Genomic DNA, 115,343 nt, shown 5'->3' on the forward strand with positions numbered 1-115,343 from the left:
TCGCGAAGGCGGTGTGTCAGATAAGCTGATGTCGACTGACACGACGCATTCGCGAGCAAGCCCGCTCCCACAATGGATGTGTATTTCATGGCCAGCCCTGCGTAATTAAGGGGCGAATTGCGGTCAGAGGTTTTGGCCAGATCAATCCCCTTTTGGCCTTTCCTGCCGTTCTCCGATTCGCCTCGCGCCGCAACACTGGACGCAACCGAACCAGCCTTGCGGAGAACAACAAATGCTGACGATCTACTCAGACGATCACCACCTGCACCACGGCCGCTGCGAACTGATCGATGGCCAGCTAAAACCGTGTTTCGAGATGCCCTCGCGCGCCGACCATGTGTTGCAACGCGTACAAAAACAGAACCTCGGCCCGGTCGAAGCACCGAAGGATTTCGGCCTCGACCCGATCGCCCGTATCCACAGCCGCGACTATCTCGATTTCTTCAAAGGCGCCTGGGATCGCTGGACTGAATTCAACACCGACGGCGACTTGCTGCCCTATACCTGGCCGGCGCGCACCCTGCGTGCAATAAAACCGACCAGCCTGCACGGCCAACTCGGTTATTACAGCTTCGACGGCGGCGCGCCGATCACCGCCGGCACCTGGCAAGCAGCCTACAGCGCAGCGCAAGTCGCCCTGACCGCTCAAGCAGAAATCCAGAATGGCGCACGCGCAGCCTTCGCCCTGTGCCGCCCACCGGGACACCACGCTGCCAGCGATTTGATGGGCGGTTATTGCTACCTCAACAACGCCGCCATCGCCGCGCAAGCCTTCCTCGATGCAGGCCACAAGAAAGTCGCGATCCTCGACGTCGACTACCACCACGGCAACGGCACGCAGTCGATTTTCTACGAGCGCAGCGACGTGCTGTTCACTTCGATCCACGGCCACCCGGAAGCGGAATTCCCGTTCTTCCTCGGTTATGACGATGAACGCGGTGAAGGCGCCGGTGAAGGCTTCAACTTCAACTATCCGCTGCCCGCCGGTTCCGCCTACGACGTCTGGAGCGCAGCGCTGGAGCAGTGCTGCGACGAGATCGACCGCTACGGCGCCGACGTCATTGTCGTGTCGCTCGGTGTCGACACCTTCAAGGACGATCCGATCTCGCAATTCAAACTCGACAGCCCGGATTACCTGGCGATGGGCAAGCGTATCGCCGCCCTCGGCAAGCCAACGCTGTTCGTCATGGAAGGGGGTTACGCGGTCGAAGAAATCGGCATCAACGCGGTGAACGTGCTGGAAGGTTTCGAGCAGTAACCCCGACAGACTGGCGCACAAACTGACCCGCCACTGCGCGGGTCTTTTTTTGCCTGCGATAAATAGTTACCACCAAACGCCAAAGAACCCCCGCTACCTTCGCGAATCCGATGCTGCGTTTTGCAGCCTCATCGTCAGAAGGATCTGAACATGCTCAACAACGAGCCCGATTCTCAACCCACGCCCACTCCACCCGGCGACCTGTTGACACAACTGGTCACTGGCCCTTCCCTGCGTGAAGTCGCCTCAACGGTGCTTCGCTCGACACTGGCCGGGCTTTACCCGGCCCTTGAACTCGATCCGGATCTGGTCATGGTCGGCACACCTTCCTGGATCAGCGACGGTGAACAGATCATTGCGGGGGATACTCGTTTCGAGTCCCTGACCGACGCTCTGCTGTGGCACGTGATCGCCAGCAAACCGGTGATGTACATCGACGGTGAACAGTTCCTGACTCGACAACCGGGCGCCAACCCGACCATCCAGTTACCCGTCAATATCGATGCCATCGGCCGGCAGCTCAACACGCTGGCCTCGGTGTTGTTCACCGCCTATCAGGAACAGCAGCTCGATTACTGGAACCAGCTCACCAAGCCCGACACGCCTCGCTGGCAGGAGCTGTCGCTGGCCCTGCGCGCCCGTTGGAACCTCAAGCGGGTCAAAGGCTGGGACGCCGATCAACTCGCCCTCGCGCGCCTGGTATTCAATTATCCCGACCGCGCCCTTCGCCAGTCCCATGATCCTTACCAGACGCGGGTCTGCCTGATTGATCTGGATCGCGGAGGCGCAGCCGCGCAGCACCTCAACATCATGGACATCGCTGTGGTCATCGGCGTGCAGGGTGAACGCACGCTGATCCTCAGCCACTCGGTGGTCATCGGCTTTCGTGCCCATTCTTCACTGGAAGAACTGAGCGAATACCTGAGCCAGTTTGCCGATCAGCCACCGGAGAGTCCGGTCGAGTGGCGATTAGTCGAACCCGAAGGCAATTTTTTCGACACCCAGGCCTGCACGTTGATCGCCCTCCAGGCTCAGGCGCTGGGCGAGCTTGATTTCAGCGACAACCCGGCAAGACCAGCCCCGGACACCAACGCCCATCACGCGCACAACAACGACGCGCGCTTCAATCGCATCAACCCGTTATTACCAGAGTGGCTGAGCCGAGCGAATTCCAACGACCTCAGTGCGTTCAGCCGCCACCTCATGGAGTTGGCCGCCGTACGGCAGAACAGTGCCACTTCATTTGAAGATGACATCCCGCCGATTCAGCGTTTCGCTCTGAACAACATCAGCTTGCTGATGCAGAAAAAACACCCCGAAGCCAAAGACCTGAAACTTGAAGATCTGCGTATCCGCATTACCAGTCCGGTGGTCTGGGGTACTCAGGCCACCGGCACTAGCGAGACGCTGATCCTGAGCCTGGCCGAACTGGCTCTGGAAAACCTGATCGCGGAACCGTTGGGCGATAAAGAACTGTATTTCCTCGGCGCGCAAAGCGTTCCCCACTGGCTGACGACCGCCTATGTCGAAGAGCTGGTCACCACGCTTAATGTCGGTAAAACCTACCCGGCGCGGATCAAGGATCGACTGATCGATGACCCGGTCAAGTCGGCTTATCTAGAGGATCTGTACAGCCGTCACTTGCGAGTGCAACTGCCGCTGATCGCGCTGCAAAACAAGATCCGCGGCGAAGGCGGCATTGATGAGCAGGGTTATCGTTACGTCGTCGCGGTGATGAGTACCGACGGTGAAAGTCGCCGCGTCGACGATCAGGAAATCGTCATCCGGCCACTGTCGTTCGTCCTTGACCAACAGGCCGATGACAGCGCTGATTCCGTCACCAACATGTTCGTGATCGGCCCGCGTGACCCGACTAGAGGCCCGTGCCTGCTCTACCGGCCCCTGCTGGATAACGCACTGACTCAGTACCCGACACCGGCGAGTCTGATCTACGCCATCAAGCATTCGAAAAAGATCCGCGAATCGGTACTCGCCTGGTTGCCGGATCGAGTGCGCGCCACTTATTCAAACTACATTTTCCACGGCGACTTGCCCGACCTCGCGGTGCTCGCCGAGCTGCTGACCAATCCGCTCCTTAACGTCAACCTCAATAGACCGGTGAGGCTGGGCGGCAACGTACTGGCAGGTGATTACCTGCCTGCTTTGTTCAAGGCCAATGCCCACGCGCTGATCGATCTCGCCGACCGGCAATCGGTATCAAACGCCGAAAGTCATTGGGCGACGCTGAAACTGGGGGCGTGGAAACTGTTTAACGCGGTGCTGCCATTTCTCAATCCGACTTTCGGCGCGGCAGTGTGGATCTGGCAGATTTTCGATGACCTGCAGCAAACACTTGAAGCTGCACAAAACGACGACCACGAACTGGCTGCCCACGCCCTCACTGACCTGCTTCTGCAATTGGCCATGGTGCTGGCCCATCGCGCGGCCACGCGGGGCAGGCCGACTCGCCGGATCGGCGAAACCGAAGCGCAGGTCAAAAACACAGTCGTTGAAACACCTGTGCACCCGACGAAAATCCAGATGAAACAGCTCGCGGACATTTCATCCGTCGACTTGCCGGCCAGCCATCAATTGGCAATCCATAGCGATGGCGCGCTCAATCGCACGCCCGTCAGCCTTGGTCAGGCTCTGGAACGCTTTGCCATCAACAAGCCGCCCGAGTTGGGACAACCCATCAATGAGGGCCCGCAGCAACACCTCTATGCCAGCGACGACAAGCTCTACGCCAATGTCGGATCGCGCTGGTTCGAGGTTCAACTCAACGACCAGCACGATGTACAGATCATCGACTCCCGCCACCAGCCACCACGCCCGGGGCCCCTGCTGGTACATAACCTTCAGGGGCGCTGGTTCATCGATACGCGCCTGCGGTTGCGCGGTGGCGGGCTCAAAAGCCGCAGAGCCGAAGTGCTGCGCAAGAATGCACAGCGGGTCGACGAACTGCGCCAGCAACTTAAACAATTCGACAACCAGCTGGGGCCGACGAAGGCGGCGTTGGTCGCTGCGCGCAAGGCGATGCTCAGTGCGCCGGATGCGACCTATCCCGCCCACGAAACGGTATTTCTGCAAAAGCTTGAAGCACAGATCCGCGCCTACGACGGCGCCATCAGCTCGGTCAAAGAGCTGAACCGCTTCGATGCCGTTCCGCGTTACCGCGCCTCAATGATCGAGATGCTCAGAACCCAGCTGTTTTTCAATCAGTCGTGGATCGATCAGATCGAAACGGCATTCAAGTCGTCGCTGAACGAGACATTGAAGCTGCTGGCCGGTGAGGAGCTAGGGATCAAGCCGGCTGATCTGGGCCCTTACAAAGAGATGCTCAGACTGACCACCCTGATGATCCAGCGTACAGAAATGGCTCAAGCGAGTTTTCTCGAACTGAACATTCTCGGCAAAGAAGCCGCGCAAGTTGCCAGTGATTTCAAGAGAAAACTGCCGGAGTACGAAGTACCGGACATGAAAGCACTACGGGTAACGCTGACGCGTCCGTTCTGCGTCAAAGAAGGCAACAGCGCCAGGCTGGACGCTGTTCGGGAAAACCTCGAACGTCTGGTCGACGAGGCCGATCTGGCGATTCAGAACTCCCTGGATCTGCAACGTGAGGATCATGTCCTCAGCGATAGCCAACGTATCGAGCCGCTCAATGCATTGGTCGATCAGTTCGCCATCATCGACTCGCGATTACGCGATCTTGCGCTGCAGTCAGCCGCAGAGCTGATACCCGATCAGCTTGAGCAATTGCAATTACACATCAGCGAATTCAGCCAGCAAAGCACCCACCAACTGACTCAACTGTTGCGTGACCGTGGACCTCAGCAGCCACAGCCCGGCCCGTCACGCGCGCCGGTAAAGAAAGCCATCAAAACGCGCTTCAAAGGCACTCAGCTCGCGGTGCCACGCAAAGAAGCCGAGGGTCACGTGCAATTGGCGGATGTCAAAGCCAGCCTGACCGGCAGGGTATTGGCAACCTTTCACAAAAAGGAACCGGGCGTTTGGGTGCAACGCCTGCGCAGCAAACCTCCGAAAATCCTGCCACCGAGAAGTTTGAGCAGCCTGATGAACTCGGGGCAATCCTTGCTGGATGCGCTGCAGGGCTTTATCGAACGGCAAAAAAGTCTCGCTCATGAAGCGAACCGGCTGCCGATCGAAGTCGAAGAGTCGCTGAACCACCACGCCAATCAGTTGCACGATACCGCCAAGGCCATCGAACAGGCGTTGCGTTCTGCGCCCTCTTCAAATGCCCAGGCGAATACCGCGACCCTGCTCAAAGAAAAACTCGACGCGGCGGTGAAACAGCTCAAGACCGAGGGGCATTCACTGCGCGTGAGCATGACCAAACGCCAGTTGCCCACAGCGCCGCGCGTCGAATGGCTAGTGGCGCAGCAAGAGGTGACGATTGCAGTGATTGCCGGTCGGCGTCGGCTCAAAGGCCCAAGGAAAGACTTTCTGCAGGAATATGAAATTCGCGACCGCAAAACCAACGCCGTGCTGTGGTACGCGCACTTTCATTACGAGCGCGCCGACACGGTCGCCGAGTTGTTCAGCGCTGCCCACCTCAAGACCCGAGACCAGCGCCTGTTAGGCGGAGCCTACAACCTGACCAGTGCGTCCAGCACACAGGATGTGATCGCCATCTACCGCAGCGAGATCGGCGTGCAACTGGCAAAAAATCTGTTTTTTTCTGTCACCACACCTTCCACATCGCAGGCACACGCATGAATCCAGTCATCACATTGGCTTCCAGCCCGTCCACGCCCTTGCTCGATAAAAGCCGTCTGGTCAACCTGACCAGCCATGGGCCGACGCTGGCAGGTGTTGCTGCGCAATTGCTCAGCGAAGCCGTACACGGGTTATATCCCGAGCTGGCACTGAATCCAGACAAGTGCATGATCGGTACACCGCAATGGCGTGAAGAAGACCATCAGATCGTTGCCGACACCACTCGTTTTGAATCCCTGAGCCACGCGTTGGTACGCCTGAATTTGTACGGTGCCGCGGCCAACTTTCTCGCCGGTGAACACTTCCTGACCACGGAACCCGACGCGCCAACGCCCAGGCATCTGGCCGTCGACATCGAGGAGATCGGCCGCCTGCTTAATGAGTACGCGCCGCTGCTGTTTGTCGAGTATCAGGAACGCCAACTGGACTTCTGGAACAGCAGCAGCCGCTCCGAACCGCATTGGCAAGCACTTGCCGACTCTTTGCGCACAGCCCTGGACGTCAACCAGGTGCAGGGCTGGAACACCGAAGAGTGTGCCTTGGCCCGGCTGATTTTCACCACGCCGGACAAGAACATTCGATTGGCAACTCAGGGTGATTTCAGCGACATTCGGGCCGGCCTGATTGATATCGACATTCTCGAAAGCGCTGGCGCAACTCACCTGTTGCTGGGCGGCGCGCTGGTCATTCGCGCTCGTCACGAAGGGCACGAGCGGGTGTTGATGTACACCATCGAGAGCGGCTACGAGTCGTTTGCGTCGATGGATGCGCTGGGGGCGTCGTTGCCCTCACGCCTCTCCGAACAGCTGGACGGGCGACCGATGCAGTGGCGATTGTTCGAGCCGGATGGCAACATTTTTGATCACATGGCCTGGGCATTGGTGGCTTCGCAGCTCGACGCCATTGTCGCGATCAGCGCCAGTGACAGCGACAACCCTTCCGCTGCGGCCACCCTGACGGAATCGGTGATACCCGTCGACGAACAGGCCCGACTCGATCAACTCGACGCAGCAATTCCGGACTGGCTGCACAACGCCTCCGCCAAAGACCTCGCCGCTTACAGTCGATACATCACCGGCCTGGGCAAGCTGTACCGCGACCCGCAGGTCAAAATCAGCAAAGATCTGATCGAGCCCATCGACCGTTTTGCCCAGCGGCTGATGCACGAAGCAATTATTCGCGACAAACAAGCCGAAGGCGCCGCCGCCCTGCCCCTGGATGATCTCGAGATCAGCATCACCAACAGCTTTACCGCCGGTGATCTGACGTTGCCCAACGTGCTCGACACCTATTCGCGCAACCTCGGCGAGTTCGCCCTGGAAAATACCGCGCCTTATCAGGCCAGCCTGCGTTTCAAACACGGTGAGCCTGTACCGGCCTGGCTGACAGTCGATCTGTTGGTGCGGCTGTCAAAGCAAGTCGATATCGGTCAGGTCTACCCACAGCTGATCAAGCGCAGGTTGCTCGACGACCCACAGGAGTCTGCGCGTCAGGCGACGCTGTATCACCAGCAATTGCGCATGCTGCTGCCGCTCGCTGCGCTGGAAAACAAAGTTCGCGCGCAGAACGGGTTTGATGAAACCGGTTTTGCCTACATTCGCCAATTGGTCGGCGAACCCATCGTGCCTTCACAGCGGATTTCCATCTGCCCGCTGACGCTGATCCCGCAGCATCGACTGGTCAGCGCCGCGGACACCGTCACCAACATGTTCATCATCGGCCCGGGCGATCCGGACAATGGTCCATGCATCCTGTACCGCCCGCTGTTTGAACCGACGCTGATGCAATTCCCGTCACGACAGAATTTGCTGTACGCCTTGCATCAACCGGGCGAACTCAGGGATTCGGTACTGGCCTGGCTGCCCGATCGCAACCTGAGTTTCGAATATGCCCAGTACGTGTTCCCCGTAGGATTGCCGTCGCCTTGGCTGATCACGCAACAGCTCTCCGACCCCAATCTGCGTCTGGACGGGCTCGGTCACGTGAATTTCGGCCATGACGAAATCAACGGTGACCGGCTGCAGACGCTGTTCGAAAACAACGCACGGGCCATCGTGGAACTGGCGGATCGTCAATCGCTGTCCAACGCCGATCAGCGCTGGCTGTTGCTGCAGGAAAGCAGCTGGAGCCTGTTCAATGTCGCTTCGAATTTTCTCAGCGGCGCGCTCGGGACAGCCGTTTGGGTGTGGCAAAGCATTGAGGAAATCCAGCAGGCGCTCGACGCGCATGAACGCGGTAATCGCCTCGGCGAGTGGACTTCACTGGGCAATGTGCTGTTGACGCTGGGGATCATTCTGACCCACCACGCCGTGCGGCAACGACGTCGGATTTCGGGCACGGCAGGCACCCCACGAACGGTCATTGAAGTCCCGCGCAAAATCGAGGTCGCCCCGGTGAGCTCACGTTTTCAGCCAATGCCTTTGCTCAATGAACTGCCGCCTGAACACAGTTCATCGCTTGAAGTCGGCGGCTCAGTGCCACGACGCAACTCCGCCGAACTGGGGCGCTATCTGGATTCGCTGAAAGTGACACCGCCCGACCTGAAGCACGAAGCGTTGATCACGCTCAACGTAGAGCCGCCTCACCTCTACCAGCTCGGGGACAAGACCTACGCGCAGGTGCGCGAACGCTGGTTTGAAGTGCGTCTGGATCCCGAGGATCAAGTCACCCTGTGTGTACCGGGCGATCCGACGCGCAGTGGCCCGCTGTTAACCCACGGTCTGCAGGGATTGTGGTACATCGACACCCGTTTGCGCCTGCGCGGGGGTGGCCGCAAAAGTCGTCTGCAGCATTTCAAGCACGCCAACGAACACCGAAAACAACAACTCGAAGACGCATTGAAGGCGTTCAAGGAGCGCGAAAAAATCCTCCAGGCCGAGTTGAACACGACGTTCAACGAAAAACTCAGGGCAGCCCCACCGGCAAGCGCAGCCGCCACGCGCGCTTACGGGCAAAAAGTGGAAACGGCCATCAACGAGTACGCGACGGCGCTGGATCAACTGCGCGAATGGCGCACCAAGGGCGGCACGGTCGGTTATGTGTACGACATGGTGCGCATGACCACAGAACTGCACAAAAACATCTCGGCCTGGTTTTTAATCAACAGGAATGCCTACGATGCAGCCACGCATGCAATGGCCTTCAACGTACCCGCCGATCAACCGATCCCCCGCCAGATCTACGTCGACACCATCAGCCGTTCGATCCATCTGGGCCAGCAACTGGAAGAGAAACTGACCCTGGCTCGTACCTCCCTTGAGCAGCTCAAGGCGCTTGGTAAAACCGGCATCATCACAGCGACAAGACTTGAAAACCTCATGCCCCGTGCTACCGCGCTGGATTTCAAAGCCAATGAAATCGGCATGTCCAACGAGCTGTGCCTGGAAGACCGCGGTGGCCCGCTCATGGGTCAGGCTCGCGAAGATGTCAGTAGCATTATCATCAGTGCGGCGAGAGCAGCGCATGAGCTGGCTGTGCAGATCAATCCCGGAACACCCTCAGCGACACCCGCTGCGGAGCTGGAACGGATGAACCACTTCCTCGAAACCTTCAACGATGCCGACGAGCGCTTGCTCGAGCTGCCCGATACTCACCCGGGACTGGTCAAGCGCGCCCCGGTGATGCATCTGCGCACGGTGATCGAAGAGTTTCGGCAAGTGGCGCAGACCCGTCTCGACTCTCTGCTGCTCAATGAAGAATCCCTGCAGATCACCGAGACGTCACAATCCGAGCGCCCCGGTCCATCGCGGGCGATGATCAAGGTGCACAAGTCCCGACCACGCGATCCAGCCCCCGCAGCCCCGGCGCAAAAACCCGCTGAAGCAGTGAATAAAATACTGCCAAAATCATCTTCGCCACCGACGCCGGCTCGCGACGATATCGACACCATAAACAATGCCCTGGATCTCACTCTCGATTACCCCAACTTTCTCAAGCGTACCCGCAAGGATGCGCTGCGGCCCTCACGTATTCCTGCCGACATGCAGGACATCCATGATCAGTACGCGCTGAAACTGGAGCGCAGTGCTGACGAGGTCGAACAAGCGCTGAAAAACTTGCGCGAAGCCAAAAAAGAGCAGCCTCCAGTGGCAGAGCTGAGTGCTGAACTGCGTGAAGCAGCCCGACATGTCAGGCAGGAAGGCGTGAATATCCGCGCCAGCCTGTACAAACTGCGCAAGCCGACGCAAACCGCCTTCAATTGGATGTACGAGCAAGCGCAGGTCAGTCTCGTACGTGATGAGCGCGGACGGATTGCAACGAAACAGTTCGGCGATTACTTTCAGGAATTCCGGATTCTGGACAAAGCCAATCACAATCGGCCGCTGTGGGTTGCCCACTTCCACTACAAAACGCTGCAGACACCGTCCGACCAACCGACGACGGCTCACCTGAAAGTCGCCGACGGCTACCTGGAAACGCTCACCGTGGATCAGCAAAAATCATTGAATGCGTTCGATCGGGTCAACGGTGTTTTGCGCAAACTGACTGATCCGGCACTGCGCAAACTGTTCCTCGATCTGCCTGTGCTGGAGGAACCTGCCGTCGAAGAAAACCCTTGATCTCAGCCCCGCCAAACCTTTCGTAAACGCCCGAGTGCCGCAGTGATCGCGGCCTCGGGCACGGCGGCAAAACCCAGCACCAGGCCGGCGCGTTGATCCGCCGGCAAGGTTGAATCCGGCAGCCAATAACTGCTTAAACCGTTGATCTCGACATCGGCGCTGGCGGCCAGACCGATCAACTGTTGCTCGCGGGCCAGTGTGTCCACGGGAATGGTCAAATGCAGACCGGCCGCCACACTCGGCAGGCTGCCGACGCCGGGAATATCACTCGGCCAACCGGCCAACAAGGTGTTGCGCCGGCTCAATGCTGCACGGCGCATCCGCCGAATGTGTCGCTGAAAATGCCCGGCCGCCATGAACTCCGCCATCACCGCTTGGGTGCTCACTTCCGAGTGGCGCACATCCACCGCGCGGCGCTGGGAAAAGGCATCCACCAGCGCTGGCGGCAACACCAGATAACCCAGGCGCAGCGCCGGGAATGCGACTTTGCCGAAGGTGCCGACGTACAACACCCGCCCCTGCCGATCGAGCGCGGCCAATGGCGCCAGCGGTGCGCCGGTGTAACGGTACTCGCCGTCGTAATCGTCCTCGACGATCCAGCCTTGCGTGCGCTCGGCCCACGCCAGCAATTCCAGACGTCGCGCCAGACTCATCACCACGCCGGTCGGGTATTGATGAGATGGCGTCACGTAGGCGACGCGACAATCCGTTGCCGCTGCCAACGCCGCGCAATCAATGCCCTCCTCGTCCACCGCAATACCGCGCAATCGCGCACCCGCTACAGCGAACGCATGACCCGCCGCGCGGTAGCCAGGATTTTCGATGCCGACACCATCGCCCGGCTCCACCAGCAACTGTGCACAAAGGCTAATACCCTGCTGCGCGCCACTGGTGATCACAATTTGCTCAGCGCTGCACTGCATGCCGCGCGAACTGCGCAGATACGCGGCGATCATTGCGCGCAGGCGCGCATCACCGGCCGGGTCGCCATAACACAGCTGCTGCAAATCCGGCTTGCGCCAGAAAGCCGCGTTCAGCTTGGCCCATACCTCAAAAGGGAACAGATCAAAGGCCGGCACACCGACACGAAAAGCACGCGGCGGACCACTCGGCGGCTTGGCCAAATGGTTGTTTTCGATGCGTGAAAAAGTATCGCTGTGGATAACTTTACTGGATGGAATCACAGGTAAATCCAGCCAATTTGTGGATAAGGCTGTGGGTAAGCCTGTTGACAACCCTGTGGATACTTTTGTGGATAGTTTTTTCGCCGAGGGCGGCGGCGCCGACAATTGCGCGACGTAAGTGCCGTCGCCGACCCGCCCCTCGATAAACCCCTCGGCATACAACTGATCGTAGGCACGCACCACGCTGTTACGCGAAATCGCCAACGCCGCCGCCAGATCGCGACTGGCCGGCAGCCGCGTACCACTGGCCAAGCGCCCATCGAGTACGCGCAGACGCAATGCCTGATAGAGCTGGCGGCTCAGGCCCTGCCGGCGATCAAGCTCGATACCGGCGGGATTGAAGGGCATGGACAGCGTTGACGAATCAGGCATGGTAATGGACCTATGAAATTGGTCATCAATGGCTCTTACAACAGACCAATAGCCTGCCTAGGATGCAGGCATTCGCCAAGGAAAATCTGTCCATGTACACGCCGCGCGCCTTTGCCATTGAAGAACTGTCCCAACTGCACGAACTGATCCTCGCCACCCGCCTCGCCATTTTGGTGACTCATGGCGAAAACGGTCTGCAAGCCAGCCATGTGCCGGTGCTGCTGCATTGCGAACAAGGCGAGTACGGCACGCTGTACGGGCACCTGGCCCGCGCCAATCCACAATGGAAAGACCTGCGTGACGGCGCCGAAGCCATGCTGATTTTTGCCGGCCCCGACACCTACGTCAGCCCGGGTTTTTACCCGAGCAAGGCCGAGCACGGCAAAGTCGTGCCGACCTGGAACTACATCGCCGTGCACGCCTATGGCCACGCCGAAACCTTCAGCGATGGTGGACGCCTGCTCGACATCGTCAGCACCCTCACCGACCGTTATGAAGCCGGCCGCGCCCAGCCGTGGTCCGTCGCCGATGCGCCCGCCGATTACATCGACGGCATGCTCAAGGCGATTGTCGGTTTTGCCATTCCCATCGACCGCCTCGAGGGCAAGCGCAAACTCAGTCAAAACCGCAGCGCCGAAGACATTGCCGGCGTGCGTGAAGGTCTGGCCGCCAGCCCCGAAGTCAACGATCAAACCCTCGCCCAATTGATGCGCTAAGGAAATCACCATGAGTCAGATCGACATTCGCCAGGTCAGCGCCGCCGACCGCGCCGCGTGGCTGCCGTTGTGGCAGGCCTACCTGCGCTTCTACAACACCGAACTGCCGGACGCCGTCACCGACAGCACATGGCAGCGTTTCCTCGATCCGAGCGAACCGACCCATGCAGCGTTGGCCTGGGCCGATGGCAAAGCGGTCGGCATGGTGCATTACATCTATCATCGCTCGAACTGGAGCATCGAAAATTCCTGCTACCTGCAGGATTTGCTGGTGACCGAGGAAACACGCGGCACCGGCGTCGGCCGCCTGCTGATCGAACACGTTTACGCCACCGCCAAGGCTGACGGTTGCTGCAAAGTGCACTGGCTGACCCACGAATCCAACGCCACCGCGATCCAGCTCTACGAGCGCATCGCCGAACGCCCGGGCTTCATCCAGTTTCGCAAAGCCATTTAAGGAGAGGCACCCATGATCATTTCACCGGCTGACTGGAAAGGCGTCCCCGCCCCCACCGCCACATTGCTTGAAGGGCGTTTTATTCGCCTCGAACGACTCGACCCGGCACGCCACGGCGACCAACTGTTCGCCGCCCTCGAAGGCCCCGGCGCCGACCCGAAACTCTGGGATTATTTGCCCTACGGCCCGTTCCCGGAACGCAGCGTTTTCGACGCCTGGCTGAACAACCATGCGGCCGCCAGCGATCCGTATTTCTTCGCGGTCATCGACCGTGCGAACAACCAGGTGCAAGGCATCCTCAGCCTGATGTCGATCGTCCCGGCGCAGGGCCGCATCGAGATCGGCCACGTCACCTTCGGCGCACCGATGCAGCGCTCGCCGAAAAGCACCGAGGCGGTATACCTGCTGGCCAAACATTCCTTCGACCTCGGCTACCGCCGCCTCGAATGGAAATGCAACAACGGCAACGCCCGCTCCAAATACGCCGCCGAACGTCTGGGCTTCAGCTTCGAAGGCGTGTTCCGCCAGCACATGGTGGTCAAAAGCCAGAACCGCGACACCGCGTGGTACTCGATTGTGGATTCGGAATGGCCGGCGATCGGCGCCGGGTTCGAGCGTTGGTTGAGCGATGAAAACCAGACGCCGGATGGACAGGTGAAAGGCTTGGTTGAGTGCCGTAGCTGAGGCACAAAGCAAAAGATCGTCCGAACGCGGCCCGAGCCTGCGGCAGCTCCTACATTGACCTGTGTAGGAGCTGCCGCAGGCTGCGATCTTTTGATCTTTAACCCACGTCCCTACGGATGCGCACCACGCTCATTTTCATCCCGAAACAACGGAACACTGCATTCAACGACTTCATCGTCTGATTAACTTCACCGTGCTCGATATGAACTAATGTACGGACTGAAATTTTGCACATCCTTGCGAACTGGTTTTGATGCAACCCAGTCACTTCCACGCGTAAACGCCGAACGGCTTCACCGATTTCCAGTGTCCCCTCAGCGATTGCCCCTTGGATGCTTTCCATTAGCACCATTCGCTCAGCAACTGTCATTCCCACATCATTACCTCCGCCTTTTTAACGCAGTAGGCTTCATAGCCATATTGGAGTAAGTCTGATGAACTAATCAGCGCTCAATCTGCAATGTATTGCGATTCAAAGGGCAAAGGCGCTAAGAAAACTGCAACAAAATGCAGATATTCCCCAGCTATTTCCATAAAGCTGCAAAACAATGCAGATCACCCACCGACATCATTCTGTAAAAACCCTTCGCTATACAGGACGGCCCGCTTATAACAAAAAGGCCTTCCGCCCATGTCCTTCCCGCCGCAGCGTCTCTCCCTCGCCATCACTTTGCTGATTTCCGCCACGGCGGCCCACGGCAAAACCATTCAGATCGACACCGCCACCACCGCCGCGCAAACCTTGGGCGGGAATGACACGTTGACCATTTCAGCGCCGGGCAGCATCTCCAATAGCGGCAAGACCGTCAGCCTGAAAGACAAGACCAGCGGCACCGGTGTGGTGATCGATAACGCCGGCAAAATCATCTCCACCGGTGGCCGCGCGATTGATAGCAGTGGCGACGAAAGCAAGGCGCGCGACTACGCGATCTATAACCGCAGCGGCGGGCAGATTCTCGGTGCCAACGATGCTGTGCGCATCGACAGCAACTTCGTCAGCGGCAGCCTGTTGATCGACAACAGTGGCGTGATTCGCTCCAGCACCGGCCAAGGTCTGGATCTCGATGCGCTACGCAGCGACGGGGTGAAAACCACCATCATCAACCGTGCAGGCGGGCTGATTCGCGGCGACGCCAGCGACGGCATGAAGACCGGTGCCAACGCCACGATCACTAACTACGGCGAGATTTCTACCGGCGATTCGCACAACGCCGACGAGAAGTTCGACGGCATCGATATCGACTCGGCAGGCGGCGTCAGCGTGACCAACTACGGGGTGATTTCCGGTGGTCGTCACGGCATCACCACCGACCTCGGCGCGACACTGGTCAACTACGGCGAGATCACCGGGCGCAACGGCTCCGGGTTCGGTTCCGACGGTGACGGCACGGTGATCAACCACGGCACCATCACTGGCGCTTACTCCGGATTGCAAGCGAACGGTGACGGCGACGGCGTGGACATCGACAACATCGCCCACATCGAAAACTACGGCACCATTCAAGGCGTCGGCGCGGGCGGCGTGGACAAGGGTGGTTTCGCCAATGGCAGCGAAGGGATCGCGCTGGGCGGCGGCTATATTCTCAACGCAAAAAACGCACTGATCAGCGGCGCCGACAGCGCGATTCTGGTCGACGACGGCAGCGGCAATTCAGGGCTGGCAGCGACCACGCTGGAGAACTTCGGCACCATTCAGGGCCTCAACGGTTTCGGCGTTAAATTCGTCGGCGAGTTCGATGACAACGTGGTCAACGGCGGCACCATCAGCGGCAGCAATGGCCTGGCGCTGGATCTCGGTGGCGGCAACGACAGCCTGACCTTGCGCAACGGCAGCCGCTTTGGCGGCGTGGTCGATGGCGGCAGCGGTGATGACCAAGTGGTGATGGACGACGCCGCGGGCGGCAGCTTCGGCGACAGTCGCAACTTCGAATGGCTGGAAGTGAAACAAGGCGCGTGGACGCTGACCGGCAACGGCGATTTCAGCGACGGTGGCGCGGTGCGCAATGGCGCGACGTTGATCAACCAGGGCAGCATCGCTGGCGACCTGACCGTCGATGCGGGCGGTGTGTATGCCGGCGGCGGTTCGGTGGGCAGTCTCGACGTCAACGGTACCTTGCGCACCGACACCAGCCTCGGTCGTGCAACCGTCGTGCATGATTTGAATATGGGCAGCGGCTCGACCCTCGCCTACGGTGTCAACGCCGACGGCAGCAGCGCCCCGGTGCAAGTCGGCGGCACCGCCAACCTTAACGGCGTGACGCTGGCGGTCAATCCCGGCCCCGGCACGTATCCGTGGCAAAGCCAGTACACCGTGTTGCAGGCCGGGCAAGTCAATGGCACCTTCGGCAGCGTCACCAGCGACTACGCGTTCCTCACGCCGACCCTCGCCTACACGCCGACGCAGGTTGATCTGAGTTACAACCGCAACGACGTGGCGTTCAACGAGTTCGCTACCACTGGCAATGGCCGCAACGCCGCCAACAGCATCGCTTCGATGGGCAGCAACAACGCGTTGTACAACGCGCTGCTCAACACCTCGCAAAGCACGGCGGGCGCCGCAATCGAACAACTCGCCGGTTCAAGCAACGCCAACCTGACCAGCGCCACCCTCGCCGCCAGCAGTCAGGTCGGCAACAGCATGCTCTCGGCGATGCAACAAATCGGCGGCAGCCCGGGCCTGGCCGTTGGCCTCGATCAGCGCGATACACCGGTGCTGGCGGCGAACGGCGTGCCTTCCGAGGCGCGCAATCTGAATGACCCGAACGCCCGTGGCCGTCTGTGGCTGCAAGGCATCGGCGGCTACGGCAAGCTCGACGGCGAACATGGCAGCAGCGGTCTGGAACAACGCACCAAGGGCAGCTTGCTCGGCGCCGACTGGTCGGTGAACCCGGCGTGGCGCGTGGGTGTGCTCGGCGGTTATTCGAAAACCGATCTCGACGCCAGCGGTGTCGATGGCAACGTCGAGAGCTGGCACGCCGGCGTTTATGCGCTGCATCAGAACGGCCCGATTTCAGTGCGTCTCGGCGCGGCGTACAGCGGCCATCAGGGGGACAGCAAACGCACCGTCGCCTTCAACGGTTTCAGCGATCGCCCGAAAGGCGATTACGACGCCGACAGTCAGCAAGCCTTCGCCGAACTCGGCTACGCCATGGGCAGCGGTCGACTCAACGCCGAACCCTTCGCCAGCCTCGGCTACCAGCGCTACCACCGCGATAGCTATCAGGAAAAGGGTGGTGCCGCCGCGCTGCAAGTCGACAGCGAAACCCAGGACAACTTCAGCAGCACCTTCGGCTTGCGTCTGGCCCACCTGAATACGTTGGATAACGGTATGAGCCTGACGCCGCGCATGACGGCTGGTTGGAAGCATACCTATGGCGATGTGAGCAATTCGACGCGTCAGGCTTTCGTCACCGGTGGCACCGCGTTCAGTGTCGATGGCAGCTCGCTGGATCGTGACAGCCTGGTGTTGGAAGCGGGTCTGGATGTCGGCCTCTCGGCGCGGCATACGCTGGGTGTCGGTTACAGCGGCGAGATCGGCAGCAACAGCCGCAATCACGGGCTGATCGGCCAATGGCAGATGAGTTTCTGAGAGTGCCAGCGGGTTACATCTGTAAACATTGTAGGAAAACACGCCGGTATGGCTGGGTAAAACCGGCCGTTTCCTCAGCCTCGGCGATTTTCCACAGAGAAAACTGAAGGAAGCCGCAAGCCTGTGGGAAGCAGCTGACATCGGCCCCACAGGCCTTCAACTTAGAGTTTGGTCTCCAGTCAAAAGAGGCCTTACTTGATGCCCGTTCAACACTTTTACCAACCGAAAAAACTGGCCCTGGCCATCACCCTCGCGGTGAGCTGCGCTCAATTCACACAGGCCGAAGAAGTGCCTGCCAACGTGCCAACCCCTGGCGCGCTGACGGCGCTACTCGACACCTTCATCAACGATCCCGACACCCTTAAAATACCGATCGACAAGAAGGGTTATGCCGAGCCTTTTAGTGAGCGCGATGATCTGCTCATCGTCACCGGTAAAGGCAGCTTTGCAGGCCCGGTGGATGGCGCTGGCGGTGTGAATGTCCTGCAACTTGATGCGGCCAAGGGTTCGCTGGGTGATACGCGAAACTTCCATGGCCTTGAGGTCAAACAAGGTGTCTGGACTCGAGTCAAAAATACGCCCTCGGACTTCACCGCAGGGGTTGTGGTGCGCCCTGAAGCGACCTTCACCAATGAAGGTGCGATTGCTGGACATGCCGTGGTCGAAGGCACGCTGATCAATAAAGGCGGGATCGAGGAAGGCGCTTTTGTAGCGGCCGGCGGTAACCTCAACAACCGAGGAATCATTGGCGGCGCCGTCCACGTCTATGAAAAGGGTCAATTCGCCGGTGAAGGTGCGACTGGCACATTGAATGTTCATGGACTGCTGAAGGTTAACCAGGCGCTTGGCGCAGCTACCGTCAATGGCGATTTGAACCTGAAGCCCAGTGCGACATTGGCTTACGAGGTCAAAGCGAAAGGAGTTAGCAAGACCATCGTGGTCGCCGGGACGGCCGATCTGGGTAATTCGACGTTGCAACTCACAACGGCGGGCGACTACCCGAAAAGCAGCCAGCACACGATTCTGACAGCGGGAAAAGTCGTCGGGGAATTTGGCCGTATTGAAAACGATCTGGCGTTCATGACACCGACGCTGAAATACGACGAGAAACAGGTCGGGCTGACGTTTAGCCGAAATGAAAAGAAGGTTGAAAACGCCGCCTCATCGGAAAATGCTGGCGAAATTGGTAAACAAATCGATCAGATGCTTGATGCTTCCACCACTCCGGTCGCGCCGCCAGAAGTAGTGCCGGTGGTGGCTGAGACGACGGGAGCGCAGGTGGAAACGCCAGTAATCGAAACGGCGATTTCGGAGTCTTCTGCTCCAGCGATAGCGACGGTTTCTGAGGTGGTTACGGAGCCAGCGGACACTGCTGTTTCGGTTGTTTCTGGTGAGGCCGCCGCTTCAATCGGAACTGTCGTCTCCGCCGAGGCGGTTACTTCGGCTGTAACGGCTGATCCCGTTGATACTTCCCCGACAGCTGAAACACCTGTTGCCGTTGCGGTTACCGTGCCAGCTGAAAATGCGGCCCCTGTCCTGGCTTCCGCGTCGGCCGCGACTCAAGCTGTTCCTGCGGCGCCTGCAACGACTGCACCAACCGCACCAACCGCACCAACTGCAAGCGTCGTCCCGGCCAGTGTTCCTGCACCGATCGCACCTGCGAACCAAGCCCTCGTCGCCCTGCTCGGCAGTAACAGAAACACCGCTGCTTTGGCGCTCGATCAACTCGCCGCCGGCAGCAACGCCAACCTTGCCAAAGCCACACTAAGCGCCGTGTCACCGGTCAGCGACAGCATGCTGTCGGCCATGCGTCAGCTCGACACCGATGCAAGATCGGCTAAAGCAGGTGACGGCAACGGTCGAGTCTGGGTTCAGGCATTGGGCAATGGCGGCAAAATCGATCGCGACGCCGACAGCACCCTGAAACACTCCACCCAAGGTCTCGTTGCAGGTGCTGACTGGCGTCTCGATGAGCAATGGCATGTCGGGATCATCGGCGGTAACTCGCAGACCAAACTCGATGCGCGCCATGCCGATGGCGATCTCGACAGCTGGCATGTCGGTGCCTACGCGGTGCGTCAGGACGGCCCGCTGGCACTGCGCCTTGGCGCCACTTATGCCAGTCACGACGGCAGCAGCAAACGTCGGGTGGCGTTCAACGGTTTTAGCGATCGCCTAATAGGCAGCTACGACGCGAGCACCCAGCAAGCGTTTGCCGAACTGGGTTACGACTTCGGCCAAGGCGATTTCACACTCGAGCCCTTCGCCAATCTCGGTTACCAGCGCTACCAGCGTGACAGTTACAGCGAAAAAGGTGGCGACGCGGCGTTGAAGGTTCACGGTCAGTCGCAGAAAAACCTGAGCAGCACCTTTGGCCTTCGCGTGGCAAAAACCAACAACCTCGACAACGGCATGCAACTGACGCCACGTCTGAGTGCGGGTTGGAAACATACCTACGGCGAACTCGACATGCACACGCGCCAGGAGTTGCTTAACGGTGGCATCGGTTTCGAAATCGCTGGGGCGCAACTGGATCGCAACAGTTTGTCGCTGGATGCCGGCCTCGATCTGGCGCTATCAGCCAGTCATACGCTGGGCATGGGTATCACCGGCGACATCGCCTCCGACAGCCGCAACACCGGCGTGATGGGCCAATGGCGCATGGCGTTCTAACGATCTGATGGGCTGATGGGCTGTTGTGGGAGCGGGCTTGCTCGCGAAGAGGGAGTGTCAGTCGATATTTGCTTCGAATGACCCACCGCTTTCGCGAGCAAGCCCGCTCCCACACGGTTCTGCGGTACCCGCAAATGCAACTGACAACTGAAGATCCCCTGTAGGAGTGAGCCTGCTCGCGAAAGCGGTTTTTCAGTCAAATCTTCATCAACTGATCCACCGCCATCGCGAGCAGGCTCACTCCTACAAATCACAGGCAAAAAAAGGGGAGCACATGCCCCCCCGAGGTTTAAAGCGTTGGATCGCGGCGGTTATTTCAGCCTTCGATCTCGATCAGGATTTCGCCCGGATTGACCCGATCACCCTTGGCCACATGAATCGCGGTGACCTTGCCGGCAATCGCTGCCTGGACTTCGGTTTCCATCTTCATCGCTTCGGTGATCAGCACAGCCTGGCCAGCCTTGACGGTGTCGCCCTCCTTGACCAGCACATCAACGATGTTGCCCGGCATGGTCGTGCTGACGTGTCCCGGTGCCGAAGCTTGCTTACGCTTGCTGCTGCCACCACCGACGAATTCGTTGAGGGGTTCGAACACTACTTCTTCCGGCATGCCGTCGATGGACAGGTAGAAGTGACGTTTGCCTTCGGCCTTCACACCGACACCGGTGATGTCGACGCGGTAGGTTTCGCCGTGGACGTCGATGACGAACTCGGTCGGTACGCCTTCGCCGCCCGCTTTTGTCACACCGCCCGCTTCAGGAATCGGCAGCAGCACTTCAGGGGTCAGGGTGCCGGCGGCACGCTCTTCGAGGAACTTGCGGCCGATGTCCGGGAACATGGCGAAGGTCAGCACGTCTTCTTCCGACTTGGCCAGTGCGCCGATGTCGGCACGCAGCTTGGTCATTTCCGGCTTGAGCAGATCGGCCGGACGCACGTCGATGACTTCTTCGCTGCCGATCGCCTGACGACGCAGCTTCTCGTTGACCACGCCCGGCGCCTTGCCGTAGCCGCCTTGCAAGTAGAGCTTCACTTCGTTGGTGATGGTCTTGTAGCGCTCGCCGGCCAGCACGTTGAAGAACGCCTGGGTACCGACGATCTGCGAAGTCGGCGTCACCAGCGGCGGGAAGCCGAGGTCTTCACGCACGCGCGGGATTTCCGCGAGCACTTCGCCCATGCGGTTGAGGGCGCCCTGCTCTTTCAACTGGTTGGCGAGGTTGGAGATCATCCCGCCCGGCACCTGGTTGACTTGCACGCGGGTGTCGACGGCGGTGAATTCGCTTTCAAACTGGTGGTACTTCTTGCGCACGGCGTAGAAGTACAGACCGATCTCTTGCAGCAGTTCGAGGTTCAGACCGGTATCGAATTCGGTGCCCTTGAGCGCAGCGACCATCGACTCGGTGCCCGGGTGGCTGGTGCCTGAGGCGAAGCTGGAGATCGCGGTGTCGATGTGGTCGGCGCCGTTTTCGATTGCCTTGAGCTGGCACATGGTCGCCAGACCGGCCGTGTCGTGCGAGTGGATGAACACCGGCAGCGACTGCTCGGCTTTCAGTGCGCGAACCAGTTCGCCAGTGGCGTACGGGGTCAGCAGACCGGCCATGTCCTTGATCGCCACCGAGTCGCAACCCATGGCTTCCATTTGCTTGGCCTGGGTGACGAACGCGTCGATGGTGTGCACCGGGCTGGTGGTGTAAGCGATGGTGCCTTGGGCATGTTTGCCGGCCGCTTTCACCGCTTCGATGGCCACGCGCAGGTTACGCACGTCGTTCATCGCGTCGAAGATGCGGAACACGTCGATGCCATTCACCGCAGCTTTGGCGACGAAGGCTTTGACCACGTCGTCGCTGTAGTGACGGTAGCCCAACAGGTTCTGGCCACGCAGGAGCATTTGCAGACGCGTGTTAGGCAGCGCCGCGCGCAGTTGGCGCAGACGCTCCCACGGGTCTTCTTTCAGAAAGCGTACGCAGGCGTCGAACGTCGCGCCGCCCCAGCACTCCAGCGACCAGTAGCCGACTTTGTCGAGCTTGTCGCAGATCGGCAGCATGTCTTCGGTGCGCATGCGGGTGGCGAGCAGCGATTGGTGAGCGTCGCGCAGGATGGTGTCGGTAACGAAGATCTTCTTAGTCATTGGTATCTCCTCATAGCGGCAAGCTTCAAGCTAAAAGCTGCAAGAAAAAGCCAATCTGCTTTTACTTGCCGCTTGCAGCTAAAAGCTCGCAGCTGTTTCATTCATAGGCCTGCGTGGGCGGCAATGGCGGCGGCGATGGCCAGGGCCAGCTCTTCGGGTTTGCGCTTGATCGAGTAGTTGGTCAGTTCGGGGTGGCTTTCAACGAAGCTGGTATTGAACTGGCCGCTACGGAATTCCGGGTTGCGCAGGATTTCCTGGTAGTACGCGGCGGTGGTCTTCACGCCTTGCAGACGCATGTCGTCCAGCGCACGCAGGCCACGATCCATCGCCTCTTCCCAGGTCAATGCCCAGACCACCAGTTTCAGGCACATCGAGTCGTAGAACGGTGGAATGGTGTAGCCGGTGTAAATCGCTGTGTCGGTGCGCACGCCCGGGCCACCGGGGGCGTAGTAACGGGTGATCTTGCCGAAGCTCGGCAGAAAGTTGTTCTTCGGGTCTTCGGCGTTGATACGGAACTGCAACGCGAAACCACGGTGCTGAATGTCTTCCTGTTTCACCGACAGCGGCAGGCCGGAGGCGATGCGAATCTGTTCGCGGACGATGTCGATCCCGGTGATTTCTTCGGTGATGGTGTGTTCCACCTGCACCCGAGTGTTCATCTCCATGAAGTACACCTCGCCCTCGGCGAGCAGGAACTCCACGGTGCCGGCGTTCTCGTAACCCACTGCCTTGGCCGCACGCACCGACAGGTCGCCGATGTAGGCGCGCTGCTCCGGGGTCAGTTGCGGGCTCGGGGCGATTTCGATGAGCTTCTGGTTGCGACGCTGGATCGAGCAGTCACGCTCGAACAGGTGCACGACGTTGCCGAAGCTGTCGCCGAGGATCTGCGCTTCGATGTGCTTGGGATTGACGATGCATTTTTCCAGGAACACCTCGGCAGAACCGAACGCCTTGGTCGCTTCGGAAATCACCCGAGGGAAATTCTGTTCAAGTTCTTCGCGGCTGTTGCAACGACGGATACCGCGACCGCCACCACCTGAGGTGGCCTTGAGCATCACCGGGTAACCGATGCGGTCGCCTTCGACCAAAGCTTCTTCGATATCAGCGACGTTGCCTTCGGTGCCCGGCGTGACCGGCACACCGGCCTTGATCATGCTGCGGCGCGCTTCGGTCTTGTCGCCCATGCGGCGAATGACTTCTGCCGACGGGCCAATGAACTTGATCCCGCGTTCGGCGCAGATATCCGCCAGCTCAGCGTTTTCAGAGAGGAAACCGTAACCTGGGTGCAGTGCATCGCAACCAGTTTCCACAGCGAGGTTCACCAGCTTGCGCGGGTTCAGATAACCGGCGAGTGGCTCGGCACCGATGCTGTGGGCCTCGTCCGCGCGCTTCACATGCAGCGCATGACGGTCGGCGTCGGAAAAAATCGCAACCGAGCGAATGCCCATTTCGGCGCAGGCTCGTACGATTCGTACGGCAATCTCACCACGGTTGGCGATCAGGATCTTTGTTATCACTTGGAGGTTCCCTTGAGCCGGTGGCACCACGACCTGCTAGACCCAGGTCGACGCGTGACCAAATGTTTCAATTTAGTCGCAGATCCACACTAGCGCTCATAAGGGATTAACAAAAATGAATAATAATTGGGTTAGCCATAAGTAAAGACTTATAGTTCGAACATCTATCCGCGTGCCGAGCCCGAATAAAATGCGTAAGTCCTTGATGCGTATGACATTGCGTCAGCTGCAGATCTTCAACGAGGTGTGCGATTTACGCTCTTATAGCCGCGCCGCGGATGAAATGTCGCTCACCCAACCGGCGGTTAGCCTGCAAATAAAGCAGCTGGAAGAGCTGATCGGCCAGCCATTATTCGATTATGTCGGCAAAAAACTCTACATGACCGAAGCCGCTGAAGCTCTTCAGCGCGCCAGCCGGGATATTTTCGGGCGTCTGGAAAACCTCGATATGCAGCTGTCGGACATGCAGGGTTCGCTGCAGGGTCAGCTGAAACTGGCGGTCGAATCCAGCGCCAAATATTTCGTCCCGCACCTGTTTGCCGCGTTCAAGCGCCAGCACCCGGAAGTGAACCTGCAACTGACCGTAGTCAACCGTGGCCAGGTCATTCGCAGGCTGTCGGACAACCGTGACGATCTGGTGATCATGTCGATGGTGCCGCAGGACATGGGCCTGGAATTTTTGCCATTCCTCAACAACCCGATTGTTGCCGTGGCGCGCCCGGATCACCCGTTGGCGCACATGGGCCCGCTGCGTTTGCAGGATCTGGAACCTTACACGCTGCTGATCCGCGAGCCCGGCTCGGGTACGCGACTGGCGTGCGAAGAGTATTTCAAAGAGAAACGCGTGCACTTCACTCAGACTCAGGAAGTGGCGTCGGCCGAAGCGCAGCGTGAATGTGTGCAAGCGGGTCTGGGCCTGGCGCTGTTGACGCGCCACGCCCTGAACCTGGAGCTGGCGACCGGCGGGCTCGTCGAGCTGCCGGTCGAGGAATTGCCGCTGTTCCGTAGCTGGTGCCTGGTGCAAGCGAAAGCCAAACGCTTGTCACCGGTGGCGCACGCCTTCCTGGCGTTTATCCGCAGCGAACGCGTGCAGATCAGCGCGCTGGTTGAGCGCTTCGACGGGAAGCTGCGGGTGCCGCCTGCCAGTGAGTGATATCGGGAAAGTCGCCGATTTCGGCTTGAAGCTGACGGAGTTCGAAGCGATCTTCGATAGCGCGGCGAAATTCCATGCGGCGCTGGTCTTCCTGCTGACGACGGGTTTTCGCGGCGCTGTTGCGTTCTTCGTAGGGCTGAGCCATTTCGAGTCTCCCAAGGCGATGACGGGAGTTTCACGATAGGCGGCGGGGATGACGGTTTGGCTTCTTGCGGATGACAGTGCGATGAATTTGCGGTGTTTTTGAGGACGCCTTCGCGAGCAGGCTCGCTCCCACATTTGATCTCGGTATGACACAGAATTTGTGTACCCCGGAGATCCCCTGTGGGAGCGAGCCTGCTCGCGATTAAGGTCGGAACGACCTTAGATGACTTCAGTCATCAAGAGCTTTGGCGGCTTTCGGAGAGAGGCGCAAACTACGCAAACTGCGCTTCACGCTCTTGAGGTGGTTAACCAGGCTCGGCCCACGCGCCATGGCCACGCCCATCGCCAACACATCAATCACCACCAGATGCGCGATACGCGAGGTCAGCGGCGTATAGATCTCAGTGTCTTCATGCACATCGATCGCCAGATTCACCGTCGACAACTCGGCCAACGGCGTCTGGCTCGGGCACAAGGTAATCAACGACGCCCCGCTCTCACGCACCAGATTGGCGGTGATCAGCAAATCCTTGGAGCGCCCGGACTGGGAAATACAGATCGCCACATCGGTCGGCTTCAACGTCACCGCCGACATCGCCTGCATGTGCGGATCGGAATACGCCGCTGCGGTCAGCAACAACCGGAAGAACTTGTGCTGCGCATCCGCGGCCACTGCGCCCGACGCGCCAAAACCATAGAACTCGACGCGCTGCGCCTGCGACATCAGCGTCACCGCGCGCTGCAACTCAATCGGATCGAGCTTCTCGCGAACCTCCATCAACGTGTGCAACGTGGTGTCGAAAATCTTCAGGCTGTAATCGGCAACCGAGTCGTCTTCGTGGATCGCGAACTGCCCGAAGCTGGCACCGGCCGCAAGGCTCTGCGCTAACTTCAGTTTGAGATCCTGAAAACCGGAGCAACCGATGGCGCGACAGAAGCGCACGATGGTCGGCTCACTGATGCCGACGTTGTGGGCCAGGTCGGCCATGGAACTGTGCATCACGGCCGCAGGGTCAAGCAGCACGTGGTCGGCGACCTTGAGCTCCGACTTGCGTAACAGGTGACGTGACTGGGCGATGTGTTGCAGCAGATTCAAGGGGCTGGACTCTTCTTATGGGCAAGGATGTAGCACGCTTGTAGTTATACTACATGAATTGGCTTTTTGCCTGCTCAATGCGTAACTCCATGTCCCCATATCAGGCGCGATGGGGTGCATGTAGCCCTTAAAGCGGTTTTTCCTGATTGCGCAAAAGCCCGGCCAGACCGGCAGCCTCCACCGGACGACTGATCAGATAGCCCTGCACCTCATCGCAACGTTCGGCGCGTAAAAATTCCAGCTGATCCTGCCGTTCAACGCCCTCCGCGACCACTTTCAGCGACAGCCCGTGGGCCATGGCGATGATCGCGCGGGTAATCGCCGCATCCTCACTGCCCTCGCCCAATCCGCGTATGAACGCCTGATCGATCTTCACGTAATCCACCGGAATACGCTTGAGATAACTCAGTGACGAATAGCCGGTGCCGAAGTCGTCGATCGCCAGTTTCACGCCCAGATCGCGCAGTTGCTGGAAGGTCGCGATGATGTGTTCGACGCTGTCGAGCAACTGGCTTTCGGTCAGTTCCAGTTCGAGGTAGTGCGGCGCCAGACCGGTTTCCTCCAGCACCTGACGCACCAGACTGACCAGTTTGCCCTGACGCAATTGATGCACCGAGAGGTTCACCGAAACGCGGATCGGCTCCAGCCCTTGCCGCTGCCATTCGCACGCCTGCCAGCAAGCCTGACGCAGGACGAATTCGCCGATCGGCCCGATCAACCCGGTTTCCTCGGCCAGCCCGATAAAATCCCCCGGCGGCACCCGGCCCATGGTCGGGTGATCCCAGCGCACCAGCGCTTCCGCCGCGTTCAAGCGACCTGATTCGAGGCACAGCTTCGGCTGGTAAAACACTTTGAGCTGCTTGTCTTCGATGGCTTTGCGCAACTGGTTTTCCAGCTGCAAGCGCTCGAGGGTGCTGGCCTGCAGGCTCTCGGTGTAGAACTGGAAGTTGTTGCCGCCGAGGTGTTTGGCGTGTTGCATGGCCATGTTCGATTGACTGACCAGCGCGGAAATTTCCCGCGCGTTGTCCGGCAGCATGCTGATGCCCATCGAGGCGCTGACCACCAGTTCATGCCCTTCAACCGTCAGCGGCAAACGCAGCTTGGCCGACAATCGCGTAGCGACCCGTGCCAGACTCGACAAGTTGCCGTAAGCGTCGAACAGCACCGCAAATTCATCGCCGGACAAACGCGCAATGGTGTCGGCCTCCGGCAACGCGTTGACCAGCCGCCGCGCCATCTTCTGCAACAACTGGTCAGCGACTTCATGGCCGAGACTGTCGTTGAGCAATTTGAAGCGATCCAGATTGATGTGCAGCAACGCCAGACTGCGCCGACCCTGACGTGAACGCTGATGCGCTTCGTGCAGACGTTCACGGAAGAGTGAGCGATTGGCGAGCCCGGTGAGTTCGTCGTAATGGGTCAGGTAACGCATGCGCTCTTCGGATTCGCGTCGCGCGGAGAGATCGGCGAAGAAGCCGACGATATGGCTGACATTACCGCGACTGTCGCGCACCGCATTCAATTGCAGCCACTGCGGATACAGCTCGCCGTTCTTGCGCGTCTCGACCAACTCACCCTGCCAACTGCCGTGCTGCTCCAGTGCATGGCGGATCGCGACGTAATGCCGGCGCGCATCGCGGCTGCACGGCAGTTCGACGACGTTGCGCCCGAGCATGTCATCGATGTCGTAACCGGTGACACGACTGAACGCCTGATTGATCGCGATCAGTGCGTAGTTCGGATCGAGAATGACGATGCCTTCGCTGGCCGCTTCAAAAACCGTCGCCGCCAGTCGTTGCTGTTCTTCGAGGCTTTTACTGACGCTGATGTCGCGGCGGGTGCCGACCATGCGGATTACGCGTCCGCTGTCACTGCGCTCCACCGCGCGGCCACGGTCTTCGATCCACACCCAATGACCGTCGCCGTGACGCACGCGGTACTCGATCTGATAATCCTCGGTACGGCCCTTTAAATGTTCGGTCAGCGCGAGTTTGAGGTTCGGCACGTCCTCGGGGTGCAATCGCGGTTTGAGATCGCGCAGCAGCGCCGTGACGTATTCCGGGGCGAGGCCGAACAGTTCCTGAATCTGCGTGTGATGGACTTCGTCGGTTTGCAGGTTCCAGTCCCACAACCCCAGCTCACTGGCTTTCAACGCCAGCGCCAGCCGCGCTTCGCTTTTGCTCAGGGCCTGATTGGCGGCGTCCAGTTCGCGGCTGCGCTGGGCAACACGATCCTCAAGGGCGACCTGGGCTTCACGCAACTTGCCCTCGGCACAGCGCCGGTGGTCGATCTCCTTGGCCAGTTCCTGATTGAGTTGCTCGCTACGGGATTGGGTCTGTTGCAGGTGTTCAATGAGGTGCTGATTCTGAAAGCGCCGCAGCAAGCCGCGATCGATCAGCCGATTGACCTGCCACGCCACCACACTCAGCGAGCCGAGCAAGATCAACCCGAGCCAGCCCCAACCGCGCGCCTGCTCGTCGCCGCCCCAAAACAGATAGCCGATCGCTGGCAACAGACACGGCAAGGTGAAGGACAAAAATGCGGGCAGACTCACCGCATACGCGACACTGGCTGACAACGTCGCGGCGCCAATCAGGCCGAACACCCAGGCTTGCTGCATGAAGTTGTCGGCGGGCACCAGAGCGATGCCGGCACCGGCGAGCGTCAGGCCGGTCATCGTTGAGCCGAGCAGGAACATTCGGCGCCAGATCGGCTGCGCCTGTCGGTTGGGAATGGCGGAATCGAACGCGGCCACTTGGATCACCCGCAGGGCGACCAGCGACAGCAACCACACCAGCCAAATACTGACCACGAAGTAGCGCTGCGGGCTCCAGAGCAAACCGGCGCAGACCAGACCATTGATCAACATGAACAGCGTGGGCAATAAAGAACCCTGATACAGCAGGCGCGTGCGCTCGACCGCCATCTCGGTGGCGTAGTGCTTGCGGATAACCCGGGGTTCCACAGAGGGGCCCGACAGTTCGGAGCTGAGGGTCATGGGCAACGTTCTTGTTCTTATAAGGAGGGCGTGCGCCCGAAACGTGGACGGAGCATACACAAGCCGATCAACTTGCCAAACCACGCCAGATCATAATTTGCGCAAAACTTTTCCCCCCTCAGGCACCGTTGAAACCCGTAGAGCCAAGCGGGCCAACGGCTGTCGCCGGTGACCGACCGGTCGTCATTGGCAGCACTTTCATCGGCTAATGCAAAGCTCGGTTTGCCCGGGCCTGCGGCGCACCCTAGAATGCCCCGATGCGCGATGATCTCTCCCTTCTGCTGAACTCCCTCAACGATGCCCAACGTCAGGCTGTAGCAGCCTCCGTTGGCCGTCAGTTGGTCCTGGCCGGTGCTGGCTCCGGTAAAACCCGAGTGCTGGTGCACCGTATCGCCTGGTTGATCCAGGTCGAAAACGCCTCGCCCCACTCCATTCTGTCGGTGACCTTCACCAACAAGGCCGCTGCCGAGATGCGTCACCGCATCGAGCAGTTGCTGGGGATCAACCCGGCCGGCATGTGGGTCGGCACCTTCCACGGCCTGGCGCACCGCTTGTTGCGGGCGCACTGGCAGGAAGCGGGCTTGAGCCAGACCTTCCAGATTCTCGACAGCGACGACCAGCAACGGCTGGTCAAGCGGGTGATCCGCGAGCTGGGTCTCGACGAGCAACGCTGGCCGGCCCGTCAGGCGCAATGGTTCATCAACGGCCAGAAAGACGAAGGTCTGCGGCCGCAACACATTCAGGCCAGCGGCGATTTGTACCTGGCGACCATGCGCAGCATTTACGAAGCCTACGAGGCGGCGTGCCTGCGCGCGGGTGTTATCGACTTCTCCGAATTGCTGCTGCGCGCCCTCGATTTGTGGCGCGATCACCCGGGCCTGTTGGCGCACTACCAAAAGCGCTTCCGCCATATTCTGGTGGACGAGTTCCAGGACACCAACGCCGTGCAGTACGCCTGGTTGCGCCTGCTCGGCAAGGGCGGCGACAGCCTGATGGTGGTCGGCGACGATGACCAGTCGATTTACGGCTGGCGCGGCGCGAAGATCGAGAACATTCATCAGTACTCGTCCGACTTCGCCGATTCGGTGACCATTCGTCTCGAGCAGAACTACCGCTCCACCGCCGGCATCCTCAAGGCTGCCAACGCCTTGATCGCCAACAACACCGGGCGCCTCGGCAAAGAGCTGTGGACGGACGGCGGCGATGGCGAGGCGATCAATCTGTACGCCGCGTTCAACGAACACGACGAAGCACGCTACGTTGTCGAAACCATCGAAAGCGCGCTGAAAACAGGCTTGGCCCGTAGCGATATCGCGATTCTCTATCGCTCCAACGCCCAATCGCGCGTTTTGGAAGAAGCCTTGCTGCGCGAGCGTATTCCGTATCGCATCTATGGCGGTCAGCGCTTCTTCGAGCGTGCGGAAATCAAGAACGCCATGGCGTACCTGCGTTTGCTCGAAGGTCGCGGTAACGACGCGGCGCTGGAACGGGTGATCAACGTTCCGGCCCGTGGCATCGGTGAGAAAACCGTCGAAGCCATCCGCGAGCACGCACGTCACAGCGATGTGTCGATGTGGGAAGCCATGCGCCTGCTGGTCGCTAATAAAGGCCTGACCGGTCGTGCGGCGGGAGCTTTGGGCGCGTTTATCGAGCTGATCGAGAACCTCGCCGCCAAGTGCGCCGAGATGCCGCTGCACTTGATGACGCAAACCGTCATCGAGCAATCCGGCCTCATCGCTTATCACGAAGCGGAGAAAGGCGAAAAGGGCCAGGCTCGGGTAGAAAACCTTGAGGAATTGGTCAGCGCCGCGCGCAACTTCGAGAACAACGAAGAAGACGAAGAGCTGACGCCACTGGCGGCATTCCTCGGCCACGCTTCGCTGGAGGCCGGCGACACTCAGGCTGACGAGCACGAAGACAGCATTCAGTTAATGACGCTGCACAGCGCCAAAGGCCTGGAATTTCCTTACGTGTTCCTCGTGGGCATGGAAGAAGGCCTGTTCCCGCACAAGATGAGCCTGGAAGAGCCGGGACGTCTTGAGGAAGAACGACGTCTGGCTTACGTCGGCATCACCCGGGCGATGCAGAATCTGGTGATGACCTACGCTGAAACCCGACGCCTGTACGGCAGCGAAACCTACAACAAGGTCTCGCGTTTCGTACGCGAAGTGCCGAAAGGTCTGATTCAGGAAGTCCGTTTGTCGAACAGCGTCAGCCGACCGTTCGGCGGCAATCAGTCGATGAGCGGCAGCAACCTGTTCGCCGGCAGTGAAATTCCGGAAACCGGGTTGAGTCTGGGCCAGGCGGTACGCCATTCGATCTTTGGTGAGGGCGTGATCCTTAACTTCGAAGGCGCGGGTGCGCAGGCACGGGTGCAGGTGAATTTCAGCGAAGGCAGCAAGTGGCTGATGCTCGGTTACGCCAAGCTGGAAGCTATCTAAGCCCCATTCAATTGCTCTTTGCTCTTTGTAGGAGCCGAGCTTGCTCGCGAAAGCGGCGGAACATTCAACTGTTGTGTTGACTGACAGACCGCCTTCGCGAGCAAGCTCGGCTCCTACAGGGTTTGATGTTTTGAGCCAAAATCCGGCTGAACCAATCCCCTTTTCCTACAGCCAAAAGTACATCCGCTGATTGCCTCGCGAAGCTGAACGCAACCTGTCAGGCAAAAGCCCGAAACACTCTCTCGCTAGCCAGTAACACTTCAGCTGTGCAACATGGCGCGCGTGTCTCCACAAACGGGAAATCCCTTTATGAAACGTTTTCTTAGCATCGCCATGGCGTTGTGCATCGGCCTGACGATGAGCCTCGACGCCAACGCCAAGCGCTTTGGTGGTGGCAAAAGCGCCGGCGCTGCGCCGTCGCACCAGACCAGCCAGATGGCTCCTTCTTCTCCAGGCATGGGCGGCGCTGCGGCGACCGCTGGTGCTGCCGGTGCCGCGGGCGCTGCGGCCAAGGCCGGCGGTGCTTCGAAATGGCTCGGCCCACTGGCCGGTATCGCTGCCGGTGGCCTGCTCGCTTCCATGTTCATGGGCGGCGGCTTCCAGGGCATGCAGATCTTCGACATCCTGATCATGGCCGTGATCGCGTTCGTGATCTTCCGCTTCATCGCCGCACGTCGACGCAAGCAGCAGGAGCACCTGGCTCCGGCCGGCGCGCCAATGCAGCGTGAAGTGTTCGAGCAGAAGCCTGCCGGCATGGGTTCGATCTTCGGTGGTTCGGCTGCACCTGCTGCCGCCCGTCCGGTGATCAACGCGCCAGCCTGGTTCAACGAGCAGAGCTTCCTTGAAGCCGCACGCAGCCACTTCCAGTCGCTGCAGCAGCACTGGGACGCCAACGAAATGGACAAGATCGCCGAGTTCGTAACCCCGCAAATGCTCGAGTTCCTCAAGCGTGAGCGTGCGGATCTGGGCGACGCGTTCCAGTCGACCTACATCGACAACCTCCAGGTTCAACTGGATGGCGTGGATGACCGTGCCGACAAGACCATCGCCACCCTGACCTTCAACGGTGTGTCGAAGTCCTCGCGCTTCGATCAGGGCGAAGTGTTCAGCGAAAGCTGGAACATGGAACGTCCGCAGGGCGAGAACCAGCCTTGGCTGGTCGCCGGTATCCGCCAGAACGGCTGATCCCCTCGCGCGGTTCACTTGCTGTAATAAAAAACCCCAGCCTCGGCTGGGGTTTTCTATTTCGCGGTTGCATCTATAGCGAGCTACTGTATAAACCGGCCCATATAAACCGCGCCATTCAAGCAAGAGGATCCCGGACGTGGAAGAAATTATCGAACAACTGCGCGAAGCCAACGAACCCGTACCGGTTCCATTGGAGTTGCCTGACGAAGACCAACTGGTGGAAGTCGAAGAAGAACTCTTCATCAACATCCCGTTTGTCTTCAAAGAATTTTTGCTGACCGTCAGCGATGTGGTCTACGGCAGCCTGGAGCCAGTAACTGTCACCGACCCGCAGTCGCACACCTATTTGCCGGATGTTGCGGCCAATGCGTGGGACATCGGCGTACCGCGTGACCTGATCCCGATCTGCCAGGACGGTGAGAACTACTACTGCGTCGAAGAAGACGGCACTGTGGTGCTGTGGTCCGGCGAAGAAGAGCTGATCACCGAAGAATCCTGGGAATCGGTGTGGCACTGGGCGCGGGACGTCTGGCTGGAAAGCTGATCGGCCAGCCGCCCCGGCCGATCAATGCCCCGACGACTCTTTGTGGTTGTCGAGGGTTTCCAGCAGCGCCACCTGCATCCGCGTGTGCACGCGGATGAACCAGCGCCAGAGCAGCGCCGCCACCGCGGCTGCCACCACGGCAATGAGCATCAGCAACTTGTTGGTCGGCAAAATACTGGCCGACAAGGCTGACAACAGCAGGAAAATCACCAGCAGCGAGAGAATCGGGATCACTTCGGCGATCACCCGGCGCACTCGCTGTGTGTGACGCCCGGCCATCTCGGGTTTCACGCCCATCTCCGCCAGCAGCATCGACAGCGCCTTGAGCTTGCGATACGCGGCGATCAAGAACGGCAACGACACCAGCAATGCCCCGCCCCAGATCAACGCCTTCTGCCAGCTAGGATCGGCGATCCAGTCCTGCAGCCAGGTCGAAAGACGTTCAGCGAAGAATGCGCCGGTAAAGAAAATCGCGATCACCAGCGCCAGATTGACCCCGACTTGCAGCAGGATCTTGCGAATAATCGACGCCAGCATCGCGCCCTCGCCTTGCGGCTGAATGCTGCGCAGCCATTCGCCATACATCCCCAGTACGCGTCCAAGACGCTTGGGCATCGCGCTCGACAGCTTGATCGACAGCGGATCCGCCGCGCGAATCAGGTACGGGGTCAGCAACGTGGTGATCACCGAAACGGCCACGGCCACTGGATAGAGGAAGTTGCTGGTGACCTGCAAAGTCATGCCCAGCGCGGCGATGATGAAGGAAAATTCGCCAATCTGTGAAAGACCCATGCCCACGCGCAGTGAGGTGCGTCCGTCATTGCCAGCGATAAAAGCGCCAAGGCCGCAGGAAAGCATCTTGCCGAGCACCACGGCGACCGTAATGACCGCGATCGGCCACGCGTATTGCAGCAGGATCATCGGGTCGAGCATCAGGCCGATGGCGACGAAGAAGATTGCGCTGAACAGGTCGCGAACCGGCTCGATCAACCGTTCGATTTTCAGCAACTGACGCGACTCGGCCATGATCGCGCCGATCAGGAAGGCGCCGAGCACCATGCTGTATTCAAGTTTGACCACCAGCAGGCAGAAGCCGAAACACAGGCCGAGCACGGTGATCAGCAGCATTTCGTTGCTTTCGAATTTGGCCACATAAGCCAGCAGGCGCGGCACCAGCAGGATGCCGATGACCAGCGCAACGATCATGAACAGCGACAGTTTGCCGACCGTGGAGAACACTTCGCCGGAGCTGACTGTGCCGCTGACGGCGATGCTCGACAGCAGCGCGATGATGCCAATGCCGAGGATGTCTTCGACGATCAGCACGCCGAAGATCAACTGCGCAAAGCGCTCGTTTTTCATCTTCAGATCATTGAGTGCTTTGACGATGATGGTGGTCGAGGAGATCGCCAGAATCGCGCCGAGGAACAGCGAGTCCATGGTGTTCCAGTCGAACCAGCGGCCGATTTCGTAACCGATCCAGATCATCAGGACGATTTCGAGAAACGCCGCGATAAACGCCGTCGCGCCGACCTTGAACAACTTGCGCAGGCTGAACTCCAGCCCGAGGCAGAACATCAGGAAAATCACCCCAAGCTCGGCGAGAGTCTTGATGGTTTCTTCGTCGTGGATCAGGCCGAACGGCGGCGTGTGCGGGCCAATGATGAAACCGGCGACGATGTAGCCGAGCACCACCGGTTGCTTGAAGCGGTGGAACAACACGGTCACCACACCCGCGACCAACATGATCACTGCCAGATCCTGAATAAAACTGATGGCATGCATGGCGTGGGCTCCTTGATGGACGAGGCTCGCAGTCAGACGTCAGAAAAGTCTGAGCGAGCGAAGTAAAAATCCGCTTTTCGTGTGGGAATTGCCCTTGAGAGGGGCTTTTGCAGGTTAACACCGCGACTTGCGGCTGGAAGGCGGTGCAATATATGGAAACAGATCGATCCCGGCGTGACGGCGGCCCGTCGCCCGGCGTCCCGATAACGGTGCTTTTGAAAAGCGACCAGGCACCCGCAGAGGTGCTTCCAGAATTCAGCCTTGATCCGTGAGAACGTTATGGAACCCGGAAACGCCCAGCTGTCGATGACGGTACTGATGACCCCCGACATGGCCAACTTCTCTGGCAATGTCCACGGCGGCACCCTGCTCAAATACCTCGACGAAGTGGCTTATGCCTGCGCGAGCCGCTATGCCGGCCGCTACGTGGTGACCCTGTCGGTGGATCAGGTGATTTTCCGCGAGCCGATCCATGTCGGCGAACTGGTGACCTTCCTCGCCTCGGTCAACTACACCGGCAATACCTCGATGGAAGTCGGCATCAAAGTCGTCACCGAAAACATCCGCGAGCGCTCGGTGCGTCACACCAACAGCTGCTTCTTCACCATGGTCGCGGTCGATGACCAGCGCAAGCCGGCCGCCGTGCCGCCGCTGCAACCGCAGAACAGTGAAGACAAGCGTCGGTATATGCAGGCGCAGCAGCGTCGGCAGATTCGTCAGGAGCTGGAGAAGCGTTATCAGGAGATCAAGGGCGACGCCTGAGACCGCTTTCGCGAGCAAGCTCAGCTCCTACAAAGTCAAAATCTGTAGGAGCAAAGCTTGCTCGCGAATGGGGCGGCTCGGTCTTAGAGACTGATCGCAGTCGCCTCAAACTTCACCCGCGGATGCGCAATCCGATCCTGCGCCCGCACCAGCTGCAGCTCGTAACTGGCGCACGCCTGGGTCTCCAGCAACACTTCATGCACCGCCGCCGCCGTGAACTCGAACGCTGCCACCAGGCTATCGCCCAACAGCACCCGCGCCAGAAACAGGCCGGACGTCAGATCGCCGACGCCCACCGGCTGACGCGGAAACGCCAGCAGCGGGCGACGCAGATGCCAGCTGCCTTCAGCCGTCACCAGCAACATCTCGAAGCCATCCGCCGGTTTGCCCGGATAATCCAGATGTTTGACCAGCACGGCCTTCGGCCCACGCGCCAGCAACGCCCGCGCCATGGCCAGGCAATCAAACAGCGACTGCGGTTTACGCCCGGAAAAGCTGTCCAGCTCCAACTGGTTAGGGCACATGATGTCGGCTACGGCTGCCGCCTCTTCCAGCAGGAAGTCGCTGACCTCAGTCGGCACGCTGCAACCCTTCTCCGGATGGCCCATCACTGGATCACACAGATATAGAGCCTTCGGGTTGACCGACTTGATGCGCTCTACGCCGCTGAGAATCGCCCGGCCCTGCGCCGCGCTGCCGAGATAACCGGACAGCACCGCATCGCAGTTGCCCAACTCGCCAATCGCGGCAATGCCTTCGATCAGCTCGGGAATCTGCTGCGGCGCCAGCACTTCACCCGTCCACTGGCCATACTGAGTGTGGTTGGAAAACTGCACCGTGTTCAGCGGCCAGACGTTGACGCCGACCCGCTGCATCGGAAAAACCGCAGCGCTGTTGCCGGCGTGGCCGAACACCACGTGGGACTGAATGGCGAGCAGATGAGGCGTACGTTTCATTCGGGGCATTCCGTAAAACGATTGAAATTCAAGCCGCGCAGTATGCGACGAAACGCAGCCTGTACGACAGACCGGCGACGCAGTTAAGCTGACGCTATCTTTTGGAGTTTGATGTTGATGCTGACCCTCGAAAACATCTTCGTGCTGATGCTGTTCGCCGTGGCCGGCGCGTGGCTGTGGCACAACCACGGCTTGCGCGAGCGCGCGCTGGCGCGGGTCAAACAGCATTGCATCAACGTCGGCGTCGAGCTGCTGGACGGTAACGTCGCGCTGAAAAAGATCGGTTTGATCAAGGACGCCAACGGTCGCCGACGGCTGGCGCGGGTCTACAACTTCGAATTCACCGTGACTGGCGAATCCCGGCATAACGGCACGATTACCCAGTTTGGTGCGCACAGTGCGCAGATTGAGCTGGCGCCCTACCCGGCACCGTTCGACGATACGCCGCCGGTGGTTGAGGTGCAGCGGCCGCGGGCGGAAGTTATCGAGCTGAGCCAGTGGCGGCAGGAACATACGAAGTGGAAACCCTAAAGATCGCAGCCTTCGGCAGCTCCTACATGAGATTTATGTACACCCTGTAGGAGCTGCCGAAGGCTGCGATCTTTTGATCTACCCCTCCCGACACCCCGACAACCCCCGCTGCAACGCCTCAACATCCAGCACCTCACCGAAGATCAGCTCGATCCGCGAATCCCTCCGCCACTCGCTGACCTGCCAATTCAACTCGGCATTATCCAAAGCATTCGCAGAAACCCAGCCCTCCGCGCTGTGGATAACCAGTTTCACCCGCTGCCAATTGAGGCTGGCCAGCCACTCAGCAATGCGCTGCTTGCTGAATATCTGCCCCGGATGCCAACGCCAGCCAATGCTCCAGCCTCCCTCCTGCGCCTGACTCAGGCAAATCGGCAGCGTCGGATCGCTCCAGACGGCCGGCATCTGCCCTAATCCCTTGGGTACGACCAGGTTATCCACGCCGCTCACCGCTTGTGCAGCCAGGCCCGGCAGTTCGCTGAGCGATAGTTGCGCCTGTTGCGTCCAGATCAACGGAACTGCCGGCAATAGGCTGGCGATTCTTGCCCGAGCCGTGTCATCCAGGTTTTCAGCCTTGTTCAACAGCAACAGGCCTGCGCTTTCCAACGCTTCCCGCTGCGCCGCCGGCAACGCTTTCCCCGCCTCAAGCGCCTGAGCATCCAGCACCAACACACACGGCTGCACCGCCAACACACCCAGCCATGGCGCCTCATTCAATTGCTTTAGCAACTGCGCCGGGTGCCCCAGCCCGGACGGCTCGATAAACAATCGATCGGGCCTGGCCTTACGCAACAAACGCCCAAGCCCGATCTGAAACGGCGCGCCATTGACGCAACATAAGCAGCCCCCGGCCACTTCGCCCAGTGCGATACCATCGGCGTCGCGGGTCAGCAGCGCGGCGTCGAGGCCGATCTGGCCGAATTCATTGATCAGCACTGCCCAACGCTCGCCCTCTGGCCGCTGGGCCATGAGCTGGCGAATCAGGCTGGTCTTGCCGGCGCCCAAAGGGCCAGCAATGACATGGGTAGGAATGTTCTGCAACATGGCCGGGAGTTTTCTTGGGAGATTCGAAGATGCGTTGGATGGGATGGTCGTTGCTGTTGGCGCTGCTGTCGAGCGAAGCGTGGGCTCAGGCCTGCGTGGTGCACAGTCAGGGCGAGCGGCTCGACGTCAAAGTCTGTCAGCAGAACCGCAACATTCCGCAGAAACTGTTCAACGACGGCTTCTGCCAACCGACCCTGGCCGGGCAGAAAGTCGAGGTGCAGTACGTCGATCAGTGCCCGAGCGGTGCCTTCGGTGTGTGCAGCAACGCGCAAGTCGCCAATATGCCTTATCGCCAGGACATCCACTATTACGGCGTCGCCACCGATGCCGCATATTTAAAGCCGTATTGCGAAGGCCAGAGCCAAGGGTCGTGGCTCAAGCCTTAACCGAGCCAGTCTAGCGTCAGTATTAATCGTCGCTCGCCAGCGGCCGGTTGCGGTGAGCGATGGATGAGACCGAAGCCTTCATTGCCGTGCCATTTCTCGCCTTTCAATAGCGCAACGTCGCCACTGTTGAGTTGCTGGATTTGCGCTTGGGGTTCGGCGTTGGCCTGCCCTAGTTGCTGGCGATCCATCGTCCCCTCCTTGAGCCATTGGCTGCCGACGCCGGCGTACGTGGTGATCAGCCGCACCGGCACGTGATCAACGTGGAATCGCGGGCACATGGCTTTATCGAGCACCCGCAGGCGCAGGCCGATGCGCTTGGCGCCCAGCAAACAGGCGAAGGCGCTGACCAGCCATTTCAGGTCAGCGATAAAGCCTTCGTAACCTTCCAGATCACGGAAGCCTGAGGCCAACCCGGTCAGGTCAGCCTCGGCGTCCTCGTTCGCCAGCTCCAGGCATAACGATTCCGCCAAGGGTTCGTTGAGCGACAGCAGTAACTGAGCGAAATCGCTGATGTGCAACGGCAATTGCCGCTGCCACACCGCGAGGTTGGTGTCGTCCTGGAGGATTTTCGTCAACGTTTCAGGTGTCGGCCCTTGGTGCTGATAGCGCGTACGGTTTTGCATGAGTTTGAGGGCGAGCATCAGGCAGCCTCTTCATGCCAAGGGCCGAACGGATCCGGCAGCAATCGCCAGCCTTCTACGCCGAGGGCCATTTCTTCATCGGTGAGCAGGCAGTCGTCCAATTCGTCGGAGAGCTGTAGGAAATCGATGTTCTGACCGATGAAAACCAGTTCCTGGCGGCAGTCTCCTACGCTCGGTATCCAGTTTTCCATGATCGCGACGGTGCTTTCCTGATCCTGTGGCCACTGGTTTTTCGCTACGAAACGCCACCAGCGCCCGGCAAAACCGTGGCGCATCAAGCCGCCGGCCTGCGACCAGCTACCGGCGTCTGTGGGTTTGCTCGCCAGCCAGAAGAATCCTTTGGAGCGCAGCAATTTGCCGTTCAGCCACGGACGATCGATGAAATTGAAGAAGCGCTCAGGGTGAAAGGGTCTGCGCGCGCGATAGGCTGTGGAAGCGATGCCGTATTCATCGGTTTCCGGCACGTGCTCACCGCGTAATTCCTGCAGCCAGCCCGGTGCTTGCGCAGCTCTGTCGAAATCGAAGCGACCGGTGTTGAGGATCTTCTCCAACGGCACTTCGCCCATGACCATCGGAATGATCTCGGCCTGGGCGTTGAGGCGTTTGAGGATGGCGATCAATTCCTCACGCTCGGGCTGGCTGATCAGGTCGACCTTGCTGATCAACAGCACGTCGGCAAACTCGATCTGTTCGATCAACAGGTCGGTGATCGAGCGCTCGTCTTCCTCGCCGAGAATTTCGCCACGGGAGGCGAGGCTTTCTGCCGCCTGGTAGTCCGGCAGGAAATTCACACCGTCGACTACAGTGACCATGGTGTCGAGACGGGCGATGTCGGAGAGGCTTTGCCCGTGTTCATCGCGGAAGGTGAAGGTTTCAGCGACCGGTAACGGCTCGGAGATACCGGTGGATTCAATCAGCAAATAATCGAAGCGCCCTTCCCGGGCGAGTTTGCTGACTTCTTCGAGCAAGTCTTCGCGTAACGTACAGCAGATACAGCCGTTGCTCATTTCGACTATTTTTTCTTCTGCGCGGTTTAAGCTGACATCACGCTGAACTTCGCTGCCATCGATATTGATCTCGCTCATATCATTGACGATTATTGCGACGCGAAGGCCCTTTCGATTACGTAGTACGTAATTCAAAAGTGTACTTTTTCCAGCGCCCAAAAATCCTGAAAGTACGGTGACGGGCAATTCGGCTGACATTGGATAATCCTCATAGGAAGGCAGCCGATTGACGCTTTTACTAGCGCTTGGCGTTTTGAGGCTTCATACGAGGGTTTCGTTGAAGCTAAACGCTTGAAATCGGCCTGCTCAGGCTCAGTTATTATTTATGTTATAGTATAACAACATGAATAAACCAGCCCTGCTCTTGTCCTGAGCGATAAACAGCAGGAAGCTGAGCCCATCCCACACGCGGAATTGGTAATGAAAACTGCGCTGAAATGCTCGTTGTTGAGCCTTGGATTGCTGATTGCTGGCAATGCGTCGGCGCAGTTGCCGACGCTGGCCAGCTGCACACGTAGCGCTAATCTGCTGGCGTGCATCGATGCCGAGGGCAATGCGTATAGCGTCAACACTGTCGGCAATACGCTTTACCTGCGTGGATTTGAAAAGATTGGGCAGCGTTATTGGGCGCAAACCAACAGTCGCTTTGGCCAACTGACATTCTTCACCGGTGTCGCCTCTGATGGCGAAGCGTGGGTTGGCTACACCCGCCGCGTCGGCTGGACGACCATTAATCGCTTCTCCAGCTCGGGCGGCAGCAGTGCGAAATTCACCTGCAGCCGAATCGTCGGCTGCTAAACCTGCGCTTTCTGCTGCTCCTGTCGCCAGGCGAGATAGCTGTCGATCGGTGGATTTTTCTCAAAGTAGCGCTGTAATCCCTCAAACAAACCATCCGCCACGGCCTGTTGATGCCGCGCCGTGACCAGTCGCTGACTGTCGCGAACATTGGAAATGAAGCCGGTTTCCACCAGAATCGACGGCACATCGGGCGACTTCAACACGGCAAATCCAGCCTGTTCCACGCGCTTCTGATGCAGCGTGGTGATACCCGCCAAACTGCCCAGCACGGTGTTGCCCAGTTGCAGACTGGCGGCGATCGTCGCGTTCATCGACATGTCGAGAATCACCCCAGCGAGCATTGGATCTTTGTCTTTCAGATTGAGCAGACTGGTAGCGCCAAGTAGATCCGCGCCGTTCTCCCGCTGCGCCATAAAGCGTGCCGTCGCCGATGTCGCACCACCTTCAGACAAGCAATACACAGAGGCGCCGGAGGCTGTCAGCCGTGGCGCCGCATCGGCATGCACCGAGATAAACATGTCGGCTTTGTGCTGACGGGCAATCTCCACGCGCTTACGTAAAGGCACGAAGAAGTCGTCATTGCGCACCAGTTTTACGTCGAATCCTTTTTCCTTTTTCAGGCGTTTGGCGAGTAGCTGAGCGATGGAAAGCACCACATCTTTCTCCCGCTCACCTCTCGCGCCGACCGCACCGGGATCCTTTCCGCCATGCCCTGGATCGACGACTACGATGATGTCGCGCTTGGGGTGAGCGCCGATCTTGAGTGTTTCACGTGGAACCATTGGGCTTACTGGCGGCGTTTTCGCAGTGACTAAATCCAAAACCAACCGATGACTTTGGCCATCCTGCGGCGCCAAAAGGAAGCTGTTCAGCAGCACTGGATTACTCAGATCGAGAACAATCCGCGTGTCTCCCTGACCAAAAGGCCCGGATCGAATCGACCGGATTACCGTGCCATTCAACGCCAACTCGCTGAAATCCCCGCTCAGATTAGCGCCGGACACATCGATGATCAGCCGTTCCGGAGCACTGAGAGTGAAGGTTCTGTAGCGCACTGGCCCACTTAAATCGAAAACCAATCGCAGCTTTTCATCAGAACGCCAAAGCCGCGCGTTGCGAATTTGCGCGGCCGAAACACTGAACGGAAGGGCGAAGGCAGCGCTGGCCAAAATCAAATTGAGCAGATGGCGTCTGTGCATATGAAAACCTGTTCATGAAAAAGGCATCGTGGATTGCATTGTTATAATGTAACATTCAATTCATTCAACACGATGGTTCCGAACATGAATTCGCTGACACTTCCGGATATCGCCGCGCAGTCCGCTCGCCAAGCCTTGCCCCTCGAATGGGTGGGCATGCACGGCATCGCATTACCTGTTTTATTGGAAGGCCAACGCTTGAGTGCGAAAGCTGATGCGGGAGTGAGTCTGGATGACGGCGAGGCTCGCGGGATTCACATGTCACGCCTCTATCTGGCGCTGGAAGCGCTGGAACAGCAGAGCCTTTCCCCTGCTCTGCTGCACCAGGTGCTCAAACGTTTTCTGGATAGCCACGAAGGTTTATCCAACTGCGCCTACCTGAATATTCACACCGACTTGCTGCTGAAAAGGCCTGCATTAATCAGCCCATTGGCAGGTTGGAAATCCTATCCAGCGACCATTTCAGCCAGCCTGAAAAACAAGATGTTCCACGTGGAACTCAAAATTGAAGTGCCCTACTCTTCGACTTGCCCGTGTTCAGCAGCCTTGGCTCGACAGTTAATCCAGCAACAATTCGTCGACGACTTCGCCAATAAAGCCCTTCAGCACGCAGACATTCTGGCCTGGCTCGGCTCGACCCAAGGCATCATCGCCACGCCTCACAGCCAACGCAGCACCGCACAACTGCATGTGCACCTCGATGAATTCATCGACGAGTTACCGCTGAGCGCGATCATCAACGACGCCGAAGCGGCTCTCGGCACCGCCGTACAAACCGCCGTAAAACGCGCCGACGAACAAGCCTTCGCCCTCGCCAACGGGCAGAACCTGATGTTCTGCGAAGACGCCGCACGCCGATTGAATCTCGCACTTCGCCGTACACCCGGGGTTAACCAATTCCATTTGCGAGTGATCCACGCAGAAAGCCTTCACGCCCACGACGCCGTCGCCGAAAGCCACTGGCAGCGTGAGCAAGCATGATCCGCTGCCAATCCGTGAGCTGGGGCGCTCCCGGTCAACCGCTGACCACGCCCCTGAATCTTGAGCTGGAAAGCGCCAGCCTCACAGCCATCATCGGTGCCAACGGCTGTGGCAAAAGCAGCCTTCTGAAAGTCATCGCCGGGCTGCAAAAACCCTTGGCAGGCAAAGTCAGCCTGAGTGTTCCACGTCAAAGCGGCTTGTCGTTCCTGCCCCAACAACAGCACCTCGACCGCCAATTCCCCATCAGCCTCGAGGAACTGATCGCCGCCGGTTTCTGGGGACGCCGACTCTCCACCCAACTGCGCGCGCAACGCCTGAAAGACGCACTGGAAAACTGGCACCTCAGCGGACTCGAACACCGCCCACTAATGGCCCTCTCCGGCGGCGAATTACAGCGCGCCCTTCTCGCCCGATTGAGCCTGACCGACGCCCCGGTTCTGCTCCTCGACGAACCCCACGCCGCCCTCGATGAATTCGGCCAACAATTGCTCTGGCAACACATCCACGCCTGGCATAACCAAGGTCGAACCATCGTCGTGGTTTGCCATGACCTCGCCGCCGTACGCCAACACATTCCGCACACCTTGCTGATCAAAAACCGCGAATGCGTGTACGGCGCCAGCGTTGAACTGATCCAGCAAACCCCTCAGACGCAGGTGGCCTGATGCTCGCCGTCGCCCACTTATGGCAACCGTTCAACGAGTTCGTGTTCATGCGCCGCGCCCTGCTCGGCGGCCTGGTCTTGGCGTGCAGTACGGCACCACTCGGTGTGTTTTTGATCCTGCGACGGATGAGCCTGATCGGTGACGCCGTCGCCCACGGCATCCTTCCCGGCGCCGCGCTGGGATTCTGGTTCGCCGGCCTGAGCCTTCCCGCACTCACACTCGGCGGCCTCGGCGCCGGCCTGAGCATGGCCGGACTCGCCGCATGGATCACCCGCCGCACCGGTCTGCGCGAAGACGCCAGCCTTGCTGCGATCTACCCCATTTCTCTCGCCAGCGGCGTGCTGATTCTCGGCATCGCCGGCAAACGCCTCGACCTGCTTCATCTGCTGTTCGGCTCAGCATTGGCCGTCGACGGCCCGACCCTCACCGGCATGTTGTGGGTCTCTGGATTCAGCCTGATCGCCATGGCGTTGATCTACAAACCGCTGCTGCTCGACACCCTCGACCCACTGTTCCTGAGAACCGTCAGCCGCCTCGGCCCACTCGCCCACGGCGTGTTCCTGACGCTGGTGGTGCTCAATCTGGTGATCGGTTTCCAGGCCATCGGCGCGCTGATGGTCGTCGGACTGATGATGCTCCCCGCCGCTGCCTCGCGATTCTGGAGCCGCCGCTTACCGATCCTGATCGCCATCGCCGCCGTCATCGGTTGCCTCTCGGTGTGGTTCGGTTTGCTCCTGTCGTTCTACTACTCGCTGCCAAGCGGCCCAGCCATCGTGCTGGTCGCAGGCGTCGGCTATCTGTTGTCAGTGGTGTTCGGGCCGGTTCACGGTCTGCTGCGCCGCCCGCCCTTGCTCACATCCCAATGAGGTGTTTCCCGATGCGCGTTCTACTCGTGTTGTTCAGCCTGCTGTTGTCGATGTCATTGTCGGCGGCAGAAAAATTACCGGTGGTGACCAGCTTCAGCATTCTCGGCGACATGGTGCATCAGGTCGGCGGCGAGCATATCCAGATCACCAACATGGTCGGCCCGGACGCCGATGCGCACACTTACGAGCCGACACCGGACGACGCCAAAGCGTTGCTCGGCGCTAAACTGATCATCAAGAACGGCCTCGGTTTCGAGCCTTGGCTGGATCGACTGGTCACCAGCACCGAGACCAAAGCCACGGTCATCAGTGCCAGCCATGGCGTGATTCCACGCTCGCTGGATGAGGACGGCGAAACCGTTCCCGACCCGCACGCCTGGCACAATCTGGCGAACACCGAGTTGTACATCGCCAACATTACCAAAGCGCTGATCGCTGCCGACCCGGCGAACAAGGCCGACTACCAACGCAACAGCCAAGCCTATCTGAAGCAGATCTACGCCCTGCTCGCCGAAGCAAAAACCAAGCTTGGTTCGCTGCCGCCGGGCAATCGCAAGATTGTCACCAGCCACGATGCCTTCGGTTATCTCGGTCAGGCCTACGGCATCGACTTTTTGGCGCCACAGGGTTTGTCCACCGAGCGTGAACCCTCGGCCGCCGAAGTCGCTGCGCTGATCACCCAGATTCGTCAGGCCAAGGTCAAAGCGGTGTTCATGGAAAACATCAAGGACGCTCGCTTGCTCAAGCAGATCGCTGATGAAAGCGGCGCGCACATTGGCGGCACGTTGTACTCCGACGCCCTCGCTGCCAGCGGCCCGGCCAGCACCTTCACCGGCCTGTTCGAATACAACCTCAACACCCTTTACGACGCGCTGAGCAAACCATGATCCGCAAGAATCCTTCAGGTGATTTACCGCAAATCGCCGAGTCGGCTTACGTCGATAAAACCGCGATCATCTGCGGCAAAGTGGTGATTGGCGAGAACGTCTTCATCGGCCCCTACGCGGTGATCCGCGCCGACGAAGTGGACGCCTCAGGCGAGATGGAGCCGATCACCATCGGCGCCAATTCGAACATTCAGGACGGTGTGGTGATCCACTCAAAATCCGGTGCGGCGGTGACCATCGGCGAGTTCAGTTCCATCGCCCACCGCTCGATCGTGCATGGCCCATGCGTGGTCGGCGACCGCGTGTTCATCGGTTTCAACAGCGTGCTGTTCAACTGCATCGTCGGCAACGGCTGTGTGGTACGGCACAACTCGGTGGTCGATGGTCGCGATTTGCCGGACGCGTTCTACGTGCCCTCCACAACCCGCATCGGCCCGAACACCGACCTCTCCTTATTCCCACCGGTGAGCGTCAGCGCTTCGGAGTTTTCCGAAGACGTGGCGCGCACCAATGTCGATCTGGTGCGCGGCTACAAAGCCTTGCAGAACGAGTTCTGAAACCATGAGCAGCGTGCTGATTCGCAACGCCAGGCTGGTCAACGAAGGACGCGAGTTTGACGGCGATCTGTTGGTCAGCAACGGGCGCATCGTCAAAATTGCGCGAAGCATTGAAGGTGAAAACGCCTCAGTGGAAATCGACGCCAATGGCCAATGGTTACTGCCGGGGATGATCGATGATCAGGTGCATTTCCGTGAACCGGGTGCGCCGGCCAAGGGCAGCATTCACACCGAGTCGCGCGCGGCGGTCGCCGGTGGCATCACCAGCTTCATGGACATGCCCAACACCAACCCGGCCACCCTCACCCTCGAAGCACTGGCGGATAAAAAGCGTCGGGCGGCGATCAACTCGGTGGCCAACTATGGCTTTCACTTTGGCGTGAGTCGGGACAATTTCGATACGGTGGCTGCGCTCAATCCGTGTGAAGTGGCCGGGGTGAAAGTGTTCATGGGCGCGTCGACCGGCAACATGCTGGTGGATGATCCGCAGATCCTTGAGCGACTGTTCGCCGAAGTGCCGACCATCCTGCTGGCGCACTGCGAACACACACCGAGCATCGACGCCAACGCGGCCAATCTCCGCGAGCTGTTCGGGGATCGTATTCCGCCCGCCGCTCACCCGCTCATTCGCAATGCCGAGGCGTGTTATCGATCCTCATCACTGGCGGTGGAATTGGCGAAACGTCACGGCACACGCCTGCATGTTTTGCACCTGACCACGGCGCGAGAGTTGGCGTTGTTTGAGGACAAACCGTTGGCGCAGAAACGCATCACCGCTGAAGTGTGTCTGCATCATTTGTTGTTCGATGATCGCGACTATCCAAGCCTCGGCAACCTGATCAAGTGCAACCCGGCGATCAAGAGTCAGAACAATCGTGATGCTTTGCGGGAGGCTTTGAACAGCAATCGATTGGACGTTATTGGCAGCGATCATGCACCGCATACCTGGGAAGAAAAGCAGCGGCCTTACGCACAGGCGCCGTCGGGATTGCCACTGGTGCAGCATGCGTTGCCGGCGCTGATGGAGTTGGTGGCGGATGGGGTTTTGCCGGTCACGACGTTAGTGGCGAAGACCAGCCATCGCGTCGCGGATCTGTTTGCGATTCCGGATCGTGGCTATTTGCGTGAAGGGTATTGGGCGGATCTGGTGTTGGTTGAAGCGCAGAGGCTGGAGGTCGATCGGCAGCCGATTCTGTCACAGTGCGGATGGACGCCGTTTGCCGGGCGCAGCTTTCGGCATCGGGTGAATGCGACGATTGTGTCGGGGCAGATTGCGTGGCGGGAGGGACGGGTGAACGAGGGGTGTCGCGGGCTAGCGCTGAGGTTTATGCGCTGACTGTCAGGACGCCTTCGCGAGCAAGCCCGCTCCCACACTTGGAATGCATTCCAATGTGGGAGTGGGCTTGCTCACGAAGCTTTTAAGCTCTTGGTTTTACAGCGCCGCAATCCTGGCCGAGCCAGACAGCGCGGGTTTCCAAGCTGCCCTTCTGGTTGATCCCGATCGCATTGAACGTGCCGTTCGCCACCGTGGTGAATTCACGATCACTGAGGAACGTCGCCACGCCGGTGCCCTGTGCTTTCGGGCAGCTGAAGCGGAATTTCCATTGGTTGCCGGTGCGATCGGTGATCTGCTGTTTGCAGCCCGATTGCGGGTCGGCCAATGGAATGTCGTTGGTCGCCACCTGCTCTGGCGTCAGGCAGGCGCGGATGCCTTTGCCGCCGATATTGATGCCGTTTTTCTCCAACGCCGCGCGCTGTTGCGGGGTCATCTGCCCTTGCAGTTGACCGAGGATCGATTGCACATCCATAGGCTGGTCATCGACCTTGACGTTGCTCGATGTCATTTCCCACAGACCCGGCTGCAGCATCTGCGCCTGAGCAACCACCGGCAAAGCCAAACCCAGACCCAGCGCCAAACCCAGCAGACGAACGTTCATCGAAAAACTCCTGATCAGTAGTGGCCGTTAGACGTCGGCCGGTTGCTTCGGTTCATGCACCAATTAAATAGCGACAATCGCGACAGAACATGGTCTGTTAAGCATTGAATCTTCCGGAGCAAGGCTGCCCCATGGATTATTTTGGACCGCACATTTTCGGTTACCTGATCGCCCTGATACACACCCTCGGCTTGATCGCCGCTCTTCACGCGGTGCTCACCGTGCGCACGGCTCAAGGCTCGATCGCCTGGGCATTGTCGCTGATCTTTATTCCCTACCTCACGCTAATTCCGTACCTGGTGTTCGGCCGCAGCACGTTTGATGGTTACATCAAGGCGCGGCGCCAGGCCAACGAACAAATGCGTCAGGCCATTTCCGAGCTGAACTGGCGCCCTTGGGTGGAAGAAGCCCTGACTGCACGCGCCTCGAATGCTTACGCCTCACTGCGGGCGATGCCCAAGCTTGGGCGCATGCCGTGTCTGGCGAACAACGAAGTGCAGTTGCTGATCAACGGCACGGCGACATTCGAGTCGATTTTCCACGCCATCGAGCAGGCGAAGGAAGCGGTGCTGATCCAGTTTTTCATCATCCACGATGACCGCCTCGGCCAGCGCCTGCGTGATCTGCTGCTGAAGAAAGCTGCCGATGGCGTGACCATTCACCTGCTCTACGACCGCATCGGCAGCCACGCCCTGCCCCACAGTTATGTGCAGGCGCTGCGTGATGGCGGTGTCGAGGTCAAAGCTTTCGCCACGCGCAGCGGCTGGCTCAACCGCTTTCAGGTCAACTTCCGTAACCACCGCAAGATCGTCGTAGTCGATGGCGTGGTCGGTTTCGTCGGCGGGCACAACGTCGGCGATGAATACATGGGCGAAAAACCACCGCTGGCACCGTGGCGCGATACCCACGTCAAAGTCCGCGGCCCGGTGGTGGCGTGCATGCAGGAATCGTTTGCCGAAGACTGGTTCTGGGCCGCACGCACCCTGCCGCCGCTGATCCTGCCGGATGAATACCCCGAAGACGGCGTGCTCTGCCAATTGCTCGCCAGCGGCCCGGCCGATGCGTACGAAACCTGCTCGCTGTTTTTCGTCGAAGCGATCCATGCGGCGACAGAACGGGTGTGGATCACCAGCCCGTATTTCATCCCCGATGAAGCGGTTTTCGCCGCGTTAAGACTGGCGGTGTTGCGCGGTGTCGATGTGCGTTTGCTGCTGCCTTCGCGCCCCGACCACCGCATCGTCTACGCCGCGTCCAGCCTTTATGCCTTCGAAGCGGTGCGCGCCGGCGTGCGGGTGTTCCGTTACCGTCCAGGGTTTCTGCATCAGAAAGTGGTGTTGATCGACAGCGAAATCAGCGCGATCGGCAGCGCCAATCTGGACAACCGTTCGTTCCGGCTGAATTTCGAAGTGATGTTGCTGACGGTCGACAGTGCGTTCGCCGCCGACGTGGAACAGATGCTCAACGACGACTTCGCGCAGTCTGATGAAGTCGCCAAAGAAGAAAGCCGGGAGATCCACCGCCTGCAACAACTTGGCATGCGGATCGCCCGGCTTATTTCACCGATTCTCTAAAAGCCCCCCTCTCCCTAAGAAGAGGAAAAGGTTCAGGGGTTATAGATGTCGTCGCGTGTCCATGGCAGTTCGTGGCTGCCATCCGGATGCGCTTTCACCGCGAGAATCTGGTGCAGATTGATCCAGCCGCGCGCGAAGGCGTAAGCACAGCCGGCCAGGTACAAACGCCAGATGCGCAGCGCCTGATCCGGCACCAGTTTGCCCGCAGCTTCAAGGTTGTCCTCGAGCCGTTCGCTCCAGTGATCCAGTGTGCGCGCGTAGTGCAGGCGCAGGCTTTCGACGTCGACAATCTCCAGCCCCGCTTCGCTGATCTCCGCCGAGATCATCGACAGGTGCGGCAGCTCGCCGTTGGGGAATACGTATTTCTCAATAAAGTCGCCGGCGCCGCGTCCCACCGGACGGCCGTCGGTATGTTTGGCGGTGATGCCATGGTTCATCACCAGACCGCCCTCCTTCACCGCGCCGAAGAGGGTTTTGCAGTACTCGGCGAGATTGGCGTGGCCAACGTGCTCGAACATGCCGACGCTGACCACCTTATCGAAACGGCCATCCTGCGGCAGGTCGCGATAGTCGAGCAGTTGCAGTTCGACTTGGTCTTCGAGGCCCTCGGCTTTTACTCGCTCGCGCGCCAGTTCCAGTTGTTCTTTGCTCAAGGTGATGCCGAAGACTTTCGCGCCGAATTCGCGTGCGGCAAAACGTGCCAGCCCACCCCAACCGCAACCGACATCCAACAGGTATTCGCCCGGCTGCAAACGCAGCTTGCGGCATAAATGACGGAATTTGGCTTGTTGCGCCTGCTCGAGGGTTTCGCTGCCCGTTTCGAAATACGCGCAGGAATACGCCATGTCGCTGTCCAGCCAGAGCTGGTAGAACGCGTTGGACAGGTCGTAGTGGTAGGAAATGGCTTTGGCGTCGGTTTCCTTGTCGTGCAAGGCCCGCACCGGCTGATTGTCGTCATCGTCACCGAGCAACGCGTTACTCAATTCGTCGCAGACCCGGATGACCTCGCTGATCGAGCCCTCCAGTTCGAGCTTGCCTTCAACGAAGGCCGCTCCGAGCGCATCGAGGCTGGGATGGGTGAACTGGGTGACCATCTGCGGGTCCTTGACCACGATGGTGACGCTGGGCGCCGGCCCCAGATTGAACTCATGGCCGTCCCAGAGTCGCAAGCGAAGCGGTAGCTGCAAATTCTGTAAGGCCGGTGGAAGTTGCGCGAGCATGGAAAATCCCCCTTGTTTCAGACCGTCAGATCTGAGGGTAGACCATCCTAGAAAAATAGCAGGCTATCGATTTAATTAGCCAAAACTATCGTTGCAGACGCTCCAGCAAGCCATCCTGAACCCACTGTTTCAACCACGTAACCGCTTGCAGCGGCGCGCCCTCACCATAGATGACTGCTAACGCTTCGCACAGTTCGGAGAAACTCCAGCCTTCGTTTAACAACCCATTCAGCGCATTCGCTTCAGCGCTGTCCACACTGCGGTAGTTGCAGACCAAGTCGTGACGCCAGATCACGCAGACCTGGGGTGTTTCGAGTGCCACGCTGTGCGGGAAATCCGCTTCATCCTTTACCGAGCGCCAAATCGCGACGCTATTGAATTCACACGCCAGCCATTGCAGCGAAGGCGTCGGTTTGAACTGCAAGGTCGACCACTCTTCCGGCGCCAGCATCGCCATCGCATTGATCGTCAGCGGCGCGCCGGCCGGTGAATCAAACGCCAGGGTGAACGCCCATTCGAGTGCGGCCAGTTCCGCCAGCGGCGCGCTTTGCTCGGGCACAAGATGCTCGCGGATAAACGCTTCAAAACCTTTACCCAGCCAACGCAGACTGTAATGCGCCGACGGATAGTGGCGAATGTACGCGGTGGCGAGCAGATCGAATTCTTCATCGCCCATCCAATAATGAATAGCCGGGAAATCGTGGGTCAGCACTTCCAGCAAACGCGCCGCGTAAGCGTTGTGATAAATCGCCAGGCCAGTACCGATGTCGAGCGTCGGCCCGCCGATCAGGCTGTCGGCCAAGGCGCGATCGGCCGGCGCGGCATCCAGCAGAAACGCTTCAAACGCCAGTTGCCATTCCTTCAAGCGCATTGCTGTCTCCCGGCCAGAACCGTGTCACCCAACTCGCGGGCCTTGTGCAGTTCGGCGAGCAGTTCTTCGAACGGCGGGAAATGATCGTCGCGTTCCAGCAACGTCGCCACCGGGCCGATGTGTTCCAGCGTGCGTTGATACAGCGCCCAGACCGGATCGCTCACCGGATGGTCATGGGTATCGATGACGTAATCACCGTAGTCGTTGTGTCCTGCCAGATGCAGTTGACGTACTTTTTCTGCCGGCAAACCTTGAATGAACGCCCAAGGATCGAAGCCGTGATTGCGCGAACTGACGTAGACATTATTAACGTCGAGCAATAACTCGCAGCCGCTCTCCCGGCTCAGGGCCGCAAGAAACTCCCATTCGCTGAACTCGTCCGACGCGGCGCGCACGTAACTGGAGACGTTCTCCAGCACCAGCGGCCGCTGCAAGACATCTTGAACCTGCGCCACACGGCCGGCGATGTATTCAAGGCTTTCTGCGGTATAGGGAAGCGGCAACAAGTCGTGCAACTGATGGGCGTTGCCACGACTCCAGCACAGGTGATCGGAGACCCATGCCGGTTTGACCCGGTCGGCCAGTTGCTTGAGTTGTTTGAGATAGTCCGGATCGAGGGCATGCGGCCCACCGATGGACAAGGACACACCATGCATCACCAGCGGATAGCGCTCGGCGATGGCGTCCAGGTAGTACAGAGCCTTGCCACCCTGCACCATGAAATTTTCGGAGACCACTTCAAACCAGTCGACGTCCGGCGACTGTTCGAGGATCTGCTGATAATAAGCGCTGCGTAAACCGAGGCCGTAACCCAGGAAAGGAAGCGAAGCTGACATGTCGGACTCCTGCTAAAAGTGGCCGCAGTGGCGTGAACCACTGCGGCGGCACTTGCGGTCAGTTATTCGCCGACCTTGCCACCTGCTTTTTCGCAAGCCGCTTGAGTCATGGCCTTGAAGCCCATGCCTTTGCAAGTGCCCAGACCTTTGCAGGCGTGATCTTTGGTCTTGCAGTCGTTCTGGCCTTTGCAGGCATTGACGCCATAGCAGTGAACGTTGGCATCAGCAGCCGTAGCGGTAGTCGAAACACCAGCAAACATCGTAGCAGCGGCAAAAGCGAGAGCAGCACCAGCAGCAGCGGTCTTGATAGTCATTTTTGTTATCCTCGGTCATCGTCAGGGATGTCGGCTGAACGGTTTGTTCAGTCCCGACATAGCACTAGAGAGAGCGACCAGGATGGCGTTACAACACGAGCAAAATTAATTTCAGATCTCTTCCTTGAGCTTGAGCAGTGGTTCCTGAAAGCGCAGCAAGCGCCCGGCATTACCCAACACCAGCAGCGTACTGAGGTTATGCAACAGCGCCGCGATCATCGCTCCGGCGGCACCCAACCAACCGAATGCGGCGAACACAACGATGGCCAGCGTCCAGCCCAGACCGATGACCACGTTGACTTGCAATGTTCGTCGACACTGGCGACTGAGGCGTACACAGGTTCCGAGCCGGCGCAAATCGCTGCCGATCAGCACGATGTCAGCCGAGGCCAACGCGATATCCGCACCGCCCGCGCCCATCGCCACACCGACCACGCCGGCCTTGAGTGCCAGCGAATCGTTGATGCCGTCACCCACCACCATCGGCCGGAAACCGTTGCCGATTTCCTTAAGCACACGATTGAGTTTGTCCTCAGGTAAGGCCTGGGCTTGAACCTCTTGCAAACCAACATCACGCGCCAAAGTCTGAGCGACACTCTGCCGATCACCGGTCAGCAACAGTTGCCGACCCAAGCCCAATTCGCGCAACTCGCTGAGGGCAAAACGCGCCTCCGGTTTGACGCTGTCAGCCAGCAACAACCACGCAAGAAATTCACCGTTCAAGGACAACCCGGCAATCGGGCCGTCGTGCTCGGGAACGGTCGTAGTAATGATGCCCAATTGCGCGAACAACTCCGGTCGCCCCAGCGCCGCCTCGCCCTGCTCCGTCATGGCGACCACACCCAGGCCCTGACGCTCGTGTATTTCACTCAGGGCGACGGAGTTATCCTGACTGACCAACCCCGCCAGCGCTCGACTCACCGGATGACTGCTTGCCGCACCAAGACTGGCAGCCAGTGCGGTAATCGCGGAGGTGTCTGCGAGTGAGCTGTCGATCGACTGCAAACGCAACGTGCCGTAAGTCAGCGTGCCGGTCTTGTCGACGACCAGCGAGGTCAGATCAGCCAGTTCTTCAAGAAATGCCGAACTGCGGATCAGAATCCCGTGCCGCGCCGCCACCGCGACACCGGCAATCGCCGTCGCCGGGGCGGACAACACCAACGCGCACGGACACGCCGCGACCAACACCGCGAGCATCGCCTGCGCATCGTTGGTGACGAACCAGGTCACCGCCGCCAGCAACAACACCAGCACCATGTAGCTGCCGGCATAACGCTCGAGCAAACGAGTGATCGGTGGTTTCGAACGCTCGGCGTTTTGCATCAGGGCGATGACTTTGCCGAGGGTCGATTCATCGCCGGTGCGAGTCACTTCAATACGCAGCAGCCCATCAAGATTGATCGCGCCGCCGAACACCGTCATGCCAACCCCAGCCTCCACCGGCACCGACTCGCCGGTAATCGAAGCGGTATCGAGACTGGCCTGGCCTGACAATACCCGACCATCCGCCGGCACCCGATCACCGGCGCGCACCTCAACGGTGTCGCCAGATTTCAGCGTGCCGTTGTCCACTTCGAGGATCGAACCATCGGCCTGAACCTTGCGCGCGTGACTGCGCGTCAGTTGGCCGAGCGCATGGATCGCTTCTTGCGAACCGATGACACTGCGCTCTTCCAGCACGTGGCCGAAGATCATGATGATCGGCAACAGCGCCGCCGTGAGCAGATCACCAGTCGCCCAGGCGCCGAGCATGGCCAAGGCAATCAGTTGATCGGTGATGCCGTGCAGGCTTGGATAACGCAGGCTGTACCACGCCGAACGCATCACCGGCACGGCGACTAATAAAGAAGCAAAACCGAGCAGCAACTGACTGACACCGGTTTGCTCCGGCACCAGCCAACGCCAGATCAAACCGAGACCGAGCAAGCCCAGCGCAAGCATCGCGAGGGTCAATTGCCGGGCGGCGCGGCGTTGTTCGGCCGAGGACAACAGGCTCGGGGCGGCGGTCGTCGCAGTCATTTACTGGCTCCCTGAATGATCAGGCGGGAATCGTCTTTCGGATCGACCGTGGTCACCGATCCGGCCTGGCCGAGAATCTTCGGCATGCGCTCGCGGTACAGGCGCAAGAGCATTTGCGGGTCGGTGCTGCTGGCCAGACTCGACACCGTGGCGGTGTCGGCCGAGGCTTTGGCCAGGCGTTCACCCGCCTGAGCGTGAGCCACTTGCAGCGTGCGGTCGGCTTGTTCGTTGGCGGTCTGGGTGAGTTTCTCGGCGTCGGTGCGCGCGTTGGCCACGGCTTTATCGGCTTGCTGACTGGCAGTCAGCACGGCGTTGAACGCACTTACGGCAGGGTCAGGCAGACTCGATTGCACATCAACCCGCGCCACTTCGATACCGATGCCCTGCCCGCTCGCCTTCAACTCGGCGAGGCGTTTGTTGATGCCTTGCACCAGATCACCGCGCAGCCTTTCACGGCGTTCGGCGGCTTGATTGTAAGCGCCGATCAACTCTGGGCGCGCGACAAGAATAGTGTCGAGATCGCGCGCGGCCGTGAGTGCAACGGCGCTGCGGGTGACCAAACGATCCAGTGCGGGCAGCACATGATCGGCCTGCAAGACGAAGTCGTAAGGGTCGGTGACTTTGTAAAAAACCCGCACATCCAGTTGCACCACGCCGGCATCACCGGTCAATAAATAACCAGACCCGGCCAGCGCATCGCTCAGCGGTGTGGCGAACGAAGCGACGCGATCAGCCTTCAGCGCCTCATCACTGCGCAACAGGTTTTCCACTCGGCGTTCGATGACTCGATCCGCTGCGGGCAACAAAATCACCTGTTCGAATGGCTGCGGCCAGGCCAACAACAGACCGGCGTTCTGTACGCGATCCAGCGCGCCGAAGTGCAAAACCACGGCGCGATTCTGCGGGTCGATCTGCCGCACGTTAGAGAATGCCCACGCCAATGCGGCCAAGACCGTTACCGCATACAGGGCAAAAAATGCCAAACGACCGGCCTGAATCCACGGACTGTTTAGCGAATGTGTTCCACGTGGAACTTCTTCATTCATGGCTGCGATCCGGATTTGCTGTCGAGTGTCGGCGGGCCGTCAACCAGTACGCGGAATGGCGCGGCGTCGGTGCGCAGAATGAGTTTGGTGTCCGGCGTGACGATGGTGCCGAGGGTGTCCAGCGAGCGCAGCAAGTTGTACAGCTGCGGAGAACTGGCGTAGGCACGGCCGTAAATCTGCGCGGCTTCGACGCGAGATTGCGCTTCGATTTCTGCGGCTTTCACGGTGGCGTCAGCCTGGACAATTCGCGCATCGCGTTCGGCAGCGGAACGGATTTGCGCCGCTTCGCGTTTGCCGATCGCCGTGCGTTCGGTGGCAATTGTTTCACGCTCGGCGCGCATGCGATCGACCGTGGCAGTGAGCGTTACCGAAGGCAAGGTCAAACGCTCGATGCCGACTTGCACGACACGCACGCCATAGGTCGCCAGCAATTGCTGATCAATCTGCTGACGCAACTGCGCTTCGAAGTCAGCGATATGCACTTGGCTGGCATCGGTGTTGACCAGATTCGCCAGATCGAAACTGCTCGCAGTGGTTTCCAGCGCCGAGCCAACGAAGGTGCGAATCTGCCGCGCCGCTTCGTCGGGCTGGTTTTGCACTGCGCGCATGAAACGCTGCACGTTGTCCGGGTCGCCCTGCACCTGCCACGCCACGTAGGCCTGAACAATGATGCGCAAACCGTCGCGGGTACCGACATCCTGCAAGCCGCTGGAGGTAGTGCGCAGACGTAGGTCCACCGGAATCGCCGCTTCGAATGGCGCCGGCCAGCGCCAGCTCAAACCCGGTTCAAGCAATACCCGCGATGGATTACCGAAGCGAGTAATGACCGTGGCTTCACCGGAGCGCACTTGCACCAGGCTCGCCGCGGCAATTGCGAACGCCACCAGCAAGACTGCCCAGCCCATGCGCCGCCACGGGAAAGGCCCCGCCTCTTCCGGCGCACCGTGGTGATGATGCCCATGATGATGGTGGTGTCCGCCGTGGCCGTGATCGTGGCCGCTGGGATCATGCAGTTCGTGCGTGTGCGACTGGCTCAATGGGCGACTCCTGGTTGAGCGGTGGTGCGCGCGGGCGTCGGGTCAGCCGGCAGCGTGAAGGTACGCAGGTCGATGGTCGGCGCATTGCTGCTGCCACCGAGGCGATGATCGAGTACCAGCAATTTGGCTTTGCTCAGGCCTTGGCTGAGCTGCGCGAGGTATTGCTCCAGCACAAAGGCCTGGCCGGCACTGGCGTAGGCTTTTTGTTCGGCGCTGAATTTCAGATCCGCCGCTTGCGCCGTGGCACTGGTTTCGCGGGCGTTGGCGCTGGCCTGATCGCGAGCGAGGCTGGCCTGCAATTGCGCCTGATTACTCGCTTCGGCCGCAGCGCCACGCTCGCGGGAGATCAACGCCTGGGCGCCGATCTGCGCCGCTTGCACCGCGTGATAAGCATTGGCGGCACCGGCCGGCGGGTGAATGGCTTCAACCACTGTGGCGAGAATCTCGACGCCACTGTTGAGTTGTTGCAGATCACTTTGCACCGCGCGACCGATCTCCTCGCCCAGCCCTACCCGGTCTTCACCGAGCAAACCGTCGAGCGTACGCGAAGCAAAGTCGTGCACCAGAATCCGGCTGGCGGTGCTGCGGATCAGCGTTGGCACATCAGCGCTGTTGTACGTCGCGGCCAGCGCCGCCTGATCAGTCAGGCCGATGCGATAGACGAAGCGCACGTCCATGTTGACGATTTGAAAGCTCTGCTGATCGCCACGGCTGCTGGCGATCACTTGCGACTTGTCGTTGACGTGACTGGCGTCCCACAAACGGTTGGCCGTCATCGGTGCCGGGCCTTCAGCGGGATCGGCTTGCAGTGGCGCCGGGTTTTCGCCGACGCTGGTTGCCAACTCATGCACCACGCCGTTTTCGACGATCAACACGCGACCCAGCGGCCACGGCAAACCAGTGTGCAAACCGGGGCCGAACACCTGCACCGGTTTGCCGAAACGCTCATAAATGCCCCGACCCTGCAGGGGGATTTCGTGGATGCCGGTGAGCAACCAACCCACCGCTGCGACCAGCGCCAGCACCGGCAGAAACGCTCGGCGCATGTAACTGAACGCCCAGATCTGACGCAAATCGATGCCAAAACGGTTGTGCAATTCATGCTGCAACGCGAGCAACGGTTGCGGTGGCCAACGCAGCATGTCGGCGACGAAACTGCGCGCCAGTAGCGTCGGTTCGAGCTGTTCGCGGCGTGGGCTGAAGACCGAGAGTACCGCGCGCAATAGCAGCTCGATCGCGACCAATCCCGGCAAGATGCCGATGAGTACTGCCACGCGAACCGGCCAAACCGTGTTCTCGCCAGCGAACAATAAACACAGCGCGCCGAGCACCAGACTGATGATCGCCACGCGCGTCAGTTGCGCCAGTGCTCCCGCTTCTGGCCATTGCGCTGGATTCTCCTGAGCGAGTTGCCGCTCCAGCACCAGCAAACCAAACGTCAGCAGCAACGCCAACGTCGCACCGACGGAGGCGGACACTCCAACGGCAGCGGCGGGCAACGTCAGGTTCCACACCTGTTCGATGCTCAGCGCCACCAGCAACGCCCAACCGCCCAACCACAGCGTCGCTGCACCGATCTGGCCAAGCACATGCAAACCGCGCTGACTGAGGCGATCGAGCAGGCGCTCGTACCAACCTTCCGGCGCAATCGCTTCATCGTCGGCAGTCGGCGTCAGCACAACAGGATTGATCACCCGCGCGCGCCATTGCGTCACCCACCATGCCGATTGCAGCCCGGCGACCAGCACCAGCAACGCCGCGCTCTGATTGACCAGCAGCGGCAGCCACAATGACTGCGGCGCAAACAACCCGACGAAAAACGCCGACAACCAGCCCGCCCCGGCCAATCCGCCAAGGCCCAACGCCCAACGCCGCAGTCGCCTGCCCTGCATGGCCGCCTGCTGAAAACGCGGCAGTCCGGTCACTTGCGTGCCATCCACCTCCAGATCAACTTGCATATCACCCCAAAATCATTGGCTCGCGGTTCATATCGTTACGATATAACGAAAAGCGTGAAATATTCGTACACAATTACCCGTATTCAAAGATGCTCAACCTGTCGCTTGCCTGAAGCCTTGACCGAAATGTCTGGAAACACACATATTACGTTCGTAATTTTTATCGACAGCTACTTTTAGCGATCCGCATCCATTCATCAGGAGCAAGCGCATGAGCAACTATGACGTAGTGATTCTGGGCGGCGGCCCCGGTGGTTATAACGCGGCGATCCGCGCCGGCCAGTTGGGCCTCAAGGCCGCTTGCGTCGAAGGTCGGGCGACCCTCGGCGGCACCTGCCTGAACGTCGGTTGCATGCCGTCCAAAGCCCTGTTGCACGCCTCGGAGCTGTACGACGCGGCGATGGGTGCGGAATTCGCCAACCTCGGCATCGAAGTCAAACCGACGCTGAACCTCGCGCAAATGATGAAACAGAAAGACGAAAGCGTGACCGCCCTGACCAAAGGCATCGAGTTTCTCTTTCGCAAGAACAAAGTCGACTGGATCAAGGGCTGGGGCCACATCGATGGGCCGGGCAAGGTCACGGTGACTGACGATCAGGGCAATAAGGTCGAGCTGACTGCCAAAGACATCATCATCGCCACCGGCTCCGAGCCCACTCCCCTGCCCGGCGTCGAGATCGACAACAAGCGCATCCTCGATTCAACGGGCGCGCTGTCGCTGAGCGAAGTGCCAAAACATCTGGTGGTGATCGGTGCCGGCGTGATTGGCCTGGAGTTGGGTTCGGTGTGGCGGCGACTCGGCGCGCAAGTGACCGTGGTCGAATACCTCGACCGCATCTGCCCCGGTGTTGATGCCGAAGCCGGCAAAACCCTGCAACGCTCGCTGAGCAAACAGGGCATCGCCTTCAAGTTGAGTTCGAAAGTCACCAGCGCGACGACTTCGGAGAACGGCGTGCAGCTCAGCGTTGAGCCGGCGGCGGGCGGCACGGCGGAACTGCTCGAAGCCGATTACGTGCTGGTGGCGATTGGTCGTCGTCCGTACACCCAAGGCCTGGGCCTGGAAAACGTCGGCCTTAGCACCGACAAGCGCGGCATGCTCGCCAATAAACAGCATCGCACCGAAGCGGCTGGCGTCTGGGTGATTGGCGACGTGACGTCCGGGCCGATGCTCGCGCACAAGGCTGAGGATGAAGCGATGGCCTGCGTCGAGCAGATCCACGGCAAGGCCGGCGAAGTCAATTACGACCTGATACCCAACGTCATCTACACCAAACCGGAACTGGCCAGCGTCGGCAAGACCGAAGAGCAACTCAAGGCTGAGGGTCGCGCGTACAAGGTCGGCAAATTCCCGTTCACCGCCAACAGCCGGGCGAAGATCAACCATGAGACCGAGGGCTTTGCCAAAGTCCTCGCCGATGAACGTACGGACGAAGTGCTCGGCGTGCATCTTGTGGGGCCGAGCGTGAGTGAGATGATTGGTGAGTTTTGTGTGGCGATGGAATTCAGTGCCTCGGCGGAAGACATTGCCTTGACCTGTCATCCGCACCCGACACGTTCGGAAGCGTTGCGCCAGGCGGCGATGAATGTCGAGGGGATGGCGACGCAGATGTAGAAGATCAAAAGATCGCAGCCTTCGGCAGCTCCTACATGAAATGCGCCCCCTGTAGGAGCTGCCGAAGGCTGCGATCTTTGCTTGTCAGGTCGGAAGATGTCCCAAAGGCAAAGCCCCCGGTGTCTTCACCGTGTGAATCGCGAAGTTGCTGCGGATGTCACTCACCCCCGGCAACTTCAACAGGCAGCCGCTGAGAAAGCGGTCATACGCGCGCAGATCCGGCACCACCACTTGCAGCAGAAAATCCGATTCCCCCGACACCAGGAATGCTGAAATCACCTCCGGCAATGCCGTCACCGCTGCATAGAACGCCTCGGCCTGTTCGTCGTTGTGGCGTTCGACCTTAACCCCGACAAACACCGTCAGCCCCAACCCGACTTCATCGCGATCAAGATTGGCCTGATAGCCGCGAATCACCCCCGCCTCTTCCAGCATGCGCACCCGGCGCAAACACGGCGAGGCCGACAGACCGATTTCATCGGCCAGCTCGACGTTGCTCAGGCGCCCGTCCCGTTGCAGGGCGGCGAGGATTTTGCGGTCGAAGGCATCCAGTTTCATGTTTGGCAGATCCCGATAGTTATCGCGCATAAAGCTAGCAGGTTATGCCAATTGCAGAAGCTTTTGAAGCCGACTACGCAAGCACCTGCCCCGCCCTTCAGCCCTAGACTGGCGCTACCGAATCGACAACGAAAGGACTGAACCGTGGCGAGTCTCTGGCTGTTTTTCCTGGCATTGGCGGTGGTTTTTCTGCTGCCCGGCCCAGACATGATCCTGCTCCTGCAAACCGGCGCGCGTCAGGGACGCAGCGCCGCATTGGCCACGGCGATAGGTCTGGCGATTGCCCGAGGTTGTCATGTGGCATTGGCGGCGTTGGGGCTGGCGGCGCTATTCAAAGCAGCGCCGTGGACGTTCGAAGTGGTGCGGCTCGCCGGTGCGGCGTATCTGCTGTGGATCGGTATTCAATGCCTGCGCAGCACACTGCTGCCGAACCTGACGACAGGTGAAACTGCCGATAGCCACGGCCAATGGCGCGCAGCGATCCGCCGCGGTTTGCTGACCAACCTGCTCAACCCCAAAGCCCTGTTGTTCTGCTCAGTGCTGTTGCCGCAATTCATCGTCGCCGACGGCGCGCCGGTGCTGAGCCAGTTCGCCCTGCTCGGTGCGCTGCTGGTCGGCGTCGGTCTGCTGTTCGACAGCGCCTATGCGCTGACCGGCGCCGCGCTGGGCCGTTGGCTGCAACACAGTCCAACGGCGCAGCGGCTGCAGCAATGGTTGTTCGGCAGCCTGTTGATCGGCTTCGCCGTGCGCCTGACCTTCGTCCAGCAGGCTTAGCCTTTGCGGGCCTTGCGCTGACGACGGCTGATCAACAGCAACGCGGCGGCCGTGACCAAGACAATCGCGCCAACCTGCACCGGCCACTTGTATGGTCGCAGCGTCGCGCGTACGGAGTCCGTGACCTGGGTGACGTAACGCTTGTCGGCGTTTTGGAAATCCGGGTACGGGCACTGATTGCCGAAATCCACCGCCCACAACACGTACGGGCCTTCCTTGATGTAACGCTGATACAGCGCGCTCTGCTCTTCGAGGCTGCTGTTCCAACCCGCCGCGTTGCACAGCACGGCAGCAAACGCCTGGCTGGTGTGCGGCAGGTTGTCGGCGGCGCGTCTGGCCAATTCGGTGGCGACGAAACGGTAGTGATAGCGCTGATCCGGTTTCGCTTCGCTGGCCTTCTGGCGCTGCACTTCGGCTTCGCTGACCAGCGGACCGACTGTCAGCTCGGTGGTTTCCAGGCTGAAGTTGCCGCCGAACGTGGCGTAATCCGGGGCCATCTCGTAACCGAGGATGTCCATGCCCCACTCGCGCGCCGTCCACGCGGCGTTGTACAGGGCGCTGGCGCGTTTGGTCGGCCACCATGCGGAATCGGCTTTCAAGCGTTGCTCACCGTAGAGCCGCGCCTTGTTTTGCAGGTCGGGATTGTCGAAATACGCGACCGCTTCGGCGTAATGCCCTTCGCGCAGCAAGCGCCGACCGAGCAGGTTGCGCAGGCTGGCGGCGACCGGCAGCGGCACGTAGTTATCGCGCTCCTGCTGGGTCAGTGCAGGCGGTGCCGGGACGTTATCGTCGACGTATTTTTTCAGCTCTTCGACCGTCAGCACGCGTTCGGCCACGGTCGCCGCATCGAACCAATAGGTGCTGTTGCTGCGATACAACTGCACGAACGCTTGCAGGTATTCGCCGCGCTGCAAGGCGAGAATCGCGCTTTCGCCCTCGACCCGGCATTTCGGCTGCAGGCTTTCGTACGCCCAGTCCGGGGTACGGCGATAACCCCAATCTTCTTTCTGCGGGAAGGCCTGCGCGGCTTTCGAATAGGCTGCGGCGGCGGCATTTTTGTCGCCGTCACGCACCGCCAGTTTCGCGCGCAGCCACCACGCGAGTCCGCCGTCGCCGGCATTTTCGAGAAAAGCTTTGGCACCGGCGTAATCGCCCTGTTGATAACTCATCGCGGCCAGACGATCAGCATTTTCGAGACTGCCACGGGTGCTGTTTTGCAGCAGCTTCACCAGTTTCTTCTCGTTCGGCGGTTCGTCGCCAAACGACCAGCCCTGACGACTGACCAATGAGGCCGTGACCAGTTGCTGCACCGATGTGTGCTGAAGCAATTCGGCCAGTTCGACCTCGGGCAATTCCGCCAACTCATTCATCAATTGCTTGAGCGAGGTGTAACCCACGGCGGAACCGTGCAGGTTCTGCGCTTCATACAATTCGATGGCGCCGTTCCAGTCGCCCGCCGCGCGCACCACCCGCGCCTCTTCGCCGAGGCTGGCGACACCCAGCTCCAGCGGATCGCTGAAACCGTCGATGCTCAGTTGCCGAGCCTGACGGAACGCATCACGCGATCGCTCCAGCGCGACGACCTTATCCCCGGCTTCGCTGCTCATGGCGAACAACGTGCGCCCGAGAGAATACGCAGCCCAGGTGCTGCGCAATGGACGCTGATCCGCCGGCAGCGCCAGCAGCTTGTTGAAATATTCGACGGCGAGTTGATGATTGCCCGTGGCAAACGCGACTGCGCCGGCCACGTACAAACGGATTTCCGCCGGCAGGCTGGCGCCCTGCACCTCGACCTGATGCGCATCGGTCAGGCCGCGCAGTTGCTTGACCAGCGTTTGCTGATCGGCGCTCAAACCCAGCTGTTCAGCCTTATCGCGCGCGTCGGCGGCTGCGTTTTCTTCGCCGTACAGGTCGTTGGGATTGTGCGTCGCCGCCGTGACGTTGTTCAGCCCGGCAATGGCTTTGCCGAGGCGGCTGAGTTCGAAGTTGAAGTTGCCCTCCGGCAGATCCGCCAGGGTTTGCCCGCGATTGTCGAGCAGGCGCATCGGGAAGTCCGGGCCGCAGGCCAGCGCCGAGCCCAATGGCAAGCAGAGGCTCAGGCAGAGCAGATGGCGGGGCCAGTTACGGGTCAACATGCGAACCTCCTTGATCAATATGTGCGCAACGCGCCCAACCGATGGCGCGTTGTCCGCCCGCCGGCAATCGGCCGTCGCGCAGGCGGGTGAAGGTAAGCAGATCCGGGCCTTGTTGCAATGCATAACCGGCGAGCGCATCGGCACCTTCACAGCTTTGCGCCTTCAAGGTGATTTGCGCGGGCCAGGCACTGTCGAGGTTGCCGGGGTTGTCGAGTTTGATGTCGTAGAGACCATCGTTTTCGCTGAACGTCACGCCGAGCTGGCTGACGAGTTGATCGCCACGGGCCACCGCGCGCAAGGTGGTCAGGCTCCAGGCGCGGCGATCATTGGCCAGCGGCAAACGAAACCAGATCAACCCTGCCAGGTGCGTCGGCGGGTCTTCGCGCAGGGTCTTGCCGAGTTGGCTCAATTGCAGCGGATCGGCGAGCAGTTCCTGACGCTCGCCACCGCGCTCGAGTTGCACCTCACTTTCCACCAGTGGCGCCCCACCGTCGTCCGGCAACAGCGCGACACCGTAGGCCGGCAGCGCGAGATAAAAAGGTTTGTCGGTGATCCGCGCCCAGGCCTTGGCCCATTTCAACGCCTGAGCAGAATCGAACAATCCCCGACGCGGGTCACTGACGGCGTGGACTTGCAGCACGCTGCTGTCGACGGTTTGCAGGAGTGTCGGCAATTGCGCGCTGTCGAGCCAGGCTGGCAGTGCGGTGATGCTCAGCGGGATGTTCGTCGGCAGTGCCGAGCGCAGGTGTTTAAGGAATTCTGCGTAGGCTGGCAAGCGTGCGTTACCGGCGTCGTGATCGATCTCGACGCCGCTCAGCGTCAAGCCTTGCGCCTGCCAATCGGCGAGCACTTGGAGAATCTGTGCAGTGACCTGATCCTGATCCAGCGACTTGAGTTGGCCGTCGAGACGAATCACCGCGATCAACGGTCGGCCATCAGCTTTCAACAACGGCGCATCGATTCGCGCGCGGCTCCACCCGGCATTCGGGAAGGCTTGCAGGGCGAGGACGCGCAGCGTTGAGAAATCATTGTGGCTGTCGCGCAACGCCGACTCATGGGCCAGCGTCCATTGGCGTTGCCAGATGTAGAGTTGTTGGTCGAGGGGTGGCGCGTCTTGCTGCTTGCAACCCACAAGCAAGATGCTCAAGAACAGACCGACAATGAACCGCATACCTTCCAACCCCCGAACACCACAAGGCTGCAAGGTTACACAAAAACCCTGTAGGAGCTGTCGAGTGAAACGAGGCTGCGATCTTTTGATCCTGTTTTTTAAAATCAAGATCAAAAGATCGCAGCGTGCCGCAGCTCCTACAGAGGTACTCAGGGTTTACGGGCAATGATGATCTGGCTTTTGGCAATCACCGAGTCCAGCGCCTGTTTGATCTGCGCGCCACGTGGCGAGCTGAGCAACGCCTGCCAGGTATCCGCCCAGTGATTGAGCAACGGATGATCCGGGTTGTTCAAATCAACCTTGGCTTCCCAGAACAACAGCATCCACACCGACCAGTAAAACCCGTGCTGGCTATGGCTGATGATCTCCAGCCCGGCATCGCTGACCATGGTCTTGAACTGCTCTTCGCTGATGATCCGAATGTGGTTGGGCTTCTGGAAATACTCATCGGCGGCGATGCCTATTTGCAGGTTTTCGGAACTTGAATGCGGCACGCTCAGCAGGTACATGGCACCCGGCTTGCCGACCCGTACCAGTTCAGAAAGAAATTGCGCCGGATCGTCGACGTGTTCGATGACTTCGGTGGAAACCACCCGCGTTGCCGTGGCGTCGGCAATCGGTAACGGATTGCAGTCCGTGACATGGCATTCGATATCGCGCGCCGGCGTGTCGCTCAGGCGCTGGCGGGTCGCTTCGACCTTGGCCGCGTCGATGTCGGCGATGATGATTTTCGCCCCGCGCATGCCGCAGAAATGCACATTGCCGCCATCACCGCAGCCGACGTCGAGCAATACGTCGTCAGGGCTCACCACAAAGCCTTTGAACAGCTCGCCGGTGGCCTCTGTGTACCAGCCGCTGAGCACAGCATCGTGCAGGCCGACCATGTAAGAATCTTTTTTCTCGGGGATCACAGCGGCAGGCGGCTCGGCAACTGGAGTCGGTGCAGTCGGCAATAATTTTTTCAAAAGTTGCAGCATGAGAACGCTCCAGAGGATCGGCTGGCATCGGCGAACCGGTTGCCTGGCAAGTGATGGAACAAAACGCCCGGCACAGCGATGGCGCGCAATTTTTCGATGGCCATGATCCGTTTGCCGGTCATGACGTGCGCCCTGCGTCCAGAGGTTTGCGGGCGATGATGACCTGACTTTTCGGCATCAATTGATCGAGGGTCTGTTTGATCGCATGGCCATTGGGCTGGGCCAGCAGGTCTTGCCAAGTGCGGGCCCAGCTTTCCATCAACGGTGGATACGGCGCCTGAATGCGATCACGCACCGCGCCGCCCGGATCTCTGCCGGCCGCGCGCTCGCTCGCCCAGAAAAAAATCATCCCCATCACCCAGAAAAATCCATTGGCCTGGCGATGCTCGATCACCAGACCCGCGTCCTCTACCAATGCGGCGAAACGCTCCGCGGTAAAAATCTGCACATGATTGGGCGATTGGTAATAGCTGGCCGGGGCGATGCCCTTCTGCAAATGCTCACCCACCGGTGCCGGTACGCTGAGCAGGTATTGCGCGCCGGGGCGCCCCATGCGCACCAATTCGGCCATGAACGGTTCCGGGTGGTCGATGTGCTCCAGCACTTCCATGCACACCACTTTGCTGGCGCAGCCATCGGCCAATGGCAGCGGCAGGCTGTTGCTGACCAGGCCCAGGTTCAGTTGATGGCTTTGCGCGTCGACCTGCCGGGCAAGATCGCGCACCTTGTGGTGTTCACTGTCAGTGAAAATCACCGAGGCGCCCTGGCGTACGGCGAATAACGTTGCCACGCCTTCGCCGCAACCAACGTCGAGCAGCGTGTCATCCGCCGTGATTGCAAAACCTTTGAGCAATTCGCCCGAGGCGCCTAAAAACCAGCCGTCGAGCACGGCGTCATGCAAACCGACATCAGCAGGCGAAACGCTGGCGAGCGGCGCAGGCTCGGGCATCGGTGGGGGCGCGGGTAACCATCGTGCGAGCAGTCGCCGAATCATGCGCGCGAGACTTGTGCAGGAGGCGTCTGAGCCGATTGCAGACGTTGTTCAAAAAATGCCCGCAAACGCTGTTCGGTGTTGGCCTGACTGCAAAAACGCTGCAGATTGCTGACGGCGTGGGCCGACATTCTGGCGTAGCGCTGACCATCGGTTTTCGCCACGTCATAGCTGGCGCGATAGGCCGTACACAGCGAATCCCAGTCGGTCATGTAGCGCATCGTCCGATACGCCGCGCGGGGATCGTGCGGCCAGGCCGTGAGCTCTTCAGTGAAATCGACGATGAACGCACAATCGCTGTCGATGTAATCGGCCATTGCCGTGTTCAGCGGTGCAATCGCCGGTTTGCCGCACGACATGAATTCCATCAACGGCAGGCACTGCCCTTCGCCGTAGGAGCTGTTGACCACGTAACTGGTGGCCTGCACCAGCGCTTCATAATCAGCATCAGCCAGATAGCCGTGGATCAGCACGATCCGGCATTGGTACGTCTGATTCTTGTAGAGATGATGCACCATGTCGTACAGCGCATTGGCGATGTCATGGTGGGTGAGTTTCAGCACCAGCGTTGCATCGGGCACGTCACGAAAAGTGCTGCAGAACGCACTGATCATGTCATGCCAATTCTTGCGCCCGTCATAGGGATTGAACACCGAGGTGTAGACCACGCCCTCAAGTTGCACCGTGCAATCCTGCGGTGGACCGCTGAACGACATCGGCGTCCCCTCTTGCAGCTCGCTTGGGCCGTACGGCCGCAAGTCGACGGTGCGGCTGTCAATCAACAGACCTCGCAAATTCAACTGCACGTTTTCCACCACTGAGCTTTTGCTCAATGGCTGACCACGCGCAGCGAAGCGATCCCACACCGGCGCGGGGATCGCACACACCGGATAATCGGCCCCCATCACATCGCGCACGGTATTGACCGTGAACGTCGAATGGGTGATCGCCCTGCCGCAGGCCTCCAGCACCACACGCCAGTCATGGCGCGGTTCACCCTGCCAGCTCTCGGTCGGAATGGTGCTGAATTCCCAGGCAAATACCGGAATGGTCGGGCATGCATAATGAATCGGCGTGCGATGCGGCGGCGAGAACGACAGGTAGACACATGCTTCGCCACGGCTCAGGCAATCGAAATACAGGCGATCGACCAATTCGTCGGGATTACTTACCTCGATGACCTGCCCGATGCGTTCCAGCACCGGGCGGAATTCCTTGAGCACGAAGTAATAGCTGTACTCGGGCCGGCCGAGGTTTTGCTGGATGTTGCTCTTGTTGGTTTCCGAATGAATGATGATCAGCATGACGCTGCCCCCGCTTCGATTGGCTGCGAAGCGATGTCACGGACAGGCGTCAGCCCGAGAAACGCTGCCAGGCGCTGCTGCACAGGCGCGAATCCGCAGTAATCGTGCATACGCTGATCAGCGGCGGCGGCCATGGTCTGGTAAGCCTGCGGATGATTTTTAGCCATCGCGTAGCTGTCCTCGTAAGCGGTTTTCAGCGAGCCCCAGTCCGGGCGATGGCGCAGCGTGCGATACAGAATCCGCACGTCCTCCGGCCAGATGGTCGGCTCGCGGCTGGACTTGACGATGAAGCCGACTTCTTCATCGATGTAATCGCGCATGGCCGTGTGGTTTGGGGCGATCACCGGACGGGCGCACGACATGAATTCCATCAACGGCAGGCACAACCCTTCGCAGCGCGACGCGTTGACATAGAAACTCGCCGCGCCATACAACCGGGCGAATTCCTCGTCTTCCAGATAGCCATGCAGAACCACCACGCGGCAGGCAAAGGGCGAGAGTTGCGACAGCAACGTGATCAGATGAACGTAGTAACTCGACAGGTCGTTCTGGGTGATTTTCAGCACCAGCGTCGCGTCTTCGACATCGCGCATGGCCCAGCAGAATGCCGTGATCAAGTGATGCCAGTTCTTGCGCCCGTCATCAGGGTTGAACACGCTCACGTAGACCACGCCACTGACGTCGATCTGTGCGTACTCGCTGGTATCGGGCAGCACCGCTTGAGGATGTTCGACTTGCTCCATGGCTTGCGCGACCGTCGTCGCCAGAGGCAAGGGCTCGGGGGCCGGCGTACGCAGACCGGAAAGCTTTTGGCGCAGCGCATCGGGCAATAAATCGCTGACGGCTTCGCGATACCACATCAGCAGGTTGTGCTTGAGCAGAAACAGCGGCCGATGCTCGGAAGGACGGGTGAAAGCTCGAACGCCTTCACGCAGATAATGCTTGCTGATGAATGCCCGACGGCGCGGAGTCAGCTCGGGAGGTGGCAGAGGTTCTGCCGGCGTCTCCTCGACCGGCTCGGCCAGGCCACGGGTTTCCAGTTCCTGCTCGTTGTGAATGGGGGCGATCAGACCGTCGGCAGACAACCCCAGAGCGCGGCTGTCGATGATGCAACCCTTGATCTGCAACGTCGCTCCGGCGTTCACCGCTGCGGGCGGAAATTGCTGACGCACAGCGGCAAAACCTTCCCACAATGGCGTGGGCAGAACCAGTACAGGAAAGTCTTCACCCAAGGTGCGGCGGATCGCTTCGGCCGTGTGACTGGACAACGTGATTACCCGGCCATGCCGCGCCAGCGTCTGGCTCCAGTCCTGGCGGGGATCATCGGGGTGGCACTCGGAAGGGATCGAGTCATACTCCCACGCGATCACGCACACCGTCGGGCATTGCAGGTCAGTCGGGGTTTTATGCGGTGGCGAGAACGAAAGAAACAGACACTCTTCACCGGCCTCTTGCAGGTGTCGATACAGCGGATCGACTTCAGCCGCCGATGCCACGACATGCACCCGCCCAAGGCTTTCCAGCACAGGGCGATAGGCCTTGAGCACGAAGTAATAGCTGTATTCGGGACGCCCGAGACTCTGGCTGATGGAGCGGTCGTTGACGTCCGAGTAAAGAATGAAATTCATGGCATTCCACGATGAAACCACCATCCCGGCAGTCTCATGCTATGACGGCCAAGCGTCGGATCGAATCGGCTTTACCGGCTTTCGTCCTTCGTCATGGGAGACGTCTTCGTTCTTGTTTTAGTGGTTGGTTTCACTCTGGCTCGCGACCCTTGCGACAAACTTTGAAGAATGGCGGCGAGGGGCATTCTAAACACATCCATCAAGGATTCGTGAACCGCCCGGCGAGAATAAATTTGGCTACGCTGACGAGAACTGACCGGTCACGGTTTGGCCGGTTGAAATTGCTCGGCAATTGGCACAGATTGACAGCAAATAACTACAACAACGTTTTCGCCTGTCGTCTTAGCGGATTTTCCAACCGATCTGACAGACCCTTCTCTAAAGCCTGTAGGAAGTGCTGCGAAAACCAAGACCAAGGGGTCGCTGTTTGAAAAAGCGTCTGTTCGTCACGGGTCTCAGTGGATTCGTTGGACAACATATTCAGTCACGTTTGGCCTCGCCCGACGCTGCGTGGGAACTGCTGCCTGCGGCTTCACGTTTCGACCTGACGGATCCGCACAGCCTCATCGACCTGTGGCCGCACATGCCTGACGCGGTCATTCATCTGGCTGGCCAGACATTCGTCCCCGAAGCCTTCCGCGACCCGGCCCGCACCTTCGACATCAATCTGCTCGGCACCCTCAACCTGTTACAGGCCCTCAAGGCCCGTGGCTTTCAGGGCACCTTCCTGTACGTCAGCTCTGGCGACGTTTACGGTCAGGTCAGCGAGAACGATCTGCCAATTACCGAACAACAAGCCCCCTGCCCGCGCAACCCGTACGCGGTGAGCAAACTCTCGGCCGAGTTTCTCAGCCTGCAATGGGGTTTGAGTGAGGGCTGGCCGGTACTGGTCGCGCGGCCGTTCAACCACATCGGCAGCGGGCAGAAAGACAGTTTTGTCATCGCCAGCGCGGCGCGGCAGATCATTCGCATCAAGCAAGGCCTGCAAGCCCCACAACTGGAAGTCGGCGATATTGACGTCAGCCGCGATTTTCTCGATGTTGGCGACGTGGTCTCGGCGTATTTCGCGTTGCTGGAAAAGGGCCAGGCAGGACAGGTTTACAACATCTGCTCGGGGCGGGAGCAGAGCATCCGCAGTCTGATTGAACAACTGGCCGATCTGGCCGAAGTAACCATGCAACTGGTTCAGGATCCGGCACGTATGCGACGCGCCGATCAGCGTCGCGTTTGCGGCAGCCATGAACGGCTGACCAAAACCACAGGATGGACGCCTGACATCACCACACAACAATCCCTGCGGGCGATCCTGTCCGACTGGGAGAAGCGAGTAAAACAAGAATGACTAAAAGTGCACTGATCACAGGGATCACCGGCCAGGACGGCGCTTATCTGGCGAAACTGTTGCTCGACAAGGGCTACAAGGTTCATGGCCTGGTGGCACGACGCAGTAGCGATTCGCGCTGGCGCCTGCGCGAGATGGGTGTCGAAGCCGACATCGTTTATCTCGACGGCGACATGGCCGATGCCTGCTCGGTACAGCGCGCGGTCATCAAGTCAGCGCCGGACGAAGTCTATAACCTCGCTGCGCAAAGTTTTGTCGCCGCCTCCTGGGATCAACCGGTGACCACCGGCATCGTTGATGGTCTGGGCGTCACGCACTTGCTTGAAGCGATTCGTCAGTTCAGCCCGCACACGCGCTTCTATCAGGCCTCGACCAGCGAAATGTTCGGCCTTATCCAGGCTGAGCAGCAGGACGAGAACACGCCGTTCTACCCGCGCAGCCCGTACGGCGTGGCCAAGCTCTACGGTCACTGGATCACCGTCAACTACCGCGAAAGCTTCAACCTGCACGCCAGCAGCGGCATCCTCTTCAACCATGAATCGCCCCTGCGTGGCATTGAGTTCGTGACCCGCAAGGTCACCGACGCTGCCGCTCGCATCAAGCAAGGCAAACAGCAGGAGCTGGCCTTGGGCAACATTGATGCGAAACGCGACTGGGGTTTTGCCGGCGATTACGTCGAAGCCATGTGGCTGATGCTGCAACAGGACAAGCCTGACGATTTCGTGGTTGCCACTGGCGTCACCACCACGGTGCGCGAGATGTGCCGCATCGCCTTCGATCACGTCGGCCTCAACTACCGCGATTACGTGAAGATCGACCCGGCGTTTTTCCGCCCGGCCGAAGTTGAAGTGCTGCTCGGCAATCCGGCCAAGGCTCAGCGCGTGCTGGGCTGGAAGCCGAAAACCGACCTGGATACCTTGATCCGCATGATGATGGATGCGGACATGAAACGCGTCGCCAAGGAGTAGGCCATGCTGATCCCCGTGATTTTGTCCGGCGGTGCCGGCACTCGCTTGTGGCCGGTGTCCCGCGAGGGCCATCCGAAACCGTTCATGAATTTGCCCGACGGCCAGTCGCTGCTCGGCAAGACCTACCAGCGCGCGGCAGCTTTGCTCGACGGCTGGGGTGACATCGTCACGGTGACCAATCGCGAGTACTACTTCCAGAGCAAGGACCACTATTGCGCCGCCCACGTCTCGCGCCATCGCGGGCACTTCCTGCTGGAGCCGACCGGGCGCAACACCGCCCCGGCCATCGCTGCCGCAGCCTTGTCGCTGCAAGCGCTGCACGGTGATGACGCGATCATGGTGGTGATGCCCGCTGACCATTTGATCGTCAATCAGGACGCACTGAAAACCGCCGTGGAACACGCAGTGAATCTGGCCAAGGACGGTTATCTGGTGACTTTCGGTGTGATCCCGACCGCGCCGGAAACCGGCTTCGGCTACATCGAAACCGGCGCGCCGCTGGACGCCAAAGGCGCGGCGAAAGTGCAGCGTTTCGTCGAGAAACCCGATCTGCAAACCGCCACGCATTACCTGGAAAGCGGCAACTTCCTGTGGAACTCGGGGATGTTCTGCTTCACCACGGCGGCGGTGATTGCCGAACTGCAATTGCACGCGCCTGAACTGCTGGAACAGACCCGCGCCTGCATGGCCGCCAGCGCACCGATCGAAACCGTCGGTTGCCTGCAACAAGAGCTGTCACCGGCGCTGTTCGCGGAAATCACCGACATCTCCATCGACTACGCGCTCATGGAACGCTCGGAAAAAGTCGTGGTGGTGCCGGCCGGTTTTGACTGGAGCGACATCGGTTCGTGGGGCGCCGTCGCAGCTCTGGTGCCCGCCGATGCCGACAACAACCGCGCCAGCGGCGACGCGATCTTCATTGATAGCCACAATAACTTCGTGCAGAGCGAAGACCGGCTGGTGGCGACGGTGGGTGTGGATAACCTGATCATCGTCGACACCGCCGACGCGGTGCTGGTGGCCCACGCCGACCGTGCGCAGGACGTGCGTCGGGTGGCCAAGCAACTCAAGGACAAATCCCACGAAGCCTATCGGTTGCACCGTACCGTCAGCCGCCCGTGGGGGACGTACACGGTTCTCGAAGAAGGCCCACGCTTCAAGATCAAGCGCATCGTGGTCAAACCCGGTGGCAAGCTGTCCCTGCAAATGCACCATCACCGCAACGAACACTGGGTGGTCGTCGAAGGCATGGCCAAGGTCACCAACAACGGCACCGGCACCACGCTGGTGGCGAAAAATGAATCGACCTTTATTGCCGCCGGCCATAAACATCGCCTGGAAAACCCCGGGGTGATCGATCTGGTGATCATCGAAGTGCAAAGCGGCGAATACCTGGGAGAGGACGACATTGTCCGCTTCGAAGACCAATACGGCAGGACGGTTTAAATGCTGCTTTCCCTGTACCGCTCGTTGTACAGCTATCGGGGATTCATCCTCGGTAGCGTCAAGCGGGAGTTTCAATCGCGGTATCGCAACTCGCTGTTCGGTGCGCTGTGGACTGTGCTCAACCCGCTGTCGATGATCGTGGTCTACACGGTGATTTTTTCCCAAATCATGCGCGCGCGCCTGCCGGGTGTTGATGACGGCCTGGCCTACAGCGTCTACCTGTGTGCAGGCCTGCTGACCTGGGGACTGTTCGCCGAAATTACCTCGCGCAGCCAGGGCATGTTTCTCGAAAACGCGAACCTGCTGAAAAAAATCAGCTTCCCGCGTATCTGCCTGCCGGTGATTGCGCTCCTCAATGCCGGCATCAACTTCGCGATCATTCTGGGATTGTTTTTCGGCTTCCTGCTGATCAGCGGACGCCTGCCCGGCATGGCTTTGCTGGCGTTGATCCCGCTGCTGATCCTGCAAGTGATCTTCGCCGCCGGGCTGGGGATGCTGCTTGGCATTCTCAACGTGTTCTTTCGCGACGTCGGTCAGATGTTCGGAATTTGCCTGCAGTTCTGGTTCTGGCTGACACCGATCGTTTACCCGCTGTCGATTCTGCCGCCGGGCATTCAACACGTTATCGGACTGAACCCGATGACCCCCCTGATGACCAGTTACCAGAATGTGTTTCTCTATAACCAATGGCCGGACTGGTCCTCGCTGATTCCGTTGTTAATCATCGGTCTGTTGCTCTGCGCCATGGCGTTGCGGCTGTTTCGTCATCGCGTCGGTGAAATGGTGGACGAGCTCTGATGGGACATATACGCGTTACCGGCCTGGGCAAGGCCTACAAACAGTACCCGAATCGCTGGAGCCGCCTGTTTGAATGGCTGGTGCCGTTTTCCGGAACCCGCCACCATCAGCACTGGATCCTGCAAGACGTCGACTTCGAGATCAAACCCGGGGAGGCCGTCGGCATCGTCGGCGTCAACGGCGCGGGTAAAAGCACCCTGCTGAAAATGATCACCGGCACTACCCAGCCGACCTGTGGCCACATTCAACTGGAAGGCCGGGTTGCCGCGCTGCTGGAACTGGGTATGGGTTTTCACCCGGACTTCACCGGCCGACAGAACGCCTTCATGTCGGGTCAGTTATTGGGCATGCAAGTCGAAGAGATTGAACAACTGATGCCGCAAATCGAAAGCTTTGCCGAAATCGGCGAAGCCATCGATCAACCCGTGCGCACCTATTCCAGCGGGATGCAGATGCGTCTGGCGTTCAGTGTCGCCACCGCGCGACGCCCGGACATTCTGATCGTCGACGAAGCCTTGTCGGTCGGTGATGCCTACTTCCAGCACAAAAGCTTCGAACGCATACGCAGCTTCCGCGCGGCCGGTACCACTCTGCTGATCGTCTCCCATGACCGCTCGGCCATTCAGTCGATCTGCGACAGCGCCATTCTTCTCGAAAACGGGCGTCTGGCCATGCGCGGCAAACCCGAAGAAGTCATGGACTATTACAACGCCATGCTCGCTCAGCGCGAGGGGCAGACGGTACGCCAGGAAATGCTTGCCAACGGTCAGGTGCAAACCATTTCCGGCACCGGTGAAGCGGGGATTATCAGCGTGCGCCTGCTCGATGCACGCGGGCGCAGCCTCGAAGTCGCAGAAGTCGGTCAGCCTGTGGTGCTGGAGGTGCAGACCGAAGTTCGTAAAGACATCGAACGGCTGATTCTCGGTTTCATGATCAAGGATCGCCTGGGTCAGGCCATCTACGGCATCAACACCCATCGCCTCGACAAAGCCGTCACCGACCTGAGCGCCGGTGAGCGCGTGACCTTCCGCTTCGCCTTCGACATGCGTCTGGGCAAGGGTAGTTATTCGGTCGCGTTGAGCCTGTCACGTCTCGACTCGCACCTGGATCGCAACTTCGAATGGCGCGATTACGGCCTGGTCTTCCACGTCATCAACAATCGCCAGGAAGACTTTGTCGGCTGCTCGTGGCTGCAAGCGCAAACCGACATCACCCGCTCCAGTGAACCCCTTGTACAAACGCCTGATATGGAGATCTTGCGATGACGCGACTGTTGGTGGAGTGCACTTACGTTTTCGAACACCCGACCGCCAACTCCGGCATTCAACGCGTGGTGCGCAACGTCATCCAGCAACTGCCGGCGACCGATGAAACCGTCGAATGCATCCCGGTGGTGATGATTGATGGCGGTCTCTATGAAGTGAAAAGTCTGGCCCCGCTGCAATCACCCAAGCTCGACCTGGTGAGCCTGCGCGTGAAGCTGGAGCAATGGGCCAACACCTTCTGGCTGCGCCACCGTGCACTGGAGCGCCGCCGTCCGTTCAGCCAGTCGCATTTCGCCCGCCGAGTGCTCTACGTCGGCTGCCGGCTCAGCGCATTTGCCTGTTTCAGTTTGCCTATGCGCGTGCTCGAACGAGCCCTGAAAGGTAAAACCATTCCCGAACGTTGCGTCCCGTTAGCCCACCGGGCGGGCGATCAATTGGTGTTGCTCGACTCGTCATGGCACGCCAATTTTTTCCCCTTGGCCGAGCAACTCAAGCGTGACGGCGTCGGTATCATCTCGGTGATTTACGACCTGATCCCCCTGACCCATCCGCAGTTCTGCGATGCCGGCCTGGTCAAGGTTTTCAACGACTGGTTCGACTGGATCGCCCGCACGGCCGATGGCTACGTGGCGATTTCGACCACCATCCGTGATCAGGTTCGCGAGGAGATGCTGCGCCGGATTGGCGCGCAACAAGTCGAACAACGCTGGTTTGATTACTTCCACCTGGGCTCGGAACTGGATCTGAGCGATGCCGGTGCCGAGGTTGATCGAGCCTTGCTGCAGATGTTCAAAACGGCCGAGCCGGTGTTCCTCATGGTCAGCACCATCGAGCCGCGCAAAAACCATGCTTATCTGCTGGATGCCTTCGAACGCGCCTGGGCCACGGGATCCACGGCACGCTTGTGCATTGTCGGGAAAATTGGCTGGAAGTGTGATGCCTTGGTCGAGCGCATTCGCAAGCATCCAGAACTGAACCGCCGTTTGTTCATGTACAACTCTCTGTCGGACAGAAGTCTGGAACATGCCTACTCCCACGCCACCGCGCTGGTGTTCCCGTCTTACGTCGAAGGTTTCGGCTTGCCACTGGTGGAAGCCATGCAACGTGGATTACCGGCAATGGCCAGCGATATTCCGGTGTTCCGCGAAATCGGCGGCGACTACATGGCCTATTTCGATCTGGCAGACCCGCAAAGCCTGACCGATCTGGTGACCGGTATGGAGCACTCCGGCAAGTTTCCGGCCGCCCTGAGCCTTGAGCAATGGCGTTGGCTCAGTTGGCGCGAAGCGAGCGCGCAATTGGTTCAGCGGATCGAGCGCAACCTGAACACATCGCTGCCTACCGAAGAGAAGCAGCATGCGCATAGCGCTTAACGCCAGAATTCTGCAGGCGCCGCGCACCGGCATCGGCCATTACGTCGCCGAACTGGTCAACGCCTTGCGCAATGAACCCGACGTCGAAGTCACGCTGTTCCACGGCTGGGGCTGGAGTTCGGCGTTGCCGGAAGCGGCCATGCCCGGTTACTCGCGATTGACGCCACTGCTGCGGCAAATCCCCGGGGCCTATCAGGCGCGGCGCTGGCTGGAGCAGAAGCGTTTCGATCAGGGTCGCGCGCAAGGCATCGATCTGTATCACGAGCCGAGCCTGTGGCCGCTGGCCTTCGACGGCCCGACGGTGATTACTTTGCACGACCTCACGCACCTGCACTTCCCCGACACGCAGCCCGCCGCGCGGCTCAAGGAAATCGAGCGGCGACTGGCGATCGGCGTTGCGCAGGCGCAGTTGATTCTCACCGACTCGCAAGCCATCGCCGATGAGGCTCAGGATTATTTCGGCTTGCCGGCCGAGCGCTTTGTGGTCGCCCCGTTGGGCGTCGCGGCACGCTTTCATCCGCGTGAGCCATTGGCGATCGACGCGGTGCTCAAAACGCACGCGGTAACGGCGCGCGAATATTTCCTCTGTGTCGGCACGCTGGAGCCGCGCAAAAACCTGACGCTCGCCCTGCGCGCCCACGCCTTGTTGCCAGAAGCCGTGCGCGAGCGTTTTCCGCTGCTGATCGTCGGCATGGCTGGCTGGCAGCGCGATCAGTTCAGTGAAGAATTGCGTCAGGCCCTGGCCAGCGGGCATGTGTGCCTCCTCGGTTACTTGCCCGATGAACACGTGGCGCAATTGCTCGCCGGCGCGCGGGCACTGATTTTTCCTTCGCTGTACGAAGGTTTCGGCCTGCCAGTGCTGGAGGCGATGGCCAGCGGCACGCCGGTGGTGGTGACCGGTTCTTCGGCGATGCCGGAAGTGGCAGGCCCGGCCGGCAACTATATTCAAGCTGACGATGCACAAGGCTTGCGCGATGCAATGAGCCTTCTGATCGACGATCAAGCGCATTGGCAGGCATGCCGAGAAGCCGGATTGCAGCAGGCACGGCTTTTTTCCTGGGAGCGTTGTGCACAGGCCACGGCCGGTGCCTACCGCCAGGCCATGGGAGGTTGATATGCGCGTACTTCACTTTTTCAAAACGTACCTGCCGGACTCGGTCGGCGGAATCGAACAAGTGATCTTCCAGCTCTGCGAAAGCGGCGCCCAGCACGGTATCGATGGCCAGGTGCTGACACTCAGCAGCGACCCGACACCGCCCGTGGTCAAACTCGGTCACCACGAAGTGCACCGCGCCAAACTCGACATTCAGTTCGCCTCCACCGGTTTTTCCTGGAGCGTGTTCAAACAGTTTCGCGAAATGGCCGCCGAGGCTGACGTGGTCAACTATCACTTCCCGTGGCCGTTTATGGATCTGGTGCATTTCGCCAGCGGCATGCAAAAACCCAGCGTCGTGACCTACCACTCGGACATCATTCGCCAGAAGCACTTGCTGAAACTTTACCGGCCACTGATGAACCGCTTCCTCGCCAGCGCCGACCGCATCGTCTCGGCATCGCCGAACTACCTGCACACCAGCGATGTGCTGCAGCAGTTTCAGGACAAGACTCGAGTCATCCCCTACGGTTTGAACAAGGCCGGTTATCCACAGGCCGATACTGAGCGCATGAACCGCTGGCGCCAGCAGCTTGGGGATAAGTTTTTCCTGTTCGTCGGGGTGATGCGTTATTACAAAGGCCTGCACATCCTGCTTGATGCGCTGAAAGACGTGGATTACCCGGTGGTGATCGTCGGCGCCGGCCCGCTCGAGCAAGAGTTGCATGCGCAAGCTGCAGCGTTGGGGCTGCGCAACATTCATTTCCTCGGCCGCTTGGGCGATGAAGACAAAGTCGCGTTGCTGCAATTGAGCTACGCGATCGTGTTCCCGTCGCACCTGCGTTCGGAAGCGTTCGGTATTTCGCTGCTGGAAGGCGCGATGTACGGCAAACCGATGATCTCCAGCGAGATCGGCACGGGTACCAGTTACATCAATATTCACAACGAGACCGGATTGGTCGTACCGCCGAGTCATCCACAGGCATTTCGCGAGGCGATGCGTACGCTCTGGGATGATCCGGTGCGCGCGGCGGCGATGGGGGTGAAAGCGGAAGCGCGGTATCGGCAGTTATTCACAGCCGATGAAATGGGCCGCAAATGGACGGAGCTGTATCAGGAATTGCTCGAAGAAAAATCCCTGTCCTACGCCTGACTTCGGCCTGAAACACATTCCCCATTGTGGGAGCGGGCTTGCTCGCGAAAGCGTCGGGTCAGTCGACATCATCGTTGCTGACAACCCGCCTTCGCGAGCAAGCCCGCTCCCACAGGGGTTTTGCGGTGGGTTCGGGATTACAGGTCGAGCACCAAGGGTTGGCTGCTCTGCGCCGGCACCGCACAACAAATCAGCACATGCCCCGCCTCCGGCATATCCGCCGGCACCTGTGGATAATTCACCGCACCGCTGACCAGCCGCGTCTTGCAGGTTCCACATGAACCACCCCGGCAACTGAACTCCGGACGCAATCCACGGCTCTCCGCCAGTTCCAGCAAACTGCCACCATCCGGCTGCCAACGCGCCTCTTTCGCCGAACGCTCGAACACCACCGGAACCGAAGTGGTCGCTACGGGCGGTTGCTCAATCACGATTGCATCCGGATCGGCCTGACGTTTCAGTGTCGACGGGCCAAAGGTTTCCGCATAAATCTGCGCGTCGCGTACATCCAGTTCGCGCAGGGTGTCGTACAGCCCTTGGGTAAAACCACCGGGGCCACACAGGACAAAATCGATCTGGTCGAAATCATCGACCTCCAGCACATTCCTCAACACCTCGCCGTCAATCCGCCCCGGCAAATCGAAGTCCGCACCTTCCTGCACATCGGCTTCCGGCTGGCTGAGAAAGCGCAACACCCGCACCGCATCGCCAGACGTTTCCAGCAAGCGATCCAGCTCCTTGCGAAATGGTTGATCGGCCAGGCTGCGTGAACTCTGCAACAACAGCGTCGGACGAATCCTCCTCGTCCGTAAGCCCTGGTACACCACCTCGCGCAGCATCGACAGCAACGGCGTAATTCCCACACCGGCCGCCAACAACACCAACGGTCGATGCTCCAGCGGTACGACGGTGAAATGCCCCTGTGGCGCCCGCGCTTCCAGCACATCGCCGACATTAATCTGCTCATGCAGATGCGACGAAATCAGGCCCTCGCGCTTGACGCTGATCCGGTAGAAACCATCGGATGGCGCACTCGAAAGGCTGTAAGTACGAATGTGTACCTGACCATCCACGGTGAAACGCAGCGGCAAATGCTGACCGGCAAGAAACACCGGCAAACCGGCGCCATCGGCAGGTTCCAGATAGATCGAGCGAATGTGCTGACTCTCCGCTTCAATCTTCGTCACCCGCAGAGGCCGCCATTGATTGCCGAGTGCCTGCGCCTGCAAACGTGCGTCCGCCTCGGCCCAGTTACCGGTCAACAGACTGGTCGGCGACATGCCGTCGAAGCGCCAGCGCAACGCCAATGCCGCCGGGCGCCGCACCAGTTTTTCCACATCAAATGTCCACAGGCGTTCCGCGCCTTGAAACGCCTCGATTTGCGGGCCTTCGAGAATGATCTCGGTGCGCCCGCTGAGTTGCAGTACATCGCCTGTGGAAAAGTCGATGAACAGCATGCCGGCCTTGGGGTTGAGCAATAAATTGCCGAGGGTATTGAAATGCAGATTGCCGGCAAAGTCGGGGATGGTCAGACGATTCCCTTCCACCCGTACGAAACCTGGCTGGCCGCCTCGGTGGGAAACATCCACCGCGCGCTGACCATCAACATCGACATAACTGGCGACGAAGAACGTGTCGGCGCCTTCGATCAACGCCGTGGCCGTCTCATCGAGAGCGTCCAGATGCTGAGCCGGGCGGGTCTGCGGATCCGTCAGTGGCACGCGCTGAAACTGGCGCAACTGAATGTATTGCGGGCAGTTACCGAAAGCCTGATCCACGCTGACGTCGAATCCCTGCGCGGTCAGATTATCGACATGGCCGTTGAGGCGATTGCGCCGGCGGGTGTGCAGTTCGATGCCGAGCAAACCGATCGGCTCGCCATTGCGCAGTTGCGCCGGGTCATCGGCCGAGGATTGGCTGGCGAAATGCAGGTGCTCGGAATCCGGCGAATGAGCAAAGCCCGGCGCACCTTCAAGCACACTGGCCCACGGCCGACCCTGCGCATCGACGGCGCCGTACAGCATGAAGGGCAATTGCTGATAGAACTCACGGTGCTGATCCGGCATCCACGTGCGAATCACCTTACGCCCGAACGCCTCCATGCGTTCGGCAACCCCGACTTTCGCCTGCAACTGTTGCTCGCCAGCGTGCCACGGTGAACGTTCCATCACGACCTCTCCCCTGCACCGTCGGCACAGTGTGGATTGCGGGAATCAGACTGCGGTTTGCAAACCGGCGACGGTGCGCGGCATGCCGACAAAACCGGGCAAGGCTTCGACCCGGGCCAGCCAGGCGCGAACGTTGCCGTACTCATCCAGCGACACATTGCCTTCCGGCGCATGGGCGATGTAACTGTAGGCCGAGACGTCGGCGATGGTCGGTTCTTCGCCGGCCAGATACGGAGTTTTGCCCAGTTCGATGTCCATCACTTTCAGCAAGTTGTGCGCACGGGTGATGGCTTCATCAGCATTCAGTTGCGCGCCGAATACCGTGACCAAGCGTGCGGCAGCAGGGCCGAAAGCAATCGGCCCGGCGGCTGCCGACAACCAACGCTGCACATGCGCGGCACCGACCGGGTCAGCAGGCAGCCAACGTCCGTTGCCATACTTCTGCGCCAGATACACCAGAATAGCGTTGGAATCGGCGAGCACCACGCCGCCGTCATCAATCGCCGGGACTTGGCCGAAGCTGTTGATGGCCAGATACGCGGGCTGCTTGTGCTCACCCTTGGCCAGATCGACGAAAATCAGCTCGGTCGGCAATTGCAGCAGGGACAGCATCAACTCGACGCGATGAGCGTGGCCAGAACGCGGGAAGTTGTAGAGTTTGATCGCTTGCATGGTCGACTCCGCTGAACAGGGGCGCCGCTGCGGGGAAGAGCGCGCCGAGGGGGCCATCTTCCCCTGATCGCGAAAACAACAGAATCACCAGTAACTGCAAACGATTATTTCAGCTCGTGCAATAACGCTGCATTTTTCAACGCGGGATGTTCGCGCAAAGCCTGTACCGCGAAATCGACAAAACTGCGGATCCGCGCCGGCGCCTTCCGCCCGCCCTGATAGACCACATGGATAGGTAATGCGGGCAGTTCGAATTCGGCGAGGACGATTTCCAGTTCACCGGCGGCCACCTTACTCGCCACTTGATAAGACAAAACCCGCGTCATCCCCAAGCCCATGGCCGCTGCCGTAATCGCAGCCTGATTGGCCGTGACGATCAGACGCGGTTCAGGTCGCACGCTGAACGGTTCGCCGCCATCGAGAAACGGCCAGGTGCGTTGCTGGCCAATTGCTGAAGTCGCCACAACGGGCACGCCTGCCAGCGCATGAGGATGAATCGGCCGACCATGCTGCGCGAAATAAACCGGAGAGCCACAAATCACCCGACGCACCTCACCGACCCTAATCGCATGCTGGCTGCTGTCGGGCAGATCACCGATGCGCACCGCCACATCGATACCCTCTTCGACCATGTTGACGATCCGGTCGACCAGCACCGCGTTGATCGTGACTTCCGGATACTGCGCGAGATAACCCGCCATCACCGGCGTCACAAACAGATCGCCGAACAACACCGGCGCCGTCACCGTCAATTGCCCACGCGGCTGCGCATGACTGCCCGCCGCCGAATCCTCGGCTTCCTGCACCTCCGCAAGAATCCTCCGACAATCCTCCAGATAACGCTGCCCCGCCTCGCTCAAATGCACACTGCGCGTGGTACGAATCAACAACTGCGTACCAATGCGCAACTCCAGCGCCGCCACCGCCCGCGTCACACTGGCCGCGGAAAGGCCCAAACGCCGCGCGGCCGAGGAGAAGCCTTGCTCTTGGGCGACGGTGGTGAAGATGTGCATTTCCTGGAAGCGATCCATGGGTTTGACCCTCACATCAAAATCAAAAGATCGCAGCCTGCGGCAGCTCCTACAGGTGAAATACGATTCCCGTGTAGGAGCTGCCGCAGGCTGCGATCTTTTGCGGTTAACTCAGTTGTGGATAACTTATTCCACCGTCACCGACTTCGCCAGATTACGCGGTTGATCCACGTCCGTGCCCTTGAGCACCGCAACGTAGTACGACAGCAACTGCAGCGGGATCGTGTAGAGGATCGGCGAGAGGATGTCGTGGATGTGCGGCATCTGCACCACGTGGGTGCCTTCGCCGTTGGTCATTCCGGCTTTTTCGTCGGCGAACACGATCAGTTCGCCGCCACGGGCGCGGACTTCCTGCAGGTTGGATTTGAGCTTTTCCAGCAGTTCGTTGTTGGGCGCAACGGTGACCACTGGCATGTCGTTATCCACCAGCGCCAGCGGGCCGTGTTTCAGTTCGCCGGCCGGGTAGGCTTCGGCGTGGATGTAGGAGATTTCCTTGAGCTTCAAGGCACCTTCCATCGCTACCGGGAATTGCGCGCCACGGCCGAGGAACAGGGTGTGGTTTTTCTCGGCGAACAGTTCGGCGATTTTTTCCACGGTGCTTTCCATCGCCAGCGCTTCGCCGAGGCGGGTTGGCAGGCGACGCAGTTCTTCGACCAATGTTGCTTCAACGCCTTTGGCCAACGTGCCGCGAACCTGACCCAGCGACAGGGTCAGCAGCAACAGGCCGACCAGTTGCGTGGTGAAGGCTTTGGTCGAAGCGACGCCGATTTCGCGGCCGGCCTGGGTCAGCAGGGTCAGATCGGATTCACGCACCAGCGAACTGATGCTGACGTTGCAGATCGCCAGGCTGGCGAGGAAACCCAGCTCTTTGGCATTGCGCAGGGCGGCCAGGGTGTCGGCGGTTTCGCCGGACTGCGAGATGGTCACGAACAAGGTGTCCGGCTGTACCACGACTTTGCGGTAGCGGAATTCGCTGGCCACTTCGACCTGGCACGGGATGCCGGCCAGTTCTTCCAGCCAATAACGCGCGACCATACCGGCGTGGTAGCTGGTGCCGCAGGCGACGATCTGCACGTTGCGCACTTTGGCGAACAGCTCGGCGGCTTGCGGACCGAAAGCTTGCACCAGCACTTGATCATTGCTCAGTCGACCTTCGAGGGTGCGCTGGACAACGGCCGGTTGCTCGTGGATTTCCTTGAGCATGTAGTGGCGGAATTCGCCTTTGTCGGCAGCTTCGGCACCGTCGGTGTACTGCACGGTCTGGCGCTCGACAGCGTTGCCGCTCACGTCCCAGATCTGCACATTATCGCGGCGAATTTCGGCGATATCGCCTTCCTCCAGGTACATGAAGCGGTCAGTGACCTGACGCAACGCCAGTTGGTCGGAAGCGAGGAAGTTCTCGCCCAGACCCAGACCAATCACCAGCGGACTGCCACTGCGCGCGGCCACCAGACGATCCGGCTGCTTGGCGTTGATCACCGCCAAACCATAAGCGCCATGCAGTTCTTTGACGGTGGCTTTGAGTGCGACGGTCAGATCAGGCTGATCCTTGAGTTTATGGTTGAGCAGGTGAGCGATGACTTCGGTGTCGGTGTCCGAGGTGAACACGTAGCCCAGTGCTTTCAGTTGTTCACGCAAAGCTTCGTGGTTTTCGATGATGCCGTTGTGCACCACCGCGATGTCACCGGAGAAATGCGGGTGAGCGTTACGCTCGCACGGCGCACCGTGGGTGGCCCAACGGGTGTGGGCGATACCCAGACGACCCACCAGCGGGTGCTCGGCCAGTGCGGTTTCGAGTTCGCTGACTTTGCCCGGGCGACGCATGCGCTCGAGGGTTTCGTCATTGGTGTACACCGCCACACCGGCGCTGTCGTAACCACGGTATTCGAGGCGCTTGAGGCCTTCGAGCAGGATGGCGGTGATGTTGCGTTCAGCGACTGCGCCGACAATTCCACACATGCTTATTTCTCCTGACTGACAGCCGCGCAAATCACGTTGATACCGCGGGCCTGGATCTGATCGCGTGCATCGATGGGCAGGCGATCATCGGTAATTAGGGTATGGACGCTGCTCCATGGCAGCTCCAGATTGGGAATCTTGCGGCCGATCTTGTCGGCCTCGACCATGACGATGACCTCCCGAGCCACGTCAGCCATGACCCGGCTCAAACCGAGCAGTTCATTGAAGGTCGTGGTGCCGCGTACCAGGTCGATACCGTCGGCGCCGATGAACAACTGGTCGAAGTCGTAAGAGCGTAGTACCTGCTCGGCGACCTGGCCCTGGAAGGATTCCGAATGCGGATCCCAGGTACCACCGGTCATCAACAACACCGGTTCGTGTTCGAGTTCGCTCAAGGCATTGGCGACGTGCAGGGAATTGGTCATCACCACCAGACCTGGCTGCTGGCCAAGTTCGGGGATCATCGCGGCGGTGGTGCTGCCGCTGTCGATGATGATGCGCGCGTGCTCGCGGATGCGTTTCACCGCCGCGCGGGCAATCGCCTGTTTGTATTTGGAAACGCTCTGCGCGGTTTCCGCGACCAGCTCCTGCGGCATGGTGATCGCACCGCCGTAACGACGCAGCAACAAGCCATGACTTTCCAGTGCGGCGAGATCCTTGCGAATCGTAACTTCAGAGGTTTCGAAGCGCTTGGCTAGCTCATCCACACTGACCTCGCCCTGCTCATTGAGCAAGGCAAGAATGTTGTGGCGGCGTTGGGGCGTGTTGCGTTTCGACATGGTGGCTTAAGTTTCGATTCGAAAGATAACGGAAGCAATCAAAACCTATTGGCCATAAATCGTCAAGCGTGATGCAGAGTTTTTTCAGAACAACACAAACAAAAATGTGGGAGCGGGCTTGCTCGCGAAGGCGTCGTGTCAGGCACTGAATGTGTGACTGATAGACCGCTTTCGCGAGCAAGCCCGCTCCCACATTGATTTGCGTGGTTAAGTCAGGCTGTGGATAACTTAGTCCTTTTTGATTTTCACCGGACGCTTCCAGCCATCGATGTTCTTCTGCCGCGCGCGGCCAACCGCCAACTGCGCGTTATCCACATTCTGCGTAATCGTCGAGCCGGCCGCCGTGGTTGCACCGTTGCAGATATCCACAGGCGCGACCAACGAATTGTTGGAGCCGATGAACACATCTGCACCCAACACGGTTTTCCACTTGTTGGCGCCGTCATAGTTGCAGGTGATGGTGCCAGCACCCACGTTGGTGCGCGCACCGATTTCGGCATCGCCCAAATAGGTCAAGTGACCGGCCTTGGCGCCCTCACCCATGTGCGCGTTCTTCAGCTCAACAAAGTTACCCACATGCGCGCGCGCTTCAAGCACGGTGCCCGGACGCAGACGCGCGAACGGACCGGCATCGCTGCCCTCGCCCATTACGGCACCTTCGATATGACTGTTGGCCTTGATCACCACGCCTTTGCGCAGGGTGCTGTCCTTGATCACACAGTTCGGGCCGATCACCACGTCGTCTTCGATAACAACGTTGCCTTCGAGGATCACGTTGATGTCGATCAGCACATCGCGACCCACGGTCACTTCACCGCGCACATCAAAACGCGCCGGGTCACGCAGGGTCACGCCTTGCGCCATCAAACGGCGGCCGGCACGCAACTGGTAATGACGCTCCAGCTCGGCCAGTTGTTTGCGATCGTTGGCGCCCTGCACTTCCATCGGGTCGTGCGGTTGTTCGGTGGCCACTACCAGACCATCGTTGACCGCCATTTCGATCACGTCGGTCAGGTAGTACTCGCCCTGAGCGTTATTGTTCGACAGCCGGCTCATCCAGTCGGCCAGACGATCGGCCGGGACGGCGAGAATGCCGGTGTTGCCTTCGGTGATTGCGCGCTGCGCTTCGCTGGCGTCTTTGTGCTCAACGATGGCCGCGACCTTACCGTCAGAGTCGCGCACGATACGGCCATAGCCGGTCGGGTCGTCGAGTTCGACGGTGAGCAAACCCATCTGCCCCGGCACAACATGCTTGAGCAAACGTTGCAGGGTTTCGACTTCGATCAGCGGCACGTCACCGTAAAGGATCAGCAAGGTGTCCGCGGAAATGAACGGTACGGCCTGAGCGGTGGCGTGGCCGGTGCCGAGCTGCTTGTCCTGCAGGACGAAATTCAGATCGTCAGCCGCCAGACGTTCGCGCACCACATCGGCGCCATGACCGATGACTACATGGATGCGTTGTGGATCGAGTTGGCGGGCGCTGTGGATAACATGGCCCAGCATGGAATTGCCGGCAATCGGGTGCAAAACCTTCGGCAGGGCCGAACGCATACGAGTGCCTTGACCGGCCGCGAGGATAACGATTTCAAGAGACATGACTGGCTACCAATCCTGGGTGGTCAGCAACTGCGACCGGGTTTGAATTCGGAAAAAGAAAAAAGGGTAGCCGAGGCTACCCTTTTTTATCAATCGCACAACAAGCGGCTGACGGATTAACCGCCAAACTTCTTGCGGATCTGCTGGACGGTGCGCAGCTGAGCTGCAGCCTCGGCCAGACGAGCTGACGCAGCGCTGTAGTCGAAATCAGCGCCCTTTTCATGCAGAGCATGCTCGGCAGCCTTGAGAGCTGCTTGAGCCTGAGCTTCATCCAGGTCGGCAGCACGTTGCACGGTATCGGCAAGCACTTTGACCATGTTCGGCTGAACCTCGAGGAAACCACCGGAGATGTAGAACACCTCGGCTTCCCCGCCTTGCTTGATCAGGCGGATCGGACCTGGCTTCAGATTAGTGATCAGCGGCGCGTGACCCAGAGCGATACCAAGATCACCCAGTGCACCGTGCGCAATCACCATCTCGACCAGGCCGGAAAAGATTTCCCCTTCCGCGCTGACGATATCGCAATGGACTGTCATAGCCATCTGATTGCCTCAACCTAAATTAGCGCCCGTTGCCGGGCGCCGGGATTACAGTTTCTTGGCTTTCTCGATCGCTTCTTCGATGCCGCCAACCATGTAGAACGCTTGTTCTGGCAGGTGGTCGTAGTCACCGTTGAGGATGCCTTTGAAGCCAGCAATGGTGTCTTTCAGGGAAACGTATTTACCCGAAGCACCGGTGAAGACTTCAGCCACGAAGAACGGCTGCGACAAGAAGCGCTGGATCTTACGAGCACGGTTTACCAACTGCTTGTCGGCTTCCGACAGCTCGTCCATACCCAGGATCGCGATGATGTCCTTCAGCTCTTTGTAACGTTGCAGAACGTACTGAACGCCGCGAGCGGTGTCGTAGTGGTCCTGGCCGATTACGTTCGGATCCAGCTGGCGCGAAGTCGAATCCAGTGGATCTACCGCTGGGTAGATACCCAGGGAAGCGATGTCACGGGACAGAACGACGGTGGCGTCCAAGTGGGCGAAGGTGGTCGCTGGCGACGGGTCGGTCAAGTCATCCGCAGGTACGTATACCGCTTGGATCGAAGTGATCGAACCTTCCTTGGTCGAAGTGATACGTTCTTGCAGAACGCCCATCTCTTCAGCCAGGGTCGGCTGATAACCTACTGCCGAAGGCATACGGCCCAGCAGTGCGGATACTTCAGTACCGGCCAGGGTGTAACGATAGATGTTGTCGACGAACAGCAGAACGTCGTTACCTTCGTCACGGAACTTCTCGGCCATGGTCAGGCCGGTCAGTGCTACGCGCAGACGGTTACCCGGCGGCTCGTTCATCTGACCGTAAACCAGTGCCACTTTGTCCAGAACGTTGGAGTCCTTCATCTCGTGGTAGAAGTCGTTACCCTCACGAGTACGCTCACCCACACCGGCGAACACGGAATAACCGCTGTGCTCGATGGCGATGTTACGGATCAGTTCCATCATGTTTACGGTTTTGCCTACACCGGCACCACCGAACAGACCGACTTTACCGCCTTTGGCAAACGGGCAAACCAGGTCGATAACCTTGATGCCGGTTTCCAGCAGGTCGTTGCCGCCTGCCTGTTCAGCGAACGAAGGCGCTGGACGGTGAATGCCCCAACGCTCTTCCGTGTCGATCGGGCCAGCTTCGTCGATCGGGTTACCGAGGACGTCCATGATCCGGCCCAGGGTCGCTTTACCGACCGGTACGGAGATGGCTGCGCCAGAATCGGTAACTTCCAGACCGCGCTTCAAGCCCTCGGTGGAACCCATCGCAATGGTACGAACCACGCCGTCGCCCAGCTGCTGCTGAACTTCCAGAGTGGTGCCGGCATCGCTTTTGACTTTCAAAGCGTTGTAGATGCTCGGTACGCTGTCGCGTGGAAATTCCACGTCGATAACGGCGCCGATGATTTGAACGATACGTCCGCTACTCATAGCTGGATCCTCTGAATATTTGAACCGTTAAACCGCGGCAGCGCCGCCGACGATTTCCGAGATCTCTTGGGTGATCGCAGCCTGACGCGCCTTGTTGTAGATCAGCTGCAAATCGCTGATCAAATCACCGGCGTTGTCGGTAGCGTTCTTCATCGCGATCATCCGCGCAGCTTGTTCAGCCGCGTTGTTCTCGACCACCGCCTGGTAGACCTGCGACTCAACGTAGCGGACCATCAAGCCGTCAAGCAGCTCTTTGGCATCCGGTTCGTAGAGATAGTCCCAGTGGTGCTTGAGATCCTGATCCGGGGTGGCCACCAGTGGAATCAACTGCTCCACGGTAGGCTGTTGCGTCATGGTGTTGATGAACTTGTTGGACACCACGGACAGGCGGTCAATACGGCCGTCCAGGTAGGCATCCAGCATCACCTTGACGCTGCCGATCAAGTCATTGATCGACGGCTCTTCACCCAGGTGGCTGATAGCTGCAACGACGTTACCGCCGAAGTTACGGAAAAAGGCCGCACCCTTGCTACCAACGACACACAGATCAATCTCGACGCCGTTTTCGCGGTTTACCGCCATGTCCTTGACCAGGGCCTTGAACAGGTTGGTATTCAAGCCGCCGCACAGACCACGGTCACTGCTCACTACGACATAACCAACGCGCTTGATTTCGCGGTCGATCATGAACGGGTGGCGGTATTCCGGGTTGGCGTTGGCCAGATGCCCAATAACCTGGCGGATACGCTCCGCATAAGGACGGCTAGCAGCCATGCGCATTTGTGCCTTGCGCATTTTGCTGACCGCCACTTTTTCCATGGCGCTGGTAATCTTTTGCGTGCTTTTGATGCTCGCAATCTTACTGCGAATCTCTTTTGCGCCTGCCATGTAACACCTATCAGGTTAGCAAGCGGGAGCCTCGCGGCTCCCGCTGCGGCTTACCAGGTTTGGGTGGCCTTGAACTTCTCGATACCGGCTTTCATGCCAGCGTCGATTTCGTCATTGAAGTCACCTTTAACGTTGATCTTGGCCATCAAATCGGCGTGATCGCGGTTGAAGAAAGCGATCAGCGCTTGTTCGAAGCTGCCGATCTTGGCGATTTCAATGTCAGTCAGGAACCCACGCTCAGCGGCATACAGCGACAGCGCCATGTCAGCGATCGACATTGGTGCGTATTGCTTCTGCTTCATCAGCTCGGTAACGCGCTGACCATGCTCAAGTTGCTTACGGGTCGCTTCGTCCAGGTCAGAAGCGAACTGGGCGAATGCCGCCAGTTCACGGTACTGAGCCAGAGCGGTACGGATACCACCGGAAAGCTTCTTGATGATCTTGGTCTGAGCGGCACCACCCACACGGGATACCGAAACACCGGCGTTCACTGCAGGGCGGATGCCCGAGTTGAACATGGCCGATTCCAGGAAGATCTGACCGTCGGTGATCGAAATCACGTTGGTCGGAACGAACGCGGAAACGTCGCCAGCCTGGGTTTCGATGATCGGCAGTGCGGTCAGCGAACCGGTTTTGCCGGTCACTGCGCCGTTGGTGAACTTCTCTACGTATTCTTCCGAAACGCGGGATGCGCGCTCCAGCAGACGGGAGTGGAGATAGAACACGTCGCCTGGGTAAGCTTCACGGCCTGGTGGACGGCGCAGCAGCAGGGAAATCTGGCGGTAAGCCACTGCTTGCTTGGACAGATCGTCATAAACGATCAGCGCGTCTTCACCGCGGTCGCGGAAGAATTCACCCATGGTGCAACCGGAGTACGGTGCCAGGAATTGCAGCGCAGGAGATTCCGAAGCACTGGCAGCCACGATGATCGTGTTGGCCAGGGCGCCGTTTTCTTCCAGCTTGCGAACCACGTTGGCGATGGTCGATTGCTTCTGACCAATAGCTACGTAGACGCAGAAAATGCCGCTGTCTTTCTGGTTGATGATCGCGTCGATCGCCAGAGCGGTTTTACCGATCTGACGGTCACCGATGATCAGCTCACGCTGGCCACGGCCGACAGGAATCATGGCATCGACAGCCTTGTAGCCAGTCTGTACAGGCTGGTCTACCGACTTACGCCAGATCACGCCCGGTGCAACTTTCTCGACCGCGTCGGTCAAGGTGTTGCCCAGTGGACCTTTGCCGTCAACAGGGTTACCCAGTGCGTCGACTACGCGACCCAGCAGTTCCTTACCAACAGGAACTTCGAGGATGCGGCCGGTGCACTTGGCGCTCATGCCTTCAGCCAGAGACTGGTAAGCGCCCAATACAACGGCACCTACGGAGTCTTGCTCCAGGTTGAGGGCCATACCGTAGACGCCGCCCGGAAACTCGATCATCTCGCCGTACATTACGTCGGCCAGACCGTGAATCCGCACGATGCCGTCAGATACGCTGACGACAGTGCCTTCGTTACGGGCTTGGGAGGTCACATCGAGCTTGTCGATGCGGCCCTTGATAATTTCACTTATTTCGGAAGGATTGAGTTGCTGCATTGCTCTGCTGCCCCTTCAAACTCAAGATTTCAATGCTTCGGCAAGTTTCGCGATTTTGCCGCGAATCGAGCCATCGATAACCAGGTCGCCGGCGCGGATGACAACACCCCCAATAAGGGCTTTATCTTCCTCGACTTGCAGGCGCACTTCCCGGTTGAGTCGTGCACTGAGAACCTTGGCGAGTTTGTCTTGCTGTTCTTGGTTCAATGCGAAAGCACTGGTCACTTCAACGTCTACCGACTTCTCTTGTTCGGCCTTGTACAGGTCGAAAAGAGCGGCAATCTCCGGCAGAAGCGGGAGACGGTCGTTTTCGGCAACGACGTTGATGAAGTTCTGTGCCTTGGCATCAAACTTGTCGCCGCACACGTCAATAAACGTGGCGGCCTTTTCTGCGCTCGTCAGTCGCGGGGCCTTGAGCACGCGCTGCATGGTGTCATCTTGTGACACCGCTGCAGCCAGGCCGAGCATGGCTGACCAATTGGCCAGTTGCTGGTGGGCCTGAGCGTGCTCGAAGGCCGCCTTAGCGTAAGGTCGGGCCAACGTGGTCAGTTCTGCCATGATCGCCCTCGCTTAGATTTCAGCAGCCAGTTGGTTAACCAGCTCTGCGTGCGCGTTTTGATCGATTGTGGCACCCAGGATCTTCTCGGCGCCGCCGACAGCCAGCAAACCCACTTGGGCGCGCAGCTTGTCTTTGACACTGTTCAGTTCCTGTTCGATCTCGGCTTGAGCCTGAACCTTCACACGGTCAGCGTCGACACGGGCCTTTTCAACGGCCTCTTCGACAATCTGGTTACCGCGTTTCTTGGCTTGCTCGATGATTTCAGCTGCCTGAGCTTTCGCTTCGCGCAGTTGCTGACCCGCTTTTTCTTGGGCCAACTCCAGGTCGCGAGCTGCACGGCTGGCAGCGTCCAGACCATCAGCGATCTTCTTTTGACGTTCGTGCAGAGCAGCGATGACCGGAGGCCATACATACTTCATGCAGAACAGTACAAAAATCAGGAACGCAACGGACTGGCCAATCAGGGTCGCATTAATGTTCACGCCAACACCTCGCAGTTACGTTGTCCATCACACCAAATTACCCGGAATATCCGAGTAATTAGCCAGCGATCTGACCAACGAACGGGTTCGCGAAGGTGAAGAACAGCGCGATACCAACACCGATCATGGTTACGGCGTCGAGCAGACCGGCAACGATGAACATTTTAACTTGCAGCATTGGAACCATTTCTGGCTGACGCGCTGCGCCTTCCAGGAACTTGCCGCCCAGCAGGCCGAAACCAATTGCGGTACCCAGTGCGCCCAGGCCGATCAACAGTGCAACAGCGATAGCGGTTAGACCAACTACAGTTTCCATCTTTCCTCCCGACTTTTACGTCGTATGGTTTAGGTTTTTTAGATTAAAGCGGTAAAACAAATCGTTTCAGGTGCCCTGTGAAGAGCCCCTTCCCGTTTGACCGGGAAGGACATCAGACTAGTCGAGACTGGTCTTAATGGTTTTCTTCGTGCGCCATCGACAGGTAGACGATGGTCAGCATCATGAAGATGAACGCCTGCAGGGTGATGATCAGGATGTGGAACACAGCCCAAGCCCACTGCAGAACAACGCCCAGGCCGCTCAGCCAGAGCAGACCGCTGCCGAACATCACAGCGATCAGAATGAACACCAGCTCACCGGCATACATGTTGCCGAACAGACGCAGAGCCAGAGAGATCGGTTTAGCGATCAGGGTCACGAATTCCAGCAGGAAGTTCACCGGGATCAGCAGGGCTTGAACGAAGATGTTCTTGCTGCCGAACGGGTGCAGGGTCAGTTCGCCGATGAAGCCGCCGATGCCCTTGACCTTGATGCTGTAGAAAATGATCAGTGCGAAAACCGACAACGCCATGCCCAGGGTCGCGTTCGGGTCGGTAGTCGACACGGCGCGGAACGGGATGTGGTGGTCACCGGAGATCAGGATGGCCAGCTGAGGAATCCAGTCGACCGGGATCAGGTCGACGGCGTTCATCAGGAACACCCAGACGAAGATGGTCAGTGCCAGCGGTGCGATCACCGGGCTACGGCCATGGAAGCTGTCTTTCACGCTGCCATCGACGAATTCGACCAATACTTCAACGAAGTTCTGCAAAGCACCCGGCTGACCCGAAGTCGCTTTCTTGGCCGCCATGCGGAAAAGAAAAACGAAGATCAAACCCAACGCGACCGACCAGCCGAGAGTATCGACGTGGAAAGCCCAGAAGCCCATTTCTTTGGCTTCTGCTGCGGTGTGGGCAAAGCCCCAGCCGCCGTTAGGTAGCTGACCGAAGGTCAGGTTCTGCAAGTGGTGCTGGATATAGCCCGAAGCGGTTGTTTCTGCCATGGTTGCCTCAAACGCCCTAAGGTCTCGAAAGTCTTGTTCTCATCAGCAGGGGAGCGAACCAGCTGACCGACTGAGTCAGCACGAACACGCCGAATACAGCTATCGGCGCCAGCGGCTTCACACCTGCAAACACCAGCGCAAAAAGCACTGCTGTCAAAATCAGTTTGCCTGCCTCGCCGGCATAAAAAGACCGGACGATGGACTGGGCTGCTCGGGCGCCGGAAAACCGAAATGCCTTATGAGCGAAATAAACATTGGGCAGCAAGGCTATCAGGCCTCCGCAAAGTCCCGAGTATCCGGCAACGACTCCGTGCCATTGCCAGAGCGCCAAAGCGGCAATGAGCAAAATGACAAATTGAGCCATTAACACCGGAAATACCGCCAGGCGATGGAACGGCAGGCGGTTTGGCTTGCGGGTTTCCATCACTATTGCTCTCCAATGGTCGGCTGCCAGAATTCAATAACTTGGCATAATTTGTGCCGACAAAATGCGCGCAGAGTATAGGGGCGGTTCTGCCCCTATTCAACTGTCAGGTAGTGATTTCCGACTGCGCGCTACATGAGGAAATGTTTCAGCGGATGTGTGCGAGCACACCTTGAAGCTCATCGAGCGAGTTATAACCGATCACCAACTGACCCTTTCCCTTCTTCCCGTGGCGAATCTGCACCGCAGAGCCTAGGCGCTCGGCCAGACGCTGTTCGAGGCGGGCGATATCCGGGTCGGGTTTGCTGGCTTCCACAGGCTCCGGTTTGCCACTCAACCACTGGCGAACCAGTGCTTCAGTTTGGCGCACGGTCAGGCCGCGTGCGACAACATGTCGCGCCCCTTCAACCTGCTGATTCTCGGGCAAACCGAGCAAAGCACGGGCATGACCCATTTCCAGGTCGCCGTGGGACAGCATGGTCTTGATGACTTCCGGCAGCGCAATAAGCCGCAACAGGTTAGCCACAGTGACGCGGGATTTACCCACAGCCTCGGCAACCTGCTGCTGAGTCAGCTGGAATTCCTGCTGCAAACGCTGCAAGGCCACCGCTTCTTCGATTGGATTGAGGTCTTCGCGCTGGATGTTCTCGATCAGCGCAATGGCGATCGCGGTTTCATCGGGTACGTCGCGCACCATCGCCGGAATGGTTTCCTGCCCGGCTTGCTGGCTCGCGCGCCAGCGACGTTCACCGGCGATGATTTCAAAACGGCCTCCGCCAATCGGGCGCACCACGATCGGCTGCATCACGCCTTGTGCCTTGATCGACAGCGCCAGTTCTTCCAGCGCTTGCGGATCCATGTCCCGACGCGGCTGGTATTTTCCGCGCTGGAGCAGATCCAGCGGCAGGTGCTGCAGCTCACGGGTGTCAGCTTGCGCGGCTTGTTCTTCCAGCGCGCTGACAGTCGGACCACTCAGCAGTGCATCCAGTCCACGTCCGAGACCTCGTTTCTTGACGGCCATGGGGATTCCTTAAGTTGCCTGAGCGGCGGCGATGCGTGAATTTTTGCGCTGACGGCGAACCATCTCGCCAGCCAGGGCCAGATAAGCCAGGGCGCCACGCGATTGCTTGTCGTAGGCCAGCGCCGGCATGCCGTAGCTTGGCGCTTCGGCCAGACGGATGTTGCGCGGGATCACCGTGTCGTAAAGCTGCTCGCCAAAGTGTTCCTTGAGCTGCGCCGAAACATCGTTCATCAGGCTCAGGCGCGGGTCGTACATCGTCCGCAGCAGGCCTTCGACTTTCAGGTTCGGATTGAGCAGTTCGGCGATGCGCTTGATGTTATCCACAAGGTCGCTAAGACCTTCGAGCGCAAAGTACTCGCACTGCATGGGGATAATCACGCCGTCAGCGGCGACCAGTGCGTTCAGCGTGAGCATCGACAGCGACGGCGGGCAGTCGATCAAAATGTAATCGTAGTTTTCACGGATCGGCGCCAGCGCGCTGCGCAGACGGCTTTCCTTCATCTGCATTTCCAGCAGCACCACTTCTGCCGCGGTCAAATCGCGGTTGGCCGGCAGCAGTTGATAACCGCCGTGCTCGGAATAGTGCATGGCCTGGGCCAGATCGCATTCGCCGATCAGCAGGTCGTAAACCGAGTTTTCCAGGCCGTGTTTATCCACACCGCTACCCATGGTGGCGTTGCCCTGTGGATCGAGATCGATCAACAGCACCCGGCGCTTAGTCGCGACCAGGGATGCTGCGAGGTTGATGCAGGTGGTGGTCTTGCCCACACCACCCTTTTGGTTCGCTATCGCGAATACCTTAGCCATTCTTGCTTGTGTTCCCAATCATGCCGTGCGGCGCAGTATCAGCAGATGGCGTTGGCCTTGGCAACCGGGTACGGCCAGGGCGTGTTCGCTATCGAGTTTGAAGTCTGCCGGCAATGCTACCAGCTCATCAGCCGGATGAACGCCCTTCATTGCCAGCCAGCGTGTATCGGCGTCGCCCAAATGGCGAGTCCAGTTGGTGAAGTTCTCCATGCTGCTGAACGCCCGGGAAATGATCCCGTTGAACGGTTGCGCAGGCTGGAAAGCTTCGACACGACTGTGGATAACTTGCAGGTTATCCAGTTTGAGTTCGAGTTTGACCTGAGTCAGGAAGCGGGTTTTCTTGCCGTTGCTGTCCAGACAGGTCACTTGCGAGTTCGGGTACAGAATCGCTAACGGGATCCCCGGCATGCCGCCGCCGCTGCCGACGTCGAGCCAACGACCGTTTTCGATGAACGACATCACGCTCAGACTATCGAGCAAGTGCCGCGAAACCATTTCGTCCGGATCACGCACCGCGGTCAGGTTGTAGGCCTGGTTCCATTTGATCAACAGGGCCAGATAACCCAACAGCAATTCGTGCTGGGTTTCAGTGAGGTTGACACCGAGCTCGCGGGCTCCTGTGGATAACTCTTCGGCGTGTTGCGAAGTGACCTTAGAACTCAAGCGCTTTGCTCCAACTGACGGCCCGCGCCGCGTTTTTTCAAATGAATCATCAACAGCGAAATCGCTGCCGGGGTCACGCCCGGGATCCGCGAAGCCTGGCCCAGCGTCTCTGGTCGAGTCGCGCCGAGCTTGCTCTGGATCTCCTTGGAGAGACCGGAAATGTTGGTGTAATCGATATCCACAGGCAATTTCGTGTCTTCACTGGCGCGCAGACGGGCGATTTCGTCCTGTTGACGATCAATGTAACCGGCGTATTTGGTCTTGATTTCAACCTGCTCGGCAACCTGTGGATCTTCGGCGCCGTTGCCGGTCACTTCGACCAGACCAGCGTAGTCGATTTCCGGACGGCTCAAGAGGTTGAGCAAGTTGTATTCGTGAGTCAGCGGCGTGCCGAATTTCTCGGCAATCGCATCACCCTGCTGCGTATTCGGGCGAACCCAGGTGCTTTTCAGGCGCTGCTCTTCGAGTTCGATGCTTTCGCGTTTCTTGCAGAAGGCCGCCCAACGCGCGTCATCGACCAAGCCGAGTTCGCGACCTTTTTCGGTCAGACGCAGGTCGGCGTTGTCCTCGCGCAGGATCAAGCGGTACTCGGCACGGGAAGTGAACATACGGTACGGCTCTTGGGTACCGAGGGTGATCAGGTCGTCGACCAATACACCGATGTACGCTTCATCGCGACGCGGGCACCAGGCTTCTTTGCCCTTGGCGCGCAGTGCGGCGTTGGCGCCAGCCAGCAAACCTTGAGCGCCGGCTTCTTCGTAACCGGTGGTGCCGTTGATTTGCCCGGCGAAGAACAGACCGCCGATGACTTTGGTTTCCAGGCTGTACTTCAGATCGCGCGGATCGAAGTAGTCGTACTCGATCGCATAACCCGGACGCACGATGTGTGCGTTTTCCATGCCGCGAATCGATTGCACGATCTGCAATTGCACGTCGAACGGCAAGCTTGTGGATATCCCGTTCGGATACAGCTCATGGGTGGTCAAACCTTCCGGTTCGATAAACACCTGATGGCTTTCCTTGTCGGCAAAGCGGTGGATCTTGTCTTCGATCGACGGGCAATAGCGCGGGCCGATGCCTTCGATTTCACCGGCAGCGGAATACATCGGCGAACGATCGAGATTCGCAGCAATGATTTCGTGGGTGCGGGCGTTGGTGTGGGTAATCCAGCAGCTCACCTGGCGTGGATGCTGTTCTTTGTTGCCCATGAACGACATCACCGGGATCGGCGTATCGCCCGGTTGCTCGGTCATCACCGAGAAATCCACAGATTTGCCATCAATACGCGGCGGTGTACCGGTTTTCAGGCGCCCGACACGCAATGGCATCTCACGCAGACGGTGAGCCAGGGCGATCGACGGCGGATCACCGGCACGGCCGCCGGAAAAATTCTGCAAACCGATGTGGATAAGTCCGCCGAGGAACGTACCGGTGGTCAACACCACGGAATCGGCGAAGAACCGCAGACCCATTTGCGTGACAACACCGCGGACTTGTTCCTGCTCGACGATCAGGTCATCAGCGGCTTGTTGAAATATCCACAGGTTCGGCTGATTTTCCAGAATTTCGCGGACAGCGGCTTTATACAAAATCCGGTCAGCCTGCGCACGGGTCGCCCGTACGGCTGGGCCTTTGCGGCTGTTCAACACGCGAAACTGGATGCCGCCCTTATCGGTAGCCATGGCCATCGCGCCGCCGAGGGCGTCGATTTCCTTGACCAGATGGCTTTTGCCAATGCCACCGATGGCCGGGTTGCAACTCATGGCACCGAGGGTTTCCACGTTATGCGTCAGCAACAGGGTTTTTGCCCCCATACGTGCTGAGGCCAGTGCTGCCTCGGTACCGGCATGACCGCCGCCGATGACGATCACTTCAAAACGGGAAGGGAAATCCACCACGCACCTCGTGCCTGCTTAAGTAGGTAATTCAGGAATAGTTTGAGATCAGGTTTTTGAACCTGGTCGACAAGTATAGGGACTTCGCCCTTCCTAAAGAACCCTTTGCACAAAATTTAACCAGCTGTGGAGAACTCAAGGTTAAAAGAATAAAAAAGAGAGAAATTTATAAAACCTTTGTTTTTATGTTTATTTCTACTGAGCATCATTTCTGTGGATAGATCGCTACAGGCCTTTATATTCAATATGTACAGAGATTCAAAACCCTGTGTTCATGTGCCAATGAGGGCCTTGGATAACCGGTTTAAGCCTGTGGATGAAAGGGGTGGTTATCCACAGAGGGGTTTATATCCAGTTTTGAAGCCCTGTTATCAACTGCCCTTAGTGGCAGTTATTCACAGGGCTTAATCCACAGAAAATCGATAAAACGGCGTTTTCCAGGCGCAAAAAAAATCGCCAACGAGGGTTCGCTGGCGACAAAGAAGCCGATGGAGGGAAGTGCGAGGGCTATTGTGAGAGGACATAACAGAGGCTAATAATAGGCATTATCATTAACTCTCCCAATTTTCCTATGTCCTTACCCGCCCACACTGCTGCGATCGAGCAAATCTACGAGCAACACCATTCGTGGCTATACGGGTGGCTCAAGGGAAAATTGCATGACGCCTGCGATGCCGCCGATGTTGCGCATGACACGTTCGTGCGGATTCTGGCGGCGCGCAATGCCGCACAGATTCGTGATCCACGGGATTATCTGGCGACCATTGCACGCGGTCTGGTGATTGACCGTTATAGAAGACAGGCTATCGAAGCCGCGTATTTGCAGACCCTCGCGGCTCGACCGGAAGCCACCGCCATCAGCGAGGAAGACAAGGCGCTGATCATCGAAACCCTGGTCGCTGTGGATAAAGCCTTGGCCGGGCTCGGCGCCAGATGCCAACAAATCTTTATGCTCTCGCAGATCGATGGCCTGACTTATCAACAGATCGCTTTGCAGCTGAAGGTTTCGCTGACCACGGTGAAGAAGCACATGATCCGCGCCCTGACGGAATGTGCCCTGATCATGGCGCAACGTTGATGGCCATCGCCCCCAATCGCCAGATCTTCGAAGCGGCCGCCAGTTGGTATGTGCAGTTTCAGGCGGATCCGCCAACGCTCGCCGAACAGAAGGCCTGGCAGTTGTGGATAGATAGCGACCCGGCGCATCTGGCGGCGTGGAACCAGATGGAACAATTGCAGCGCCACCTCGGCACGCTGCCACAGGATCTGAAACGTCGCGCGCTAAATAACGGTCAGCAACGTCGCCAAGTGCTGAAATTGTTGCTGCTCGCGGCGGGCACGGGGTTCGTTGGCTGGAATGTTCAGCAACACACTTCCTTGGGAAATGTCTGGGCCGACTATAAAACCGGCGTTGGCCAGCGTCGCAATATCACATTGGCGGATGGCAGCCTGATTCAACTCAACACCGACACTGCCATTGATGTGTCTTTCGACCCGACACAGCGGCTGATTCGCCTGCGCTCCGGCGAGATCCTTATTCAAACCGGAAAGCTGGGTGATCAACGGCCCTTTTTCGTCGAAACCCGGGATGGGCGGATTCAAGCATTGGGCACTCGTTTCTCCGTTCACCAGCTATCGAGTTCTACCCGAGTTGGAGTGCTGGAAGACCGGGTCAGTGTTCAGCCCGGTGATACTTCAACGGCCGCAACAATCTTGCAGGCAGGCGAAGGCGCTGATTTTGATCGTCAGCACATAGGCCTCATTCATCCGTTCAAACCCTCGGAAGTGGCGTGGATCAACGGCCAATTGATCGTCCTCGATGCACGCTTGGGCGATGTGATTGAAGAATTGGGCCGTTATCGCAGCGGCGTTTTGCATTGCGACGCGCGTGCCCGGGAGCTGCGGGTTTCCGGGACATTCCGCCTCAATTCAACTGACGCAGTCTTGGCCAATCTACAGGCGTCGCTGCCGATCAACGTGCGCTATTTCACTGGTTACTGGGTCTCGATCAGCCACAACGTTTGAACGAAATTTCGCCTGGGCAAAATAAATCGCAAACAGGGTTATCTTTTTTGGCCCTGACCCGGCCCTACAGGTAATCGCGATAAACGCGGCTCTTTGCCACCTTCAGGGCTTATCCACCCATGCGTCTTCCCACGTTTCGTCAGCGTTTTTCCTACCACTGCATTGCTTACAGCCTACTGATGACCAGCGCCGCGTCCTGTCTGGTGATCAGCCATAACGCCGTCGCTGCATCGGCCACTCAGCGTTATGCGATTGCAGCGGGCCCTCTGGACAATGCACTGAGCCAGTTCGCCTCGGCCGCCAACGTGATTCTGTCGTTCTCGCCGCAACAGACCAGCCGTTTGCGCAGTGTCGGGTTGAACGGCAACTTCACCGTCGACCAAGGTTTTGCCCAACTGCTGCAAGGCTCAGGTTTGCAAGCCGTACCGCAGGCGCCGGGCAGTTACATTCTGCAGGCGCTGCCAAACGGTGATTCGCTGGAGCTGGCCCCGACCAACATCAATGGTCAGTTGGCCAACCCGATGAATCTGGATTACGCGGCGGACGTCGGATACAAGGCGCAGAACAGTCGAATCGGTACGAAAACCAGTACGCCGTTGTCGGAAACGCCGCGCTCGGTGTCAGTCGTCACCGCACAACGCATCAAAGATCAGAAATCTCAGACGCTCACTGAAGTACTCGGCTACGTGCCGGGGATCTTTGCCCCACCGTTTGCCGCCGGCGACAGTCTGGCTGGAGACCTGTTCTACATTCGCGGTTTCAACGCCACCGATTATGGCTACGGTCTGTTGCGCGATGGACTACGCGTCCAGGGCAATCGGTACGACACCAGCACCGAGCCTTACGGACTTGAGCGGGTCGAGATTTTCCGCGGCCCGTCTTCTCTGCTGTATGGGGAGAACGCACCGGGCGGCCTGGTCAATCTGGTGAGCAAACGCCCAACCGCCGCACCGCAAGGCGAAGTGCAATTGGGTTATGGCTCGAACAATCGCCGGCAGATCGGCGTCGATGTCTCCGGCCCGCTCAATGACAGCGGCAATGTTCTCGGGCGCGTGGTGATGCTTGGCCGCAAGTCCGACACCCAGACCGATCACGTTCCGGATGACCGTATCTACATCGCGCCATCCCTGACCCTGAATTTCGACGATTACAACACACTGACCCTACTGGCCAACTACCAGAAGGATCACACCAACATGGAACTTGGCCTACCGGCCGCCGGGACTTTGCTGACCAACCCCAACGGCAAGTTATCCAAAGGCACCATGCTCGGCGACCCAGACTGGAACACTTTCGAACGGGAAACCTGGAGCACCGGCTACGAGTTCAGCCACTCGTTCAACGACGACTGGCAGTTCCGCCAGAACTCGCGCTACATGCAGTCGCGCATTACCCGCCACGAAACCTGGCCGGGCAACCTCAATAACGCCGGGTTCGGTACGCGTCTGAACATGACTGCCTACGATCGCTTCAACAAATCGATGGTGTACTCGCTGGATAACCAGCTGGAAGGCAAATTCCAGGTCGGCGGTCTGGAGAACACCCTGTTGTTCGGCGCCAGCTACGATCGCACCTCCTTTAATCAGGACTGGAACGCCGGCATTGTTGGGCCGATCGATGTGTATAACCCGGTGTACCTGCGCGATCCGACCACACCGATTGCGGTGCAAAACACCTTGCTGGAACAGCAGATGAAAGGGGTTTATGCACAGATCCAGAGCAAGTACGACCACTGGCTGTTCCTGCTCGGTGGCCGTCAGGATTGGGTCGACAGTGATTTTCGCGACAAGGTGGCCCAGTCGAGCGACATCAGCTCCGAGGACAAGAAGTTCACCTATCAGGGCGGCGTGATGTACCAGTTCGACAACGGCATGACGCCGTATGTCAGCTACTCGACCTCGTTCGTGCCGGTGCAACAGATTTCCAATGCCGGCGCGCCGCTCGATCCGATCACCAGCAGCCAATATGAAGTGGGCCTAAAGTACGAACCGATCGGCTGGGACACTGCCTTCACAGCATCGGTGTATGACCTGCGCAAAAAGGACGACACCTACTTCGACGCCACTACATCGAGCTACCGACAAGTGGGTGAAAGTCGTTCCAAGGGCGTGGAACTTGAACTCAACAGCAACCTGACCCAGAACCTCAACGTGACTGCGGCTTATACCTACACCGACGCGCGAATCACCAAGGATGCCGCGACGTCATTGGTCAAAGGCCATCAAATGACCGGCGTTCCACGTAATCAGGCCTCGGTCTGGGCGAAATACCGCTTCCTTGATGGCGATCTGAAAGGTTTGTATGTGGGTGGCGGTGTGCGTTACTTCGACAATGCCTTCGCTTACACCTCGCCTTCTCTCTACGGAAAGCTGGATGCCGGCGACGTCACTTTGGTGGATGCGGCCATCGGTTATCAGATCGATACGCACTGGAGCGTCGACCTGAATGCGAAGAACCTGTTCGACAAGGAATATGTGTCGGGTTGCAACGACGCGGGTCGTTGCTATTGGGGTGAGGATCGCACTCTGCTCGGTACAGTTTCCTACAACTGGTAAAACGAAAAAGGGGCTGTGGATAAATTGTCCACAGCCCCTTTTGTCATTTGCCGATACAGAAACTGGAAAAGATTCGTCCCAACAGATCATCAGAGCTGAAAGCCCCGGTGATTTCGCCGAGAGAGTGCTGGGCCTGGCGCAAATCCTCGGCCAGTAACTCTCCGGCGCCAGCCAAGGTCAGCTGGGCGCGGCCGTGTTCCAGTGCCGCACTGGCGTGGCGCAAGGCCTCCAGATGCCGGCGACGTGCACTGAAACTGCTTTCCGACGTCTGCTCGTAACCCATGCAGGCTTTGAGATGATCGCGCAACAGATCCAGGCCTTCACCGGCCGACTTGGCGCTGAGACTGATCGTCACGTGCCCGTCTTCACTGGTTTCCAGAACAATGGCTTCGCCGGTCAGATCGGCTTTATTGCGGATCAAGGTGACTTTCGCCGGATCCGGCCGGGTTTCGAGGAACTCCGGCCAGAGGGCAAACGGATCCAGCGCTTCCGGCGCAGTGGCGTCGACTACCAGCAACACCCGATCAGCTTCGCCAATGGCTTTCAATGCGCGCTCGACGCCGATCTTTTCCACATGATCATCGGTATCACGCAGGCCAGCGGTATCGACAACGTGCAATGGCATGCCGTCGATGTGGATATGTTCACGGAGGATGTCGCGAGTGGTGCCGGCGATCTCTGTGACGATTGCCGCTTCGCGACCGGCCAACGCATTCAACAGGCTGGATTTGCCGGCATTCGGACGGCCGGCGATCACTACGGTCATGCCATCGCGCAGCAATGCGCCCTGCCCGGCTTCGCGCAGCACTGTGGATAATTCATCGCGCACTTTGTCGAGCATGCTCAGCACATGGCCATCGGCGAGGAAGTCGATTTCTTCTTCCGGGAAGTCGATGGCGGCTTCGACGTAGATGCGCAGGCCGATCAACTGTTCGGTCAAGTTATGCACACGCTGGGAAAACGCACCCTGCAATGAACGCAGGGCATTACGTGCAGCCTGTGCAGAACTGGCTTCGATCAAATCAGCAATCGCCTCGGCTTGCGCCAGGTCGAGTTTGTCATTGAGGAAGGCGCGTTCGCTGAATTCTCCCGGACGCGCCAGACGGCAGCCCAGTTCCAGGCAGCGTTTGAGCAACATATCCAGAACGATCGGGCCGCCGTGGCCCTGCAATTCCAGAACGTCTTCACCGGTGAACGAATTAGGCCCCGGGAAATACAGCGCCAGACCTTCGTCCAGCACCTGTTTGTCGTCAGTGAAAAACGGGCCGTAATGGGCGTAACGCGGTTTCAGTTCGCGGCCGCTGATGGCTTTCGCCGCAACACTGGCCAACGGCCCGGAAATACGGACGATGCCCACACCCCCACGGCCTTGAGCGGTGGCGACAGCGGCGATGGTTTCACGAGGTACGCTCATAAACCGGAATCCAGACAAAAATGACAGATAGCAAAACGCCCCACTAGGGGGCGTTTTGAGTGGTTATCCACAGTGTAAATCAAGCGGCTGCTTTGGTAGCCCGTTCGATCTTACGTGTGATGTACCACTGTTGGGTGATGGACAGGCAGTTGTTCACAACCCAGTACAGCACCAGACCAGCCGGGAACCACAGGAAGAAGAACGTGAAGATGATTGGCATCATTTTCATGACCTTCGCCTGCATCGGATCCGGAGGAGTCGGGTTCAACTGCTGCTGGATAAACATGGTTGCGCCCATGATGATCGGCAGAATGAAGAACGGATCCTTGATCGACAGGTCAGTGATCCACAGCATGAACGGCGCTTGGCGCATTTCCACGCTTTCCAGCAGAACCCAGTACAGCGAAAGGAAAACCGGCATCTGCACGAGGATTGGCAAGCAACCGCCCAGCGGATTGATCTTCTCTTTCTTGTACAGCTCCATCATGGCTTGCGACATTTTCTGCCGGTCATCGCCATGTTGTTCTTTCAGTGCAGCCAGTTTCGGTGCAACGGCACGCATACGCGCCATCGATTTGTAGCTGGCAGCCGACAGAGGGAAGAAAAGACCCTTGATCAGCATGGTCAGGAAGATGATCGACCAGCCCCAGTTACCAACGATCGCGTGGATGTGTTGCAGCAACCAGAAGATCGGTTGAGCAATGAACCACAGAATGCCGTAGTCGACGGTCAGTTCCAGACCTGGGGACAACTGCTTCAGCACAGCCTGGCTTTTCGGACCGGCGTACAGCACAGCGCTGGTTTCAACTTTGGCACCTGGTGCAGCGGTCAGTGTTGGACCGGTGTAACCGATGATGTAGTTGCCTTTGCTGTCTTTACGGGTCTGAACGACGTTGTTTTCGCCCTTCGCCGGAATCCACGCGGTCACGAAGTAGTGTTGCAGCCAGGCTACCCAACCACCGGTGACGGTTTCTTTCAGCTGCGCCTTGTCCATATCCTTCATGGACACTTTCTTGTACGGCTCCGAACTTGTCCACAGGGCAGCGCCCAGGTAAGTCGCGGTGCCAGTAGCAGTAGTGGACGAAGGGTCAGCGCTGTTATCACGCTTCAACTGAGCAAACATTGCGCCGTTCCAGGGCTGAGCGCTCTGGTTATCCACAATGTAGGAAACGGCTACGTCATACAGGCCGCGTTTCAGGGTGAAACGCTTGATGTAATTGACGCCGTCCTTGCTGAACTTCAGGTCTACGACCAATTGGTCCTGACCGTCAGCCAGTTGATAAGTCTTCTTCTCCGCGGAGTAGACCGGACGACCGGCCGGGTTTGCGTCCGGGCCGTTGGTGCCGATCAGACCGCTTTGGGCCAGATAAACACGTTCGCCGCCGTTATCGAACAGCTGGAACGGAACATCAGGACGATCCTGACGACGTGGATACAGAGGCAAGGTCAGTTGAGCAACATCACCACCTTGTGGATCGATCGCGAGATCGAGCACGTCGGTTTTGATCTGGATCAGATCCTTGCTGGCGGCTACCGGTGTTTCGGCAGGTGCGCTGGTATCGCTAGCGGCGCGCGGAATATCGTCACTGGCGGCAGCATTATTGCCAGTGGCGGTGTCCGGCAAACCGGATGTAGTCGTACTGGAAGCAACATTCTGAGTCGGCAAAGCAGCCTGACCATAGTCCTGGTTCCATTTAAGAACCATAACGTAGGCCACGATTGCCAGGGCGACGATCAGGATCGTGCGTTTGATATCCATGATTACTCGGCCATCGAAGAAGAACGGGAGGTAGGGATAGGTGGAACCGGGTCATAACCACCGGGATTCCACGGATGACAGCGACCTAAACGACGAAAGGTCAGCCAGCCACCGCGCAGAAGGCCATGATTTTCAATGGCTTCATACGCGTAGCAGGAACAACTGGGGTAGAAACGACAGTGGCTGGCCATCAAAGGACTAATGGCATAGCGATAAAACTGGATCGGAACGAGGGCCAGTTTACGCATCAGGACTGTCTACCCCTACAGTTTCGGTTTTGACTTCTGGAACTGGCTTGCTGCGTGCCAGACGCTTCCAGAGCTTGCCGAAATGCTGAATCAATTCGGGGTTTTCTACATCGCCAAGACCTTTGCGCGCGACGATAACGATGTCCCAGCCGACCAGTGAATCCTGGTGCAGACGAAACGATTCGCGCATCAAACGTTTGAGGCGATTGCGCTCAACGGAGAGCTTTACGCTCTTTTTCCCGATAACCAGCCCGAGACGGGGGTGATCAAGATCGTTGTTGCGTGCAAGGAGCAGGAGATTTTTCCCCGGAACCTTGCCGGTAGGGGAGTCAAAGACTGCCTTGAAATGCCGGGGGGTAAGCAGACGCTTTTCCCGACTGAAGTCCTGACTCACCTCCAGTACCGGATTATCAAACTGCCAGACGCGCACGACCTTTGGCGCGGCGACGCGACAGGACAGCACGGCCGTTCTTGGTAGCCATGCGAGCACGGAAGCCGTGAGTACGGGCGCGTTTGATAGTGCTTGGTTGGAAAGTACGTTTCATTGTCGTGTTACCTGGTTCGTCCACAACGGGCCGGAATGGCCCCCGTTTTAAGAGACCGGGGATTCTAGAGAAAGCAAGCCCTCAGGTCAATTTCCAACCAGCGTTTCCTTATAAATAGATCTCGGAGGCCTCTGTGGCTGAAAGCCTGTCTGCCAAACATAAAAATAAAGAAGGGACTTATTTAAAGCTTTTTTGTAAAGCTTATAAAAGCTAGGGCCGTCATCTTCTGTGGATAAGTGCCAAGAGCCCTTATTTCACGTGATGTACAGAGAATGACAACTACAGTGGAAAACCGTGTTCAGCCTGTGCTGCACTGTCGGATAACCTGTGCGTGGAATGGCCTGTTATCCACAGGAAGGTTATCCACCGAGTTCAACCCCCAGTTGTCCAGTGCCCTCAGGGGCGGTTATCCACAGAGCTTATTCACACACCGTTGGTCGCCTTTTTTTGGTTTAACGCATTGATAAATCATGTTCACCGGGCAACCTGCATGTGGATAAGTGGGCGGCTCGCCGCTACAATGGCCGCTTGTTTTTGCCTCACCGGCTTTCAACTTAGGGGATATCCGTGTCAGTGGAACTTTGGCAGCAGTGCGTGGAGCTTTTGCGCGAGGAGCTGCCTGCCCAACAATTCAACACCTGGATCCGTCCACTACAGGTCGAAGCCGAAGGCGACGAGTTGCGCGTCTACGCACCGAACCGTTTTGTTCTGGACTGGGTCAACGAAAAGTACCTGGGGCGCGTCCTTGAACTGCTGGATGAGCACGGCAACGGCATGGCGCCTGCGCTTTCCTTATTAATAGGCAGCAAACGCAGCTCGGCACCGCGTGCCGCACCGAATGCGCCACTGGCGGCAGCGCAAGCTTCCCAGGCGCAAGCGAATGCTGCCCCGGTGAACACGCCAGCACCGACTCAGACGCCAGCACCGAGCGCCAAGCGCTCGACGCAGAAAAGCCCGGAAGTCAGCGATGAACCGTCTCGCGACAGCTTCGATCCGATGTCCGGCGCCGCTTCGCAGCAGGCCCCGGTTCGTGCCGAACAGCGGACTGTGCAGGTCGAAGGTGCGCTCAAGCACACCAGCTACCTGAACCGTACGTTCACCTTCGAGAATTTCGTCGAAGGTAAATCCAACCAGCTCGCCCGCGCGGCGGCTTGGCAAGTGGCGGATAACCCGAAGCACGGCTACAACCCACTCTTCCTTTATGGTGGCGTTGGCCTGGGTAAAACTCACTTGATGCACGCGGTGGGTAACCATCTATTAAAGAAGAACCCGAATGCCAAGGTCGTGTACCTGCATTCCGAGCGTTTCGTGGCCGACATGGTCAAGGCGCTGCAGCTGAACGCGATCAACGAGTTCAAGCGTTTCTACCGTTCGGTGGATGCGCTGCTCATCGATGACATTCAGTTCTTCGCCCGTAAAGAGCGTTCGCAGGAAGAGTTTTTCCACACCTTCAACGCCCTGCTTGAAGGTGGCCAGCAGGTCATTCTCACCAGTGACCGCTATCCGAAAGAAATCGAAGGCCTTGAAGAGCGCCTTAAATCCCGGTTTGGCTGGGGCCTGACGGTTGCCGTCGAGCCGCCGGAACTGGAAACCCGCGTAGCGATCTTGATGAAAAAGGCCGATCAGGCCAAAGTCGACTTGCCGCACGACGCCGCGTTCTTCATCGCCCAGCGTATTCGTTCCAACGTCCGTGAGCTGGAAGGCGCGCTGAAACGCGTGATCGCCCACTCGCACTTCATGGGCCGCGACATCACCATCGAGCTGATTCGCGAATCCCTGAAAGACCTGTTGGCGTTGCAGGACAAACTGGTCTCTGTGGATAACATTCAGCGCACCGTCGCCGAGTACTACAAGATCAAGATCTCCGACTTGCTGTCCAAGCGCCGTTCGCGCTCGGTCGCACGTCCGCGTCAGGTGGCGATGGCGTTGTCCAAGGAACTGACCAACCACAGCTTGCCGGAAATCGGCGATGTGTTTGGCGGCCGCGACCACACCACCGTGTTGCACGCCTGCCGCAAGATCAACGAACTTAAGGAATCCGACGCGGACATCCGCGAGGACTACAAGAACCTGCTGCGTACACTGACCACTTGATGAACACCAGCGCAGCTTATTAAGGCAAGGGACTAGACCATGCATTTCACCATTCAACGCGAAGCCCTGTTGAAACCCCTGCAACTGGTCGCAGGCGTCGTCGAGCGTCGACAGACCTTGCCGGTACTGTCCAACGTGCTGTTGGTAGTCGAAGGCCAGCAACTGTCGCTGACCGGTACCGACCTTGAGGTCGAGCTGGTCGGTCGTGTGCAACTTGAAGAGCCTGCGGAAACAGGTTCCATCACCGTGCCTGCGCGCAAGCTGATGGACATCTGCAAAAGCCTGCCCAACGATGCGCTGATCGACATCAAAGTCGACGAGCAGAAGCTGGTGGTCAAGGCCGGCCGTAGCCGTTTCACCCTGTCGACCCTGCCTGCCAACGACTTCCCGACCGTTGAAGAAGGCCCGGGTTCGCTGACCTGCAGCCTTGAGCAAAGCAAACTGCGTCGTTTGATCGAACGCACCAGTTTCGCCATGGCTCAGCAGGACGTGCGTTATTACCTCAACGGCATGCTGCTGGAAGTGTCCGAAGGCATCATCCGCGCCGTGGCCACCGACGGTCACCGTCTGGCCATGTGCTCGATGAAAGCCGATATCGGTCAGCCGGATCGCCATCAGGTGATCGTGCCGCGCAAAGGTATTCTCGAACTGGCACGTCTGCTCACCGAGCCGGACGGCAATGTCAGCATCGTCCTGGGTCAGCACCACATCCGCGCGACCACCGGCGAATTCACCTTCACCTCGAAACTGGTCGACGGTAAATTCCCGGACTACGAGCGTGTTCTGCCGAAGGGCGGTGATAAGTTGGTATTGGGCGATCGCCAAGCGTTGCGTGAAGCGTTCAGCCGTACCGCGATTCTGTCCAACGAGAAATACCGTGGTATCCGTCTGCAACTGGCCAACGGTCAGCTGAAGATCCAGGCCAACAACCCGGAGCAGGAAGAAGCGGAAGAAGAAGTGGGCGTTGAATACAACGGCGGCTCCCTGGAAATCGGCTTCAACGTGAGCTATCTGCTCGACGTGCTGGGCGTGATGACCACCGAGCAGGTTCGCCTGATTTTGTCCGACTCCAACAGCAGCGCGCTGGTGCAAGAGTCCGACAACGACGACTCGGCTTACGTTGTCATGCCGATGCGTCTGTAATCAGCTGACCCTGGATGTCCTTAAGTCGTGTTTCGGTCACCGCGGTGCGCAATCTGCACCCGGTGACCTTCTCCCCCTCCCCCCGCATCAACATTCTTTACGGCGCTAACGGCAGCGGCAAAACCAGTGTTCTGGAAGCCATTCATCTGCTGGGGCTTGCCCGTTCGTTTCGTAGCACGCGTCTGTTGCCGGTCATCCAGTACGAACAACTCGCCTGTACCGTGTTCGGTCAGGTCGAATTGGCCGAGGGTGGCCATAGCGCTTTGGGCATCTCGCGCGATCGTCAGGGCGAGTTCCAGATCCGTATTGACGGGCAGAACGCCCGCAGCGCTGCGCAACTGGCGGAGATCCTGCCGCTGCAGTTGATCAACCCCGACAGCTTCCGCCTGCTTGAAGGCGCGCCGAAGATTCGCCGGCAGTTTCTCGACTGGGGCGTGTTCCACGTTGAGCCGCGTTTCATGGCCACTTGGCAGCGTTTGCAGAAGGCCTTGCGCCAGAGAAACTCCTGGCTGCGGCATGGTACACTTGACGCCGTTTCGCAAGCGGTTTGGGACAGGGAACTGTGCCAGGCCAGCGCTGAAATCGATGAATACCGCCGCGCTTACATCAAAGCCTTGAAACCAGTCTTTGAACAAACCTTGAGCGAACTGGTTGAGCTCGAAGGTTTGACGCTCAGCTATTACCGAGGCTGGGACAAAGACCGGGAATTGAGCGCCGTACTGGCTGGATCCCTGCAACGGGATCAGCAAATGGGTCATACCCAGGCCGGACCGCAACGCGCTGATTTGCGTCTTAGATTGGGCGCCCACAACGCCGCGGACATTTTGTCCCGGGGTCAGCAGAAGTTGGTGGTCTGTGCACTGCGGATTGCCCAAGGGCACTTGGTCAGCCAGGCCCGACGCGGTCAGTGTATTTATCTGGTGGATGACCTGCCGTCCGAACTGGACGAGAACCACCGCCGCGCGCTGTGCCGTTTGCTGGAAGACTTACGCTGCCAGGTGTTTATCACCTGTGTAGATCACGAATTATTGAGGGAAGGCTGGCAGACGGAAACGCCAGTCGCTTTGTTCCACGTGGAACAGGGCCGTATCACCCAGACCCACGACCATCGGGAGTGAAGGCATTGAGCGAAGAAAATACGTACGACTCAACGAGCATTAAAGTGCTGAAAGGCCTGGATGCCGTACGCAAACGTCCCGGTATGTACATTGGTGACACCGACGATGGCAGCGGTCTGCACCACATGGTGTTCGAGGTGGTCGACAACTCGATCGACGAAGCCCTCGCCGGCCACTGCGACGACATCAGCATCATCATCCACCCGGATGAGTCCATCACCGTTAAAGACAACGGCCGTGGCATCCCGGTAGATGTGCACAAAGAGGAAGGCGTTTCCGCCGCCGAGGTCATCATGACGGTCCTACACGCTGGCGGTAAGTTCGACGACAACTCCTACAAAGTATCCGGCGGTCTGCACGGTGTAGGTGTTTCGGTAGTGAACGCGCTGTCCGAAGAACTGGTACTGACCGTTCGCCGCAGTGGCAAGATCTGGGAACAGACCTACGTCCACGGCGTGCCTCAGGCACCGATGGCCATCGTTGGCGACAGCGAAACCACCGGCACCCAGATTCACTTCAAGCCGTCGGCTGACACCTTCAAGAATATTCACTTCAGCTGGGACATCCTGGCCAAGCGTATTCGTGAGCTGTCCTTCCTCAACTCCGGTGTCGGCATCGTCCTCAAGGACGAGCGCAGCGGCAAGGAAGAGCTGTTCAAATACGAAGGCGGCCTGCGTGCGTTCGTTGAATACCTGAACACCAACAAGACTGCGGTCAACCAGGTGTTCCACTTCAACATCCAGCGTGAAGACGGCATCGGCGTGGAAATCGCCCTGCAGTGGAACGACAGCTTCAACGAGAACCTGTTGTGCTTCACCAACAACATTCCGCAGCGCGACGGCGGCACCCACCTGGTGGGCTTCCGTTCGGCACTGACGCGTAACCTGAACACCTACATCGAAGCCGAAGGCCTGGCGAAGAAGCACAAAGTCGCCACCACCGGTGACGATGCCCGTGAAGGCCTGACTGCGATCATCTCGGTGAAGGTGCCGGATCCGAAGTTCAGCTCGCAGACTAAAGACAAGCTGGTCTCTTCCGAAGTGAAGACCGCGGTCGAACAGGAAATGGGCAAGTACTTCTCCGACTTCCTCCTGGAAAACCCGAACGAAGCCAAGCTGGTCGTCGGCAAGATGATCGACGCTGCGCGTGCCCGTGAAGCGGCGCGTAAAGCCCGCGAGATGACCCGCCGTAAAGGCGCGCTGGACATCGCCGGTCTGCCGGGCAAGCTCGCTGACTGCCAGGAAAAAGACCCGGCGCTCTCCGAACTGTACCTCGTGGAAGGTGACTCCGCGGGCGGCTCTGCCAAGCAGGGCCGTAACCGCAAGACCCAGGCGATCCTGCCGTTGAAGGGCAAGATCCTGAACGTCGAGAAAGCCCGTTTCGACAAGATGATTTCTTCCCAGGAAGTGGGCACCTTGATCACCGCACTGGGCTGCGGCATCGGTCGCGACGAGTACAACATCGACAAGTTGCGTTATCACAACATCATCATCATGACCGATGCTGACGTCGACGGTTCGCACATCCGTACCCTGTTGCTGACCTTCTTCTTCCGTCAGTTGCCGGAGCTGATCGAGCGTGGCTATATCTACATCGCTCAGCCGCCGCTGTACAAGGTCAAGAAAGGCAAGCAAGAGCAATACATCAAAGACGACGACGCCATGGAAGAGTACATGACGCAGTCGGCCCTGGAAGATGCGAGCCTGCACCTGAACGAAGAAGCCCCGGGCATTTCCGGTGAAGCGCTCGAGCGTCTGGTGAATGACTTCCGTATGGTAATGAAGACCCTCAAGCGTCTGTCGCGCCTGTACCCGCAGGAACTGACCGAGCACTTCATCTACCTGCCGGCCGTGAGCCTGGAAAAGCTCGGCGACCACGCAGCGATGCAAGAGTGGCTGGCCCAGTACGAAGCGCGTCTGCGTACCGTGGAAAAATCCGGTCTGGTCTACAAGGCCAGTCTGCGTGAAGACCGTGAACGTGGCGTGTGGCTGCCAGAGGTCGAACTGATCTCCCACGGCCTGTCGAACTACGTCACCTTCAACCGCGACTTCTTCGGCAGCAACGACTACAAAACCGTCGTCACCCTCGGCGCTCAGTTGAGCACCCTGCTCGACGAAGGCGCGTACATCCAGCGCGGCGAGCGCAAGAAAGCGGTCACCGAGTTCAAGGAAGCCTTGGACTGGTTGATGGCTGAAAGCACCAAGCGCCACACCATTCAGCGATACAAAGGTCTGGGCGAAATGAACCCGGATCAGCTGTGGGAAACCACCATGGACCCAAGCGTGCGCCGCATGCTGAAAGTCACCATCGAAGACGCCATCGGCGCAGACCAGATCTTCAACACCCTGATGGGTGATGCGGTCGAACCTCGCCGTGACTTCATCGAGAGCAATGCATTGGCGGTTTCGAACCTGGATTTCTGATCCTCTGTAGGTGGGAAAAGTTATTTTCCACGTTGGTCAAAGTTAAACGCCATCTAAGTTGAAAAGAAAATCCCCCGACAGACGCAAGCCTGTCGGGGGATTTTGCTTTTGGTAGGTTGATGCTGGACAAGCAGTATTTCTGAAAATGTGGCCCAATAGCAGCGGGCATTCTGTTTGCCTGTTGCCGCTGACCGAAAACTGACCCAGTAAAGGCTGTTCTGCCGACTGAAAACTGACCCAGGTGTTCAACTGCTTCTGCTCACTTTTCGAGCAGGAGAATACAGGGTGATCAGC

General features: G+C 59.0%; 95 protein-coding genes (1 of these 95 running past the window's edge). 40 read left to right on the top strand and 55 right to left on the bottom strand.

Translation table 11 applies throughout. The annotated features are described in order from the left end of the window. Positions 1 to 232 precede the first annotated feature (232 nt). From GVL50_RS12115 to GVL50_RS12125, 3 genes are all read left to right on the top strand, one after another. Entirely contained in the window at positions 233 to 1,258 is a 1,026-nt protein-coding gene (locus GVL50_RS12115) for a histone deacetylase family protein (RefSeq protein WP_159813176.1), read from the top strand. A 150-nt stretch (positions 1,259 to 1,408) separates the two neighbouring features. Beyond that, positions 1,409 to 5,998: a hypothetical protein gene (locus tag GVL50_RS12120; protein WP_159813178.1), complete on the top strand. Its 4,590-nt coding sequence runs from the start codon at positions 1,409 to 1,411 to the stop codon at positions 5,996 to 5,998. Next, positions 5,995 to 10,557 carry a dermonecrotic toxin domain-containing protein gene (locus GVL50_RS12125; protein WP_159813180.1) on the top strand — a complete coding sequence of 1,521 codons (4,563 nt, stop codon included), beginning with the start codon at positions 5,995 to 5,997 and terminating at the stop codon, positions 10,555 to 10,557. The genes GVL50_RS12120 and GVL50_RS12125 overlap by 4 nt, the downstream gene beginning before the upstream one ends. Positions 10,558 to 10,559: 2 nt before the next feature. Here the strand turns inward: GVL50_RS12125 and GVL50_RS12130 are convergent, their stop codons facing one another. Continuing rightward, a complete protein-coding gene (locus GVL50_RS12130) occupies positions 10,560 to 12,113 on the bottom strand; it encodes a PLP-dependent aminotransferase family protein (protein WP_159813183.1) in 1,554 nt (517 codons plus the stop codon). Between the two features lie 92 nt (positions 12,114 to 12,205). On the opposite strand from GVL50_RS12130, the gene GVL50_RS12135 reads away from it, so the two are divergent. Genes GVL50_RS12135 through GVL50_RS12145 form a run of 3 tightly spaced genes read left to right on the top strand, consistent with a single transcriptional unit; the run spans position 12,206 to position 13,970 of the window. Then, complete coding sequence (locus GVL50_RS12135; RefSeq protein WP_159813184.1) at positions 12,206 to 12,829, top strand: FMN-binding negative transcriptional regulator; 624 nt, start codon at positions 12,206 to 12,208, stop codon at positions 12,827 to 12,829. Positions 12,830 to 12,839: 10 nt separating this feature from the next. Continuing rightward, complete coding sequence (locus GVL50_RS12140) at positions 12,840 to 13,286, top strand: GNAT family N-acetyltransferase (RefSeq protein WP_008078822.1); 447 nt, start codon at positions 12,840 to 12,842, stop codon at positions 13,284 to 13,286. Between the two features lie 12 nt (positions 13,287 to 13,298). Next, positions 13,299 to 13,970 carry a GNAT family N-acetyltransferase gene (locus GVL50_RS12145; RefSeq protein WP_159813185.1) on the top strand — a complete coding sequence of 224 codons (672 nt, stop codon included), beginning with the start codon at positions 13,299 to 13,301 and terminating at the stop codon, positions 13,968 to 13,970. Positions 13,971 to 14,067: 97 nt separating this feature from the next. On the opposite strand, the gene GVL50_RS12150 is transcribed toward GVL50_RS12145, so the two are convergent. Next, entirely contained in the window at positions 14,068 to 14,346 is a 279-nt protein-coding gene (locus tag GVL50_RS12150; RefSeq protein WP_159813187.1) for a helix-turn-helix transcriptional regulator, read from the bottom strand. Positions 14,347 to 14,601: 255 nt separating this feature from the next. Here GVL50_RS12150 and GVL50_RS12155 point away from each other — a divergent pair, with 255 nt between their 5' ends. Both GVL50_RS12155 and GVL50_RS12160 read left to right on the top strand, forming a co-directional pair. Then, complete coding sequence (locus GVL50_RS12155) at positions 14,602 to 17,559, top strand: autotransporter domain-containing protein (protein WP_159813189.1); 2,958 nt, start codon at positions 14,602 to 14,604, stop codon at positions 17,557 to 17,559. A 198-nt stretch (positions 17,560 to 17,757) separates the two neighbouring features. Next, entirely contained in the window at positions 17,758 to 20,232 is a 2,475-nt protein-coding gene (locus GVL50_RS12160; RefSeq protein ID WP_256671859.1) for an autotransporter domain-containing protein, read from the top strand. Between the two features lie 316 nt (positions 20,233 to 20,548). Here GVL50_RS12160 and oadA read toward each other — a convergent pair whose 3' ends face one another. Together oadA and GVL50_RS12170 are read right to left on the bottom strand one after the other, a co-directional pair. Then, positions 20,549 to 22,357: a sodium-extruding oxaloacetate decarboxylase subunit alpha gene (gene oadA / locus GVL50_RS12165; RefSeq protein WP_159813191.1), complete on the bottom strand. Its 1,809-nt coding sequence runs from the start codon at positions 22,355 to 22,357 to the stop codon at positions 20,549 to 20,551. 101 nt (positions 22,358 to 22,458) lie between these two features. Further along, positions 22,459 to 23,874, bottom strand: coding sequence for an acetyl-CoA carboxylase biotin carboxylase subunit (locus GVL50_RS12170; RefSeq protein ID WP_053125176.1), 1,416 nt, complete (start codon positions 23,872 to 23,874; stop codon positions 22,459 to 22,461). Positions 23,875 to 24,064: 190 nt separating this feature from the next. Here GVL50_RS12170 and GVL50_RS12175 point away from each other — a divergent pair, with 190 nt between their 5' ends. Further along, positions 24,065 to 25,027: a LysR family transcriptional regulator gene (locus GVL50_RS12175; RefSeq protein WP_159813193.1), complete on the top strand. Its 963-nt coding sequence runs from the start codon at positions 24,065 to 24,067 to the stop codon at positions 25,025 to 25,027. Here GVL50_RS12175 and GVL50_RS12180 read toward each other — a convergent pair. The 3 genes from GVL50_RS12180 to GVL50_RS12190 form a co-directional block, all read right to left on the bottom strand. After that, positions 24,969 to 25,172, bottom strand: coding sequence for a PA3496 family putative envelope integrity protein (locus GVL50_RS12180; RefSeq protein ID WP_077575111.1), 204 nt, complete (start codon positions 25,170 to 25,172; stop codon positions 24,969 to 24,971). The two genes, GVL50_RS12175 and GVL50_RS12180, sit on opposite strands and share 59 nt — an antisense overlap. Positions 25,173 to 25,400: 228 nt before the next feature. Next, the gene (gene hexR / locus GVL50_RS12185; RefSeq protein ID WP_053125183.1) at positions 25,401 to 26,267 is read right to left on the bottom strand and encodes a transcriptional regulator HexR; all 867 of its coding nucleotides are present in this window, start codon (positions 26,265 to 26,267) and stop codon (positions 25,401 to 25,403) included. 127 nt (positions 26,268 to 26,394) lie between these two features. Further along, complete coding sequence (locus GVL50_RS12190) at positions 26,395 to 29,265, bottom strand: bifunctional diguanylate cyclase/phosphodiesterase (RefSeq protein ID WP_159813195.1); 2,871 nt, start codon at positions 29,263 to 29,265, stop codon at positions 26,395 to 26,397. 257 nt (positions 29,266 to 29,522) lie between these two features. On the opposite strand from GVL50_RS12190, the gene uvrD reads away from it, so the two are divergent. The 3 genes from uvrD to GVL50_RS12205 all read left to right on the top strand — a co-directional run bounded on the left by uvrD (position 29,523) and on the right by GVL50_RS12205 (position 33,438). Further along, positions 29,523 to 31,706 (top strand): DNA helicase II, encoded by a 2,184-nt coding sequence (gene uvrD, locus GVL50_RS12195; RefSeq protein ID WP_053125187.1) that lies wholly within the window; start codon positions 29,523 to 29,525, stop codon positions 31,704 to 31,706. Between the two features lie 309 nt (positions 31,707 to 32,015). Further along, complete coding sequence (locus GVL50_RS12200) at positions 32,016 to 32,891, top strand: Tim44 domain-containing protein (protein ID WP_159813197.1); 876 nt, start codon at positions 32,016 to 32,018, stop codon at positions 32,889 to 32,891. 139 nt (positions 32,892 to 33,030) lie between these two features. Then, a complete protein-coding gene (locus tag GVL50_RS12205; RefSeq protein ID WP_008078852.1) occupies positions 33,031 to 33,438 on the top strand; it encodes an SMI1/KNR4 family protein in 408 nt (135 codons plus the stop codon). A 21-nt stretch (positions 33,439 to 33,459) separates the two neighbouring features. On the opposite strand, the gene GVL50_RS12210 is transcribed toward GVL50_RS12205, so the two are convergent. Beyond that, positions 33,460 to 35,223 carry a cation:proton antiporter gene (locus GVL50_RS12210; RefSeq protein WP_053125192.1) on the bottom strand — a complete coding sequence of 588 codons (1,764 nt, stop codon included), beginning with the start codon at positions 35,221 to 35,223 and terminating at the stop codon, positions 33,460 to 33,462. Positions 35,224 to 35,502: 279 nt separating this feature from the next. Between GVL50_RS12210 and GVL50_RS12215 the strand changes: the two genes are divergently transcribed. Then, positions 35,503 to 35,985: an acyl-CoA thioesterase gene (locus GVL50_RS12215; protein ID WP_003229693.1), complete on the top strand. Its 483-nt coding sequence runs from the start codon at positions 35,503 to 35,505 to the stop codon at positions 35,983 to 35,985. Positions 35,986 to 36,068: 83 nt separating this feature from the next. On the opposite strand, the gene pdxY is transcribed toward GVL50_RS12215, so the two are convergent. Next, positions 36,069 to 36,941, bottom strand: coding sequence for a pyridoxal kinase PdxY (gene pdxY / locus GVL50_RS12220; RefSeq protein WP_159813199.1), 873 nt, complete (start codon positions 36,939 to 36,941; stop codon positions 36,069 to 36,071). Between the two features lie 117 nt (positions 36,942 to 37,058). Between pdxY and GVL50_RS12225 the strand changes: the two genes are divergently transcribed. Further along, positions 37,059 to 37,472 carry a DUF3301 domain-containing protein gene (locus tag GVL50_RS12225; RefSeq protein WP_159813311.1) on the top strand — a complete coding sequence of 138 codons (414 nt, stop codon included), beginning with the start codon at positions 37,059 to 37,061 and terminating at the stop codon, positions 37,470 to 37,472. Positions 37,473 to 37,550: 78 nt separating this feature from the next. Here the strand turns inward: GVL50_RS12225 and GVL50_RS12230 are convergent, their stop codons facing one another. Then, positions 37,551 to 38,516 (bottom strand): GTP-binding protein, encoded by a 966-nt coding sequence (locus GVL50_RS12230; protein ID WP_159813201.1) that lies wholly within the window; start codon positions 38,514 to 38,516, stop codon positions 37,551 to 37,553. A 29-nt stretch (positions 38,517 to 38,545) separates the two neighbouring features. Between GVL50_RS12230 and GVL50_RS12235 the strand changes: the two genes are divergently transcribed. Beyond that, positions 38,546 to 38,902, top strand: coding sequence for an NADH:ubiquinone oxidoreductase (locus GVL50_RS12235; protein WP_159813203.1), 357 nt, complete (start codon positions 38,546 to 38,548; stop codon positions 38,900 to 38,902). Here the strand turns inward: GVL50_RS12235 and GVL50_RS12240 are convergent. Continuing rightward, a complete protein-coding gene (locus GVL50_RS12240) occupies positions 38,899 to 39,543 on the bottom strand; it encodes a DUF1826 domain-containing protein (RefSeq protein WP_159813205.1) in 645 nt (214 codons plus the stop codon). The two genes, GVL50_RS12235 and GVL50_RS12240, sit on opposite strands and share 4 nt — an antisense overlap. Beyond that, positions 39,543 to 40,748 carry a zinc metallochaperone GTPase ZigA gene (gene zigA, locus GVL50_RS12245; protein WP_159813207.1) on the bottom strand — a complete coding sequence of 402 codons (1,206 nt, stop codon included), beginning with the start codon at positions 40,746 to 40,748 and terminating at the stop codon, positions 39,543 to 39,545. The genes GVL50_RS12240 and zigA overlap by 1 nt, the downstream gene beginning before the upstream one ends. Positions 40,749 to 40,970: 222 nt before the next feature. Between zigA and GVL50_RS12250 the strand changes: the two genes are divergently transcribed. Next, positions 40,971 to 41,348, top strand: coding sequence for a glutamine synthetase (locus GVL50_RS12250; RefSeq protein ID WP_159813209.1), 378 nt, complete (start codon positions 40,971 to 40,973; stop codon positions 41,346 to 41,348). Here the strand turns inward: GVL50_RS12250 and GVL50_RS12255 are convergent. Then, on the bottom strand, positions 41,345 to 42,547 hold the full coding sequence (locus GVL50_RS12255) for an N-acetylmuramoyl-L-alanine amidase (protein ID WP_159813211.1): 1,203 nt from the start codon (positions 42,545 to 42,547) through the stop codon (positions 41,345 to 41,347). The genes GVL50_RS12250 and GVL50_RS12255 overlap by 4 nt on opposite strands. An 84-nt stretch (positions 42,548 to 42,631) precedes the next feature. On the opposite strand from GVL50_RS12255, the gene folE2 reads away from it, so the two are divergent. The 6 genes from folE2 to GVL50_RS12285 are packed head-to-tail and all read left to right on the top strand — an operon-like array spanning position 42,632 to position 47,839. Beyond that, positions 42,632 to 43,528, top strand: a complete 897-nt coding sequence (folE2, locus tag GVL50_RS12260; protein ID WP_159813213.1) for a GTP cyclohydrolase FolE2 — start codon at positions 42,632 to 42,634, stop codon at positions 43,526 to 43,528. Then, positions 43,525 to 44,193, top strand: coding sequence for a metal ABC transporter ATP-binding protein (locus GVL50_RS12265; protein WP_159813215.1), 669 nt, complete (start codon positions 43,525 to 43,527; stop codon positions 44,191 to 44,193). The genes folE2 and GVL50_RS12265 overlap by 4 nt, the downstream gene beginning before the upstream one ends. Beyond that, a complete protein-coding gene (locus GVL50_RS12270; protein ID WP_159813217.1) occupies positions 44,193 to 45,059 on the top strand; it encodes a metal ABC transporter permease in 867 nt (288 codons plus the stop codon). Before GVL50_RS12265 ends, GVL50_RS12270 begins: the two co-directional genes overlap by 1 nt. A gap of 11 nt (positions 45,060 to 45,070) precedes the next feature. After that, a complete protein-coding gene (locus GVL50_RS12275) occupies positions 45,071 to 45,946 on the top strand; it encodes a metal ABC transporter substrate-binding protein (protein ID WP_159813219.1) in 876 nt (291 codons plus the stop codon). Then, positions 45,943 to 46,503, top strand: coding sequence for a carbonate dehydratase (locus GVL50_RS12280; RefSeq protein WP_159813221.1), 561 nt, complete (start codon positions 45,943 to 45,945; stop codon positions 46,501 to 46,503). The genes GVL50_RS12275 and GVL50_RS12280 overlap by 4 nt, the downstream gene beginning before the upstream one ends. Before the next feature lie 4 nt (positions 46,504 to 46,507). Continuing rightward, positions 46,508 to 47,839 carry a dihydroorotase gene (locus tag GVL50_RS12285; RefSeq protein WP_159813223.1) on the top strand — a complete coding sequence of 444 codons (1,332 nt, stop codon included), beginning with the start codon at positions 46,508 to 46,510 and terminating at the stop codon, positions 47,837 to 47,839. Positions 47,840 to 47,921: 82 nt separating this feature from the next. Here GVL50_RS12285 and GVL50_RS12290 read toward each other — a convergent pair whose 3' ends face one another. Beyond that, the gene (locus tag GVL50_RS12290; RefSeq protein ID WP_034152149.1) at positions 47,922 to 48,440 is read right to left on the bottom strand and encodes a DUF3617 domain-containing protein; all 519 of its coding nucleotides are present in this window, start codon (positions 48,438 to 48,440) and stop codon (positions 47,922 to 47,924) included. Positions 48,441 to 48,571: 131 nt separating this feature from the next. Here GVL50_RS12290 and cls point away from each other — a divergent pair, with 131 nt between their 5' ends. Beyond that, positions 48,572 to 50,011, top strand: a complete 1,440-nt coding sequence (cls, locus tag GVL50_RS12295) for a cardiolipin synthase (protein ID WP_053125224.1) — start codon at positions 48,572 to 48,574, stop codon at positions 50,009 to 50,011. A 32-nt stretch (positions 50,012 to 50,043) separates the two neighbouring features. On the opposite strand, the gene cfaB is transcribed toward cls, so the two are convergent. The 8 genes from cfaB to hflK (GVL50_RS12335) all read right to left on the bottom strand — a co-directional run bounded on the left by cfaB (position 50,044) and on the right by hflK (GVL50_RS12335) (position 59,312). Beyond that, positions 50,044 to 51,231: a C17 cyclopropane fatty acid synthase CfaB gene (cfaB, locus tag GVL50_RS12300; RefSeq protein ID WP_159813225.1), complete on the bottom strand. Its 1,188-nt coding sequence runs from the start codon at positions 51,229 to 51,231 to the stop codon at positions 50,044 to 50,046. Positions 51,232 to 51,316: 85 nt separating this feature from the next. Continuing rightward, complete coding sequence (locus tag GVL50_RS12305) at positions 51,317 to 52,102, bottom strand: DNA-binding domain-containing protein (RefSeq protein WP_159813227.1); 786 nt, start codon at positions 52,100 to 52,102, stop codon at positions 51,317 to 51,319. Beyond that, complete coding sequence (locus GVL50_RS12310; protein ID WP_159813229.1) at positions 52,093 to 52,938, bottom strand: DUF692 domain-containing protein; 846 nt, start codon at positions 52,936 to 52,938, stop codon at positions 52,093 to 52,095. Before GVL50_RS12310 ends, GVL50_RS12305 begins: the two co-directional genes overlap by 10 nt. A gap of 62 nt (positions 52,939 to 53,000) precedes the next feature. Further along, on the bottom strand, positions 53,001 to 53,252 hold the full coding sequence (locus tag GVL50_RS12315; RefSeq protein WP_053125233.1) for a hypothetical protein: 252 nt from the start codon (positions 53,250 to 53,252) through the stop codon (positions 53,001 to 53,003). Between the two features lie 111 nt (positions 53,253 to 53,363). Continuing rightward, positions 53,364 to 55,271, bottom strand: coding sequence for a heavy metal translocating P-type ATPase (locus GVL50_RS12320; RefSeq protein ID WP_159813231.1), 1,908 nt, complete (start codon positions 55,269 to 55,271; stop codon positions 53,364 to 53,366). Continuing rightward, the gene (gene hflK, locus GVL50_RS12325) at positions 55,268 to 56,317 is read right to left on the bottom strand and encodes a protease modulator HflK (RefSeq protein ID WP_159813233.1); all 1,050 of its coding nucleotides are present in this window, start codon (positions 56,315 to 56,317) and stop codon (positions 55,268 to 55,270) included. The genes GVL50_RS12320 and hflK (GVL50_RS12325) overlap by 4 nt, the downstream gene beginning before the upstream one ends. After that, a complete protein-coding gene (gene hflC / locus GVL50_RS12330; RefSeq protein ID WP_159813235.1) occupies positions 56,314 to 57,354 on the bottom strand; it encodes a protease modulator HflC in 1,041 nt (346 codons plus the stop codon). The genes hflK (GVL50_RS12325) and hflC overlap by 4 nt, the downstream gene beginning before the upstream one ends. Then, the gene (hflK, locus tag GVL50_RS12335; RefSeq protein ID WP_159813237.1) at positions 57,351 to 59,312 is read right to left on the bottom strand and encodes a protease modulator HflK; all 1,962 of its coding nucleotides are present in this window, start codon (positions 59,310 to 59,312) and stop codon (positions 57,351 to 57,353) included. The genes hflC and hflK (GVL50_RS12335) overlap by 4 nt, the downstream gene beginning before the upstream one ends. A 211-nt stretch (positions 59,313 to 59,523) precedes the next feature. On the opposite strand from hflK (GVL50_RS12335), the gene lpdA reads away from it, so the two are divergent. Further along, positions 59,524 to 60,924, top strand: coding sequence for a dihydrolipoyl dehydrogenase (gene lpdA, locus GVL50_RS12340; protein WP_159813239.1), 1,401 nt, complete (start codon positions 59,524 to 59,526; stop codon positions 60,922 to 60,924). 84 nt (positions 60,925 to 61,008) lie between these two features. On the opposite strand, the gene GVL50_RS12345 is transcribed toward lpdA, so the two are convergent. Next, positions 61,009 to 61,482 (bottom strand): Lrp/AsnC family transcriptional regulator, encoded by a 474-nt coding sequence (locus GVL50_RS12345; protein WP_159813241.1) that lies wholly within the window; start codon positions 61,480 to 61,482, stop codon positions 61,009 to 61,011. Between the two features lie 144 nt (positions 61,483 to 61,626). Between GVL50_RS12345 and GVL50_RS12350 the strand changes: the two genes are divergently transcribed. Beyond that, entirely contained in the window at positions 61,627 to 62,256 is a 630-nt protein-coding gene (locus GVL50_RS12350) for a LysE family translocator (RefSeq protein ID WP_159813243.1), read from the top strand. Here GVL50_RS12350 and GVL50_RS12355 read toward each other — a convergent pair. The 7 genes from GVL50_RS12355 to GVL50_RS12385 all read right to left on the bottom strand — a co-directional run bounded on the left by GVL50_RS12355 (position 62,253) and on the right by GVL50_RS12385 (position 70,462). Beyond that, positions 62,253 to 64,391, bottom strand: a complete 2,139-nt coding sequence (locus tag GVL50_RS12355) for a hypothetical protein (protein WP_159813245.1) — start codon at positions 64,389 to 64,391, stop codon at positions 62,253 to 62,255. The two genes, GVL50_RS12350 and GVL50_RS12355, sit on opposite strands and share 4 nt — an antisense overlap. After that, positions 64,378 to 65,562, bottom strand: coding sequence for a DUF3142 domain-containing protein (locus tag GVL50_RS12360; protein ID WP_159813266.1), 1,185 nt, complete (start codon positions 65,560 to 65,562; stop codon positions 64,378 to 64,380). The genes GVL50_RS12355 and GVL50_RS12360 overlap by 14 nt, the downstream gene beginning before the upstream one ends. Positions 65,563 to 65,711: 149 nt before the next feature. Then, on the bottom strand, positions 65,712 to 66,539 hold the full coding sequence (locus tag GVL50_RS12365) for a class I SAM-dependent methyltransferase (protein WP_159813268.1): 828 nt from the start codon (positions 66,537 to 66,539) through the stop codon (positions 65,712 to 65,714). Next, entirely contained in the window at positions 66,524 to 66,661 is a 138-nt protein-coding gene (locus GVL50_RS12370) for a hypothetical protein (RefSeq protein ID WP_159813270.1), read from the bottom strand. The genes GVL50_RS12365 and GVL50_RS12370 overlap by 16 nt, the downstream gene beginning before the upstream one ends. Then, positions 66,658 to 67,533 carry a bifunctional 2-polyprenyl-6-hydroxyphenol methylase/3-demethylubiquinol 3-O-methyltransferase UbiG gene (locus GVL50_RS12375; protein WP_159813272.1) on the bottom strand — a complete coding sequence of 292 codons (876 nt, stop codon included), beginning with the start codon at positions 67,531 to 67,533 and terminating at the stop codon, positions 66,658 to 66,660. Before GVL50_RS12375 ends, GVL50_RS12370 begins: the two co-directional genes overlap by 4 nt. Then, positions 67,530 to 68,834 (bottom strand): glycosyltransferase, encoded by a 1,305-nt coding sequence (locus tag GVL50_RS12380; protein ID WP_159813274.1) that lies wholly within the window; start codon positions 68,832 to 68,834, stop codon positions 67,530 to 67,532. Before GVL50_RS12380 ends, GVL50_RS12375 begins: the two co-directional genes overlap by 4 nt. Continuing rightward, the gene (locus GVL50_RS12385) at positions 68,828 to 70,462 is read right to left on the bottom strand and encodes a glycosyltransferase (protein WP_159813276.1); all 1,635 of its coding nucleotides are present in this window, start codon (positions 70,460 to 70,462) and stop codon (positions 68,828 to 68,830) included. Before GVL50_RS12385 ends, GVL50_RS12380 begins: the two co-directional genes overlap by 7 nt. Before the next feature lie 427 nt (positions 70,463 to 70,889). On the opposite strand from GVL50_RS12385, the gene GVL50_RS12390 reads away from it, so the two are divergent. From GVL50_RS12390 to GVL50_RS12425, 8 genes are read left to right on the top strand one after another with little or no spacing between them, the layout of a single operon-like run. Further along, on the top strand, positions 70,890 to 71,804 hold the full coding sequence (locus GVL50_RS12390; protein WP_159813277.1) for a GDP-mannose 4,6-dehydratase: 915 nt from the start codon (positions 70,890 to 70,892) through the stop codon (positions 71,802 to 71,804). Beyond that, complete coding sequence (gene gmd / locus GVL50_RS12395) at positions 71,801 to 72,772, top strand: GDP-mannose 4,6-dehydratase (RefSeq protein ID WP_011336673.1); 972 nt, start codon at positions 71,801 to 71,803, stop codon at positions 72,770 to 72,772. The genes GVL50_RS12390 and gmd overlap by 4 nt, the downstream gene beginning before the upstream one ends. A gap of 3 nt (positions 72,773 to 72,775) precedes the next feature. Beyond that, positions 72,776 to 74,218 carry a mannose-1-phosphate guanylyltransferase/mannose-6-phosphate isomerase gene (locus tag GVL50_RS12400; RefSeq protein ID WP_159813279.1) on the top strand — a complete coding sequence of 481 codons (1,443 nt, stop codon included), beginning with the start codon at positions 72,776 to 72,778 and terminating at the stop codon, positions 74,216 to 74,218. Beyond that, positions 74,219 to 75,016: an ABC transporter permease gene (locus tag GVL50_RS12405; protein ID WP_053125263.1), complete on the top strand. Its 798-nt coding sequence runs from the start codon at positions 74,219 to 74,221 to the stop codon at positions 75,014 to 75,016. Then, on the top strand, positions 75,016 to 76,281 hold the full coding sequence (locus GVL50_RS12410) for an ABC transporter ATP-binding protein (RefSeq protein ID WP_053125265.1): 1,266 nt from the start codon (positions 75,016 to 75,018) through the stop codon (positions 76,279 to 76,281). The genes GVL50_RS12405 and GVL50_RS12410 overlap by 1 nt, the downstream gene beginning before the upstream one ends. Beyond that, positions 76,278 to 77,654, top strand: coding sequence for a glycosyltransferase family 1 protein (locus GVL50_RS12415; protein ID WP_159813281.1), 1,377 nt, complete (start codon positions 76,278 to 76,280; stop codon positions 77,652 to 77,654). The genes GVL50_RS12410 and GVL50_RS12415 overlap by 4 nt, the downstream gene beginning before the upstream one ends. Next, positions 77,638 to 78,768 (top strand): glycosyltransferase family 1 protein, encoded by a 1,131-nt coding sequence (locus GVL50_RS12420; protein WP_159813283.1) that lies wholly within the window; start codon positions 77,638 to 77,640, stop codon positions 78,766 to 78,768. The genes GVL50_RS12415 and GVL50_RS12420 overlap by 17 nt, the downstream gene beginning before the upstream one ends. Before the next feature lies 1 nt (position 78,769). Further along, positions 78,770 to 79,900, top strand: coding sequence for a glycosyltransferase family 4 protein (locus tag GVL50_RS12425; protein ID WP_159813285.1), 1,131 nt, complete (start codon positions 78,770 to 78,772; stop codon positions 79,898 to 79,900). Positions 79,901 to 80,037: 137 nt separating this feature from the next. Here the strand turns inward: GVL50_RS12425 and GVL50_RS12430 are convergent, their stop codons facing one another. The 19 genes from GVL50_RS12430 to mnmG all read right to left on the bottom strand — a co-directional run bounded on the left by GVL50_RS12430 (position 80,038) and on the right by mnmG (position 99,725). Further along, the gene (locus tag GVL50_RS12430; protein WP_159813287.1) at positions 80,038 to 82,068 is read right to left on the bottom strand and encodes a pyridoxamine 5'-phosphate oxidase family protein; all 2,031 of its coding nucleotides are present in this window, start codon (positions 82,066 to 82,068) and stop codon (positions 80,038 to 80,040) included. Positions 82,069 to 82,113: 45 nt separating this feature from the next. Continuing rightward, entirely contained in the window at positions 82,114 to 82,740 is a 627-nt protein-coding gene (locus GVL50_RS12435; protein ID WP_159813289.1) for a glutathione S-transferase family protein, read from the bottom strand. Positions 82,741 to 82,844: 104 nt separating this feature from the next. Continuing rightward, on the bottom strand, positions 82,845 to 83,771 hold the full coding sequence (locus GVL50_RS12440) for a LysR family transcriptional regulator (protein ID WP_159813291.1): 927 nt from the start codon (positions 83,769 to 83,771) through the stop codon (positions 82,845 to 82,847). A gap of 126 nt (positions 83,772 to 83,897) precedes the next feature. Beyond that, positions 83,898 to 85,730, bottom strand: a complete 1,833-nt coding sequence (glmS, locus tag GVL50_RS12445) for a glutamine--fructose-6-phosphate transaminase (isomerizing) (protein ID WP_159813293.1) — start codon at positions 85,728 to 85,730, stop codon at positions 83,898 to 83,900. Positions 85,731 to 85,732: 2 nt separating this feature from the next. Then, on the bottom strand, positions 85,733 to 86,509 hold the full coding sequence (locus tag GVL50_RS12450) for a DeoR/GlpR family DNA-binding transcription regulator (RefSeq protein WP_053125280.1): 777 nt from the start codon (positions 86,507 to 86,509) through the stop codon (positions 85,733 to 85,735). Positions 86,510 to 86,737: 228 nt separating this feature from the next. Further along, the gene (gene glmU / locus GVL50_RS12455) at positions 86,738 to 88,105 is read right to left on the bottom strand and encodes a bifunctional UDP-N-acetylglucosamine diphosphorylase/glucosamine-1-phosphate N-acetyltransferase GlmU (RefSeq protein WP_159813295.1); all 1,368 of its coding nucleotides are present in this window, start codon (positions 88,103 to 88,105) and stop codon (positions 86,738 to 86,740) included. 116 nt (positions 88,106 to 88,221) lie between these two features. Then, positions 88,222 to 88,647, bottom strand: coding sequence for a F0F1 ATP synthase subunit epsilon (locus GVL50_RS12460; protein ID WP_053125284.1), 426 nt, complete (start codon positions 88,645 to 88,647; stop codon positions 88,222 to 88,224). Positions 88,648 to 88,692: 45 nt separating this feature from the next. After that, positions 88,693 to 90,072 (bottom strand): F0F1 ATP synthase subunit beta, encoded by a 1,380-nt coding sequence (atpD, locus tag GVL50_RS12465; protein ID WP_016984062.1) that lies wholly within the window; start codon positions 90,070 to 90,072, stop codon positions 88,693 to 88,695. A gap of 27 nt (positions 90,073 to 90,099) precedes the next feature. Then, on the bottom strand, positions 90,100 to 90,960 hold the full coding sequence (atpG, locus tag GVL50_RS12470; RefSeq protein WP_007911960.1) for a F0F1 ATP synthase subunit gamma: 861 nt from the start codon (positions 90,958 to 90,960) through the stop codon (positions 90,100 to 90,102). A 50-nt stretch (positions 90,961 to 91,010) separates the two neighbouring features. Beyond that, positions 91,011 to 92,555: a F0F1 ATP synthase subunit alpha gene (gene atpA, locus GVL50_RS12475; RefSeq protein ID WP_007911958.1), complete on the bottom strand. Its 1,545-nt coding sequence runs from the start codon at positions 92,553 to 92,555 to the stop codon at positions 91,011 to 91,013. Between the two features lie 21 nt (positions 92,556 to 92,576). Further along, positions 92,577 to 93,113: a F0F1 ATP synthase subunit delta gene (locus GVL50_RS12480; protein ID WP_053125286.1), complete on the bottom strand. Its 537-nt coding sequence runs from the start codon at positions 93,111 to 93,113 to the stop codon at positions 92,577 to 92,579. A gap of 12 nt (positions 93,114 to 93,125) precedes the next feature. Beyond that, on the bottom strand, positions 93,126 to 93,596 hold the full coding sequence (locus GVL50_RS12485; RefSeq protein ID WP_003229781.1) for a F0F1 ATP synthase subunit B: 471 nt from the start codon (positions 93,594 to 93,596) through the stop codon (positions 93,126 to 93,128). A 58-nt stretch (positions 93,597 to 93,654) separates the two neighbouring features. Next, positions 93,655 to 93,912: a F0F1 ATP synthase subunit C gene (atpE, locus tag GVL50_RS12490; protein ID WP_003097235.1), complete on the bottom strand. Its 258-nt coding sequence runs from the start codon at positions 93,910 to 93,912 to the stop codon at positions 93,655 to 93,657. 133 nt (positions 93,913 to 94,045) lie between these two features. Beyond that, positions 94,046 to 94,915 carry a F0F1 ATP synthase subunit A gene (atpB, locus tag GVL50_RS12495; protein ID WP_053125288.1) on the bottom strand — a complete coding sequence of 290 codons (870 nt, stop codon included), beginning with the start codon at positions 94,913 to 94,915 and terminating at the stop codon, positions 94,046 to 94,048. A 16-nt stretch (positions 94,916 to 94,931) separates the two neighbouring features. Continuing rightward, positions 94,932 to 95,339, bottom strand: a complete 408-nt coding sequence (locus GVL50_RS12500; protein WP_008084411.1) for a F0F1 ATP synthase subunit I — start codon at positions 95,337 to 95,339, stop codon at positions 94,932 to 94,934. A 148-nt stretch (positions 95,340 to 95,487) separates the two neighbouring features. Further along, positions 95,488 to 96,360: a ParB/RepB/Spo0J family partition protein gene (locus GVL50_RS12505; protein WP_008084408.1), complete on the bottom strand. Its 873-nt coding sequence runs from the start codon at positions 96,358 to 96,360 to the stop codon at positions 95,488 to 95,490. A 9-nt stretch (positions 96,361 to 96,369) separates the two neighbouring features. Further along, the gene (locus GVL50_RS12510) at positions 96,370 to 97,167 is read right to left on the bottom strand and encodes a ParA family protein (protein WP_007911909.1); all 798 of its coding nucleotides are present in this window, start codon (positions 97,165 to 97,167) and stop codon (positions 96,370 to 96,372) included. Between the two features lie 18 nt (positions 97,168 to 97,185). Then, positions 97,186 to 97,830 (bottom strand): 16S rRNA (guanine(527)-N(7))-methyltransferase RsmG, encoded by a 645-nt coding sequence (rsmG, locus tag GVL50_RS12515; RefSeq protein ID WP_159813297.1) that lies wholly within the window; start codon positions 97,828 to 97,830, stop codon positions 97,186 to 97,188. Next, a complete protein-coding gene (mnmG, locus tag GVL50_RS12520; RefSeq protein ID WP_053125290.1) occupies positions 97,827 to 99,725 on the bottom strand; it encodes a tRNA uridine-5-carboxymethylaminomethyl(34) synthesis enzyme MnmG in 1,899 nt (632 codons plus the stop codon). The genes rsmG and mnmG overlap by 4 nt, the downstream gene beginning before the upstream one ends. Positions 99,726 to 100,296: 571 nt before the next feature. Between mnmG and GVL50_RS12525 the strand changes: the two genes are divergently transcribed. The 3 genes from GVL50_RS12525 to GVL50_RS12535 all read left to right on the top strand — a co-directional run bounded on the left by GVL50_RS12525 (position 100,297) and on the right by GVL50_RS12535 (position 104,305). Beyond that, positions 100,297 to 100,803 (top strand): sigma-70 family RNA polymerase sigma factor, encoded by a 507-nt coding sequence (locus GVL50_RS12525; protein ID WP_159813299.1) that lies wholly within the window; start codon positions 100,297 to 100,299, stop codon positions 100,801 to 100,803. Next, a complete protein-coding gene (locus GVL50_RS12530) occupies positions 100,803 to 101,750 on the top strand; it encodes a FecR domain-containing protein (protein WP_159813301.1) in 948 nt (315 codons plus the stop codon). Before GVL50_RS12525 ends, GVL50_RS12530 begins: the two co-directional genes overlap by 1 nt. Positions 101,751 to 101,869: 119 nt before the next feature. Further along, the gene (locus GVL50_RS12535) at positions 101,870 to 104,305 is read left to right on the top strand and encodes a TonB-dependent siderophore receptor (RefSeq protein ID WP_159813303.1); all 2,436 of its coding nucleotides are present in this window, start codon (positions 101,870 to 101,872) and stop codon (positions 104,303 to 104,305) included. A gap of 43 nt (positions 104,306 to 104,348) precedes the next feature. Here GVL50_RS12535 and mnmE read toward each other — a convergent pair whose 3' ends face one another. The 5 genes from mnmE to rpmH all read right to left on the bottom strand — a co-directional run bounded on the left by mnmE (position 104,349) and on the right by rpmH (position 108,271). Then, the gene (gene mnmE, locus GVL50_RS12540) at positions 104,349 to 105,719 is read right to left on the bottom strand and encodes a tRNA uridine-5-carboxymethylaminomethyl(34) synthesis GTPase MnmE (protein ID WP_008084392.1); all 1,371 of its coding nucleotides are present in this window, start codon (positions 105,717 to 105,719) and stop codon (positions 104,349 to 104,351) included. 79 nt (positions 105,720 to 105,798) lie between these two features. Continuing rightward, the gene (gene yidC / locus GVL50_RS12545; RefSeq protein ID WP_159813305.1) at positions 105,799 to 107,478 is read right to left on the bottom strand and encodes a membrane protein insertase YidC; all 1,680 of its coding nucleotides are present in this window, start codon (positions 107,476 to 107,478) and stop codon (positions 105,799 to 105,801) included. A 2-nt stretch (positions 107,479 to 107,480) separates the two neighbouring features. Next, positions 107,481 to 107,726, bottom strand: coding sequence for a membrane protein insertion efficiency factor YidD (yidD, locus tag GVL50_RS12550; protein ID WP_010465488.1), 246 nt, complete (start codon positions 107,724 to 107,726; stop codon positions 107,481 to 107,483). Then, on the bottom strand, positions 107,719 to 108,120 hold the full coding sequence (rnpA, locus tag GVL50_RS12555) for a ribonuclease P protein component (protein ID WP_042704971.1): 402 nt from the start codon (positions 108,118 to 108,120) through the stop codon (positions 107,719 to 107,721). The genes yidD and rnpA overlap by 8 nt, the downstream gene beginning before the upstream one ends. A gap of 16 nt (positions 108,121 to 108,136) precedes the next feature. Beyond that, on the bottom strand, positions 108,137 to 108,271 hold the full coding sequence (gene rpmH, locus GVL50_RS12560; protein WP_003213577.1) for a 50S ribosomal protein L34: 135 nt from the start codon (positions 108,269 to 108,271) through the stop codon (positions 108,137 to 108,139). Between the two features lie 567 nt (positions 108,272 to 108,838). Between rpmH and dnaA the strand changes: the two genes are divergently transcribed. Genes dnaA through gyrB form a run of 4 tightly spaced genes read left to right on the top strand, consistent with a single transcriptional unit; the run spans position 108,839 to position 115,049 of the window. Further along, complete coding sequence (dnaA, locus tag GVL50_RS12565; RefSeq protein ID WP_159813307.1) at positions 108,839 to 110,365, top strand: chromosomal replication initiator protein DnaA; 1,527 nt, start codon at positions 108,839 to 108,841, stop codon at positions 110,363 to 110,365. A gap of 39 nt (positions 110,366 to 110,404) precedes the next feature. Then, positions 110,405 to 111,508: a DNA polymerase III subunit beta gene (gene dnaN, locus GVL50_RS12570; protein ID WP_053125301.1), complete on the top strand. Its 1,104-nt coding sequence runs from the start codon at positions 110,405 to 110,407 to the stop codon at positions 111,506 to 111,508. Positions 111,509 to 111,522: 14 nt separating this feature from the next. Further along, the gene (recF, locus tag GVL50_RS12575) at positions 111,523 to 112,626 is read left to right on the top strand and encodes a DNA replication/repair protein RecF (protein WP_053125303.1); all 1,104 of its coding nucleotides are present in this window, start codon (positions 111,523 to 111,525) and stop codon (positions 112,624 to 112,626) included. A 5-nt stretch (positions 112,627 to 112,631) separates the two neighbouring features. Further along, the gene (gene gyrB, locus GVL50_RS12580) at positions 112,632 to 115,049 is read left to right on the top strand and encodes a DNA topoisomerase (ATP-hydrolyzing) subunit B (protein ID WP_008084382.1); all 2,418 of its coding nucleotides are present in this window, start codon (positions 112,632 to 112,634) and stop codon (positions 115,047 to 115,049) included. Between the two features lie 42 nt (positions 115,050 to 115,091). Here the strand turns inward: gyrB and GVL50_RS28815 are convergent. Continuing rightward, positions 115,092 to 115,343, bottom strand: part of the annotated coding region (locus tag GVL50_RS28815; RefSeq protein WP_218586039.1) for a hypothetical protein (this coding region is incomplete at its 5' end). Its footprint extends 12 nt past the window's final position; 252 of its 264 annotated nt are in view.

The organism is Pseudomonas sp. 18058 (genome assembly GCF_902706155.1).
Taxonomy (GTDB): Bacteria; Pseudomonadota; Gammaproteobacteria; order Pseudomonadales; family Pseudomonadaceae; genus Aquipseudomonas; species Aquipseudomonas rustica.

Coding starts and splice junctions, on each gene's coding strand:
- GVL50_RS12140 (WP_008078822.1), top strand. CDS start 12,840: ATGAGTCAGATCGACATTCGCCAGGTCAGCGCCGCCGACCGCGCCGCG.
- GVL50_RS12145 (WP_159813185.1), top strand. CDS start 13,299: ATGATCATTTCACCGGCTGACTGGAAAGGCGTCCCCGCCCCCACCGCC.
- GVL50_RS12430 (WP_159813287.1), bottom strand. CDS start 82,068: ATGGAACGTTCACCGTGGCACGCTGGCGAGCAACAGTTGCAGGCGAAA.
- GVL50_RS12270 (WP_159813217.1), top strand. CDS start 44,193: ATGCTCGCCGTCGCCCACTTATGGCAACCGTTCAACGAGTTCGTGTTC.
- GVL50_RS12505 (WP_008084408.1), bottom strand. CDS start 96,360: ATGGCCGTCAAGAAACGAGGTCTCGGACGTGGACTGGATGCACTGCTG.
- GVL50_RS12535 (WP_159813303.1), top strand. CDS start 101,870: ATGCGTCTTCCCACGTTTCGTCAGCGTTTTTCCTACCACTGCATTGCT.
- atpA (WP_007911958.1), bottom strand. CDS start 92,555: ATGCAGCAACTCAATCCTTCCGAAATAAGTGAAATTATCAAGGGCCGC.
- cfaB (WP_159813225.1), bottom strand. CDS start 51,231: ATGCTCGCGCAACTTCCACCGGCCTTACAGAATTTGCAGCTACCGCTT.
- GVL50_RS12480 (WP_053125286.1), bottom strand. CDS start 93,113: ATGGCAGAACTGACCACGTTGGCCCGACCTTACGCTAAGGCGGCCTTC.
- GVL50_RS12135 (WP_159813184.1), top strand. CDS start 12,206: ATGTACACGCCGCGCGCCTTTGCCATTGAAGAACTGTCCCAACTGCAC.
- GVL50_RS12410 (WP_053125265.1), top strand. CDS start 75,016: ATGGGACATATACGCGTTACCGGCCTGGGCAAGGCCTACAAACAGTAC.
- GVL50_RS12210 (WP_053125192.1), bottom strand. CDS start 35,223: ATGCATGCCATCAGTTTTATTCAGGATCTGGCAGTGATCATGTTGGTC.
- glmU (WP_159813295.1), bottom strand. CDS start 88,105: ATGTCTCTTGAAATCGTTATCCTCGCGGCCGGTCAAGGCACTCGTATG.
- GVL50_RS12280 (WP_159813221.1), top strand. CDS start 45,943: ATGATCCGCAAGAATCCTTCAGGTGATTTACCGCAAATCGCCGAGTCG.
- pdxY (WP_159813199.1), bottom strand. CDS start 36,941: ATGAAACGTACGCCTCATCTGCTCGCCATTCAGTCCCACGTGGTGTTC.
- GVL50_RS12240 (WP_159813205.1), bottom strand. CDS start 39,543: ATGCTCGCCCTCAAACTCATGCAAAACCGTACGCGCTATCAGCACCAA.
- GVL50_RS12415 (WP_159813281.1), top strand. CDS start 76,278: ATGACGCGACTGTTGGTGGAGTGCACTTACGTTTTCGAACACCCGACC.
- GVL50_RS12265 (WP_159813215.1), top strand. CDS start 43,525: ATGATCCGCTGCCAATCCGTGAGCTGGGGCGCTCCCGGTCAACCGCTG.
- atpD (WP_016984062.1), bottom strand. CDS start 90,072: ATGAGTAGCGGACGTATCGTTCAAATCATCGGCGCCGTTATCGACGTG.
- GVL50_RS12175 (WP_159813193.1), top strand. CDS start 24,065: ATGCGTAAGTCCTTGATGCGTATGACATTGCGTCAGCTGCAGATCTTC.
- GVL50_RS12130 (WP_159813183.1), bottom strand. CDS start 12,113: ATGCCTGATTCGTCAACGCTGTCCATGCCCTTCAATCCCGCCGGTATC.
- yidC (WP_159813305.1), bottom strand. CDS start 107,478: ATGGATATCAAACGCACGATCCTGATCGTCGCCCTGGCAATCGTGGCC.
- uvrD (WP_053125187.1), top strand. CDS start 29,523: ATGCGCGATGATCTCTCCCTTCTGCTGAACTCCCTCAACGATGCCCAA.
- GVL50_RS12120 (WP_159813178.1), top strand. CDS start 1,409: ATGCTCAACAACGAGCCCGATTCTCAACCCACGCCCACTCCACCCGGC.
- GVL50_RS12510 (WP_007911909.1), bottom strand. CDS start 97,167: ATGGCTAAGGTATTCGCGATAGCGAACCAAAAGGGTGGTGTGGGCAAG.
- GVL50_RS12215 (WP_003229693.1), top strand. CDS start 35,503: ATGGAACCCGGAAACGCCCAGCTGTCGATGACGGTACTGATGACCCCC.
- recF (WP_053125303.1), top strand. CDS start 111,523: ATGTCCTTAAGTCGTGTTTCGGTCACCGCGGTGCGCAATCTGCACCCG.
- GVL50_RS12355 (WP_159813245.1), bottom strand. CDS start 64,391: ATGTTGACCCGTAACTGGCCCCGCCATCTGCTCTGCCTGAGCCTCTGC.
- GVL50_RS12360 (WP_159813266.1), bottom strand. CDS start 65,562: ATGCGGTTCATTGTCGGTCTGTTCTTGAGCATCTTGCTTGTGGGTTGC.
- GVL50_RS12500 (WP_008084411.1), bottom strand. CDS start 95,339: ATGGAAACCCGCAAGCCAAACCGCCTGCCGTTCCATCGCCTGGCGGTA.
- GVL50_RS12380 (WP_159813274.1), bottom strand. CDS start 68,834: ATGCTGATCATCATTCATTCGGAAACCAACAAGAGCAACATCCAGCAA.
- GVL50_RS12450 (WP_053125280.1), bottom strand. CDS start 86,509: ATGTCGAAACGCAACACGCCCCAACGCCGCCACAACATTCTTGCCTTG.
- GVL50_RS12125 (WP_159813180.1), top strand. CDS start 5,995: ATGAATCCAGTCATCACATTGGCTTCCAGCCCGTCCACGCCCTTGCTC.
- GVL50_RS12420 (WP_159813283.1), top strand. CDS start 77,638: ATGCGCATAGCGCTTAACGCCAGAATTCTGCAGGCGCCGCGCACCGGC.
- GVL50_RS12405 (WP_053125263.1), top strand. CDS start 74,219: ATGCTGCTTTCCCTGTACCGCTCGTTGTACAGCTATCGGGGATTCATC.
- GVL50_RS12310 (WP_159813229.1), bottom strand. CDS start 52,938: ATGTCAGCTTCGCTTCCTTTCCTGGGTTACGGCCTCGGTTTACGCAGC.
- GVL50_RS12180 (WP_077575111.1), bottom strand. CDS start 25,172: ATGGCTCAGCCCTACGAAGAACGCAACAGCGCCGCGAAAACCCGTCGT.
- oadA (WP_159813191.1), bottom strand. CDS start 22,357: ATGACTAAGAAGATCTTCGTTACCGACACCATCCTGCGCGACGCTCAC.
- GVL50_RS12230 (WP_159813201.1), bottom strand. CDS start 38,516: ATGTTGCAGAACATTCCTACCCATGTCATTGCTGGCCCTTTGGGCGCC.
- GVL50_RS12115 (WP_159813176.1), top strand. CDS start 233: ATGCTGACGATCTACTCAGACGATCACCACCTGCACCACGGCCGCTGC.
- rpmH (WP_003213577.1), bottom strand. CDS start 108,271: ATGAAACGTACTTTCCAACCAAGCACTATCAAACGCGCCCGTACTCAC.
- GVL50_RS12155 (WP_159813189.1), top strand. CDS start 14,602: ATGTCCTTCCCGCCGCAGCGTCTCTCCCTCGCCATCACTTTGCTGATT.
- yidD (WP_010465488.1), bottom strand. CDS start 107,726: ATGCGTAAACTGGCCCTCGTTCCGATCCAGTTTTATCGCTATGCCATT.
- dnaN (WP_053125301.1), top strand. CDS start 110,405: ATGCATTTCACCATTCAACGCGAAGCCCTGTTGAAACCCCTGCAACTG.
- GVL50_RS12375 (WP_159813272.1), bottom strand. CDS start 67,533: ATGATTCGGCGACTGCTCGCACGATGGTTACCCGCGCCCCCACCGATG.
- GVL50_RS12315 (WP_053125233.1), bottom strand. CDS start 53,252: ATGACTATCAAGACCGCTGCTGCTGGTGCTGCTCTCGCTTTTGCCGCT.
- GVL50_RS12425 (WP_159813285.1), top strand. CDS start 78,770: ATGCGCGTACTTCACTTTTTCAAAACGTACCTGCCGGACTCGGTCGGC.
- GVL50_RS12370 (WP_159813270.1), bottom strand. CDS start 66,661: ATGACCGGCAAACGGATCATGGCCATCGAAAAATTGCGCGCCATCGCT.
- GVL50_RS12460 (WP_053125284.1), bottom strand. CDS start 88,647: ATGGCTATGACAGTCCATTGCGATATCGTCAGCGCGGAAGGGGAAATC.
- atpB (WP_053125288.1), bottom strand. CDS start 94,915: ATGGCAGAAACAACCGCTTCGGGCTATATCCAGCACCACTTGCAGAAC.
- GVL50_RS12305 (WP_159813227.1), bottom strand. CDS start 52,102: ATGCGCTTGAAGGAATGGCAACTGGCGTTTGAAGCGTTTCTGCTGGAT.
- GVL50_RS12530 (WP_159813301.1), top strand. CDS start 100,803: ATGGCCATCGCCCCCAATCGCCAGATCTTCGAAGCGGCCGCCAGTTGG.
- zigA (WP_159813207.1), bottom strand. CDS start 40,748: ATGTCAGCCGAATTGCCCGTCACCGTACTTTCAGGATTTTTGGGCGCT.
- GVL50_RS12320 (WP_159813231.1), bottom strand. CDS start 55,271: ATGACTGCGACGACCGCCGCCCCGAGCCTGTTGTCCTCGGCCGAACAA.
- GVL50_RS12525 (WP_159813299.1), top strand. CDS start 100,297: ATGTCCTTACCCGCCCACACTGCTGCGATCGAGCAAATCTACGAGCAA.
- lpdA (WP_159813239.1), top strand. CDS start 59,524: ATGAGCAACTATGACGTAGTGATTCTGGGCGGCGGCCCCGGTGGTTAT.
- GVL50_RS12160 (WP_256671859.1), top strand. CDS start 17,758: ATGCCCGTTCAACACTTTTACCAACCGAAAAAACTGGCCCTGGCCATC.
- GVL50_RS12250 (WP_159813209.1), top strand. CDS start 40,971: ATGAAAACTGCGCTGAAATGCTCGTTGTTGAGCCTTGGATTGCTGATT.
- GVL50_RS12365 (WP_159813268.1), bottom strand. CDS start 66,539: ATGCTGCAACTTTTGAAAAAATTATTGCCGACTGCACCGACTCCAGTT.
- GVL50_RS12190 (WP_159813195.1), bottom strand. CDS start 29,265: ATGACCCTCAGCTCCGAACTGTCGGGCCCCTCTGTGGAACCCCGGGTT.
- hflK (WP_159813233.1), bottom strand. CDS start 56,317: ATGAATGAAGAAGTTCCACGTGGAACACATTCGCTAAACAGTCCGTGG.
- atpE (WP_003097235.1), bottom strand. CDS start 93,912: ATGGAAACTGTAGTTGGTCTAACCGCTATCGCTGTTGCACTGTTGATC.
- cls (WP_053125224.1), top strand. CDS start 48,572: ATGGATTATTTTGGACCGCACATTTTCGGTTACCTGATCGCCCTGATA.
- gmd (WP_011336673.1), top strand. CDS start 71,801: ATGACTAAAAGTGCACTGATCACAGGGATCACCGGCCAGGACGGCGCT.
- hflK (WP_159813237.1), bottom strand. CDS start 59,312: ATGCAAGTTGATCTGGAGGTGGATGGCACGCAAGTGACCGGACTGCCG.
- GVL50_RS12285 (WP_159813223.1), top strand. CDS start 46,508: ATGAGCAGCGTGCTGATTCGCAACGCCAGGCTGGTCAACGAAGGACGC.
- mnmE (WP_008084392.1), bottom strand. CDS start 105,719: ATGAGCGTACCTCGTGAAACCATCGCCGCTGTCGCCACCGCTCAAGGC.
- GVL50_RS12400 (WP_159813279.1), top strand. CDS start 72,776: ATGCTGATCCCCGTGATTTTGTCCGGCGGTGCCGGCACTCGCTTGTGG.
- GVL50_RS12440 (WP_159813291.1), bottom strand. CDS start 83,771: ATGGATCGCTTCCAGGAAATGCACATCTTCACCACCGTCGCCCAAGAG.
- GVL50_RS12385 (WP_159813276.1), bottom strand. CDS start 70,462: ATGAATTTCATTCTTTACTCGGACGTCAACGACCGCTCCATCAGCCAG.
- GVL50_RS12255 (WP_159813211.1), bottom strand. CDS start 42,547: ATGCACAGACGCCATCTGCTCAATTTGATTTTGGCCAGCGCTGCCTTC.
- GVL50_RS12435 (WP_159813289.1), bottom strand. CDS start 82,740: ATGCAAGCGATCAAACTCTACAACTTCCCGCGTTCTGGCCACGCTCAT.
- atpG (WP_007911960.1), bottom strand. CDS start 90,960: ATGGCAGGCGCAAAAGAGATTCGCAGTAAGATTGCGAGCATCAAAAGC.
- GVL50_RS12345 (WP_159813241.1), bottom strand. CDS start 61,482: ATGAAACTGGATGCCTTCGACCGCAAAATCCTCGCCGCCCTGCAACGG.
- folE2 (WP_159813213.1), top strand. CDS start 42,632: ATGAATTCGCTGACACTTCCGGATATCGCCGCGCAGTCCGCTCGCCAA.
- GVL50_RS12225 (WP_159813311.1), top strand. CDS start 37,059: ATGCTGACCCTCGAAAACATCTTCGTGCTGATGCTGTTCGCCGTGGCC.
- glmS (WP_159813293.1), bottom strand. CDS start 85,730: ATGTGTGGAATTGTCGGCGCAGTCGCTGAACGCAACATCACCGCCATC.
- GVL50_RS12275 (WP_159813219.1), top strand. CDS start 45,071: ATGCGCGTTCTACTCGTGTTGTTCAGCCTGCTGTTGTCGATGTCATTG.
- GVL50_RS12290 (WP_034152149.1), bottom strand. CDS start 48,440: ATGAACGTTCGTCTGCTGGGTTTGGCGCTGGGTCTGGGTTTGGCTTTG.
- GVL50_RS12200 (WP_159813197.1), top strand. CDS start 32,016: ATGAAACGTTTTCTTAGCATCGCCATGGCGTTGTGCATCGGCCTGACG.
- GVL50_RS12235 (WP_159813203.1), top strand. CDS start 38,546: ATGCGTTGGATGGGATGGTCGTTGCTGTTGGCGCTGCTGTCGAGCGAA.